This is a genomic window from Streptomyces sp. NPDC058985 (assembly GCF_042740985.1).
In the GTDB taxonomy this organism is placed as follows: domain Bacteria; phylum Actinomycetota; class Actinomycetes; order Streptomycetales; family Streptomycetaceae; genus Streptomyces.
Window position 1 is genome coordinate 1 of the sequence record NZ_JBHYJX010000003.1, and the last position, 112,764, is coordinate 112,764.

The 112,764-nt window shown below is 72.8% G+C and carries 100 protein-coding genes, 3 tRNA genes, 3 pseudogenes and 1 riboswitch (1 of these 107 only partly in view); of the genes and pseudogenes, 48 read left to right on the top strand and 58 right to left on the bottom strand.

What is annotated here, in order from left to right; genetic code table 11:
• From ACFW01_RS03080 to ACFW01_RS03105, 6 genes are all read left to right on the top strand, one after another.
• Nucleotides 1–161, top strand: a 161-nt coding sequence (locus ACFW01_RS03080) for a substrate-binding domain-containing protein (RefSeq protein ID WP_361644561.1), incomplete at its 5' end; no start/stop codon positions are given.
• A 151-nt stretch (nt 162–312) separates the two neighbouring features.
• Nucleotides 313–1,728 (top strand): extracellular solute-binding protein, encoded by a 1,416-nt coding sequence (locus tag ACFW01_RS03085; protein ID WP_384502241.1) that lies wholly within the window; start codon nt 313–315, stop codon nt 1,726–1,728.
• Between the two features lie 67 nt (nt 1,729–1,795).
• Nucleotides 1,796–2,755 (top strand): carbohydrate ABC transporter permease, encoded by a 960-nt coding sequence (locus ACFW01_RS03090; RefSeq protein WP_384502242.1) that lies wholly within the window; start codon nt 1,796–1,798, stop codon nt 2,753–2,755.
• 17 nt (nt 2,756–2,772) lie between these two features.
• Complete coding sequence (locus ACFW01_RS03095; protein ID WP_234960498.1) at nt 2,773–3,648, top strand: carbohydrate ABC transporter permease; 876 nt, start codon at nt 2,773–2,775, stop codon at nt 3,646–3,648.
• Between the two features lie 130 nt (nt 3,649–3,778).
• Nucleotides 3,779–5,383: a glycoside hydrolase family 13 protein gene (locus ACFW01_RS03100; RefSeq protein ID WP_234960496.1), complete on the top strand. Its 1,605-nt coding sequence runs from the start codon at nt 3,779–3,781 to the stop codon at nt 5,381–5,383.
• Nucleotides 5,384–5,498: 115 nt separating this feature from the next.
• On the top strand, nt 5,499–7,280 hold the full coding sequence (locus tag ACFW01_RS03105) for a SpoIIE family protein phosphatase (protein WP_234960495.1): 1,782 nt from the start codon (nt 5,499–5,501) through the stop codon (nt 7,278–7,280).
• Nucleotides 7,281–7,304: 24 nt separating this feature from the next.
• Here the strand turns inward: ACFW01_RS03105 and ACFW01_RS03110 are convergent, their stop codons facing one another.
• On the bottom strand, nt 7,305–9,179 hold the full coding sequence (locus ACFW01_RS03110; protein ID WP_384502340.1) for an ABC transporter ATP-binding protein: 1,875 nt from the start codon (nt 9,177–9,179) through the stop codon (nt 7,305–7,307).
• 213 nt (nt 9,180–9,392) lie between these two features.
• Between ACFW01_RS03110 and ACFW01_RS03115 the strand changes: the two genes are divergently transcribed.
• Entirely contained in the window at nt 9,393–10,292 is a 900-nt protein-coding gene (locus ACFW01_RS03115) for a lysylphosphatidylglycerol synthase domain-containing protein (protein WP_384502341.1), read from the top strand.
• A 28-nt stretch (nt 10,293–10,320) separates the two neighbouring features.
• On the opposite strand, the gene ACFW01_RS03120 is transcribed toward ACFW01_RS03115, so the two are convergent.
• From ACFW01_RS03120 to ACFW01_RS03130, 3 genes are all read right to left on the bottom strand, one after another.
• Nucleotides 10,321–11,544 carry an NAD(P)/FAD-dependent oxidoreductase gene (locus ACFW01_RS03120; protein ID WP_384502243.1) on the bottom strand — a complete coding sequence of 408 codons (1,224 nt, stop codon included), beginning with the start codon at nt 11,542–11,544 and terminating at the stop codon, nt 10,321–10,323.
• Complete coding sequence (locus tag ACFW01_RS03125) at nt 11,541–12,947, bottom strand: FAD-dependent oxidoreductase (RefSeq protein ID WP_384502244.1); 1,407 nt, start codon at nt 12,945–12,947, stop codon at nt 11,541–11,543. The genes ACFW01_RS03120 and ACFW01_RS03125 overlap by 4 nt, the downstream gene beginning before the upstream one ends.
• Nucleotides 12,948–13,079: 132 nt before the next feature.
• Nucleotides 13,080–14,519, bottom strand: coding sequence for an FGGY family carbohydrate kinase (locus tag ACFW01_RS03130; protein ID WP_384502245.1), 1,440 nt, complete (start codon nt 14,517–14,519; stop codon nt 13,080–13,082).
• A 274-nt stretch (nt 14,520–14,793) separates the two neighbouring features.
• Here ACFW01_RS03130 and ACFW01_RS03135 point away from each other — a divergent pair, with 274 nt between their 5' ends.
• The 5 genes from ACFW01_RS03135 to ACFW01_RS03155 all read left to right on the top strand — a co-directional run bounded on the left by ACFW01_RS03135 (nt 14,794) and on the right by ACFW01_RS03155 (nt 21,881).
• Nucleotides 14,794–15,795: a hypothetical protein gene (locus ACFW01_RS03135; RefSeq protein ID WP_384502342.1), complete on the top strand. Its 1,002-nt coding sequence runs from the start codon at nt 14,794–14,796 to the stop codon at nt 15,793–15,795.
• 32 nt (nt 15,796–15,827) lie between these two features.
• Entirely contained in the window at nt 15,828–17,372 is a 1,545-nt protein-coding gene (locus ACFW01_RS03140; protein ID WP_384502246.1) for an amino acid permease, read from the top strand.
• Nucleotides 17,373–17,598: 226 nt separating this feature from the next.
• Complete coding sequence (locus ACFW01_RS03145; protein ID WP_234960487.1) at nt 17,599–18,741, top strand: mechanosensitive ion channel family protein; 1,143 nt, start codon at nt 17,599–17,601, stop codon at nt 18,739–18,741.
• Between the two features lie 37 nt (nt 18,742–18,778).
• Nucleotides 18,779–20,998, top strand: a complete 2,220-nt coding sequence (locus ACFW01_RS03150; RefSeq protein WP_384502247.1) for an NADP-dependent isocitrate dehydrogenase — start codon at nt 18,779–18,781, stop codon at nt 20,996–20,998.
• Between the two features lie 85 nt (nt 20,999–21,083).
• Nucleotides 21,084–21,881, top strand: coding sequence for an N-formylglutamate amidohydrolase (locus tag ACFW01_RS03155; RefSeq protein ID WP_384502248.1), 798 nt, complete (start codon nt 21,084–21,086; stop codon nt 21,879–21,881).
• A gap of 169 nt (nt 21,882–22,050) precedes the next feature.
• On the opposite strand, the gene ACFW01_RS03160 is transcribed toward ACFW01_RS03155, so the two are convergent.
• The 3 genes from ACFW01_RS03160 to ACFW01_RS03170 form a co-directional block, all read right to left on the bottom strand.
• Nucleotides 22,051–22,572: a hypothetical protein gene (locus ACFW01_RS03160; protein ID WP_234960484.1), complete on the bottom strand. Its 522-nt coding sequence runs from the start codon at nt 22,570–22,572 to the stop codon at nt 22,051–22,053.
• Nucleotides 22,569–23,144, bottom strand: a complete 576-nt coding sequence (locus tag ACFW01_RS03165; protein ID WP_122616409.1) for an RNA polymerase sigma factor — start codon at nt 23,142–23,144, stop codon at nt 22,569–22,571. The genes ACFW01_RS03160 and ACFW01_RS03165 overlap by 4 nt, the downstream gene beginning before the upstream one ends.
• A gap of 71 nt (nt 23,145–23,215) precedes the next feature.
• On the bottom strand, nt 23,216–24,649 hold the full coding sequence (locus ACFW01_RS03170; RefSeq protein ID WP_234960482.1) for a S8/S53 family peptidase: 1,434 nt from the start codon (nt 24,647–24,649) through the stop codon (nt 23,216–23,218).
• Nucleotides 24,650–24,810: 161 nt separating this feature from the next.
• Between ACFW01_RS03170 and ACFW01_RS03175 the strand changes: the two genes are divergently transcribed.
• Nucleotides 24,811–27,675 carry a CHAT domain-containing protein gene (locus tag ACFW01_RS03175; protein WP_384502249.1) on the top strand — a complete coding sequence of 955 codons (2,865 nt, stop codon included), beginning with the start codon at nt 24,811–24,813 and terminating at the stop codon, nt 27,673–27,675.
• A 19-nt stretch (nt 27,676–27,694) separates the two neighbouring features.
• Here the strand turns inward: ACFW01_RS03175 and ACFW01_RS03180 are convergent, their stop codons facing one another.
• A complete protein-coding gene (locus tag ACFW01_RS03180; protein WP_234960480.1) occupies nt 27,695–29,509 on the bottom strand; it encodes a helix-turn-helix transcriptional regulator in 1,815 nt (604 codons plus the stop codon).
• 72 nt (nt 29,510–29,581) lie between these two features.
• On the opposite strand from ACFW01_RS03180, the gene ACFW01_RS03185 reads away from it, so the two are divergent.
• Nucleotides 29,582–30,661, top strand: a complete 1,080-nt coding sequence (locus tag ACFW01_RS03185) for a hypothetical protein (protein WP_384502250.1) — start codon at nt 29,582–29,584, stop codon at nt 30,659–30,661.
• A 233-nt stretch (nt 30,662–30,894) separates the two neighbouring features.
• Here ACFW01_RS03185 and ACFW01_RS03190 read toward each other — a convergent pair.
• A tRNA-Pro gene (locus ACFW01_RS03190) sits at nt 30,895–30,968 on the bottom strand.
• A 146-nt stretch (nt 30,969–31,114) separates the two neighbouring features.
• Here ACFW01_RS03190 and ACFW01_RS03195 point away from each other — a divergent pair.
• Nucleotides 31,115–32,074 (top strand): bile acid:sodium symporter family protein, encoded by a 960-nt coding sequence (locus ACFW01_RS03195; RefSeq protein WP_384502251.1) that lies wholly within the window; start codon nt 31,115–31,117, stop codon nt 32,072–32,074.
• Nucleotides 32,075–32,196: 122 nt separating this feature from the next.
• Here the strand turns inward: ACFW01_RS03195 and ACFW01_RS03200 are convergent.
• The 6 genes and pseudogenes from ACFW01_RS03200 to ACFW01_RS03225 form a co-directional block, all read right to left on the bottom strand.
• Nucleotides 32,197–32,583 (bottom strand): annotated as a pseudogene (locus ACFW01_RS03200) (MFS transporter); the annotation flags it as partial.
• Between the two features lie 9 nt (nt 32,584–32,592).
• Nucleotides 32,593–33,543 carry a VOC family protein gene (locus tag ACFW01_RS03205; RefSeq protein WP_384502252.1) on the bottom strand — a complete coding sequence of 317 codons (951 nt, stop codon included), beginning with the start codon at nt 33,541–33,543 and terminating at the stop codon, nt 32,593–32,595.
• A complete protein-coding gene (locus ACFW01_RS03210) occupies nt 33,540–34,637 on the bottom strand; it encodes a 4-oxalomesaconate tautomerase (protein WP_384502253.1) in 1,098 nt (365 codons plus the stop codon). Before ACFW01_RS03210 ends, ACFW01_RS03205 begins: the two co-directional genes overlap by 4 nt.
• A complete protein-coding gene (locus ACFW01_RS03215; RefSeq protein WP_384502254.1) occupies nt 34,634–35,347 on the bottom strand; it encodes a 4-carboxy-4-hydroxy-2-oxoadipate aldolase/oxaloacetate decarboxylase in 714 nt (237 codons plus the stop codon). The genes ACFW01_RS03210 and ACFW01_RS03215 overlap by 4 nt, the downstream gene beginning before the upstream one ends.
• The gene (locus ACFW01_RS03220; RefSeq protein WP_384502255.1) at nt 35,344–36,111 is read right to left on the bottom strand and encodes a PIG-L deacetylase family protein; all 768 of its coding nucleotides are present in this window, start codon (nt 36,109–36,111) and stop codon (nt 35,344–35,346) included. The genes ACFW01_RS03215 and ACFW01_RS03220 overlap by 4 nt, the downstream gene beginning before the upstream one ends.
• A gap of 45 nt (nt 36,112–36,156) precedes the next feature.
• Nucleotides 36,157–36,807: a GntR family transcriptional regulator gene (locus ACFW01_RS03225; protein ID WP_361367809.1), complete on the bottom strand. Its 651-nt coding sequence runs from the start codon at nt 36,805–36,807 to the stop codon at nt 36,157–36,159.
• A 156-nt stretch (nt 36,808–36,963) separates the two neighbouring features.
• Between ACFW01_RS03225 and ACFW01_RS03230 the strand changes: the two genes are divergently transcribed.
• Both ACFW01_RS03230 and ACFW01_RS03235 read left to right on the top strand, forming a co-directional pair.
• Nucleotides 36,964–37,317, top strand: coding sequence for a cupin domain-containing protein (locus ACFW01_RS03230; protein ID WP_161331824.1), 354 nt, complete (start codon nt 36,964–36,966; stop codon nt 37,315–37,317).
• A gap of 107 nt (nt 37,318–37,424) precedes the next feature.
• On the top strand, nt 37,425–38,588 hold the full coding sequence (locus ACFW01_RS03235) for a Gfo/Idh/MocA family protein (RefSeq protein WP_384502256.1): 1,164 nt from the start codon (nt 37,425–37,427) through the stop codon (nt 38,586–38,588).
• Here the strand turns inward: ACFW01_RS03235 and ACFW01_RS03240 are convergent.
• Both ACFW01_RS03240 and ACFW01_RS03245 read right to left on the bottom strand, forming a co-directional pair.
• Entirely contained in the window at nt 38,566–39,210 is a 645-nt protein-coding gene (locus ACFW01_RS03240; protein WP_384502257.1) for a TMEM175 family protein, read from the bottom strand. The genes ACFW01_RS03235 and ACFW01_RS03240 overlap by 23 nt on opposite strands.
• A gap of 63 nt (nt 39,211–39,273) precedes the next feature.
• Nucleotides 39,274–40,308 carry a LacI family DNA-binding transcriptional regulator gene (locus ACFW01_RS03245; RefSeq protein WP_384502258.1) on the bottom strand — a complete coding sequence of 345 codons (1,035 nt, stop codon included), beginning with the start codon at nt 40,306–40,308 and terminating at the stop codon, nt 39,274–39,276.
• 192 nt (nt 40,309–40,500) lie between these two features.
• Between ACFW01_RS03245 and ACFW01_RS03250 the strand changes: the two genes are divergently transcribed.
• Entirely contained in the window at nt 40,501–41,505 is a 1,005-nt protein-coding gene (locus tag ACFW01_RS03250; RefSeq protein WP_384502259.1) for a Gfo/Idh/MocA family oxidoreductase, read from the top strand.
• Nucleotides 41,506–41,582: 77 nt separating this feature from the next.
• On the opposite strand, the gene ACFW01_RS03255 is transcribed toward ACFW01_RS03250, so the two are convergent.
• From ACFW01_RS03255 to ACFW01_RS03275, 5 genes are all read right to left on the bottom strand, one after another.
• Nucleotides 41,583–41,996, bottom strand: a complete 414-nt coding sequence (locus ACFW01_RS03255) for a VOC family protein (RefSeq protein ID WP_384502260.1) — start codon at nt 41,994–41,996, stop codon at nt 41,583–41,585.
• A gap of 113 nt (nt 41,997–42,109) precedes the next feature.
• Nucleotides 42,110–43,012, bottom strand: a complete 903-nt coding sequence (locus ACFW01_RS03260; RefSeq protein WP_384502261.1) for a sugar phosphate isomerase/epimerase family protein — start codon at nt 43,010–43,012, stop codon at nt 42,110–42,112.
• A 1-nt stretch (nt 43,013) separates the two neighbouring features.
• Nucleotides 43,014–43,985, bottom strand: coding sequence for an ATP-binding cassette domain-containing protein (locus ACFW01_RS03265; RefSeq protein ID WP_384502262.1), 972 nt, complete (start codon nt 43,983–43,985; stop codon nt 43,014–43,016).
• Nucleotides 43,986–43,990: 5 nt separating this feature from the next.
• On the bottom strand, nt 43,991–45,067 hold the full coding sequence (locus tag ACFW01_RS03270; RefSeq protein ID WP_384502263.1) for an ABC transporter permease: 1,077 nt from the start codon (nt 45,065–45,067) through the stop codon (nt 43,991–43,993).
• Entirely contained in the window at nt 45,067–46,089 is a 1,023-nt protein-coding gene (locus tag ACFW01_RS03275; RefSeq protein WP_234960449.1) for a sugar ABC transporter substrate-binding protein, read from the bottom strand. Before ACFW01_RS03275 ends, ACFW01_RS03270 begins: the two co-directional genes overlap by 1 nt.
• Nucleotides 46,090–46,323: 234 nt before the next feature.
• Between ACFW01_RS03275 and iolC the strand changes: the two genes are divergently transcribed.
• The 5 genes from iolC to ACFW01_RS03300 are packed head-to-tail and all read left to right on the top strand — an operon-like array spanning nt 46,324 to nt 51,798.
• Complete coding sequence (gene iolC / locus ACFW01_RS03280) at nt 46,324–47,286, top strand: 5-dehydro-2-deoxygluconokinase (RefSeq protein WP_384502264.1); 963 nt, start codon at nt 46,324–46,326, stop codon at nt 47,284–47,286.
• Between the two features lie 13 nt (nt 47,287–47,299).
• Nucleotides 47,300–48,187, top strand: coding sequence for a deoxyribose-phosphate aldolase (locus ACFW01_RS03285; RefSeq protein ID WP_234960445.1), 888 nt, complete (start codon nt 47,300–47,302; stop codon nt 48,185–48,187).
• 25 nt (nt 48,188–48,212) lie between these two features.
• Nucleotides 48,213–49,109: a 5-deoxy-glucuronate isomerase gene (gene iolB, locus ACFW01_RS03290; RefSeq protein WP_384502265.1), complete on the top strand. Its 897-nt coding sequence runs from the start codon at nt 48,213–48,215 to the stop codon at nt 49,107–49,109.
• The gene (gene iolD, locus ACFW01_RS03295; protein WP_384502266.1) at nt 49,106–50,980 is read left to right on the top strand and encodes a 3D-(3,5/4)-trihydroxycyclohexane-1,2-dione acylhydrolase (decyclizing); all 1,875 of its coding nucleotides are present in this window, start codon (nt 49,106–49,108) and stop codon (nt 50,978–50,980) included. Before iolB ends, iolD begins: the two co-directional genes overlap by 4 nt.
• A gap of 32 nt (nt 50,981–51,012) precedes the next feature.
• Nucleotides 51,013–51,798: a GntR family transcriptional regulator gene (locus ACFW01_RS03300; RefSeq protein ID WP_234960439.1), complete on the top strand. Its 786-nt coding sequence runs from the start codon at nt 51,013–51,015 to the stop codon at nt 51,796–51,798.
• Here ACFW01_RS03300 and ACFW01_RS03305 read toward each other — a convergent pair.
• Nucleotides 51,788–53,203, bottom strand: coding sequence for a sensor histidine kinase (locus tag ACFW01_RS03305; protein WP_384502267.1), 1,416 nt, complete (start codon nt 53,201–53,203; stop codon nt 51,788–51,790). The genes ACFW01_RS03300 and ACFW01_RS03305 overlap by 11 nt on opposite strands.
• Nucleotides 53,200–53,886, bottom strand: coding sequence for a response regulator transcription factor (locus tag ACFW01_RS03310; RefSeq protein WP_384502268.1), 687 nt, complete (start codon nt 53,884–53,886; stop codon nt 53,200–53,202). The genes ACFW01_RS03305 and ACFW01_RS03310 overlap by 4 nt, the downstream gene beginning before the upstream one ends.
• A gap of 138 nt (nt 53,887–54,024) precedes the next feature.
• On the opposite strand from ACFW01_RS03310, the gene ACFW01_RS03315 reads away from it, so the two are divergent.
• From ACFW01_RS03315 to ACFW01_RS03365, 11 genes and pseudogenes are all read left to right on the top strand, one after another.
• Nucleotides 54,025–55,155: a glycosyltransferase gene (locus ACFW01_RS03315; RefSeq protein ID WP_384502343.1), complete on the top strand. Its 1,131-nt coding sequence runs from the start codon at nt 54,025–54,027 to the stop codon at nt 55,153–55,155.
• Complete coding sequence (locus tag ACFW01_RS03320; protein ID WP_234960434.1) at nt 55,152–56,150, top strand: GDP-mannose 4,6-dehydratase; 999 nt, start codon at nt 55,152–55,154, stop codon at nt 56,148–56,150. Before ACFW01_RS03315 ends, ACFW01_RS03320 begins: the two co-directional genes overlap by 4 nt.
• Before the next feature lie 373 nt (nt 56,151–56,523).
• Nucleotides 56,524–56,988 carry an HIT domain-containing protein gene (locus ACFW01_RS03325; protein ID WP_234960432.1) on the top strand — a complete coding sequence of 155 codons (465 nt, stop codon included), beginning with the start codon at nt 56,524–56,526 and terminating at the stop codon, nt 56,986–56,988.
• A pseudogene (locus tag ACFW01_RS03330) lies at nt 56,985–57,254 on the top strand (multiprotein-bridging factor 1 family protein); the annotation flags it as partial. The gene ACFW01_RS03325 and the pseudogene ACFW01_RS03330, both read left to right, overlap by 4 nt.
• Nucleotides 57,255–57,344: 90 nt before the next feature.
• A complete protein-coding gene (locus ACFW01_RS03335; RefSeq protein WP_234960430.1) occupies nt 57,345–58,382 on the top strand; it encodes a DNA-binding protein in 1,038 nt (345 codons plus the stop codon).
• A gap of 260 nt (nt 58,383–58,642) precedes the next feature.
• Nucleotides 58,643–59,254: a toll/interleukin-1 receptor domain-containing protein gene (locus ACFW01_RS03340; RefSeq protein WP_234960429.1), complete on the top strand. Its 612-nt coding sequence runs from the start codon at nt 58,643–58,645 to the stop codon at nt 59,252–59,254.
• A gap of 5 nt (nt 59,255–59,259) precedes the next feature.
• Nucleotides 59,260–61,530: a hypothetical protein gene (locus ACFW01_RS03345; RefSeq protein ID WP_234960428.1), complete on the top strand. Its 2,271-nt coding sequence runs from the start codon at nt 59,260–59,262 to the stop codon at nt 61,528–61,530.
• Nucleotides 61,527–62,432, top strand: a complete 906-nt coding sequence (locus ACFW01_RS03350) for a hypothetical protein (RefSeq protein ID WP_234960427.1) — start codon at nt 61,527–61,529, stop codon at nt 62,430–62,432. Before ACFW01_RS03345 ends, ACFW01_RS03350 begins: the two co-directional genes overlap by 4 nt.
• Nucleotides 62,429–63,709: an OmpA family protein gene (locus ACFW01_RS03355; protein WP_234960426.1), complete on the top strand. Its 1,281-nt coding sequence runs from the start codon at nt 62,429–62,431 to the stop codon at nt 63,707–63,709. The genes ACFW01_RS03350 and ACFW01_RS03355 overlap by 4 nt, the downstream gene beginning before the upstream one ends.
• The gene (locus ACFW01_RS03360) at nt 63,706–65,100 is read left to right on the top strand and encodes a hypothetical protein (protein ID WP_234960425.1); all 1,395 of its coding nucleotides are present in this window, start codon (nt 63,706–63,708) and stop codon (nt 65,098–65,100) included. Before ACFW01_RS03355 ends, ACFW01_RS03360 begins: the two co-directional genes overlap by 4 nt.
• Nucleotides 65,097–65,540 carry a hypothetical protein gene (locus ACFW01_RS03365; RefSeq protein ID WP_234960424.1) on the top strand — a complete coding sequence of 148 codons (444 nt, stop codon included), beginning with the start codon at nt 65,097–65,099 and terminating at the stop codon, nt 65,538–65,540. Before ACFW01_RS03360 ends, ACFW01_RS03365 begins: the two co-directional genes overlap by 4 nt.
• Before the next feature lie 606 nt (nt 65,541–66,146).
• Here the strand turns inward: ACFW01_RS03365 and ACFW01_RS03370 are convergent.
• Nucleotides 66,147–66,220: transfer RNA gene (locus ACFW01_RS03370), tRNA-Pro, on the bottom strand.
• A gap of 99 nt (nt 66,221–66,319) precedes the next feature.
• Here ACFW01_RS03370 and ACFW01_RS03375 point away from each other — a divergent pair.
• The 3 genes from ACFW01_RS03375 to ACFW01_RS03385 all read left to right on the top strand — a co-directional run bounded on the left by ACFW01_RS03375 (nt 66,320) and on the right by ACFW01_RS03385 (nt 69,834).
• Complete coding sequence (locus ACFW01_RS03375) at nt 66,320–66,835, top strand: DUF309 domain-containing protein (RefSeq protein ID WP_234960423.1); 516 nt, start codon at nt 66,320–66,322, stop codon at nt 66,833–66,835.
• A 41-nt stretch (nt 66,836–66,876) separates the two neighbouring features.
• Nucleotides 66,877–67,647, top strand: a complete 771-nt coding sequence (cobF, locus tag ACFW01_RS03380; protein ID WP_234960422.1) for a precorrin-6A synthase (deacetylating) — start codon at nt 66,877–66,879, stop codon at nt 67,645–67,647.
• 66 nt (nt 67,648–67,713) lie between these two features.
• Nucleotides 67,714–69,834 carry an MDR family MFS transporter gene (locus tag ACFW01_RS03385; protein WP_384502269.1) on the top strand — a complete coding sequence of 707 codons (2,121 nt, stop codon included), beginning with the start codon at nt 67,714–67,716 and terminating at the stop codon, nt 69,832–69,834.
• On the opposite strand, the gene ACFW01_RS03390 is transcribed toward ACFW01_RS03385, so the two are convergent.
• The 3 genes from ACFW01_RS03390 to ACFW01_RS03400 form a co-directional block, all read right to left on the bottom strand.
• Nucleotides 69,761–70,540, bottom strand: coding sequence for a sulfite exporter TauE/SafE family protein (locus ACFW01_RS03390; protein WP_384502270.1), 780 nt, complete (start codon nt 70,538–70,540; stop codon nt 69,761–69,763). The two genes, ACFW01_RS03385 and ACFW01_RS03390, sit on opposite strands and share 74 nt — an antisense overlap.
• Before the next feature lie 63 nt (nt 70,541–70,603).
• Complete coding sequence (locus ACFW01_RS03395; protein ID WP_384502271.1) at nt 70,604–72,142, bottom strand: long-chain fatty acid--CoA ligase; 1,539 nt, start codon at nt 72,140–72,142, stop codon at nt 70,604–70,606.
• A gap of 55 nt (nt 72,143–72,197) precedes the next feature.
• Nucleotides 72,198–73,385, bottom strand: a complete 1,188-nt coding sequence (locus ACFW01_RS03400) for a thiolase family protein (RefSeq protein ID WP_384502272.1) — start codon at nt 73,383–73,385, stop codon at nt 72,198–72,200.
• A gap of 158 nt (nt 73,386–73,543) precedes the next feature.
• Here ACFW01_RS03400 and ACFW01_RS03405 point away from each other — a divergent pair, with 158 nt between their 5' ends.
• The 7 genes from ACFW01_RS03405 (at nt 73,544) to ACFW01_RS03435 (ending at nt 79,683) form a co-directional block, all read left to right on the top strand.
• Nucleotides 73,544–74,353 carry an alpha/beta hydrolase gene (locus ACFW01_RS03405; protein ID WP_384502344.1) on the top strand — a complete coding sequence of 270 codons (810 nt, stop codon included), beginning with the start codon at nt 73,544–73,546 and terminating at the stop codon, nt 74,351–74,353.
• A gap of 76 nt (nt 74,354–74,429) precedes the next feature.
• Nucleotides 74,430–74,762 (top strand): DUF3140 domain-containing protein, encoded by a 333-nt coding sequence (locus tag ACFW01_RS03410; protein ID WP_384502273.1) that lies wholly within the window; start codon nt 74,430–74,432, stop codon nt 74,760–74,762.
• Between the two features lie 2 nt (nt 74,763–74,764).
• Entirely contained in the window at nt 74,765–75,415 is a 651-nt protein-coding gene (locus tag ACFW01_RS03415) for an endonuclease (protein ID WP_384502274.1), read from the top strand.
• Between the two features lie 112 nt (nt 75,416–75,527).
• Entirely contained in the window at nt 75,528–76,370 is an 843-nt protein-coding gene (locus ACFW01_RS03420) for a hypothetical protein (RefSeq protein WP_384502275.1), read from the top strand.
• Nucleotides 76,371–76,527: 157 nt separating this feature from the next.
• A complete protein-coding gene (locus ACFW01_RS03425) occupies nt 76,528–77,928 on the top strand; it encodes a glutamine synthetase (protein ID WP_384502276.1) in 1,401 nt (466 codons plus the stop codon).
• 1 nt (nt 77,929) lies between these two features.
• Nucleotides 77,930–79,075 (top strand): amidohydrolase family protein, encoded by a 1,146-nt coding sequence (locus ACFW01_RS03430; protein ID WP_234960409.1) that lies wholly within the window; start codon nt 77,930–77,932, stop codon nt 79,073–79,075.
• A gap of 80 nt (nt 79,076–79,155) precedes the next feature.
• Complete coding sequence (locus ACFW01_RS03435) at nt 79,156–79,683, top strand: NUDIX hydrolase family protein (RefSeq protein WP_181849552.1); 528 nt, start codon at nt 79,156–79,158, stop codon at nt 79,681–79,683.
• Nucleotides 79,684–79,770: 87 nt separating this feature from the next.
• On the opposite strand, the gene ACFW01_RS03440 is transcribed toward ACFW01_RS03435, so the two are convergent.
• The 13 genes from ACFW01_RS03440 to ACFW01_RS03500 form a co-directional block, all read right to left on the bottom strand.
• A tRNA-Pro gene (locus tag ACFW01_RS03440) sits at nt 79,771–79,844 on the bottom strand.
• A gap of 102 nt (nt 79,845–79,946) precedes the next feature.
• Complete coding sequence (locus ACFW01_RS03445; protein ID WP_234960407.1) at nt 79,947–81,263, bottom strand: MFS transporter; 1,317 nt, start codon at nt 81,261–81,263, stop codon at nt 79,947–79,949.
• Between the two features lie 118 nt (nt 81,264–81,381).
• Nucleotides 81,382–81,741, bottom strand: a complete 360-nt coding sequence (locus tag ACFW01_RS03450; protein ID WP_234960405.1) for an MmcQ/YjbR family DNA-binding protein — start codon at nt 81,739–81,741, stop codon at nt 81,382–81,384.
• 30 nt (nt 81,742–81,771) lie between these two features.
• Nucleotides 81,772–82,305 (bottom strand): GNAT family N-acetyltransferase, encoded by a 534-nt coding sequence (locus tag ACFW01_RS03455; RefSeq protein ID WP_234960403.1) that lies wholly within the window; start codon nt 82,303–82,305, stop codon nt 81,772–81,774.
• A complete protein-coding gene (locus ACFW01_RS03460; RefSeq protein WP_234960401.1) occupies nt 82,302–82,892 on the bottom strand; it encodes an XRE family transcriptional regulator in 591 nt (196 codons plus the stop codon). The genes ACFW01_RS03455 and ACFW01_RS03460 overlap by 4 nt, the downstream gene beginning before the upstream one ends.
• A 46-nt stretch (nt 82,893–82,938) precedes the next feature.
• A complete protein-coding gene (locus ACFW01_RS03465; RefSeq protein ID WP_234960399.1) occupies nt 82,939–83,841 on the bottom strand; it encodes a LysR family transcriptional regulator in 903 nt (300 codons plus the stop codon).
• A gap of 29 nt (nt 83,842–83,870) precedes the next feature.
• On the bottom strand, nt 83,871–85,064 hold the full coding sequence (locus ACFW01_RS03470) for a glycine C-acetyltransferase (RefSeq protein WP_234960397.1): 1,194 nt from the start codon (nt 85,062–85,064) through the stop codon (nt 83,871–83,873).
• Nucleotides 85,065–85,100: 36 nt separating this feature from the next.
• The gene (gene tdh, locus ACFW01_RS03475; RefSeq protein ID WP_161332604.1) at nt 85,101–86,129 is read right to left on the bottom strand and encodes an L-threonine 3-dehydrogenase; all 1,029 of its coding nucleotides are present in this window, start codon (nt 86,127–86,129) and stop codon (nt 85,101–85,103) included.
• A gap of 177 nt (nt 86,130–86,306) precedes the next feature.
• The gene (locus ACFW01_RS03480; protein WP_234960395.1) at nt 86,307–86,882 is read right to left on the bottom strand and encodes a GAF domain-containing protein; all 576 of its coding nucleotides are present in this window, start codon (nt 86,880–86,882) and stop codon (nt 86,307–86,309) included.
• A complete protein-coding gene (locus ACFW01_RS03485) occupies nt 86,879–87,508 on the bottom strand; it encodes an ATP/GTP-binding protein (protein WP_161332606.1) in 630 nt (209 codons plus the stop codon). Before ACFW01_RS03485 ends, ACFW01_RS03480 begins: the two co-directional genes overlap by 4 nt.
• Entirely contained in the window at nt 87,486–87,860 is a 375-nt protein-coding gene (locus ACFW01_RS03490) for a DUF742 domain-containing protein (protein WP_161332607.1), read from the bottom strand. The genes ACFW01_RS03485 and ACFW01_RS03490 overlap by 23 nt, the downstream gene beginning before the upstream one ends.
• 2 nt (nt 87,861–87,862) lie before the next feature.
• Nucleotides 87,863–88,297, bottom strand: a complete 435-nt coding sequence (locus tag ACFW01_RS03495; RefSeq protein ID WP_122616453.1) for a roadblock/LC7 domain-containing protein — start codon at nt 88,295–88,297, stop codon at nt 87,863–87,865.
• Nucleotides 88,298–88,338: 41 nt separating this feature from the next.
• A complete protein-coding gene (locus ACFW01_RS03500; RefSeq protein ID WP_384502277.1) occupies nt 88,339–90,282 on the bottom strand; it encodes a sensor histidine kinase in 1,944 nt (647 codons plus the stop codon).
• 487 nt (nt 90,283–90,769) lie between these two features.
• Here ACFW01_RS03500 and ctaD point away from each other — a divergent pair, with 487 nt between their 5' ends.
• Both ctaD and ACFW01_RS03510 read left to right on the top strand, forming a co-directional pair.
• Entirely contained in the window at nt 90,770–92,506 is a 1,737-nt protein-coding gene (ctaD, locus tag ACFW01_RS03505; protein ID WP_384502278.1) for a cytochrome c oxidase subunit I, read from the top strand.
• Nucleotides 92,503–92,868, top strand: a complete 366-nt coding sequence (locus tag ACFW01_RS03510; RefSeq protein WP_234960390.1) for a hypothetical protein — start codon at nt 92,503–92,505, stop codon at nt 92,866–92,868. The genes ctaD and ACFW01_RS03510 overlap by 4 nt, the downstream gene beginning before the upstream one ends.
• 222 nt (nt 92,869–93,090) lie before the next feature.
• On the opposite strand, the gene ACFW01_RS03515 is transcribed toward ACFW01_RS03510, so the two are convergent.
• A complete protein-coding gene (locus ACFW01_RS03515; protein WP_234960388.1) occupies nt 93,091–94,284 on the bottom strand; it encodes an MBL fold metallo-hydrolase in 1,194 nt (397 codons plus the stop codon).
• A gap of 89 nt (nt 94,285–94,373) precedes the next feature.
• On the opposite strand from ACFW01_RS03515, the gene ACFW01_RS03520 reads away from it, so the two are divergent.
• Nucleotides 94,374–94,994, top strand: a complete 621-nt coding sequence (locus ACFW01_RS03520) for a TetR/AcrR family transcriptional regulator (RefSeq protein WP_234960386.1) — start codon at nt 94,374–94,376, stop codon at nt 94,992–94,994.
• Nucleotides 94,995–95,050: 56 nt separating this feature from the next.
• On the opposite strand, the gene ACFW01_RS03525 is transcribed toward ACFW01_RS03520, so the two are convergent.
• Nucleotides 95,051–95,836: an SGNH/GDSL hydrolase family protein gene (locus ACFW01_RS03525; protein ID WP_234960558.1), complete on the bottom strand. Its 786-nt coding sequence runs from the start codon at nt 95,834–95,836 to the stop codon at nt 95,051–95,053.
• A 205-nt stretch (nt 95,837–96,041) separates the two neighbouring features.
• Nucleotides 96,042–96,962, bottom strand: coding sequence for a peptidoglycan DD-metalloendopeptidase family protein (locus tag ACFW01_RS03530; protein WP_384502279.1), 921 nt, complete (start codon nt 96,960–96,962; stop codon nt 96,042–96,044).
• A 4-nt stretch (nt 96,963–96,966) separates the two neighbouring features.
• Nucleotides 96,967–97,124: riboswitch (cyclic di-AMP (ydaO/yuaA leader) on the bottom strand.
• 426 nt (nt 97,125–97,550) lie between these two features.
• Here ACFW01_RS03530 and ACFW01_RS03535 point away from each other — a divergent pair.
• Nucleotides 97,551–98,348 carry a tyrosine-protein phosphatase gene (locus tag ACFW01_RS03535; protein WP_384502280.1) on the top strand — a complete coding sequence of 266 codons (798 nt, stop codon included), beginning with the start codon at nt 97,551–97,553 and terminating at the stop codon, nt 98,346–98,348.
• A 28-nt stretch (nt 98,349–98,376) separates the two neighbouring features.
• Here ACFW01_RS03535 and ACFW01_RS03540 read toward each other — a convergent pair whose 3' ends face one another.
• The 14 genes and pseudogenes from ACFW01_RS03540 to ACFW01_RS03605 all read right to left on the bottom strand — a co-directional run.
• On the bottom strand, nt 98,377–98,490 hold the full coding sequence (locus ACFW01_RS03540) for a DUF6126 family protein (RefSeq protein WP_185832649.1): 114 nt from the start codon (nt 98,488–98,490) through the stop codon (nt 98,377–98,379).
• 5 nt (nt 98,491–98,495) lie between these two features.
• Nucleotides 98,496–99,119, bottom strand: coding sequence for an XRE family transcriptional regulator (locus ACFW01_RS03545; protein WP_234960380.1), 624 nt, complete (start codon nt 99,117–99,119; stop codon nt 98,496–98,498).
• Nucleotides 99,120–99,182: 63 nt separating this feature from the next.
• A complete protein-coding gene (locus ACFW01_RS03550; protein WP_384502281.1) occupies nt 99,183–100,568 on the bottom strand; it encodes an aspartate aminotransferase family protein in 1,386 nt (461 codons plus the stop codon).
• A pseudogene (gene dxs, locus ACFW01_RS03555) lies at nt 100,569–102,495 on the bottom strand (1-deoxy-D-xylulose-5-phosphate synthase). It lies immediately after the preceding gene.
• A 27-nt stretch (nt 102,496–102,522) separates the two neighbouring features.
• Complete coding sequence (gene ispG, locus ACFW01_RS03560; protein WP_384502282.1) at nt 102,523–103,677, bottom strand: flavodoxin-dependent (E)-4-hydroxy-3-methylbut-2-enyl-diphosphate synthase; 1,155 nt, start codon at nt 103,675–103,677, stop codon at nt 102,523–102,525.
• A gap of 4 nt (nt 103,678–103,681) precedes the next feature.
• The gene (gene hpnH, locus ACFW01_RS03565; protein ID WP_073728153.1) at nt 103,682–104,704 is read right to left on the bottom strand and encodes an adenosyl-hopene transferase HpnH; all 1,023 of its coding nucleotides are present in this window, start codon (nt 104,702–104,704) and stop codon (nt 103,682–103,684) included.
• 6 nt (nt 104,705–104,710) lie between these two features.
• On the bottom strand, nt 104,711–105,355 hold the full coding sequence (locus ACFW01_RS03570; RefSeq protein ID WP_234956964.1) for a 1-hydroxy-2-methyl-2-butenyl 4-diphosphate reductase: 645 nt from the start codon (nt 105,353–105,355) through the stop codon (nt 104,711–104,713).
• On the bottom strand, nt 105,355–107,409 hold the full coding sequence (shc, locus tag ACFW01_RS03575) for a squalene--hopene cyclase (RefSeq protein ID WP_384502283.1): 2,055 nt from the start codon (nt 107,407–107,409) through the stop codon (nt 105,355–105,357). The genes ACFW01_RS03570 and shc overlap by 1 nt, the downstream gene beginning before the upstream one ends.
• A gap of 116 nt (nt 107,410–107,525) precedes the next feature.
• Nucleotides 107,526–108,662 carry a polyprenyl synthetase family protein gene (locus ACFW01_RS03580; RefSeq protein ID WP_384502284.1) on the bottom strand — a complete coding sequence of 379 codons (1,137 nt, stop codon included), beginning with the start codon at nt 108,660–108,662 and terminating at the stop codon, nt 107,526–107,528.
• Nucleotides 108,659–110,095: a hydroxysqualene dehydroxylase HpnE gene (gene hpnE, locus ACFW01_RS03585; RefSeq protein WP_384502285.1), complete on the bottom strand. Its 1,437-nt coding sequence runs from the start codon at nt 110,093–110,095 to the stop codon at nt 108,659–108,661. The genes ACFW01_RS03580 and hpnE overlap by 4 nt, the downstream gene beginning before the upstream one ends.
• Nucleotides 110,092–110,250 carry a DUF6380 family protein gene (locus tag ACFW01_RS03590; RefSeq protein ID WP_234956961.1) on the bottom strand — a complete coding sequence of 53 codons (159 nt, stop codon included), beginning with the start codon at nt 110,248–110,250 and terminating at the stop codon, nt 110,092–110,094. Before ACFW01_RS03590 ends, hpnE begins: the two co-directional genes overlap by 4 nt.
• Nucleotides 110,250–111,200 carry a presqualene diphosphate synthase HpnD gene (hpnD, locus tag ACFW01_RS03595; RefSeq protein ID WP_384502286.1) on the bottom strand — a complete coding sequence of 317 codons (951 nt, stop codon included), beginning with the start codon at nt 111,198–111,200 and terminating at the stop codon, nt 110,250–110,252. Before hpnD ends, ACFW01_RS03590 begins: the two co-directional genes overlap by 1 nt.
• Nucleotides 111,197–112,111: a squalene synthase HpnC gene (gene hpnC, locus ACFW01_RS03600; protein ID WP_384502287.1), complete on the bottom strand. Its 915-nt coding sequence runs from the start codon at nt 112,109–112,111 to the stop codon at nt 111,197–111,199. The genes hpnD and hpnC overlap by 4 nt, the downstream gene beginning before the upstream one ends.
• Before the next feature lie 292 nt (nt 112,112–112,403).
• A protein-coding gene (locus ACFW01_RS03605; protein ID WP_185832114.1) for an ABC transporter ATP-binding protein crosses the window boundary here: on the bottom strand, nt 112,404–112,764 show its final stretch. 428 nt of this gene lie beyond the right edge of the window; the window shows 361 of its 789 coding nt (coding positions 429–789); its start codon lies off the right edge, out of view; the stop codon is at nt 112,404–112,406.

Below are 112,764 nucleotides of genomic sequence, written 5' to 3' on the forward strand. Positions count from 1 at the left end.
CACCCCTCACCACCGTCCGCCAACCCATCGAAGCCATGGGACGCGCCGCCGTCGACCTCCTCTGCGCCCAGATCCAAGGCACCGAAGTCCCGCACAGGGAGCTGCTGTTCGAACCGGAACTCGTGGTTCGGGGCTCCACCGCGCAGGTGGGGGCCCGGTAGCGGATCCTCAAGTTCTTCGGTCGACTGTCAAGCAATTACGAAATCAGCGCGAGATATTGCGTTCACTTGTTCGCGGTGGTTGAGTGAGCGGCGCCCCACAACGCATCGGCGGTGGGGCGCCTTCCACGTTCATGCCCGAAGGGGACCACCCATGAGAAGTGCTCGGTTCCGCCGTACTCGCCGTGCCGGCGCCATCACGCTCGTCTCCGCTCTCACCCTGACCGCTCTGGCCGCCTGCGGCACGAGCAGCAGTGACGACGGCGGCGGTTCCGAAAGCGGCAGCGGGTCCTCCGACCCGGCTGCTCCGCTGGACCCGAAGACCAAGGTCACGATCACCATCGACTGCATGCCGCCGACGGCGAAGGCGGCCGAGCTGAAGGAGTGGAAGGAGGACGTCAAGGAGTTCAACAAGACCTACCCCAACGTCACCATCGAGGGCCGCTCCACCCCCGGCCAGTGCCTGGAGCCGCCGCGCTTCACCGCGATGCTCAAGGCCAAGTCGCAGCCCGACGTCTTCTACACCTACTTCACCGACCTGCCGCAGGTGCTGGACAACGACGGCGCCGAGGACATCACGGCGTACGTCAACGACAAGACCGTCCCCGCCCTCAAGGACATCGACCCGAACGTCCTGGGCTCGCTCAAGCACGAGAACAAGCTCTACGGCCTGCCCACCAGCAACTACACGATGGGCCTGCTGATCAACCGCAAGCTCTTCGAGCAGGCCGGGCTCGACCCGGACAACCCGCCGCGCACCTGGGACGAGGTCCGCACCGCCGCCAAGAAGATCGCCGGTCTGGGCGACGGCATCGCCGGCTTCGGCGAGTACAGCGCGGGCAACACCGGTGGCTGGCACTTCACCGCCCAGATGTACAGCCGTGGCGCCCAGGTCGTCGACGAGAGCGGCAAGAAGGCGGCGTTCAACAACGAGACGGGCAAGCAGGTCGCCGAGAACCTCCACGCCATGCGGTGGGAGGACGAGAGCATGGGCAAGACCCAGCTGCTCAAGTGGGGCGACCTCCAGAAGCAGATCGCCACCGACAAGCTCGGCATGTTCCTCGCCGCGCCGGACGACATCACCTACATGGTCCAGCAACTCGGCGCGGACTACGAGAACTTCGGTATGGGCCCGATCCCGGGCGAGAAGAACACCCTGGCCGGCGGCAACAGCTACATGATCAAGAAGGGGATCTCCGCCGACAAGGTCAAGGCGGCCGTCGCCTGGCTGAACTTCGAGAACCTGACCGTTGGCAAGGGGCAGTTCGACTGGGCCCGCAAGAAGGCCGACAAGCTCCCGGTCGGCCTCCCGCAGCCCAACTTCTGGCTGAACGAGTCGAAGAAGAAGGACGACGCGGCCCGCATCGAGCACGCCACGATGCCGGTCGAGAACTTCAAGGCGTTCATGGACAACCCGGTGCCGGGCATGGCCGAGCCGCCGAAGGCGCAGGAGGTCTACAAGGTCCTGGACAACGTGATGTCCGGCATCCTCACCAACAAGGACGCCGACATCGACAAGCTGCTCTCCAGCGCGGAGAAGCAGGTCGACCAGGTTCTGGCCACGCAGTGACCGGCTCCCTCGGGGGGCGGGCCGCACCGCCCCCCGGGGCCCATGAGATCAGTCCCAAGGAGCGACGATGTCGGCCCCCAGCCTGACCCCGAGCAAGGCGGCGAGAGCCCGCCACGCCCAGCCGCCGGTGGACGGCCCGCCCCCGAGCGGCGGGTCCTTCGGCAGGAGCCTTAAGCGCAACCTCACCGCGCACGGCTTCCTGATCGGAGCGGTCCTCTGCTTCGCGTTCTTCTCCTGGTACCCGATGGTCCGGGAGTTCCTCCTCGCCTTCCAGAAGACGGACCAGGGCGAGGTCTCCTGGGTCGGCCTGGACAACCTGCGAACGGTCTTCAACGACCCGGCCTTCTGGCAGGCGTGGCGCAACACGCTGCTGTTCACCGTGCTGGCCCTGGTCCTCGGCTTCGCGGTGCCGTTCGTCGTCGCGCTCGTCATCAACGAACTCAGGCACGGCAAGGGGTACCTGCGGCTGCTGGTCTACCTGCCGGTGATGCTCCCGCCGGTCGCCGCGGTCCTGCTCTTCAAGTACCTGTACGACCCCGGTTACGGACTGCTCAACGAACTGCTCGGCTCCGTGGGGCTGCCCGAGCAGCAGTGGCTCCAGGACCCCGACCTCTCGATGCTGTCCGTGGTCATCGCGTCGACGTGGATGAACATGGGCGGCGCGGCGCTCATCTACCTCGCCGCGCTCCAGGGCATCCCGGGGGAGCTGTACGAGGCGGCGGAGCTGGACGGGGCCGGACTGCTGCGCAAGGTCTGGCACGTGACGATCCCGCAGACGCGGCTCATCCTCTCGCTGATGCTGCTGATGCAGATCATCGCGACCATGCAGGTCTTCGTGGAGCCCTTCCTGCTCACCGGCGGGGCCGGGCCCGAGGGCTCGACCACCACCGTCGTCTACCTCATCTACCAGTACGCCTTCAACTTCAACAACTACGGCGCCGCGGCGGCCCTCGGCCTGCTGCTCCTCGTACTGCTGGCCGGTTTCTCGGCGGCGTACGTGAAGCTCAACCGCGCCGAGGACGAGTAGGCCGGGGGAATCCACCGATGTCCACACGCACGCTCATCTCGCCGGCCCAGCTCGCCCGGCCCCGCGGCAAGGTCCTCTACTGGGTGTCGTTCGGCGGTGTGATCACGCTGTTCACCGTGGTCTTCCTGGGCCCCATGTACTGGATGGTCTCCAGCGGGTTCAAGGACACCCAGGAGGTCGTCCGGACCCCGCCGACGCTGGTCCCCGAGTCCTTCGAACCGGACAACTACACGCAGGCCTGGAACGTCATGGACCTGGCCGGCCTGCTGGGGAACACCCTGTACTACGCGTTCGGCGCGCTCGCCTTCCAGCTGGTGCTCGACGTGGCGGCGGCCTACTCGCTGTCCAAGCTCCGGCCGGTCTTCGGCAAGGCCATCCTCGGCATGATGCTGGCGACGCTGATGATCCCGGCGACCGTCCTGGTCGTGCCGCAGTACCTGACGGTGCTCGACGTGCCAGTCTTCGAGCGCAACCTGCTGAACACACCGTGGGCGATCTGGCTGCCCTCGGTGACCAACGCCTTCAACATCTTCCTGCTGAAGCGGTTCTTCGACTCGATCCCCAGGGAGCTGCTCGACGCCGCCTCGATGGACGGCGCCTCCCCGATGCGCACCCTGCGGTCGATCGTCCTGCCGATCTCGCGGCCGATCCTCGGCGTGGTGTCCATCTTCGCGATCGTGGGCGTCTGGAAGGACTTCCTCTGGCCCATGCTGACCCTGCCCGACCCGGCCAGGCAGACCTTGAACGTGGGGATCTACTCGCTGTCCAACGGTGTGCCCGTCAACGTGCTGATCGCCGCGCTGACCATGGCCTCGCTGCCCACGCTCATCATCTTCCTGATCTTCCAGCGCAACATCATGAGCGGACTCACCGCCGGAGGGCTCAAGGGCTGAGGCACCGCGCCCCGCCCTCCTCCTCTTCCGCCCGCCGGCTCGTCCCGTCAACCTTCGCCGCCGGCCCGTCCGACGCCCCGCACTGTCCGGGCCGGCGGCGAAGATCCACCCTGCCCGAAAGGACCGTCACGTGGCAGCCCCCACCTCGCACCGCACCGCAGACTGGTGGCGCGACGCCGTCATCTACCAGGTGTACCCCCGCAGTTTCGCCGACGGCGACGGCGACGGCACCGGTGACCTCGCGGGCGTCCGGGCGCGACTGCCCTACCTCGCCGAACTCGGGGTCGACGCCGTCTGGTTCACGCCCTGGTACGTCTCCCCGCTCGTCGACGGCGGCTACGACGTCGCCGACTACCGCACCATCGACCCGGCCTTCGGCACCCTCGGCGAGGCCGAGAAACTCATCGCCGAGGCACGGGAGATGGGCATCCGCACCATCGTCGACATCGTCCCCAACCACGTCTCCGACCAGCACGCCTGGTTCCGGGCGGCGCTGGCCGCCGGTCCGGGCAGCGCGGAGCGGGAGCGGTTCCACTTCCGGCCGGGCCGGGGCGAGAACGGTGAACTGCCGCCCAACGACTGGCCCTCCCAGTTCTCCGGCCGCACCTGGACCCGGGTGCCGGACGGCGAGTGGTACCTGCACCTGTTCACGCCGGAGCAGCCCGACCTCAACTGGGCCCATCCGGAGGTACGCCGGGAGCACGAGGAGATCCTGCGGTTCTGGTTCGAGCGCGGGGTGGCGGGTGTCCGCATCGACTCCGCCGCGCTGCTGGCCAAGGACCCCGCGCTGGCGGACTTCGTGGAGGGCGTCGACCCGCACCCGTACATCGACCAGGACGAGCTGCACGACATCTACCGCTCCTGGCGGACCGTCGCCGACGCGTACGGGGGCGTCTTCGTGGGCGAGGTGTGGCTGCCCGACGCCGAGCGCTTCGCGCGCTATCTGCGGCCCGACGAACTGCACACGGCCTTCAACTTCAACTTCCTGTCCTGCCCCTGGGACGCGGGGCGGCTGCGGCGCACCATCGACGACACGCTGGCCGAGCACGCTCCGGTCGGCGCCCCCGCCACCTGGGTGCTGTGCAATCACGACGTGACCCGGACGGTGACCCGGTACGGCCGCGAGGACACCGGTTTCGACTTCGCGAAGAAGGCGTTCGGGACGCCGACCGACCCGGCCCTCGGCACCCGGCGCGCCCGCGCGGCCGCCCTGCTCACGCTGGCCCTGCCGGGCTCCGTCTACGTGTACCAGGGGGAGGAACTGGGCCTGCCCGAGGCCGACGTCCCGCGCGGGAGCATCCAGGACCCGATGCACTTCCGCTCCGGGGGCACCGATCCGGGCCGGGACGGCTGCCGGGTGCCGCTGCCCTGGGCGGCCGACGCCCCGTACTGCGGTTTCGGCTCCGAGACCGAGCCCTGGCTGCCGCAGCCGGAGGGCTGGGCGCGGTACGCGGCGGACCGGCAGGCCGCCGATCCGGGGTCGATGCTGTCGCTCTACCGCGAGGCGCTGCGGCTGCGGCGCTCCACCGAGGGCTTCGGTGACGGTCCGCTGGACTGGCTGCCCGCCCCCGACGGGGTCCTCGCGTTCCGTCGCCCCGGCGGTCTGGTGTGCGTGGTCAATCTGTCGGCCGCGCCGGTCGAGCTGCCCGCGCACCGCTCCCTGCTGCTCGCCAGCCGGCCGCTGGCCGAGGACGGCCGGCTGCCCGCCGACACGGCGGTGTGGCTGCGCGGCTGAGCCGCCCCGGTCCGGTTCCCCGGTCGGCGCTCCCCCGCCGATCGGGACCTCGCCGTCGCCCCTCGCCCCGCGGCGAGGCAGAATCGGGGCAGGAGGCCGTGGGAGGAGGCGAGGCGTGCGGGAGCGACCGTGGCTGAGCGGGGTGCGCCGCCCCCCGAACCCCCTCGTGAGCGGGCACCGGGCGGCGCGGGGGGCGCTGCGGTCGATGACGGAGGCGCTGGGCGCGCGACGCCGGCTGGCCTGGCTGAACGCGGCGGACCTGAGCATCGGCACCACGCTCGACGTACGGCGGACGGCGGAGGAGCTGGCCGGCTTCACCGTGCCGGAGCTGGCCGACGGCGCCGCGGTGGACCTGCTGGACTCGGTACTGCGGTTCCAGGAGGGCGACCGGGTCTCCGGAGGGGACGCGCCGCGGCTCAGGGCCATGGCGGTGTCGGAGGTCGAGGGACTGGACCTCGCGCCCGATCCCGTGGGCGAGCTGTCGGTGCACACCGCCGACCGGCTGGGGCAGCGGTGCCTCACCACCCGCCGGCCGGTGCTGGTGACCCGCATGACACGGGCGGACTTCGCCGTGATCGCGCCCTCGCGCGAGTCGTCGGACATCATGCGCCGGGCGGGCGTCCACTCCTACCTGGCGGTGCCGCTGATCGCCCGCGGGGTGCTGCTGGGGCTCGCAGACTTCGTACGGGCCGGCCACCGGGCGCCGTTCAGCCGGACCGACGTGGCCCTGGCCATGGAGCTGGCGTCCAAGGCCGCCGTGTACATCGACAACGCCCGGCTCTACGGGCGCGAGCGCGAGCACGTGGTGACGCTGCAGCGGGCCCTGCTCCCCCGGTCGAGCCCGAGCACTCCCGGGCTCGACGTGACCTCGTGCTACGACCCGGCGACGGACCCGGCCGCGGTGGGCGGCGACTGGTTCGACGTGGTCGCGCTGCCCAGCGGACGTACCGCCCTGATGGTGGGCGATGTGATGGGACGTGGTCTGGCCGCCGCCGCGACCATGGGGCGGCTGCGCACGGTGGCCCGGACCCTGATGGCGCTGGACATAGCGCCCGAGCGGCTGCTGGCCCGCCTCGACCTGGCCGCCCGCGACCTGGAGGAGGACCAGGTCGCCACCTGTCTGTGCGCGGTGTACGACCCGTACGGCGGTACGTTCCGCGTCTCCAGCGCCGGTCACCCGCCGCCGCTGCTGACCGGGCCCGACGGTGTCTCCGCGTTCCTGGAGGTGCCCGCGGGGGCACCGCTGGGGGCGGGGGTGATCCCGTACGACGTGGTCGAGCGGCGGGTGCCCGAGCGGAGTCGGCTGACGCTGTTCACGGACGGGCTGGTCCGCTCGCGGACGGCCGATCTGGGCACGCAGTTGGAGCGGCTGCGCCTGGCGGTCGGCGAGGGCCTGCCCGCCGACGGCACCGAATGCCGGGCGGTCGCCGAGCGGATCGGCGGTGACCGGTCGGACGACGCGATCGTCCTGGCGGCCCTCGCCCTTCCGCTCGGTCCGGAGTGCGACGTGTACGTGCGCCCGCTGCCGCCGGACGGCAAGGCCGCCGGCCAGGCCCGTGCGGCGGTGCGCGAGCAGTTGGAGCGGTGGGGTCTGGAGGATCTGGTCGACACGACGGAGCTGGTGGTCAGCGAGTTGGTCGGCAACGCCCTGCGGTACGGGAACGCCCCGGGTGAGCTGCGGCTGCTGCGGCACGAGCGGCTGTCGGTGGAGGTCTCCGACTCCGGCCCCGACCTGCCGCAGATCCAGCACGCGGACGTGAGCGACGAGAGCGGGCGGGGTCTGCAGCTGATCAACATGCTGTGCCGGCGCTGGGGTTCGTGCCGCACCCCCGACGGCAAGGTGGTCTGGGCCGAGCAGGACCTGCCGGTGCGGGCCGGGGTGTCCGGCCCGCGGTAGGGCCTGCCGGACAGGCCCTGGCGGCTACGCGGCCTTGTCCATCGTCCGGCGGGCGAACTGGGTGCAGTGCAGCTGGGCGTAGCGGCCCTGGGCGGCCAGGAGTTCGTCGTGGGTGCCGCTCTCCACGATGCGGCCGGCCTCGACGACCAGGATCCGGTCGGCCGCGCGGACGGTGGACAGCCGGTGCGCGATCACCAGGGCGGTCCTGTCCGCCAGGGCTTCGGTGAGGGCCTCCTGGACGGCCGCCTCGGAGGTGTTGTCGAGGTGGGCGGTGGCCTCGTCGAGGATGACGACGCGCTGGCGGGCGAGGAGCAGCCGGGCGATGGTCATGCGCTGGCGTTCGCCGCCGGAGAGCCGGTAGCCGCGCTCGCCGACCACGGTGTCGAGGCCGTCGGGCAGGGAGCGGACGAGGTCGGTCAGGCGGGCGCGGCGCAGCGCGTCCCACAGTTCGGTGTCGCTCGCCCCGGGGCGGGCCAGCAGGAGGTTGGCGCGGACCGTGTCGTGGAAGAGGTGGCCGTCCTGGGTGACCATGCCGACGGTGTCGCGCAGCGACCGGGCGCTCACGTCGCGGACGTCGACGCCGCCGACGCGCACGGTGCCGCTGTCGGTGTCGTACAGGCGCGGCAGCAGTGCGGCGATGGTGGACTTGCCGGCGCCGGAGGAGCCGACGAGGGCGATGGTCTGTCCGGGTTCGGCGCGGAAGGAGAGGCCGTGCAGGACCTCTTCGCCGCCGCGGGTGTCCAGGGAGGCGACCTCTTCCAGGGAGGCGAGGGAGACTTTGTCGGCGGCCGGGTAGCCGAAGCGGACGTCGTCGAACTCGACGGCGACCGGGCCGTCGGGGACCGGGCGGGCGTCGGTCTTCTCGTCGATGAGCGGGGTCAGGTCCAGCACCTCGAAGACCCGCTCGAAGCTGACGAGGGCGCTCATGACCTCCACGCGGGCCCCGGCGAGCGCGGTGAGCGGCGCGTAAAGACGGGTGAGCAGCAGGGCCAGGGCGACGACGGCGCCGGGGTCCAGGCTGCCGCGCAGGGCGAGGAAGCCACCGAGGCCGTAGACGAGGGCGAGGGCCAGGGCGGAGACGAGGGTGAGCGCGGTGATGAAGGCCGCCTGGGCGGTGGCGGTGCGCACGCCGATGTCGGCGACGCGGCGGGCCCGGTCGGCGAATTCGGCGGACTCGTCCTCGGGGCGGCCGAAGAGTTTGATCAGGGTGGCGCCGGGTGCCGAGAACCGCTCGGTCATCCGGGTGCCCATCGCGGCGTTGAGGGCGGCTGCCTCGCGCTGCATGCGGGCCATGCGGCGGCCCATCCGCCGGGCGGGGAGCACGAACACCGGGAGCAGCGCGAGGGCGAGCAGGGTGATCTGCCAGGACAGGGTGAGCATCACGGCGAGGGTGAGCACGAGGGTGACGAGGTTGCTGACGACGCCGGACAGCGTGTTGCTGAAGGCGCGCTGGGCGCCGATGACGTCGTTGTTGAGCCGGGAGACCAGCGCGCCCGTACGAGTACGTGTGAAGAACGCGACCGGCATGCGCTGCACATGATCGAACACGGCCGTGCGCAGATCGAGGATGAGCCCCTCCCCCAGCGTCGCCGAGATCCTGCGGGAGAGGATGCCGAGCACCGCCTCGGCGACCGCGATGAGGGCGATGAGCAGGGCGAGGCGGACGACCCTGCCCTCGTCGCCGCCCGACACGATCGCGTTCACGACGCGTCCGGCCAGGACGGGGGTGGCGACGGCGAGGAGTGCGGTCACCACCCCGAGGAGCACGAACCGGACGATGCGGGTGCGGTGCGGGCGGGCGAAGGCGCCGATGCGGCGCAGCGTGGCGCGGGCGAGGGGACGGCTCTCCTGCTCGGCGTTCATGACGCTCTGCAGTTGGGTCCAGGCTGTGGTCTCCATGCTCATGCGAAGGACGGTAGAACCTCAAGCGACCTTGAGGTCAAGGCGGTGCCGCCCGCGGTCCGTAAGCCGTCGTCCGCGCGTCGGTCATCCGTAGTTGGCGCGGCTGGGGGAATGTCTTGTGGTGTGACGACAGCGGTACGACTTCCACGCCTCCCCCGTCTCCCCGAGAAGCCGCTCCTGCGCCGGGTGCCGGTCCGCCGGATCCTGTGCGTGCTTCCGTTGCTGCTGGTCACCGTGGTCGCGGTGCGGCACCGGTCGGTGCTCGCCGAGGGCTTCGGTCATCTCGCCACGGCCCGCTGGCCGTGGCTGCTGGCGGCGGCCGGTGCGACCTGTCTGACCTGGGTGGCCGCCGCCTGCACCCGGCAGGGCGCGGTGGTGGAACGGCTGCCCCGACGCCGGTTGCTGGCCGCGCAGTTCGCGGCGGGCGCGGCCAACCACCTGCTGCCGACAGGCCTGGGCGCGAGCGCGGTCAACCTGCGGTTCATGGCGGTGTGCGGGCTGCCGCTGGCGCGGTCCTCGGCGGCTCTCGCCCTGTATCTGCTGGCGGAGAGCGTGGGCCGGCTCGTCCTGCTGGGCGTGCTGTTCCTCCTGTTCCCCGGCGCGCTGCGGCTCGGCACGCTGCTGCCCGAGGGGGCGGTGGGGCCGCTGCTGGCGGTCGCGGGTGCGGTGCCGGTGGTGGCGGCGGGGGTGCTCGTGCTGGTGCCGCGGCTGCGCGGGGCGGTGGTCTCGTTCCTGCGGACGGCGCTCGGTGAGGCCCGCTCGGTGCACTGTCTCCCGGCGCGGGCGGTGGCGCTGTGGGGCGGCGCGCTCGCGTTCCCCGCGCTGCAGGCGTCCGCGCTGGTCCTGGTGGGCCTGTCGCTGGGGCTGCCGGTGCCGGTCGGGCACATGGCGTTGGCGTATCTGGCGGCGACCGTCGCGGTGGCGCTGGTGCCGACGCCGGGCGGTATCGGCTCGGTCGAGGCCGCGCTGGTCGTGGCGCTGGTGGCGGCGGGCGGTCCGGCGGCGGTGGCCACGGCGGTGGTGCTGGCGTTCCGGCTCCTGACGGTCTGGCTGCCGCTGCTGCCGGGGGCGTTGACGCTGGCCGCGCTGGTGCGGATGCGGGTGATCTGAGGGCTGCCGGACCGCCCCGGGCGGCCGGTCAGGCGACGGTGACGCGTACCGGTCCGCCGCCGGGGTCGACGCGGTGCGTCCAGCGGGCCGTCAGGGTCAGCGGGCGGTGCGGGACGGCGGTGGTGAGCGGGAGGCGGGCGCGGTGCAGCGGGCGGCCGTCCTGGGTGACGTACAGGACGGGGCGGGTCAGGGGGATCGCGGTGCGCAGGAGGTAGGGGAGGCGGTCGGCGGGGGTGACGCGGTTCGGGGTGACGCGGAGCAGGGGTGGTCCGGCGAGGAGGGGGACGGCGGCGGGCCGGTCGTCCGGCGCGGGTGTGCCGAGCCGGTGGTGTACGGCGGTCGCGGCGTGGGCGCCTTCTCGGGCCGCGGTGGCGGCGCTCTCGACGGCGTGCAGCACGCTGCCGGCGGCGAAGACACCGGGGCGGGTGGTCCGCAGGGCGCCGTCCACGGCGGGGCCGCCGGTGCCGGGGTCGAGGGTGAGCGCGCCGCGCCGGGCGAGTTCGTGCTCGGGGACGAAGTCGCCGGTGAACACGACGGTGTCGCAGCGGAGGGTGACCGTGCGGCCGTCGCGGTGGCGGACCCGCACGCCCGACAGGCGTCCGTGGCCGAGGAGTTCGGTGACCGTGGTGCCGGTGAGGACCGGAGTGCGGTGCCGCAGCCGGGTGTTCAGGGTCGTCGCGGGGCGGGCGGGGGCCCGGGGCAGCTCCGTGAGCAGTGCCACCACCTCGGCTCCGGCGGCGCGTACGGTGCCGGCAGCGGCGTGCGAGACGGCTTCCGCGCCGACGATCACCGCGCGGTCGCCGATGTGCTGCCCGTAGTGGTGCACGGCCCGCTGGAGTTCGCCGGTGGTGTACACGCCGGCGGGGCGGGTGCCGGGGACGAGGCGGGCGGCGCGCGGGCGTTCGCGGGCGCCGGTGGCGAGGAGCACGGCCCGGGCGGCGATGGTCTCTGCGCCCCCTGGTCCGACGGTGGCGAGGGTGCGGGGGCCCGCCCAGTCGAGGGCGGTGACGCCGGTCCGTACGTCCGCGCCCGCGCGGACCGCCGCGTCGGCGAGCAGCCGGGCGTGGGCGGGGCCGGTCCGCGTGTGCGGCCAGGTGCCGAAGCCGCGGTGCGCGCAGTGGGCCGGCGCTCCCCCGGGCCACCGTTCGCGCTCCAGGACCTCGACGCGCGCGCCGGTCGTCGCGAGCCGGGCCGCGGCCAAGAGTCCGGCGGGGCCCGCCCCCACCACCAGGACGTCGACCTCACGCGTCATCGCCGTACCTCCTCGAACAGTTCCCGGACCGCGGCCCCGCAGTAGAAGCCCTGGCAGCGGCCCGCCCGGGCGCGGGTGCGGCGGCGCAGTCCGTCGAGGCCGCGGGGCGGGATCGTACTGGCGAGCGCGTCGCGGATCTCGCCCCGGGAGACGCGCTCGCAGTGGCAGACGAGGACGCCGTACTCCGGGTCGGCGGCGACCAGGTCGGGCCGCTGGTGGGGGCGCGGGCGGGTCTCGCCGAGGGAGGGCATGCGGACCGGCGCCGGGGGGCGTCGCGGACCGAGGTCGAGTCCGGTTTCGACGAGGAGGCCGGTGACGTGCTCGGCGACGGCCAGGGAGGCGGTGAGGCCGGTGGAGCGGATGCCGCCGACGGTGACGCAGCCCTGGGCGGGGTGGGCGGTGATCCGGTAGTCGTCGTGCTCGGTCGCGGCGCGCAGGCCGGCGTAGACGGCGGTGACCTCCTCGTCCAGCAGCGCGGGGAGGATGCGGCGGCCCTGCTCGCGCAGTCGGCGCAGGCCCTCGGCGGTGGACTCGGTGGCGCCCTTGTCGTCGAGGTCCTCGGCGGTGGGCCCGAGCAGGACGTTGCCGTGCACGGTGGGGGCGACCAGGACGCCCTTGCCGAGCGCGGTGGGGACGGGCAGGAGGATGTGCCGGACGAGTGTGCGGGCGAACGTGTCGTGGACGATGAGCTGGCCCCGGCGCGGGGTGACGGTGAAGTCGTCGTGGCCGAGTTGCCGGTCGAGGGTGTCGGCGTGCAGTCCGGCGGCGTTGACGAGGCGGCGGGCGCGCACGGTGCCGCGCGGGGTGGTCAGGTGGTGGACGCCGTCGTGGTGTCCGGCGTGTGCGACGGGCGCCTCGAGGTGCAGGTGGACGCCGGCCCGGACCGACTGGGTGGCGTAGGCCAGGGTGGTCGTCCACGGGCAGATGACGCTCTCGCCGGGCACGTGCAGGGCGCCGAGCGCGCCGGGTCCGAGGTGGGGTTCGCGGGCGTAGAGGTCGGCGGGGCCGAGGACGCGGGTGTCGTGGTACTCGTTGCGCTCGGCCTTCTCGGCGAGGCGGGGCAGGGCGGCGAGCTGTTCCTCGTCCCAGGCGACGAGCAGCGCGCCCACGGGCTCGACGGGGATGCCGGACTCGGCGGCGTAAGCGGCGAGTTCACGGGAACCGGTGCGTACGAGCCGGGCCTCCAGGGAGCCGGGCACGGCGTCGAAGCCGGTGTGCAGGATGGCGGTGTTGGCCTTGGAGGTGCCCTGTCCGACGTCGTCGCGCGCCTCGACGAGCGCGACACGCAGCTCCGGATGGTGCGCGAGCCGACGCGCGATCGCGCACCCGACCACTCCGGCACCGACGATCACCACGTCGTACGGGTCCTCGGGCAGCGCGCCGGAGACGGTGACGGTCGTCATGCGGAACTCCGTCCGGTACGGGCGCCCGTCACGCGGAGTTCCCGGCGAACGTCAGGCCGACCGCGGTGACGCGGACGAGTCCGCAGGAGCTTCCCCGGCGCACCCCGCCCCCGGCACCCACCCCGATGCCCCTCATGCCGGCCCCCCGGCCAGCAGCACGTCGACCGCCCTGCGGAAACGCGCGCGGCGGGAGGCGGCCTCGTCGGCGGTGACGCGGGGCTCGTAGACGGTGGTCGGGCCGGTGGCGGGCAGTGCGGAGGCGAGCGTCAGGGCCGGGTCCGCGCCGAGGCGGGCCAGCGCTCCCACGCCGAGCGCGGTGGCGTCCGGCAGGGCGGACACCTCCACGGGCAGTTGCAGCAGGTCGGCCTGGGTCTGCATGAGGAGCGCCGAGCGGGTGAGTCCGCCGTCGACGCGCAGCACCTTCAGGGGGGTGCCGAGGTCGCCGGCGGCCGCGTCGGCCAGTTCGGCGACCTGCGCGGCGATGCCCTCGCACAGGGCGCGCACCAGGTGGCCGGGGGCGGTGTCCAGGCCGAGACCGGTGAGCGAGCCGCGCAGGTCGCCGCGCCACCAGGGGGCGGCGAGGCCGGCCAGCGCGGGGACGAAGGTGACGCCACCGCTGTCCGGCACGGTGGCGCCGACGGGGTCGAGGTCGGCGGCGCCGGTGATGACGCCGAGGCCGGTGAGCCAGCGCACGGCGGAGGCGGCCGTGTACACCTGTCCGTCCAGGCAGTACTCGGTGCGACCGCCCAGCCGCCAGGCGACGCAGCCGGCCAGGCCCGAGGCGCCCCGTCGGGGTGTGTCGCCGGTGTGGGCGAGGAGGAACGCGCCGGTGCCGTAGGTGCACTTGGCGGTTCCGGGCTCGGTGACGCGCTGGGCGAGCAGGGCCGCCTGCTGGTCGACGGCGAGTCCGGTGAGCGGGAGTTCGGGTCCGAAGGCGCTGGTCGTGCCGACCGGGGCGGCGTTGTCGACGACGTCCGGAAGCGGCTCGTCGGACAGGCCGTACAGCTCCAGGGCGCGGGGCGACCAGTCGGCGCGGTCGAGGTCGAGGAGCTGGGTGCGGGAGGCGGTCGCGGCGTCGGTGACGTGGGCGCCGGTGAGCCGGTGGATCAGCCAGCTGTCGGACGTGGAGATCCGGCCGTCCCGGGTGAGGTGGCGTCGGATCCAGGCCATTTTCGGCGCGGCGAAGTACGGGTCGAGCGGCAGGCCGGTCAGGCGGCGCAACTCGTCGGCCCGGGGTGAGAGTTCGGTGCAGATCGGTGCGGCCCTGCGGTCCTGCCAGACCAGGGCGCGGGTGAGCGGGCGGCCGGTGTCCGAGTCCCAGGCGAGTACGGTCTCGCCCTGGTTGGCCAGGCCCAGCGCGGTGACGGGCCGTCCCGCCTCGGCGAGGGCCTGATGGCCGGCGTCGACCACCGAGCCGTACAGCTCCTCCGGGTCCACCTCGACCAGGCCGCCCGGCAGGTGGCGGGGGCGGACCTCGGCGAAGCCGGTGCCGACGACGCCGCGTTCGGGGCAGATCACCAGAGCCTTGGTGCCGGACGTCCCCTGGTCGACGGCGAGCACCGCACCGGTCATCGCGTCCCTTCCCGCCTCCCCCGCCGACGGCCTCGGCGATCACTGCGGGCCAGCCTGCCGCCGGGCGCGGACCCGCGTCAAGAGTGACTGGTGAGGCGTCAATTCGCCCTGCTGAAAGTCGATTTGCACGGCTGTGCCGAAACCGATCAGAGGCGGAACCTCCGCCTCTATAGTGTCCGCCGACCGCACGACCGCTTCACCGCCGCCCAGGGGAGGGCTGTTTGTCACGCCACGCTGCCGTCCCGCCCGTACCGCTCCCGGCAGCGGGCGCATGATGGCCAGGGACGGGGCGCAGCCCGCCTACGACCCCGCGGGCCACGACACCGGGCTGCGCTCCGCCCTCCAGGAGCTGCGGGCCGGACGCTGGATGTCGATGCGCGCCCTGCTCGACGAGACCACGTCCTGGTCGCGGTGGACGCAGCGCACCCAGGTGCTGGCCGCGTCCGCCGCCGGTACCGACGTCGTGCGGGCCTGGCTCACCGAGGAGCCGCACAGTGTGCCGGCCGCGGTGATGCACGCCCGGGTCGTCGTGGAGCGCGCGCTGCGGGCGCACCGCGAGGACCACCCGCGCACGCGGGAACTGTGGCTCCAGGCCTGGCACGCCTGCGACGCGGCGACCCGTGCGGCGCCGTACGACCCGGTGCCGTGGGTGTGCCTGCTGGCGCTGGCCCGGCTGGACGAGGAGCAGCGCTGGGACGAGCACCGGATGGCACCGCCGGAGCCCATGCTGCCGGCGGGGCCGTGGGGGCTGCTCGCGCAGGCCGGCAAGCGGGACCCGTACAACCGCGAGGCGCACCACCGCATGCTCCAGTTCCTGTACCCGCGGGGCGGCTCCGAACGGCTCGCGCAGGCGGCGGGGTTCGCGCAGTGGGCGGCGGGGTCGGCGCCGCCCGGCTCCGCGCTGCACGTGCTGCCGCTGTACGTGCGGGTGGAGCGCTACCGGCGTTCGGCCGCGCGGGAGGCCGCCCTCGACCTGCACTGGGTCGCGGAGGACGCCACCCGGGAGGCGCGGCAGGCGTACCACTCCTGGTTCGCCCTCACCCCCCACGAGGAGCGGTCCCAGCTGGACATGAACCACCTGGCGCACGCCCTGTGGGGCGCCCTGCGGTTCTCGGAGGCGGACCGGGTGTTCGAGGCGCTCGGCCCCTACTGGACGCCGCAGCCCTGGGCCTGCCGGGCACCGGGGACGGGCTCCTCCCGGCGGGCGGTGGAGGTCTTCCTCCAGGCCCGGGCGCGCAGCCGCTCGGCCGCCCACGGCGGTGGCCGCCCATCCTGACCCCCCACACCCTTCCGTTCCGGAGGTTTCGTATGTCCCGCCCTTCCGAACCGTCCGTCCCGGGGCCGCGCGCCGCGTCCGGCGCCGCGACCGACGAGGAGCAGCGCCTGCGCGAACTCGGCTACCGGCCCGTGCTGGCCCGCCGCATGGGCGGCTTCGGCAACTTCGCGATCAGCTTCTCGGTGATCTCGATCCTGTCCGGCTGCATGACCCTGTACGGCTTCGGCATGGGCACCGGCGGCCCCGCCGTGATGCTGTGGGGCTGGGCGGGCGTCGGCCTGTTCGTGCTCTGCGTCGGGATGGCTCTGGCCGAGGTCACCAGCGCGTATCCGACGTCCGGCGCGCTGTACTACATGGCCGACCGGCTCGGCGGGCGCCGCTGGGGCTGGTACACGGGCTGGCTGAACCTGCTGGGGCTGCTCGGCGCGATCGCCGGTATCGACTACGGGGCGGCCCTGTTCACGGGTGCGTTCCTCAACCTCCAGTGGGGCTTCGAGCCGACGCCGGAGAAGACGATGCTGATCTTCGTCGTGATCCTGATGCTGCACGCCACCCTCAACCTCTTCGGCGTGCGGCTGGTCAGTGTCCTCAACTCGGTCAGCGTGTGGTGGCACCTGGCCGGTGTGGCGCTCATCGTCGGCGCGCTGGTGATCGTCCCCGACCACCACCAGTCGCCGTCCTTCGTCTTCACCGAGTTCGTCAACGACACCGGCTGGGAGAACCCGCTGTACGTGGCGGCGATCGGGCTGCTGCTGGCGCAGTACACGTTCTCCGGCTACGACGCCTCGGCCCATCTGTCCGAGGAGACGTCGAACGCCTCGGTGTCGGCGGCGCGCGGCATCGTGCGGGCCATCTGGGTGTCGTGGCTGGCGGGCTTCGTGCTGCTGGCCGGACTGACGTTCGCGATCCAGGACTACGCGGCCACGCGGAACACGGCGACCGGGGTGCCGCCCGCGCAGATCCTCCTGGACGCCCTGGGCACGGACGGCGCGAGCGTGCTGCTGCTCGTGGTGATCGTGGCGCAGCTGTTCTGCGGCAACGCCGAGGTGGCCGCCGCCAGCCGCATGGTGTTCGCGTTCAGCCGGGACGGCGCCCTGCCCGGCTCGGCCCTGTGGCGCAAGGTCTCCGCGCGCACCCAGACGCCGGTGGCCGCGGTGTGGCTGTCGGTGGTGGTGGCCGGTCTGCTGGCCGTGCCGTCCCTGTACTCGGCGACGGCGTACGGCGCGGTGACCGCGATCAACGTCATCGGCATCACTCCGGCGTACGCCATCCCGGTGCTGCTGCGGCTGCGGGCGGGCGACCGGTTCACGCCGGGGCCGTGGAACCTGGGCCGGTGGAGCAGGCCGGTGGGCTGGGTCGCGGTGGTGTGGGTGGCGTTCGTCACCGTGCTGTTCTGCCTCCCCCAGTCGTCGCCGGTGACGGTCGACACGATGAACTACGCGGCCGTCGCCCTGGTCGTCGTACTGGTTTTGGCCACGGTGTGGTGGTTCGTCGCCCGTCGGTCGTACGGCACTCCGACGACCGCGGCGTACGGCGACGACCGTGACCAGGCGGAACTCGCCGAGGGGATCGTCTGAAACGTCTCTCCGCTCCCCTGGGCGCGGTACGGAACACCGCCCGGGATACGGCAGGATGAGCCCCCGATGCCGGTCGAACTGCCTTGCGACCGGCGCGGGCGCACATCCCGGAACATCCCGGAATCCAGTAGCCATCGAGTGATCGAGCAGGTGACGACGTGACGCGAACTCACATCCGGCCGTCGGCGGGGAACTTCGCCGCGGCCGAGCCCCGTGGAGGTGGCCGGTGACCGGTGACCTGACCATGGACCACCTGGTGCCCGCGGGCATCGCGCTGGGGTCGGGCCTGCTGGGGGCGTTCCTGCTGCGGATGCTGCTGCGCTGGCTGGCCGGCCACGCGGGGCGCACCCGCTGGGGCGGCGACGACGTCATCGTGGCCGCGCTGCGCACGATGGCGCCGTGGGCGGCGGTCTCCGCCGGTGCGGCCGGCGCGGCGGCGGCGCTTCCGCTGACGAAGACAGTGCAGCACAATGTCAACCAGGTGCTGACGGTCCTGCTGATCTTCGTGGCGACGGTGACGGCGGCGCGGCTGGTCGCCGGTCTGGTGCGGTCGGTGACGACGTCCCGTTCCGGGGTGGCCGGGTCGGCCACGATCTTCGTCAACATCACCCGGATCCTGGTGCTGGCCATCGGCTTCCTGGTGATGCTGCAGACGCTGGGCATCTCCATCGCGCCGCTGCTCACCGCGCTGGGCGTGGGTGGTCTGGCGGTCGCGCTGGCCCTCCAGGACACGCTGGCCAACCTCTTCGCGGGTATTCACATCCTGGCCTCGAAGACCGTGCAGCCGGGTGACTACATCCAGCTCAGCAGCGGCGAGGAGGGGTACGTCGAGGACATCAACTGGCGCCAGACCACGGTCCGCGACCTGTCCAACAACCTGGTCGTGATCCCGAACGGGCAGCTCGCGCAGTCCAACATGACCAACTTCATGCGTCCCGAGCAGCGGCTGACCATCCTGGTCCAGGTCGGTGTCTCCTACGACAGTGACCTGGAACACGTGGAGCGGGTGACGATCGAGGTGGTCGCCGAGGTGATGGCGGAGATCACCGGCGCGGTGCCCGAACACGAGCCCGCGGTGCGTTTCCACACCTTCGGCGACTCGCGCATCGGCATGACGGTCATCCTCGGTGTCGGCGAGTTCAGCGACCAGTACCGGATCAAGCACGAGTTCATCAAGCGCCTGCACCGGCGCTACCGGACGGAGGGCATCCGCATCCCGTCGCCCGCCCGGACGGTCGCGCTCCAGCAGGGGGCCGTGGTGTTCCCGCAGCAGCGGACGAGAGAGCCCGACGACGCCCCGCACGCCGGATTCGTCCGGAATCTCCCGTCGAACCCCAGTCGAGTCGACGCCGAGCACGAGATATCTTGATGTCGAGCAATGTTGCAGACGTGGAGCGGAGCACCCGGTGACTGACTCGACCATCATCTACACACACACTGACGAGGCCCCGGCCCTGGCGACGTATTCGTTCCTGCCGGTGATCCGGGCGTACGCCTCGCAGGCGGGTGTCGCCGTCGAGACCCGCGACATCTCGCTGGCCGGCCGCATCATCGCCGTCTTCCCGGAGTACCTGGCCGAGGACCAGCGCATCCCGGACGCCCTCGCGGAACTCGGTGAGCTGGCCAAGACGCCCGCCGCCAACATCGTCAAGCTGCCGAACATCTCGGCGTCCATCCCGCAGCTCAAGGCCGCGATCGCCGAGCTCCAGGGCCAGGGCTACGCGCTGCCGGCCTACCCGGACGACCCGAAGACCGACGAGGAGCGCGACATCCGCGCCCGCTACGACAAGGTCAAGGGCTCCGCGGTCAACCCGGTCCTGCGCGAGGGCAACTCCGACCGCCGCGCCCCGGCCTCGGTGAAGAACTACGCCAAGACCCACCCGCACCGCATGGGCGCCTGGACCGGCGACTCCAAGACCAATGTCGCGACCATGGGCGAGAACGACTTCCGCTCCACCGAGAAGTCCGTGGTGATCGCCGAGGACGGCGCGCTGCGGATCGAGCTGGTCGGCGACGACGGCACCACCACGGTGCTGCGCGAGTCGGTACCCGTGAAGAAGGACGAGGTCGTCGACGCCTCCGTGCTGCGCGTCGCCGCGCTGCGCGAGTTCCTGACCGCGCAGGTCGCCCGCGCCAAGGCCGAGGGCATCCTGTACTCGGTGCACCTGAAGGCCACGATGATGAAGGTCTCCGACCCGATCATCTTCGGCCACGTGGTCCGCGCCTTCTTCCCGAAGACCTTCGCGAAGTACGCCGACAAGCTCGCCGCGGCCGGCCTCACCCCGAACGACGGCCTGGGCGGCATCTACAAGGGCCTGGAGTCCCTGCCCGAGGGCGCCGAGATCAAGGCCTCCTTCGACGCCGAGCTGGCCGAGGGCCCGGAGCTGGCCATGGTCGACTCCGACAAGGGCATCACCAACCTGCACGTGCCCTCGGACGTCATCATCGACGCGTCCATGCCGGCCATGATCCGCACCTCGGGCCACATGTGGGGCGCGGACGGCCAGGAGCACGACGCCCTCGCCGTCATCCCGGACTCCTCCTACGCCGGCGTGTACCAGGCGGTCATCGACGACTGCCGCGCCAACGGCGCCTACGACCCCTCCACCATGGGCTCGGTCCCGAACGTCGGCCTCATGGCGCAGAAGGCCGAGGAGTACGGCAGCCACGACAAGACCTTCGAGATCCCCACCACGGGCACGGTCCGCCTGGTCGGCGCCGACGGCAACGCCGTGCTGGAGCAGACGGTCTCCGCCGGTGACATCTTCCGCGCCTGCCAGACCAAGGACGCCCCGATCCGCGACTGGGTGAAGCTGGCCGTCACCCGCGCCCGTGCCACCGGCGACCCGGCCGTCTTCTGGCTGGACGAGGGCCGCGCCCACGACGCCAACCTGATCGCCAAGGTGAAGCAGTACCTGCCGGAGCACGACACCGAGGGCCTGGACATCAGGATCCTCTCCCCGGTCGAGGCGACCAAGCTGTCGGTGGAGCGCATCCGCCGCGGCGAGAACACCATCTCGGTCACCGGCAACGTGCTGCGCGACTACCTGACCGACCTCTTCCCGATCCTGGAGCTGGGCACCAGCGCCAAGATGCTGTCGGTCGTCCCGCTGATGGCGGGCGGCGGCCTCTTCGAGACCGGTGCCGGCGGCTCGGCCCCGAAGCACGTGCAGCAGCTGGTCAAGGAGGACTACCTGCGCTGGGACTCCCTCGGCGAGTTCTTCGCCCTGGTGCCGTCCCTGGAGCAGTACGCCGAGACGACCGGCAACACCAAGGCCCGGGTCCTCGCCGACGCCCTCGACCGCGCCACGGCGACGTTCCTCAACGAGGACAAGTCCCCGACCCGTCGCGTCGGCGGCATCGACAACCGCGGCAGCCACTTCTTCCTGTCCCTGTACTGGGCGCAGGAGCTGGCCAAGCAGACCGACGACGCGGACCTGGCCAAGGCCTTCGCCCCGCTCGCCGAGACGCTCACCGCCGCCGAGCAGAAGATCGTCGACGAGCTGAACGCCGTCCAGGGCAAGCCCGCCGAGATCGGCGGCTACTACCAGCCCGACCCGGCCAAGGCCGCCACGGTCATGCGCCCGTCGGCCACCTGGAACGAGGCGCTGGCGTCCCTCGCCTGATCCTCATCCGTCCCCCGGCACCCCGTCTCCGTACCCGCGGAGGCGGGGTGTCCGTCTGTGCCGTCCGAGCCCCCGGAGCCGCCCCGTGACCGACGCCCCGCCCGCCTTCGAGCTGCTGCCCGGCGCTCCCGGGTCCCCCGTGATCCTCCACGTGCCGCATTCCTCCCGTGAGATCCCCGCCGACGTCCGCACCGGCATCGTGCTCACGGACGCCGCGCTGGAGCGGGAGCTGGACCACATGACCGACGCACACACCGCCGAGATCGCCGAGCGGGCCGCCGAGCTGGCCGCCCTCACGCCCTGGCGGTTCGTGAACCGGACGTCGCGGCTGGTCGTCGACCCGGAGCGGTTCCCGGACGAACGGGAGGAGATGGCCGCCGTCGGCATGGGCGCCGTGTACACGCGGACCTCGCACCGCGAGGTGCTGCGCGCCGCCGGCACCGACCCCGGGCCGCTGGTCGAACGCTACTTCCGGCCGTACGCGCGGGCGATGACCGAGGCGGTCGCCGACCGGCTGGCGGCGACCGGGCGGGCCGTGGTCGTCGACGTGCACTCCTACCCCACCGAGCCGCTCCCCTACGAGCTGCACGGCGCGGGCCCGCGCCCGGCGGTCTGCCTCGGCACCGACTCCTTCCACACCCCGCCCGGGCTGCTCGCGGCGGCCCGGGCGGCGTTCGAGCCGTGCGGGGAGACGGGCCTGGACAGCCCCTTCGGGGGGACGTACGTGCCGCTGGACTTCTACGGGCGGCGGCACGAGGTCCGCGCGCTGATGGTGGAGATCCGCCGGGACACCTACATGACCGAGCCCGGCGGCCCGGCCGGGCCCGGTTTGTCCCGCCTCGCGGAGTCCCTGACGGCGCTGGTCGACGCCGTGTCCGCCTGACCGCCGGCGCCCCCGGCCGGTGCACGCCCACGCGAGGGCCTTCCGGGCGCGCGGCGAGGGTGGGGGCGTCCACCTTCGCCGACCGGCCCGAGCACACGGACCCGGCTGCGGCGCGCGGTCGCTGGGGCGTCCACGGCCGCGCGCGGGCACCCGTCCGACCGCCGCCGGGTCAGGCGCGCAGCCACTCCGTCACGACCACCTCGCCGCCGGTCCGCAGCCGCAGCGCGAACGGGCCCGCGGGCGGGGCGTCGCCGGTGAACCGGCCCATGTCGTCGGCGGTCAGCCGGGCGTGCGCCCGCGGACCGCTCAGCACCTCGATCCCGGCCGGGCCCGGCGGCAGCACCTGGCCGATCAGGCCGTCCGCGGTGACCTCCACGTCGACGGTCACGCCGTCGCTGCGGAAGGTCAGCATCCGCGGCGGGTCCGTCTCCCCCCGGACCGGGATGGCGTCGACCAGCGAGTCGAAGGTCAGCTCGGCGACGCGGGCGTCGAGGTCGTGCAGCGCGAAGGCGTCGACGGCGACCTGACGCAGGCCGGCCGGAACCGGGTCCAGGATCGCGGCCGCCTGCCGCAGCTCCTCCTCCAGCAGGCCGTCGTCCGGGTCGTCGTCCACGAACGCCTCCCCGAGAAGTCCGTCGCGGGGCTCGTCGAAGTCGTCGAGCCCGTCGAAGTCGTCGTGCCGGTCGCTCATGCCGTCCCCCGTGTCTCCAGCCGGGCCCGCAGCCGGCGCAGACAGCGCTGCCGCATGGGTCCGATGCTGCCCACCGCGATCCCCAGCGCGGCGGACACCTCCTGATAGCTGGGCGGCGGCGAGGCGATCAGCACCCGCAGCAACTGGCGGCACCGCTCGCCCAGTTCCTCGAACTCCTGCCACAGCCGGCGCACCCGCTCGGTCTGCGCGGCGGCCTCCTCGGAGTCGAGCACCGACTCCTCCGGCGTACGGTCCTCGCTCGGCCGGTCGAGCAGCTGCGGGTCGTCCGTCGGCGTCCACCGCTTCGAGGCCCGCAGCAGCTTCAGGCACTCGTGGCGCGCCGTGCTCGCCAGCCAGGAGCCGGTCTTCTCCGGTTCGCGGATCCGCCCCAGGTGCTGGGCGAACCGGAACCAGGCGGTCTGGTACACCTCGTGCGCGTCGGCGTCGGACAGCCCGTGCGCCCGCACGACGGACCACACCAGCGGGCCGAGCCCGTCCACCAGTGACTTCCAGGCCGCCGCGTCCCCGTCGGCGGCCGACTGGACGAGCGCCCCGACATGTGCACGGTCCACGGTCCCACCCCTCGTGTACGACACGTCATCGTACGCCGTGGAGCGAGTACTTCCGGCCGCCGTCAGGACGCTCACGACCCGCCGGCCGACGGGTCGACGGTGACCGGGTGCCAGGTGGGCGGCAGCAGCGCGGGGACGTGCGCGCCCCGCACCTCCGCGTACTCGGTGTTGGCCGCGAGGAGCTGCGTGCGGGCCGCGCGCGGGTCGCTCTCCTTGTGGGCCGTCATGTGGGCGGCGACGAGACCCGCGACCACGGGGGTGGCGAACGAGGTGCCGCTCCACTGCGCGTGCCCCTCGAACATCACCTGGTCCGGCTTGGCGGGCGCCTCACCCGGTTCGCTCAGCACCCCGTTGTGCCGGGGGTACTGGCAGGTGCAGGGGTAGGCGAACCCGAACCGGCAGGCGTCGTAGGTGGAGTGCTGGTAGACGTACGGCACGGGGGTCCCGAAGCCGGTCAGCGCGCTGGTGAGGCGCTCGCCCGGGGCGTAGACCTTGACCCAGCCGCCGTGGTTGGAGAAGCAGGCGCCGAACTCGCCGTCGGAGCGCAGCGCGCCGACCGACAGCACCGAGTTCTCCCAGCCGGGCAGGTCGGCGTAGGCGGCGGGCCAGAACGGCGTGGCGCTGGCGTTGTTGCCGGCGGCGGCGACGAGCAGGGTGCGCTGGTCGCGCAGTTCCTCCATGAAGGCGTGCACCCCGAGCAGCCCGTCCACGCGGCCGTTGGATGTGCCCGCGGAGAGGCTGAGGACCTCGGGCCAGCCGCCGCGGTCGACGGCCTCGAAGAGCTTCTCGCCCAGCTCGGACTCCAGGATGGCCCCGGCGTCGTTGAGCGTGCCCAGGACGGTCACGTCGGTGTTGGGGGCGACGGCGGCGACGAGCCCGGCGATGAAGGTGCCGTGGCCGACGTACTGCAGCAGGACGCCGTCGTCGTCGCACTCCTTGAGCTGGGCGTCACCGTCGGTGTGGGCCAGCAGCGGGTAGGAGCGGTAGTCGTTCATGAGGCCGGTGTCGATGACGAGGACGCCCACGGCGGTCTCCTCGTCGTACGGCGTACCGGCGGCGGCCGGGTTCGGCGGCTCGCTGACCGGGACCGGCACGGGTTCGTCGCCGGGGCAGGCGTTGACGGCGATGGAGACGACGTGGTTGCGGCTGATCAGCCGGCGGCCCGCGCGGCCCTCCACGGTCCGCAGGGAGCGCAGGGCGTGGGCGACGGTGGAGTCGGTGCCGCGGTCGCCCTCGTCTGCCTCGCCCACCCGGATGCGGGTGATGCCGGTGCGGTTGGTCTCGGGGCCGGTGCGGCGCACGGAGTCCGAGGTGAGTCCGGACATCGCGGTGAAGTGGTCGCGCACGGTGTCCTCGACGATGCGGGCCTCTTCGCCGTCGCGGGCGAGGACGACGCCCTTCTCGTAGAAGAACTCGGCGGAGTCGTCCGGGCCCATCGCCAGCGGAATGTCCGGCATGGAGCGCTGGATCTGGTCGAACTGCTCGTGGAATCGCTGTGGTGCCATGGCATGTCCTCCACGTCGGCGGCGGTGACGGCGGTCGGGGCCGCGTCCGGCTGCGGTCTGGCTGCGGTCGGGGCCGCGCTCGTCAATCAGAGTCCCGGGGCAGCCGATTGATACAGACTCGAACCTGTGGGGTGTGGTTCCGGAGCACTACCATCCGTGGGGTGACGGCGGGAAACGACTCGGTTCTCCAACTGCTGCCCATGGTGTTCGCCGCCCCCAACGAAGCGCTGGCGCGGGCGGAGGAACTGCTCGCGGCCGATCCGTCGCCGCTGCACGCCTCGGTCGCCCACCAGGTGATCGGCATCTGGCAGCGGGACTTCGGCGACACCCGGCGGGCCCTGGCCCAGCTGCGGCGCTCCCGGGATCTGGCCGCCCGCGCGGACTCGCCCGAGCGGGAGGCGGACGTACTGGCCACGCTCGGGGTCGCGTTGGTGCATTCCGGGCGCACGCGGGAGGGGCTGGCCGCGTTCGAGCGGGGCGTGGCGCGTGGGACCGGGCACACCAGGGCGCGGGTGCTGTACCGGCGGGCGTACGTCTGGTGGGTGCTCGGGCGGCACGGCGAGGCGCTGGAGGACGTGCGGCGGGCGATCCCGGTGCTGCGGCAGGCGGACGACGTGATCTGGACGGCGCGGGCGCTGACGCTGCGGGCGACCGTGCACCTGGCGCTGGGCTCGGTGGAGCGCGCGGACGCGGACTTCACGGCGGCGGAACGGCTGTGGGACACCACCGGCCAGGAGCACGACAAGGCGGACGCGGTGGAGAGCCGGGGCCTGGCGGCGTTCCGGTCCGGTGACGTGCCGGCGGCGCTGCGGCTGCTCGACGAGGCGGAGGAGCGGTACGCGAAGCTGGGCACGCCGACGTTCATGCTCACCATCCGGCGGTGCGAGGTGCTGATGGCGGCGGGGCTGGCCACGGAGGCGCTGGCCGAGGCGGACGCGGCGACGGCCGCGCTGGACGGGATCGGCGGGCAGTCCACCCGCAGGGCCGAGTTGCTGCTGGTCGCCGCGCGGGCGGCCCGGCTGGCGGGCGAGCCGCGGACCTCGCTGGCGCGCGCGGCTCTGGCGGTGCGGCTGTTCGCCGGACAGCGGCGCACCTGGTACGAGACGCACGCCCGGCTGGTGCTGCTGGAGGCGCGGGTCGCCACGGGGCGGGCGTCGGGGCGGCTGGTCGCGGACGCGGCGGCGGTGGCCGAACGGCTGGCCGCCTTCGGGGCGCCGGCCGCGCCGGAGGCGTCGCTGCTCGCGGGCCGGATCGCGCTCGGTCTCGGCTGGACGGCGGACGCGGAACGGCATCTGGCGGTCGCCGCGCGCAGCCGGCACGGCGGGCCGCCGCTGGCGCGGATGACCGGCTGGGCGGCGCAGGCGCTGCGGGCCCGGGCGGCGGGGTCGGCGCGCGGGGTGCTGGAGGCGTGCCGGCGGGGCCTGGACGTGCTCGACGACCACCGGATGACGCTGGGCGCCTCGGAGCTGCGGGCCCGGGCCACGGCGCAGGGGGCCGAACTGGCGGCGCTCGCGCAGCAGGCCAGCCTGGTGTCGGGCGGGCCGCGGCGGCTGCTGGTGTGGAGCGAGCGCTGGCGGGCGACCGTGCTGACGGCGCCGCCGACCCGGCCGCCGGCCGATCCCGCGCTGCTGAGCGGCATGACGGCGTTCCGGGAGATCGCCGCCCGCGCGGAGGAGGCCCGCACGGACGGCGGCCGGCCCGTCCCCGCCCTGGAGCGCGAACAGCGGCGTCTGGAGCGGGAGATCCGCTCCCGCACCCTGCACATGCGGGGCGGGGCGCCCGGCGACGGAGACCGGTTCGACGTCGGGCGGCTGCTGCGGCGGCTGGGGGACGGCGTACGGCTGGTGGAACTGGCCGTGCTCGACGGGCGCGTGCACGTGCTGCTGTGCGGACGGGGGCGGGTGCGGCGGTTCGAGGCCGGGCTGCTGGCGGAGGCGGAACGGGAGGCGGAGCACGTGCAGGCCGGGCTGCGGCGGCTGGCCCACCCGGGGGCGGAGGCGCGGCTGCCCCTGGTGGAGGCGGCCGGCGCGCGCCTGCAGCAGCTGCTGCTCGGCCCCGCCGCGGCCCACCTCGGCTCCGGTCCGGTGGTGGTGGTCCCGCCCGGCCGCCTGCACCGGGTGCCGTGGGCCCTGCTGCCCGCGCTGCGCGAGCGGGTGCTCAGCGTGTCGCCGTCGGCGAGCAGCTGGCTCCGCGCGAGCGACACGGCCCCACCGCCCGGCGGCCGCCAGGTCCTGGTCCGCGGCCCGGGACTGGCGAGCGGCGGCGCCGAGGTGACGGAGCTGGCGGAGCGGTACGGGGCGGCGGGGAGGCACACGTCGGGCTTGGCGGCACCGGACGCCACGACTCCGGGCGCGCCCGGCACCGGCGTGTACAGGGGGCCGGTGGGTCGGACGGACGAGCCGCCCGACGGCGCGGAGGCGACGCCGGACCGCATGGACGGGACGCCCGGCCACGCGGTCGGGACCCCCGACCGGACGGACCGGGCGCACGGCCCGGCCCACGCGTACGGCGTGCCGGGCGGCGGGGCCGGGGCCCCCGACCGTCCCGTGCCGCGGCCCACCGTGCTGGAGGGCGACGCGGCGCGGGTGCCGCGCGTGTTGCGGGAGTTGGACGGGGCCGCGTTGGCGCACATCGCCGCGCACGGCACCTTCCGTGCGGACAGCCCGCTGTTCTCGTCGCTGCGCATGGCGGACGGGCCGCTCATCGTGCACGACCTGGAGCGCCTCGACCGCAGCCCGTACCGGATCATCCTCTCCTGCTGCGACACCGCGCGGTTCGCGTCGGTCGGCGCGGACGAGCTGCTCGGGCTGGTCACCGCGCTGCTGCCGCTGGGTACGGCAGGCGTGGTGGCGTGCAGCGCGCCCGTCAACGACGCCGCGGTGGTGCCGCTGATGCTCACCCTGCACAAGGGCCTGGACGCCGGTCTGTCGCTGGCGGAGGCGCTGCGCGACGCGCGAGCCGCGCTGCCAAGCGACGCGGTGCACCAGGCGACCGGCTGGGCCTTCTCGGCGTTCGGGGCGGCCTGAGACCCGGCCGCCGACCGCCTCAGGCGGGCTGGGACTCGGGCAGGTCCATCAGCCAGGGCAGGGCGCCGCGGTCACCGGCGCCGAGGCGAGTGTAGGCGCCGTAGAGGTGGTTGCCGACGGTGCGGACGGACAGGGTGAGCCGCTCCGCGATCTGCCGGTTGCTCAGACCCGCGGCGGCCAGGGTGACGATCTGCCGCTGACGGGCGGTGAGTTCGCCGAGCACCAGTCCGGACAGGGCCGGGGTGCGGGCGCCCTGACAGCGCCTGGCGAGGGCGACGGCGCGGGTGCGGGCGGTGCGGGCTGCGCGCGCGTCGCGGTGGGCGGGCACCGCCTGGGCGTGCGCCTCGGCCGCGAACAGCAGGAAGCCGCGCCGCTCCAGCTCCTCGGCCACCCGGTCGAGCGCGGGTCCGTCCTCGCGGGCGAGGGCGTCGGCGTGCTCGGCGAAGACGCCGGTCAGCCGCCCGGCGGCCCGGTCGGGGGCGCCGAGCCGTACGGCGTCGTACGGGTCACCGGAACCGGCCGCCCGGACGGCCTCGTCGAGGTCGCCGCGCGCGGCGGCGGCCCAGGCGGTCGTACCGTGGCTCTCCGCCGGTGTCTCACCCGACTGGGCGGTGGCCAGGGCGAGTTCATTGAGGCAGGAGGAGTCGTCGAGGCTCGTCCGCAGTCCCTCCCGGGCCCACGCGGCGGCCTCGCTCAGCCGCCCGCGCAACCGGGCGAACCGGGCGCGCAGCGCCGCGTACCCGGCGGGCAGCGGCTCTCCCTCGGCCGCCAGCCACTCCCCCACCGGCGTCTCCAGCTCCCGTACGTCGGCCTGTTCGATGCGCAGCGCGAGGGCGGCCCGCTCCGCCTCCAGGGCGGGTCCGCGCTGGTCGGGGGTGCGGGCCAGGCGCCGGGCGCGCAGCCGGCCCGCGGCGGCGCGCAGGACCGGGCCGTGCAGGGGGTGGGCGAGCCGCGCGGCGCCCCGGTCGTCGACCGTGACCAGGCCGTCGGCCTCCAGGCGCTCCAGGATCGGTACGTCGAGGGCGTCCGGGTCCAGGGGCAGGGGCTCGGCGAAGGCCAGGCGTTCGAGGGTCTCGCGCTCCTCGGCGCGCTCGCGGCTGAGGAGGTGCGCGATGCGTTCCCGCACCCCCACGGTGATCGGTACGGGCCCCCGCCAGGCCCGCTGGTCCGTACCGGGCACCGGCACGAGCAGGCCGTGCTCGCGCACGGCGGTCAGCAGGTCGCGGAGCAGCCGCAGGTCTCCCCGGCACAGGCGGTGCAGCCGGTCGGCGGTGAGGGGTTCCAGACCGGTGCCCGCTTCCGCCGTGAGCAGTTCGGCGGTCTCCTCGCGGGGCAGCGGCTCCAGGACGAGGCGCGGCAGCAGTTCGCCCGACCACAGCCGGGACACCGCGCCCGGTACGGCGGCACCCTCGGTGGCGACCACCAGGAGGCGGGTGCGGCCGTGCACGGCGAGCTGGTGCACCAGGGCGGCGGAGGCGCTGTCGAGCAGGTGCGCGTCGTCGACCAGCAGCAGCCGTACGCCGGACAGCAGGTGTACCGCGCGGTGCAGCGTAACGCCTTCGGGCAGCAGGTGGGCGAAGGCGGCGAAGGGGATGTCCCGGGCCTCGGGCGTGCCGGCGGCGCGGGCGCAGTCCAGGCCGCGCAGGGCCTCGGTCACGAGCCTGGTCTTGCCGAAGCCCGCCGGGCCCGTCACCACGAGGCCGCCGCGTCCGGCGGCCACGGACCGGCGCACCAGTTCCAGTTCGTCCGTCCGCCCGGTGAACGGCCAGTGCTTCCGAAGCGTCTTCGCGTCCCGCAGAGAAGTCGTCACGACAACATGAGCCGGCTTGCTCATCCCTGATACAGGGTGACTTGAGTACCCCCCGACTCAGGCGCCGGATCCGGGCCGGACGGCAGTCTGGGGGCCATGACCGCACGCTACTGCTCGCTCGCGCAGCAGCCGCTCCCCGCGTTCGCGCCGGGGCTGGCCGCCGAGCGTGTCGCCGCGCTCGTCGGCGGGCAGCGGATGTGGGTCGACGGAACCGTTCTGCACTACTGCTTCCTGGGCGGCGACACCGACGACTCGGTGGTCCCGATGCGGGGGTCCGGCCGGCCGCGGCGGGAATCGTGGGTGGGGACCGAGGAGCAGCGGGACGTGGTGCGCGACTGCTTCCGGGAGTGGCGGGACCTCGGCATCGGGGTCGGTCTCACCGAGGTGCGGGACCGCTCGGAGGCGGAGCTGCGCATCGGCTTCCAGCCCGGTGACGGATCCTGGTCGGCGATCGGCAAGGACGCGCTCCGGGTCGGTCTGAACGACCGCACGATGAACTTCGGCTGGGACCTGACCGCGCCGGGTGAGCGTGCGACGGCCCTGCACCAGATCGGGCACGCGCTCGGCATGCTGCACGAGCACCAGAGCCCGTTCGCGGGCATCCTCTGGGACGACGAGGCGGTCTACGCCGAGCTGGCGGGCCCGCCCAACCACTGGAGCCGGGAGCGGACCTTCCACAACATCCTGCGCAAGCTCGACGGCGACGAGGCCAACGGACCGGTATGGGACCCGCAGTCGATCATGGAGTACCCCTTCCCGTCGGGTCTGATACTGGAGCCCGAGCACTACCGCTCCGGCCTCCAGCCGCCCGGCACCCTGTCCGCCGCCGACAAGGAGTTCGCCCTGCGCTGGTACCCGCCCACCGCCCGGCCGGGTCCGCTGGTGCCGTTCCGTTCGGTACCGCTCGGCCTCGGGCCCGGCGAGCAGGCCGACTTCCGTCTGGACCCGCCGGAGACCCGCGAGTACACCGTCGGCACCTTCGGGGACAGCGACGCCGTCGTCGTGGTCTTCGAGGAGCGGGACGGCGTGCCCCGCTTCCTCGCGGGACAGGACGACGGCGGCACCTCCCGCAACGCCACCCTCAGGGCCCGTTTCGTCAAGGGCCGCCGCTATGTCGTCCGGGTGCGCCTGTACTCCTCGTGGGGTGCGGGCGAGACCGCGGTCATGTGCTGGTGACCGCGGGACTCAGGGACACCCGGGCGCCGCGGCCACGGTCCGGCACCGGGGGCCGGCCGCCGTACGCCACCTTCGGGGGAGGGTGACGTACGGCGGCACACGCCGTGTCCGCCGCTGGGGGGCGGCGGGCACGGCGGCTTACGCGGAGCGGGGCCGGCGTGGCCGGCGTACGGGGGCGCCCGTCAAGAAAAGGGCCCCCGCGAGCTGTCGCCCGCGAGGACCCTTCACCACCGTCGGGACGACAGGATTTGAACCTGCGACCCCTTGACCCCCAGTCAAGTGCGCTACCAAGCTGCGCCACGTCCCGGTGGGCGATCCACGGAATTCCGTGATCGCGCTGGTCAACCCTACCTCATCCAGGGAACGGGGCCCGCCGGTTCGCGCCGGCCGTCCCGATGATCACATCGCGAGACGGCTTTGCGTCATGCGGCCGGCCAGGCGTTACCTCGCACGGTGCGAACCGAACGACCCGAACAAGCCAGTACCGACCTCACCGCCGACCGCTCCGCGCGGCGGGCCGTGACCGTCTTCCCGATCCTCGTCCTCGTGGCCGGCGCGCTCGGCTTGCTGTTCCCCGGAAGCTTCACCGGGTGGAGCGAGGCCGTGCCGTACCTGCTGGGCGTCGTGATGTTCTGCATGGGCATCACCATGACCCCGGAGGACTTCCGCGGGGTCGCCAGGCGTCCCTGGGCGGTGGCCCTGGGGCTGGTCGCGCACTACGTCATCATGCCCGGCCTCGGCTGGGCCGTGGCCCACCTGCTCGACCTCCCCCCGCAGCTCGCGGCCGGCGTGATCCTGGTCGGCTGTGCGCCCAGCGGCACGGCCTCCAACGTGGTGACGTACCTCGCTCGCGGTGACGTCGCCCTCTCCGTCTCCGTCGCCACCGTCTCCACGCTGGTCGCGCCGCTGGTCACCCCGCCGCTGACGCTGCTGCTGGCCGGCGAGTACCTCCCGGTGGACGCCGGGTCCATGGTGACCGACATCCTCAAGACGGTCCTGCTGCCGGTCCTCGCGGGCGTCGTCGTACGGCTGCTCGCGGGGCGGTACGTGCAGCGGGCGCTGCCGGCGCTGCCCTGGCTGTCGGCGCTGACCATCGCCGTGATCGTCGCGGTGGTCGTGGCGGGCAGCGCGGACGCCATCAAGTCGGCCGCCGGGCTGGTGTTCGTCGCGGTGGTCCTGCACAACGGCCTCGGCCTGGCCCTCGGTTACGGGGCGGGCCGCCTCGGCCGGCTCGGTGAGCCCGGCAGCCGGGCGATGGCCTTCGAGGTGGGCATGCAGAACTCCGGCCTCGCGGCATCCCTGGCCACCGCCCACTTCAGCCCCCTGGCGGCCCTCCCCGCCGCGGTCTTCTCCGTCTGGCACAACATCTCCGGCGCGCTGACAGCCGCATGGCTGTCACGCCGGGGGCGATAGGACGACGGCGGTCGGCCGGGTCGGCCGTACGACGGGTCTCGCCGCGGATTCCGGACCCGGGCACGCACCGGGGCGGCCTCCGCCCGTGGGACCCGCCGCCCCGGTCGTACTACGCCCCCTGGGCTCCCCCGCAGGTACGGCGCGGGCCCACCGCCCATGCTGATCGCGGTCGGCAGCAGGCCGCCGAGGCCGACGCCGGCCAGGGTCCGGCCGAGGCCGAAGACGGTGACGCCGTCCGCGACCGCGCAGAGCCCGGAGGCCAGCGAGAACAGGGCGACGCAGGAGACCATCAGCTTCTTGCGGCCGATCCGGTCGGCCACCGTGCCCGCGGTGAGCGCGCCGACCAGCATGCCGAAGGTGGCGTAGCTGCCGAGGTCGCCGGCCTGCCCCGAGGTGATGCCGAGCGCCTTCTCCTCGAGCATGTGGGGCGGCACCGAGCCGTAGATGAACATGTCCAGGCCGTCGAAGAGCACGGCGAGCCAGCAGAGGCCGACGACCAGCAGGGCCAACGCCCCCTGTCAGCCGACTGTCGGTGTGCCGTGGGTGTGGAAGGACTCGATGGTCCGCAGGCCCCACGCCTGTCCCTTGGCGCGCTCGGCCTCGGTCCAGGTGACGAGCGGCCAGTCGGGCGCCAGCACCAGCCGGGTGAGCGGGTTGCACAGCTCGATGCGGTTGCCGCCGGGCTCGTAGACGTACAGGAAGAACGTCTGCTGGATGGCGTGCTTGTGCGGTCCGGTCTCGATGAACACACCGGTGTCGACGGCGAGGTCGGCGGCGCGCAGGATGTCCTCGCGGGTGTCGGCCGCGAAGGCGATGTGGTGCAGGCGCCCGGAGGAGCCGGTCCAGTCCTCGGTGTAGACGACGTCGTACGACTTGTCGGTGAAGGTCAGCCAGCGGGCGGCGATCCGCCCGGAGTCGAGGCGGATCTGCTCGGTGGGCCGGGCGCCGAGGAGCTGTTCCTGGAACTCGGCGTTGGCGAGGACGTCGGCGGCGAGGAAGTTGACGTGGTCGAGCCGCCGTACGCCCACGCCCCGGTTGGGTTTGGCCTGCGCCTGGTTCTTCAGCGCCGGCCGCAGTCCCTCCGGCGCCCGGTAGTGCTCGCTCTCCCAGTACAGGGCGTGTTCGTGGCCGTCGGGGTCGGTGGTGACGTAGAGCGGGCCGAGGCCCGGTTCGTCCTCCACCCACTTCCCCGGGCGCCCCGCGGCCTCCAGGGCCGCCACCCGGCGCCGCAGCGCCTCCTCGCCCGAGGCGCGCAGGGCGAGGCGGCCGAGGCCGGCCCGCTCGCGCGCGGTGAGCACCAGGCTGTGGTGTTCGTAGTCGTCGAACGTGCGCAGGTAGACGGTGTCGCCGTCCTGGCCGTTGACGGTGAGGCCGAGGTAGTCCGTGAAGAAGGCGACGCTGGCGTCCAGGTCGGGGGTGAAGAGCTGGGCGTGGCCGACATGGGCGATGTCACGAAGCGGCGGAGTCACGGTGCCCTCCAGGGCGTTGTGCGGGGACCGCCCGCCGCGGCGGACCGGGGGAAGACGGTGCCGTCGAAGATCTTGCGCGCGGTGCGTACGACGGCGGTACGCCGGACCACGGGGCCGGCCGGGTCGACCTGGACGTCGACCTCCAGGAAGCCGGTGGGGTGTTCCACGCGCACGCGGTCGCCGGAGTCGGGGAGTCGCGCGATCCCCTCCGCCACCCCGCCGGGCAGCCGCAGGCCCGCGGCCACGCTCGCCGCGCCCAGGACACCGATGGAGGTGTGGCAGCGCACGGGGATGAAGGTGCGGGTGGCGACCGCGCCGCCGTCCCGCGGCGGGGCCAGCAGGGTGAGCTTGGGCACGGTGGTGCCCTCGACGTCGCCGAGGCCCATCAGGCGCCCGGCGGCCGACCGTATCTCGCGCAGGCGGCCGGCGAGCACCGCGTCCTCCTCCAGTGCCGCGGGTGTCTCGTGGCCGCCGGCCCCGAGCGCGGCTGCCGGGATCAGCACGACCGGCATGCCGTTGTCGACGCAGGTCACCTCGGTGCCGGCGACGGTGTCGCGGACGTTGCCCGTGGGCAGCAGCGGGCCGGCGCCCTGCGGGAACTCGATGACGATGGCGGCGGCGGTCCCGGGCACCCCGGAGATCGCGGCGGTGCCGGTGGGGTCGACCCGCCCGCCCGGGGTCGGGAAGGTGGCGACGGCGAGTTCACCCGTGTTGAGCATCCGGATGCGTACGGAGGTCTCGGTGTCCCCGGCCGGAACGAGGCCGCGCTCCACGGCGAACGGGCCCACTCCGGCGAGGAGGTTGCCGCAGTTCTGCCGGTCGGTGACCTCGGGAGCGTCCACCGCGACCTGGAGGAACAGGTAGTCGACGTCGGCGTCCGGGTCCGCCGAGCCGGAGACCACGGCGACCTTGCTGGTCAGCGGGTGGGCGCCGCCGAGCCCGTCGATCTGGCGCGGGTCGGGGCTGCCCATGACGCGCAGCAGCAGGGCGTCGCGGGCGGCGGGTTCCGCGGGCAGGTCGCCGGCGAGGAAGTAGGCGCCCTTGGAGGTGCCGCCGCGCATCAGTGTGCAGCGCACCCCCTCGGGGACGCTCATGACGGCTCCCCGGGGGCGGACGTGTACTCCTCGTACGACTGGTAGGTCACGCCGAGTTGCGCGAGCTTCTCCCGCAACCCGTAGCGGTCCAGGCCCAGTTGGCCGTCGAGGAAGGCGGCGCGGGCACCGGCCTCCTTCGCCTCGCGGGCCTCGGACGCCTCGGCGGTCCGCCGGGCCCGTTCGCGGGGGACGACCACCACGCCGTCGTCGTCGGCCACGATCACGTCGCCGGGGCGGATCACCTGGCCGTCGACGGCGACCGGGACGTTGACGGAGCCTCCGGTGGCCTTGACCGTGCCCTGGGCGCTGACCACGCGGGACCAGGCGGCGAAGCCCATCTCCCGCAGCTCCTGGGTGTCGCGGATCCCGGCGTTGATCACCAGGCCGCGTACGCCGCGCCGTTGGAGGGCGGTGGCGAACAGCTCGCCGAACATGCCGTCGGTGGACGGGGAGGTGGTGGTGACGACCAGGACGTCGCCCTCGCCGCACTGCTCGACGGCGGCGTGGATCATCAGGTTGTCGCCGGGCCAGCCGAGGACGGTGACGGCGGTGCCGGCGATCCGTACGCCCTGCTGGACCGGGCGCAGTCCGGGCCCGAGCAGTCCGGTGCGGCCCATCGCCTCGCCGACCGTGGCGACGCCGTACCCGGCGAGCGCCTCGACGTCGGCGGCGTCGGCCTTCGGGGGGTTGGTGACGACGACGCCGTTCATGCCAGCTCCTTCGCGATCTGCGGGTAGGGGCGCATGTACGCCTCGGCCATGGTCGTGTGGGCGAGTCCCAGGTTGGGGCCCGCGTTGCGCTTGAGCTGGACACCGCGGCGGACGGCGAGGTCGGTGTAGTAGTCCCACAGGTGCCGCTGGGCGGCGAGGCACTCCATGGCCTGGCGCTTGGTCTCCCACACCTCGGTGATGTCGAGCAGCACCTCGGGCCGGAAGCCGCTCATCTCGGGCTGGTGGGGCTCGAAGTAGAAGACGGGCGGGGCGCCGATGATCTCGCCCTCGGCCGGGTAGCCGATGGCCTGGGCGAGGACGCGGGCCTGGAGGGCGAGGCGGTTGGCGGCCGGGTGGTCGCCGTTGTAGGGGTCCTCGACGGGGTGGGTGAGCACGACGTCGGGCTGGGTGGCGCGGTAGACCTCGACGAGGCGGTCGGTCAGTTCGGGGGTGGCGGTCAGCGGATAGTCGCCGGCGTCGAAGAAGCGGACCTCGGCGCCGAGGGCGGCGGCGGCCCGCTCGGCCTCGTCCCGGCGGAGTGCCTTGATCTCCGCCAGCGTCCTCCCCTCCCGCCAGGCCTTGGCGGACTCGCCGCGCTCGCCGAAGGTCAGGCAGGCGATGGTGACCTTCTCGCCGCGTGCGGCGGCCAGGGCGAGGGCGCCGCCCGCCCGCCACACGAAGTCACCGGCGTGCGCGGTGACGACCAGGGTCGAACGGGCGAGGGTCGAACGGGGGACGGCGGCGGGCGCGTTGCCGTGGGTCATGCTCGGGTCTCCTTGCTGGACAGAGGCGCCCGCCTCGTGTGTGCGTCAGTCGCGCAGCGCCTCGATCACACTGGTGAGGTGGGCCCGGACGGCCGCCTCGGCGGCCTGGGGGTCCCTGGCCTCGATCGCCTCGATCATGGCCAGGTGCTCGTTCAGGGATTGCTGTGGACGCCCGGGGCGCAGTGCCAGCTGGAAGCGGTGGCGCACCAGTTGGGCGTTGAGCCGTTCCAGCAGTTCCACGGCCGTGTGCTGGCCGGAGAACTCCCGGATCCTGGCGTGGAGTTCGTGGTTGAGGTCCGAGTAGGTCAGCGGTTCGCCCGCGGCCACGGCCTTGCGCATCGCCGAACCCAGCTCCTTCAGCTGGGCGAGTTGCCCGTCGTCGACGGCCGCGGCGGCCTTGGCCGCGCAGAGCCCTTCGAGGACCAGGCGGCATTCGGTGATGGCGACCGCCTCCTCCACGGTCACCACCCGTACGCGTGAACCGCGGTTGCGGATGCGCTCGACGAGCCCCTGGGCCTCCAGGTCGATCAGCGCGGCCCGGATACTGGCCCGGGTCACGCCGAACTGCTCGGCGAGTTCGTTCTCCACCAGCCGCTGCGCGGGTGCCATGTCGCCGCGCAGGATCGCCTGCCGCAGCTGGCCGAGCGCAAGCTGTTTGGCCTGCTCCCCGGTGCCCGGACGGGCTTGGTTCGGCATGGTCGCCCTCCCTGAGTGAGTGCCTGTCGAACGTAAATCTAGCCAGACAAGATTGTCAACGATTTTGTTGGCGTTTACGGAGTGTCGTAGCACCCGGCCGGTTTCCGCACACCCTGTCTCCCCCGCGCCGCCGTGCGCCCCGGCTAGCGTCGCGGCATGACCCACAGCTTCGTCGTCCATGTGCCCGACGCGGAACTCGAACCCGAGCCGCTCTCCCCCGACCAGATCGTCTCCGGCGCCCCGGAGGTGACGGGCAAGGTGGTCTGGGAGTCGGCGGACGGCAGGCAGGTGCGGGGCATCTGGCAGATCACGCCGGGCGTGGTCACCGACACCGAGGCGGACGAGCTGTTCGTCGTGCTCAGCGGCTCGGCCACCATCGAGGTCGCGGGCGGCCCGACGCTGCGGGTCGGGCCCGGGGACCTGGCCGTGCTGCGCGAGGGCGACCGTACGACGTGGACGGTGCACGAGACGCTGCGCAAGGCGTACGCGATCAACCTCGGCGGCTCGTGAGGTCCAGCCGTTGCCCGGAGCTTTGTCCTGTCAAAAGGTTGACATGATGCCGACGCCCGCCCAGGGTGGCCTGGACAGATCACGGACAGGTCCGAAGAGGGGCTCTCATGGTCGACGCACTCGGGGTCGCCGTCGTCGGTTTCGGCTGGATGGGCCGGGTGCACACCCAGGCGTACGCCCGGGTCCGGCACCACTACCCACGGCTCGCCCTGCGGCCGGAGCTGGTGACGGTCGCGGAGGAGGTGCCGGGGCGGGCCGAGGAGGCCGCCGAGCAGTTCGGGTTCGCCTCGACGACCCGTGACTGGCGGGAGGTGGCCGCCGACCCGCGCGTGGGCGCGGTCAGCATCACCGCGCCGAACTTCCTGCACCGCGAGATCGCCGTGGCGATGGCGGAGGCCGGCAAGCACATCTGGATCGAGAAGCCGGTCGGCCTGACCACCGGCGACGCCCGCGCGGTCGCGGACGCGGTCGCCGCGGCGGGTGTCCAGGGCGCGGTCGGCTTCAACTACCGCAACGCGCCCGCCGTGGAGGCAGCCCGCGACCTGATCGCCACCGGCGGGATCGGCACCGTCACGCACGTCCGCATCCGCCTCTTCAGCGACTACGCCGCCCATCCCGAGTCCGCGCTCACCTGGCGCTACGAGCGTGCGCGCGGCGGCAGCGGGGTGCTCGGCGACCTGGCCTCGCACGGCGCCGACCTGGCCCGTTTCCTGCTCGGCGACATCGCGTCCCTGACCGCCGACACGGCGATCTTCCTGCCCGAGCGGGCCCGGCCCACCGCCGCGACGGCGGGTCACTCACGGGCCGCGGGCGGCGAGCTGGGGCCGGTCGAGAACGAGGACTACGTCAACTGCCTGCTGCGCTTCGCGTCCGGCGCCCGCGGTGTCCTGGAGGCCTGCCGGGTCTCGGTCGGGGAGCAGAACAACTACGGCTTCGAGGTGCACGGCACCACGGGCGCGGTGTTCTGGGACTTCCGCCGCATGAACGAGCTGGGCGTCAGCCGGGGCACGGGGTACCAGGACCAGCCGGTCTCCACGGTGTACGTCGGCCCCGGGCACGGCGAGTTCGCCGCCTTCCAGCCGGGTGCCGCGAACGCCATGGGCTACGACGACCTCAAGGTGGTGGAGGCGTACCGCTTCCTGCGCTCGGTCGCGGAGGGCGTGCCGCACGGCGCGGGCCTGCCGGACGCCGTGCACAGCGCCGCCGTACTGGAGGCGATGGCGCGGTCGGCGCTGAGCGGCGGCTGGGTCACCCCCGAGGTTCCCGCCTGACCGCGGGCGGGCGACGCGCCCGCACCGCCCACCTGCCGATCACGACCTTCACCGGGGGCAGGACGAGCCAGCCCCACATGGCCGCGGGGCCGATCGCGAGGGCGAGCGGGACGCTGAGCGCGAACACCACGACCGACGCGGCGAGATCCAGGCCGTAGATCAGGAAGCCCTCCTCGGGGACGGTGTCGCCGCGCAGCCAGGGCCGGGCGGCCAGCAGCGCGACCAGAGCGAGGTGCGAGGCGCCCAAGGCGGCCACCGCCGCCGCGTAGACGGCGACGGAGGCCGGCTCGTCGCCGTACTCGGAGATGAGCGTGGTGGGGAAGGGCACGAGGGCGGCGACGCCGAGGCCGAGCAGCGACAGGGTGATCACCTGGCCGTCGACCCGCTCGACGAAGCGGAAGATGCGGCGGTGGTCGCGCCAGAAGACACCGAGCACGACGACGCTCAGCGCGTACGCCCCCAGGTTGGGCACCAAGTCCCGCAGTTCGTCGCGGTACGCCGCCGGGTCGAGGCCGCGGGGCATGGAGAAGTCGAGGACGAGCAGGGTGATGGCGATCGCGAAGACGCCGTCGGCCAGCGCCACCACCCGCTCGGGACCGCCGGCCGGAGTCGATTTCCACATGCCCCCGACGGTAGGAGCGGCACCACGCGGGGCGGCGTCACACGCCCGGGACGCCACGCGACGTCACACGGCCGCGGCGCCGGGCGGCATGTTGTAGGGGGTGACCACCTGGATCGCGGAGGGCAGGGACGGGCCCGCGGGCGGCAGTGCGCCGTGGGCCCGCATCACCGTGCGGCAGGCCTCCCGCAGGTCCTGCCGCAGGTCGTGGTGGAGTACGGCGGACAGGCGGTGCTCGCGCAGCAGGCGGGTGTTGTCCTGGTCGAGGTCGTGGGCGACGAACACCGCGCAGGTGCGGCCCAGGTCGGCGAAGGCCCGCAGCGTGGCGATGTTGCCGCCGCCGATCGAGTAGACCGCGCGGATCTCCGGATCGCGTTCCAGCGCGGCCCGGACCAGGTCGTACTGGGTGGCGTCCAGTCCCTGGCCCCCGGCGATCTCCACGAGGGCGCGCTCCGGGTGCCGGGCGCGCATGACGGCGCGGAAGCCCATCTCGCGCTCCTCCTCGTTGCGGAAGAAGCCGCTGCTGAGGCTGGTGAGGACGTTGCCGGGACGGTCGCCGAGCCACTGGCCCGTCAGATGGGCGGCGGTCGCGCCCGCCGCCCGGTTGTCGATGCCCACGTAGCCGAGCCGGGCGGCGGCGGGCAGGTCCGTCACCAGGGTCACGACGGGCACGCCCGCCGCGGTCAGGCGGCCCACCGCGGCGGCGACCTCGGGGACGTCCGGTGCCTTGAGGATCACTCCCTGCGAGCCGCGCCGGGCGATCCGGTCCAGGGTCGCGGTCAGCCCGCCGGCCGGGCCGGTCTCACGGAAGTGGAAGCGCGAGCGCACGACGGCGGGGTGCAGGGAGGGCAGTTCGGCCTCCAGCGCGGCGCGCACGGCGGTCGAGAAGCGCTCCGGGGACTGCATCACTATGTCGATCATGAAGGTGCGGCCGACCAGCCGGACCTGGGTGCGCTGCCGGTCCAGGTCGGCGATGGCCCGGCGCACCTCGTCCGCAGTGGACTCACGCACCCCGCCTCGGCCGTTGAGCACCCGGTCGACCGTGGCCTCGCTCAGCCCCGCCTGACGTGCGATCTCCCTGATCGGGAAGGGATGGCCCATGCCCGGCTCCTCCGTGACCCGCTCAGTCCCGCGCGGGCGCCTTGAGGGGTTTTTGATGGCTCGCTGCTGGTTGTTCGCGCTGTTTGTCAGGACAAGAATGACAGCACCGTGCCGCCCCTGTCAGCGAAAGGACGGCGTCGTCCGCGGTGGCAACCGGCCACGGCAACCACGCACAAGGAGCAGCGAAAGAACATGCGTATCGGAATCCTCGGCCTCGGCCGCATCGGTGCCTTCCACGCCGAGACCCTCTCCGGACTCGACGCCGTCGACTCGCTGGTCGTCGCCGACCCGTTCGCGGACGCCGCGCGGGCCGCCGCCGACCGGTTCGGCGCCGAGGTCGCCCCCTCGCCCCAGGCGCTGCTGGCCGCCGGCGTGGACGGTGTGGTGGTCGCCGCGGCGACCGACGCCCACCCCGAGCTGATCGTGGCCGCCGTCGAGGCCGGCGTACCGGTCTTCTGCGAGAAGCCCGTCGCCCGGACCATGGCGGAGGGCGTCGACGTGCTCAAGGCGGTCGCGGGCCGCGACGTGCCGGTGCAGATCGGCTTCAACCGGCGCTTCGACGCCGGGTTCACCGCCGCACGGGAGGCGGTGCTGGGGGGCGAGCTGGGCAGGCTGCACACGGTGCGGTCGACCACGCTGGACCCGGCGCCGCCGCCCGCCGCGTACGTCGCCGCCTCCGGTGGCATCTTCCGGGACTGCTCGGTGCACGACTTCGACATCATCCGCTGGGTGACCGGCCGCGAGGTGACCGAGGTGTACGCGGTCGGCGGCAACCGGGGTGCCGAGTACATCAGGGAGGCGGGTGACGCCGACACCACCGGCGCGCTCCTCACCCTGGACGACGGCACGATCGCCGTGGTCTCCAACAGCCGTCACAACGCGCGTGGTCACGACGTCCGCATGGAGCTCCACGGCTTCGCCGACTCCATCGCCGTCGGTCTGGAGGACAGGCTGCCGCTGCGCTCGGTCGAGCCCGGCGTGACCTTCCCGGCGGGCACGCCGCACGACTTCTTCATGGACCGGTTCACCGCCGCCTACCGCGCCGAACTCGGCGCGTTCACCGAGGTCGTCGCGGGCGGGCGGCCCTCGCCCTGCACGATCGAGGACGCGCTGGAGGCGGGCTGGATCGCCGAGGCGTGCACCCTGTCGCTGCACGAGCACCGCCCGGTGACGATCGCGGAGGTGCGGCGGGGCTGACCCCGGACGGGCCCGGTGGGACGACGAGACGACGGGACGACGGGACGACGGGGCGAGGGATCGACGAGCCGGCGGGGTCAGCCCGCCGGCTCGCTGATGTTCACCATCCAGGGGATGCCGAACCGGTCGGTGCACATGCCGAAGACGTCGCCCCACATCTGCTTCTCCAGCGGCACGGCGACGGACCCGCCGGCGGACAGCTTCTCCCAGTAGCCGCGCAGCTCGGCCGCGTCGTCGCCGCTGAGGCTCACCGAGAAGTTGGTCCCCGGCGTGTGGTCCATCCCGGGTGGGGTGTCGGCACCCATCAGGGTGAAGCCGCTCGGGGTCTCCAGCATGGCGTGCATGATCTTGTCGGTGTAGGCGGGGTCGGGCATGCCGGCCGAGCCGAAGGTGTTCAGCGCCAGGGTGCCGCCGAACACCTGCTCGTAGAACTCCATGGCCTGCCGGGCGTCGCCGTCGAAGCTGAGGTAGGGGTTGAGTCGCGAGGTCATGACGCCTCCGGGGTCGGGACGAAAGTGCCGGTGCTGCGCACGCTAGCGCGCACCACCGGCAACGGCCCGCCGGGCGGCGCACCGGCGGGACCCGCCCGCCGGCGCGGCCGGCCTCAGGCGCCGCAGGAGCGCAGGAACTTCCGGGTGCGCACGGCGATGGGCAGCGGCTTGTCGGGCTCGCAGGGGTACATGTCCTGCTCGACGATGGCGAACAGGTCCACGTCCAGTTTCTGGGCGGCGGTGAGCACCGGGCCCAGCTCCGGCACACCGGCCGGCGGTTCGCACATCACGCCGCGCTGTACGGCCGGCCCGAAGGGCACGCCGCCCGCCCGCACCTCGGCGAGGATCTCCGGATCGACCTGCTTGAGGTGCAGGTAGCCGATGCGTTCGCCGTAGGTCTCGATCAGCTTGACGCTGTCGCCGCCGCAGTAGGCGTAGTGGCCGGTGTCCAGGCAGAGGTTGACCAGGCCGGAGTCGGTGGCGTCGAGGAAGCGCTCGACGTGCTCCTCGGTGTCGATGTGGGTGTCGGCGTGCGGGTGGACGACGATGTCCAGGCCGTAGGTGTCGCGCACCTCGCGGGCGAGGCGTTCCATGCCCTGGGTCAGGTGGGTCCACTGCTCGCCGGTCAGCTCCGGCGGCTCCACGATCTCGGCGGTCTTGTCGTCGCGCCAGAAGGACGGGATGACGACCAGGTGCTCGGCGTCCATGGCCCGCGTCAGGGCGGCGACGCGGCCGACCTGTTCCCAGGTGGCGTCCCACTCGGAGGGGCCGCGGTGCAGCCCGCAGAAGATGGTGCCCGCGGAGACCTTGAGCCCGCGCCGGCTCACCTCGTCGGTGAGCCGGGCCGGGTCGGTGGGGAGGTAGCCGTAGGGGCCCAGCTCGATCCAGTCGTACCCGGCCTGAGTGACCTCGTCCAGGAAGCGTTCCCAGGGCACCTGCTGGGGGTCGTCGGGGAACCAGACGCCCCAGGAGTCGGGTGCCGAGCCGACGCGGATGCGGTCCAGGGCAGCGGGCATGTCAGGTCTTCCCTTCGACGGTGTGCGGTGCGTCGGTGACGGGCGGCGTGTCCCCCACCACCGTGTCCTGCGGCTGCTTCTCCTCCTTCGGTTCCCCCTCCTCCGGCTCCGCGTCCGGCAGCGCCTCCACGTCCACCCCGCCGACCTGGGCCAGCTCGTGCTTGAGGGCGGCCAGTTCGGCGCCGCCCGCCATGTGGTTGGTGAGCTGTTCGAGGGTGGTGCCCGCGCGGTCGGCGCTGAGTTCGAGGGTGCCCAGGCGCAGCACGCTGAAGTGGTCGCCGACCATGTAGGCGTGGTGGGGATTGTGGGTGATGAAGATGACGCCGAGGCCGCGGTCGCGGGCGGCGGCGATGTACTTGAGGACCACGCCGGACTGCTTGACGCCGAGGGCGGCGGTGGGCTCGTCGAGGATGAGGACGCGGGCGCCGAAGTAGACGGCGCGGGCGATGGCGACGCTCTGGCGCTGGCCGCCGGAGAGGGTGCCGATGGGCTGTTCCAGGTCGTCCAGGACGATGCCCATGTTGCGCAGTTCCTCGTCGGCGGTCCGCTTCATGCGGGCGATGTCGAGGCGGCGCACGGGCCAGGGGCCCCTGGTCATCTCGGAGCCGAGGAAGAAGTTCCGCCACACCGGCATCAGCGGGACGGTGGCGAGGTCCTGGTAGACGGTGGCGATGCCGCGCGCGAGGGCGTCGCGCGGGGTCGTGAAGCGCACCGGCTCGCCGTCGACGAGAAACTCGCCCTCGGTGTGCTGGTGCAGCCCGGAGATGATCTTGATGAGGGTGGACTTGCCCGCGCCGTTGTCGCCGAGCACGCAGGTCACCCGGCCGGGGTGGACGGCGAGGTCGACGCCGTGCAGGGCGCGGATGTTCCCGTACGCCTTGCCCGTGCCGCGCAGTTCGACGATCGGGCCGTCCCGCCCGGGTGCGGGGTCCGTGCGGACGGCACCGTGGGTGCCGGGGGTCTTGGTGGTCATTTCCGTCACCTCCGGGTCGCCGCGCGGCGGACGTACAGGTTGATCAGGACGGCGCCGAGCAGCATCACGCCGAGGAAGGCCTTGAACCAGTCGGGGTTCCAGCCGGCGAAGACGATGCCCTGGTTCACCATGCCGAACATGAAGGCGCCGAAGACCGGGCCGATGGCGGAACCGTAGCCGCCGGTGAGCAGACAGCCGCCGATCACGGCCGCGGCGATGTAGATCAGCTCCTGGCCGACGCCCTCGCCGGACTGCACGGTGTTGAAGGAGAACAGCTGGTGCATGCCGACGAACCAGGCGCCGAAGCCGACCAGCATGAACAGCGTGATCTTGGTGAAGGTGACGGGCACGCCGACCGCGCGGGCGGAGTCCTGGCTGCCGCCGACCGCGAAGATCCAGTTGCCGTACTTGGTGCGGAGCAGCACCCAGGTGGCCAGGGCGGCGAAGGCCAGCCAGTAGACGACGGTGATCTTCACCTCGACGCCGCCGATGTCGAAGGACGAGGCGAAGACGGCCTTGGCCTGGTCGAAGCCGTCCATGTCGCTGATGTCGTCGGTGGCAACGTTGCCGGTGACGAGTTTGGTGACGGCGAGGTTGACGCCCTGGAGGATGAGGAAGGTGGCCAGCGTCACGAGGAAGCTCGGCAGGCCGGTCTTCATCAGCACCCAGCCGTTGAACGCGCCGACGGCCAGGGAGAAGACGAGGGCCACGATCACGCCCGTCCACACGTTCACGGTCAGCTGGTAGCTGAGCATGCCCGCGGTGAGCGAGGAGGCGACCACGGCGACACCGGCCGACAGGTCGAACTCGCCGCCGATCATCAGCAGGGCCACCGGCAGCGCCATGAGGCCGATGGTGGACGACTGGTAGAGGACCGTCGCCATGGAGCCGCCGTCGCGGATCGAGGGGGCGGCGATCAGGAAGAAGACGAACACGGCCAGGGCGCCGAGGAAGACCCCGACCTCGGGCCGGGCGAGCACCCGCAACGCCATCGAGCGCTCGCGGGTGCGCCCGTCGGCCTCCTTGGGGCCGGGGGCCGGCGGTGGGGCCACCGCCGGCTCAGCCTGTTGGGCCATGCTCATCACCGGGTGCCCTTCGAGGCGAACTCGGCGACGGCCTTCACGTTGGACTCGTCGACGAAGGCCGGGCCGGTCAGCACCGGCTGCTCACCGCCGCCGCTGTAGTTGCCGTTGTTCTTGTAGAGCCACAGTCCGTCGACGGCCAGATAGCCCTGGAGGTAGGGCTGCTGGTCGACGGCGAACTCGATGTCGCCCTTCTCGATGGCGCCGGTCAGCTCCTTGTTGAGGTCGAAGGTGGCGACCTTGGCCTCGCTGCCGGACTCGTCCACGGCCTGCACGGCCGTCATGGCGAAGGGGGCGCCGAGCGTGACGAGGTGGTCGATGTCGCCGTCCTGCTTGAGCTTGGCGGTGACGGTCGACTTCACCGAGGGCATGTCGGTGCCGTTGACGTAGAGGTTCTCGATCGACCCCTCGAAGGTCTTCTTCACGCCCTCGCAGCGCTGGGTCAGGCCGACGTTGCCCTGCTCGTGGATCACACAGACGGCGTTCTTCGCGCCGTCCTCGTTGAGCCGCTTGCCGAGCGCCTCACCGGCCACGCTCTCGTCCTGGCCGAAGAACTCCATCAGGCCGAGCTTCTTCCAGTCCGCGAGACCGGAGTTGAGCCCGACGACGGGTATGCCGGCCTTCTCCGCCTTGCCGAGGACGCTCTTCAGGGCGTCCGGCTTGGCGAGGGTGACGGCGATGCCGTCGACCTTCTGGTCGATCGCGTTCTGCACCAGGTTGGCCTGGTTGCCCGCGTTCGGGTCGGCGGAGTACACGAGCTTGACGTTGTCCTTGGCGGCCGCGGCCTCGGCGCCCTTGCGGACGATGTCCCAGAAGGTGTCGCCGGGCGCCTGATGGGTCACCAGGGCGACGGTCATGCGGGGGGTGTTCGCCTTGCCCGCGGAGGCGCCCGAGTCCCCCTCCTCGTCGGCCTCCTTCCCGCCCGAGCCGCTGGAGCAGCCGGCGAGGGTCAGGGCCGCGGCGGCGGCGAGGGCCACGGCAGGAGCGAATCTGCGGGAGCGGGCGTGCGAAGAGCGGTCCATCTTTCCTGCACCTCACTGTGCGACTGTGCGACGGGAAGCCGTGTGCCGGACCGGAGAAGAACGGCTGTGGCGCTGGGACCGGATACAAGTCCTTGGGGCGCCCGCTGTCAATACTTTGTCAAGACATCATTTCACTCACAGGTCCGAATGTAAGTACAAACTATTGACAGCGTCGTCCAGGAGTCATACACCTGGGAGGCGGCAGGCCCCCGCCCAGCCCGAGGAGCGTCGCACATGGCCGAGTCAGTCCCGCGTTTCGATCTGATCACGATGGGCCGCATCGGGGTCGATCTCTATCCCTTGCAGACGGGCGTACCCCTGGCTGAGGTTGAGACGTTCGGCAAGTTTCTCGGCGGCTCGGCCTCGAACGTGGCGGTCGCCGCCGCCCGCCTCGGCCGCGCCACGGCCGTCATCACCCGGACCGGGGACGACCCGTTCGGCGGCTATCTGCACCGCGCGCTCCAGGAGTTCGGCGTCGACGACCGCTGGGTGACCCCGGTGGCCGCCTGCCCGACGCCGGTGACGTTCTGCGAGATCTTCCCGCCGGACGACTTCCCCCTGTACTTCTACCGCCGCCCCAAGGCCCCCGACCTGGAGATCCACCCGGAGGAGCTGGACCTGGACGCCATCCGCGCCGCCCGCATCTTCTGGATCACCGGGACGGGGCTGAGCGAGGAGCCGAGCCGCGCGGCGACCCTGGCCGCGCTCGCCCACCGTGCCAAGTCGGGCACCACCGTCTTCGACCTCGACTGGCGGCCGATGTTCTGGGCCGACCCCGACCAGGCCCGCCCGTACTACGCCGAGGCGCTGCGGCACGCGACCGTCGCGGTCGGCAACCTGGACGAGTGCGAGATCGCCACCGGCGTCCGCGAACCGCGGGCCTGCGCCGAGGCGCTGCTGGCCGCCGGTGTGGAGCTGGCCGTCGTCAAGCAGGGGCCGAAGGGCGTCCTGGCCGTGCACCGCGACGGCCGCAGCGCCGAGGTGGAGCCGGTGCCGGTCGAGGTGGTCAACGGCCTCGGCGCGGGCGACGCGTTCGGCGGCGCCCTCTGCCACGGTCTCCTCTCCGGCTGGGAGCTGGAGCGGATCATGCGGTACGCCAACGCGGCCGGCGCCCTCGTCGCCTCCCGACTCGCCTGCTCCTCCGCGATGCCCACCGGGGCCGAGGTCGACGACCTCCTCGCGCGAGCCACTCCCTGAACGGAGCAACCCCTTGTCCCTCAGCATCCCCGACCTCACCGCGGTCAGAGCCCGGCGTCCGGAGGCGGTCGCCGAGGCCGCGGCGCGCCGGACCCGCCGGCCGCTGATCGGCGACTCCGGCCGGCTGATGATCGTGGCGGCCGACCATCCGGCCCGCGGCTCGCTCGGCGTCGGCGACCGCCGGCTCGCCATGGCCAACCGGGCCGACCTGCTGGAGCGCCTGTGCACCGCGCTGTCCCGGCCGGGCGTCGACGGCGTGCTCGCCACCGCCGACGTGCTGGACGACCTGCTGCTGCTCGGGGTGCTGGAGAACAAGGTCGTCATGGGGTCGATGAACCGCGGGGGCCTCGCGGGCGCCGCCTTCGAGATGGACGACCGCTTCACCGGTCACCGCGCCGAGGACCTCGCCCGGCTGCGCTTCGACGCGGGGAAGCTGCTGCTGCGCGTCGACTACGACGACCCGGGCTCGCTGGCCACGATGGAGGCCGCCGCCCGCGCCGTGGACGCCATGGCGGAGCGCGGACTGCCGCTGTTCGTGGAGCCGTTCATCTCCCGGCGGGTCGACGGCCGGGTGCGCAACGACCTGTCCGCCGAGGCCGTCACCCGCTCCGTCGCCATCGCCTCCGGCCTCGGCGGCACGTCGGCCTACACGTGGCTGAAACTGCCCGTCACCGACGACCCGGAGGACATGGGCGAGGTCCTGGAGACCTCCACGCTGCCCGCCGTACTGCTCGGCGGCGACATAGGCGGCTCGCCCGCCGACCAGACGGCGGCCTACGAGCGCTGGCGCAAGGCGCTCAGGCTGCCCACCGTGCAGGGCATGGTCGTCGGCCGCTCGCTGCTCTACCCGGCCGAGGGCAGCGTCGAACAGGCGGTGGACACGGCCGTCGGACTGCTGTGACCGAGGAGAGGCCAAGGAGTAGGCGATGACGTATCACCTTCCAGCGGGCAAGGCGGCGGCGGACGGCCCGTACGCCGTGGACGTGACGCCCGAGAGCGCCGGCTGGGGCTACGCCGGCCTGCGGGTCCTGAACCTGCCGCCCGGCGGCAGCCACACCTTCGACAGCGGCGAGAGCGAGTGGATCGTCCTGCCGCTGAGCGGCGGCTGCACCGTCGCCACCGCCGACGACTTCGGCCAGGACACCTTCGAACTCACCGGCCGTTCGAGCGTGTTCAGCGGCGTCAGCGACTTCGCGTACGTGCCGCGCGACGCGCGTACGACCGTGACCTCGGCAGGCGGCGGCCGCTTCGCCCTCACCGGTGCCCGCTGCACCCGCCGCCTGCCCGCCCGGTACGGCCCGGCGTCCTCGGTGCCGGTGGAGCTGCGCGGCACCGGGAACTGCTCGCGGCAGGTCAACAACTTCGGTGCGGCGGGGGTCTTCGAGTGCGACAAGCTGATCGCGGTCGAGGTGCTCACCCCGGGCGGCAACTGGTCGTCCTTCCCGCCGCACAAGCACGACGAGCACCGGCCCGGCGAGGAGTCGGTGCTGGAGGAGATCTACTACTTCGAGTTCGGAGATCACGACGGCGCCCCCGGCCTCGGCTACCAGCGGGTCTCCCCGTCGGGGCAGGGCCGGGGCACGGACGTGCTGGCCGAGGTGCGCGACGGCGACGTGGTCCTCATCCCCGACGGCTGGCACGGACCGTCGATGGCCGTCCCGGGCCACCACATGTACTACCTGAACGTCATGGCGGGCCCGGAGGCCGAACGCGCCTGGCTGATCTGCGACCACCCCGAGCACGCCTGGATCCGCGACACCTGGCCGGACCAGGCCGTCGACCCCCGACTCCCCCTGTACACCGCACCGGAGAGGTCCGCATGAGCGCCACCGGCACCCGCCGACTGACCACTGCCCAGGCCCTGGTGCGCTTCCTGGCCGCGCAGTACACCGAACGCGACGGCGTACGCCACCGCCTGATCGCCGGTACCTGGGGCATCTTCGGCCACGGCAACGTGGCCGGCGTCGGCCAGGCCCTCGTCGAGTACGGCGACGTGATGCCGTTCCACCAGGGGCGCAACGAACAGGCCATGGTGCACGCCGCCGTCGGGTACGCCCGGCAGCTCAACCGCCTCTCCGCACAGGCGGTGACGACGTCCATCGGCCCCGGCGCCACCAACCTGGTCACCGGCGCGGCCCTGGCGACGGTCAACCGCCTGCCGGTCCTGCTCCTGCCCGGCGACTACTTCGCCTCGCACGCCGCGGGCCCGCTGCTCCAGCAGCTGGAGCACCCGGTCGAGGCCGACGTGTCGGTCAACGACGCCCTGCGCCCCGTCTCCCGCTACTTCGACCGGATCGCCCGCCCCGAGGCGCTGCTCGCCTCCGCGCTCCGGGCGATGCGCGTGCTCGCCGACCCGGCCGAGACCGGCGCGGTCACCCTCGCGCTGCCGCAGGACGTGCAGGCGGAGGCGTTCGACTGGCCGGAGGAGTTCTTCGCCGACCGCGTCTGGCGGGTGCGGCGGCCGGCACCCGACCCCGAGGAGCTGACCGAGGCGGTCCAGGTGCTCCGCGCCGCCCGGCGCCCGCTGATCGTCGCGGGCGGCGGCGTCCACCACAGCGAGGCCGAGGCGGCGCTGAAGGCGCTGACCGACGCCACCGGTATCCCGGTCGCCTCCACCCAGGCCGGCAAGGGCGCCCTGCGCCACGACCACCCGGCCGACCTCGGCGGCATCGGCCACACCGGCACCGCCGTCGCCGACGACCTGGCCCGCACCGCCGACCTGGTGATCGGCGTCGGCACCCGCTACTCGGACTTCACCACGGCCTCCGGCACCCTCTTCCAGGACCCGGACGTCCGCTTCCTGAACCTCAACATCACCGCCTTCGACGCCCACAAGCTCGCCGCCCGCACCCTGGTCTGCGACGCGCGGGCCGGGCTCACGGCGCTGACCGAGGCGCTCTCCGGCCACCGGGTGCCGTCGTCGTACGAGGACGAGTACCGGGCCGGCCGGACCCGCTGGGAGGAGAAGGTGCGGGCCGCCCTCCGGGCCGACGACGACAGCGCCGTGCCGACCCAGACGCAGGTGCTGGGCGCGCTGGACGCGGTGGTCGGCGACGAGGACGTGGTGATCAACGCGGCCGGTTCGCTCCCCGGCGACCTGCACAAGCTGTGGCGGTCCCGCTCGCCGCGCCAGTACCACCTGGAGTACGGCTACTCCTGCATGGGCTACGAGATCCCGGCCGCGCTCGGCGTCCAGCAGGCCGCGCCCGGCACGGCGGTGTGGGCCCTGGTGGGCGACGGCACGTACCTGATGAACCCGACCGAGATCGTCACCGCCGTGCAGGAGAACCTGCCGGTCAAGCTGGTCCTGGTGCAGAACCACGGCTACGCCTCGATCGGCGGCCTGTCCGAGTCGGTGGGCGCCGAGCGGTTCGGCACCGACTACCGCCACCGCGCCGCCGACGGCACCTTCACCGGCGCCCCGCTCCCCGTCGACCTCGCGGCCAACGCGGCCAGCCTCGGCATGGACGTGCTGCGCGCCAAGACCGTGCGGGAGCTGCGCGAGGCGCTGTCGACGGCCCGCGCGGCGACCCGCCCGACCTGCGTCCACGTCGAGACCGCCGCGGCCCGCGACGCCCTCCCGGCCGAGGCCTGGTGGGACGTGCCGGTGGCCGAGGTGTCGGCCCGCGAGCCCGTCACCGACGCCCGCGCGCGGTACGAGCACGCGGTCGCCGACCGCCGCCACCACCTCTGACCCCCCGTCATCCACGCAACGGAGGTACGTCCATGGCGAAGACCGGCGACCGCGCACCTGCCGTGACCGCCCCCGCGCTGAGCACCCTGGACTTCGCCCTCGACCGGAGCAGCCCCGTGCCGCTCTACTACCAGCTGGCCCAGCAGCTGGAGGGGGCGATAGAGCACGGCGTCCTCGCGCCGGGGAACCTGCTGGGCAACGAGGTCGACCTCTCGGTCCGGCTGGGCCTGTCCCGGCCGACGGTCCGGCAGGCCATCCAGTCCCTGGTGGACAAGGGCCTGCTGGTCCGGCGGCGCGGCGTCGGCACCCAGGTGGTGCACAGCCAGGTCAAGCGCCCGCTGGAACTGAGCAGCCTGTACGACGACCTGGAGGCGGCTGGGCAGGGGCCCGGCACCCTGGTGGTGCGCAACGAGGGCGTCCCGGCCCCCGCCGAAGCGGCGGCGGCGCTCGGCGTCGCGGAGGGCGACGAGGTCACCGTCCTGGAGCGGCTGCGCCTCACCCACGGCCGGCCGGTGGCGCTGCTGTGCAACTACCTTCCGGCGGGACTGCTGGAACTCGACGACACCCGGCTGGAGTCGACCGGCCTGTACCGGCTGATGCGCGCGTCCGGGATCACCCTGCACAGCGCACGCCAGACCGTCGGCGCCCGCATCGCCACCCGCGAGGAGGCCGAGCGCCTCGAAGAACGGGAGGGCGCCGCACTGCTGACCATGCGGCGCACCGCGTACGACGACACCGGGCGCCCGGTCGAGTACGGGACGCACGTCTACCGCGCGTCCCGGTACGCCTTCGACTTCCAGCTGCTGGTCAGGAACTGACGCCCGGATCCGGCCGGTTCGGCCGGCCTGGGAAGGTGAGCCGGAACAACGCCCCCGCGCCGGGCGCGCGCTCGGCGGTGAGTTCGGCGCCGTGGGTGCGGGCGATCTGGCGGGCCATGGCCAGTCCGAGGCCCGAACCGGGCAGCGCGCGGGCGGAGGGTGCCCGGTAGAAGCGGTCGAAGATGTGCGGCAGATCGTGGTCGGCGATGCCGGGGCCGTGATCGCGCACGGTCAGCTCCCGTTCGGTCAGGACGACCTCGACCGTGCCGCCGGGCGGGCTGAACTTGGCCGCGTTGTCCAGCAGGTTGCCGAGCAGCCGGGCCAGCCGGGCCGGGATGCCGGGGCGCGGCAGGCCGGCCGCGCGGTCGGTGACGTCCAGGGTGAAGGTGATGCCGGGCCAGCGTTCGCGGGCGCGGGTCAGGGCGTGCCGGGTGAGCGCGGCGAGGTCGATCTGTTCGAGGAGCGGCTGCGGTTCCTCGTCCCGGGCCAGCTCGATGAGGTCGTTCACCAGGGTGGTGACGTCCTCCAGCTGCCGGACCAGGGCGCCGGCCGCCCGCTCGCGCCGGCCGGCGGGCAGGCGGTCGGCGCGAGTGAGGAGTTCGGCGTTGGTGCGCAGCGCGGTCAGCGGGGTGCGCAGCTCGTGCGAGGCGTCGGCGATCAGCCGCCGCTGCGCCGTCACCGACCGCTCCAGCTCGTCGAGCATCGTGTTGAAGGTCGTCGCGAGCCGGGTGATCTCGTCGTCCCGGTGCCGGCCGGACCCCGGACCGGCGGGCAGGTCGATGCGGTGGCGCGGGTCGCGGGTGGCGGCGACCCGCTCCGCCGTGGCCGTGAGCCGGGTGACGGGGGCGAGGCCGGTCCGGGAGACGGCGTAGCCGAGCAGTCCGGCGACGACCACGCCCGCCGCGCCGATGCCGCTCAGCAGCCACGCGGTCTGGTGCACGCCGCGCTCGGCCACGTCGGAACGGAGCGCGACCTGGACGGCGGTGCCGTCGCCGAACGTGGTGGTCAGCATGCGCGCGGGATGCCCGTCGGCGGTGATGTTCCGGTAGTAGGGCGTACGGCGGCCGGCCGCCACCTGGCGGACGGCAGGGGACACCGGCAGGACGTACGGCTCGGCCGGGTCGTCGGCCGGATCGGGTGGCACCGTCTGGGCGCAGGCGGGGGCGCCCAGGAAGCGGCACTCGCCGCGGTGCACGGCCGGGCCGTCCTCCCGGCTCTGCTGGGCGACGAGGGTGGCCGACTGGGCGAGGTTCTGGTCGACCTGCTGGTAGAGCTTGTAGCGCAGGACGAAGAACGCGGCCGTGCACACGCCGACGGTGACGAGGACGACGGCCGCCGAGGCCGCCAGCGCCAGCCGGGACCGCAGCCGGCGCGGGCGCGGCAGGAGACGCCACGGGCGGTTCACGCCGTGCCCAGGCGGTAGCCGACACCGTGCACGGTGTGCACGAGACGCGGCTCGCCCTCCGCCTCCAGCTTGCGGCGCAGGTAACCGACGTAGACGGCGAGCGAGTTGGAGCCGGGGCCGAAGTCGTGTCCCCAGACCCTTTCGAAGAGGGTCTCCCGGGTGAGGACCTGTCCGGGGTGGAGCAGCAGCTGCTCCAGGAGCGCGCACTCGGTCCGGCTGAACTCGATGGTCCGCTCGCCGCGCCGTCCGGTCCGGGTGTCCGGGTCCACCACCAGGTCGGCGTACGACAGCAGGTCGCCCGGCTCCTGGGCGCCGGTGTCCGCCCGGCGCAGCAGGGCCCGCACCCGGGCGGTCAGCTCGTCCAGCGCGAACGGCTTGACCAGGTAGTCGTCGGCGCCGGCGTCCAGCCCGTCGACGCGTTCGCTCACCGAGTCGAGCGCGGTCAGCACCAGCACCGGGGTCCGGTCGCCGATACCGCGCAGGCGGCGGCAGAACGCCAGGCCGTCCAGTACCGGCATCATCACGTCGACGACCACGGCGTCCGGCTGCCAGGCGGCGACCTCGGAGAGGGCCGCGAGGCCGTCGGCGGCGCCCCGCACGGCGTAGCCCTCGACGGTGAGGCCGTCCTCGACGGCGGCCCGCACCTCGGGCTCGTCGTCGACCACCAGAATTCTTCTCAGCACGCGCCCAGCCTGCCAAAGGAGTGTCTTAAAACCTTCTTAGGCCGGCTTGTGACCGTGGCGGCCATGTTCGGATCCTCCTCCGGCCCGGCCCACGTGCCGCCCGCCGGACCTCACAGTCCCCCGCCCCGGCTGTCCGTGGTGATCGGCGCGGGCGGTACCGGTGGGCACATCTACCCCGGTCTCGCCCTCGCCGACGCGCTGCGCCGCGCCGTACCGGCCGCGGAGATCTCCTTCGTCGGCACCACCCGGGGCCTGGAGACCCGGCTCATCCCGCAGGCCGGGTACCGGCTGCACACCGTCGACATGATCCCCTTCGACCCGAGCCTCGGCGCCCGGCGCTACCTGCTGCCCTCGGCGCTGGTACGGTCCGCCGGGCAGTGCCGGACGGTGCTGCGCGAGCAGCGGGCCCAGGTGGCGGTCGGCATGGGCGGCTATCCGAGCGCCCCGGTGATCCTCGGGGCCCGCTGGTCGGGCCTGCCGAGCCTGATCCACGAGTCCAACGCCGTACCGGGCCGCGCCAACCGTTTCGCCGCCCGCCTCACCCCGCACGTCACGGTCGCCTTCGACCGCTCGCGCTCGGGCCTGGCCGGCGGCGAGAACGCCCGCGTCGTCGGCATGCCCATCGCGGCGGCCCTCGCCGGGCTGGACCGCGACGCCCGGCGCCCCGAGGCACGGCGGGCGCTGGGCGTGCCGGACGGGGCGCGGCTCGTCGTCTTCAACGGCGGCAGCCTGGGCGCCGCGCGGCTCACCGAGGCCGCGACGGAGCTGGCCCGGCGCTGGCGTCGGCGCACCGACGTCCATCTGCTGGTCAAGACCGGGCCGGACGCCCTGGAGGAGGCCCGGTTCCGGCTCGCGGGCAGCCAGGCGGCCCGCGTGGTGCCCTACCTGGACCACATGGACCAGGTGTACGCCGCCGCCGACCTGGTGGTCTGCCGGGCCGGTTCGGCGACGGTCGCCGAACTCGCCAGCACCGGCGTGCCCGCGGTGCTCGTGCCCTACCCGCACGCGCCCGGCGACCACCAGACGCACAACGCGCGGGTGCTGACCGACGCCGGGGCGGGCCTGCTGCTCTCCGACGCCGAGACCTCGGCGGCGCGGCTGGCCGAACTGATCGAGCCGCTGCTGGCCGATCCCGCCCGGCTCGCGGCGATGGAGTCGGCCGCCGACCCCGGCCCGCACGCGTACGCCGCCGATCTGCTCGCCGCCGAGGTACTGCGCCTCGCCGGCCACCCCCTGCCGGCCTTCGACCCCTTGGAGCGCACCCCATGAACCACACCCCCGACTGGACCGGCCGCGAGGTCCTGGTCACCGGAGCCGAGGGTTTCATCGGCTCGGCCCTGGTCGATCTGCTCGTCGCCCGGGGCGCCCGGGTCCGGGCGTTCACCCACTACAAGCCGTACGCCGAGAAGGGCCACCTCGCCCACCTCCTCGGCCACCCGCTGGTCACGACGGTCACCGGCGACATCCGCGACGCCGGGCGTGTGACGGACGCCGTCGACGGCTGCGACACCGTCTTCCACCTCGCCGCGCTGATCGGCATCCCGTACAGCTACGACTCGCCCGGCGCCTACGTCCAGACGAACGTCGTCGGCACCGAGAACATCGCCGAGGCCTGCCGGCGCCACCAGGTGCGCCGCCTGGTGCACACCTCCACCAGCGAGGTGTACGGCACCGCCCGCACGGCGCCGATCAGCGAGAGCCACCCGCTGCAGCCGCAGTCGCCGTACTCCGCGTCCAAGATCGGCGCCGACATGATGGCGCTCTCCCACTGGCACGCCTTCGAACTGCCGGTCACCGTCGTGCGCCCCTTCAACACCTACGGCCCCCGGCAGTCGGCGCGCGCGGTCATCCCGGCGATCCTCGCCCAACTGCACTCCGGCGCCCGCACGATCAGGCTCGGCTCGCTCACGCCCACCCGGGACTTCACCTACGTCACCGACACGGCGCGGGGCTTCGTGGCGATGGCCGACTGCGCCCGGGCCCTCGGGCAGGTGGTCAACCTCGGCTCGGGCCGGGAGATATCCATCGGCGACCTGGCGCAGGCCCTCACCGTCGCCGCGGGCAGCGACGCGGAGATCGTCGTGGACCCCGCCCGGCTGCGCCCGAGCGGCAGCGAGGTCCAGCGCCTCCTGTCCGACAACTCCCGCGCCCGCCGCTGGGCGGGCTGGGAGCCGCAGGTCGGCCTGGCGGACGGGCTGCGCCGGACGTCGGCGTGGGTGAAGGAGCACCTGGACCTGTTCGCGGCGGAGCGCTACCAGGTCTGACCCGGCGGTCCCTTGACCTCCAGGAGGGAGGGCCGTAGGAGCTACCTACACATATCAGGCATAACCAGAGTGCAGGGCACGCCTCCCCACGCGTGCCATTCAGGGGCACGAGCACCGTGTGGTCCCCAGTACGACCACGACTGCGGCGCGGCAGGCCAGGCCCGCGCCGCACTCCGGCCGCTTCGAGCGTAGCCTCCGAAGCGGGCGCGACGGGAGAATGGGCGGGGGCGGCGTCTCGCGCGTTCGGCCGCCCATCCGTTCCTGGCGGACGAGTTGCCCGCACGCTCAGCAGCGGTCCCACCCTCTCGATCATCCTGGGAGCGGCCTCCTGCCCGAGCAGGAGGCGCATCCGACTCGAAAGGCAGAACAGTCCATGCACCATCCGACCAGCGCCGGCCCGAACAACCTGCCGGCGCCGGGGCCCGGCGACTGCCCGTTCTGCGCGATCATGGCAGGACGTGCGTCGGCCACGATCGTGCGGAGATGGCCGGACGCCCTGGCGATCGTGCCGCTGTCCGCGGTGACCGCCGGGCACATGCTGGTGATCCCGAAGGAGCATGTCGCCGATGTGGGTGTCGACCCGGCAGTGTCAGCGGCCACCATGCGCCGCGCTGCGGAACTGGCAGGCGACATGGGAGCGTGCAACATCATCACCTCGCGAGGCGGACTCGCGACCCAGACGGTCTTCCACCTCCACCTCCACGTCCTCCCCCGCCGTAGCCGGGACGGCCTCAAACTGCCCTGGGCGGCTGATAGGAGGACAGGGAACTGTGCCGCGCCAGAGAACGCTGAGTCACGCGTGCTGGCCGAGGGTAATGGTGTTTCAAATTATCGATGACGGATAAGAAACCGTCAGCACGGGAAGTACCGGCCGGTGGGGGCGGATTTCGAGATTCCGTGCCGGCAGGGGGACAGTCCGTGGGGCGGGTATTTCCATTCGGATCCGAGTTGCGTCGGCGTCGCGTCGAGGCCGGGCTTTCGCTCGCCGACCTGGCGCAGGACATCAGGTACTCGAAGAGTCATCTGAGCAAGGTCGAGAGAGGACACAAGAACCCCAGTTCTGATTTCGCACGAGCGTGCGACAGGGCTTTACGGGCCGACGGTGAACTCGCCGCTCTGGCACCGGAAGAGGACCATCAGGAGATACCCGTTTCCCTCACGCCGACGGAATGGTCCATGCCGTGGACCTTGCAAATGTCGGCCGACGAAGGAAACCACTTCGTGGCCTACGACGAGGGCACGCAGGGAGCACCCCTGGTCACGCCGACGGTCATGTCCTGGCAGCCGGCCTCCCTCCGGGCCTCCGGCGGCGAGGCGAGCAGCGCCTTGGCCCCCTTCGCCTCGCTGTTCGCCGAATGTCGCGGCCTCGGACAGACATTCGGTCCCGGCGCCGTCATCCAGATCCTCATCACCTCGATGAACGCGCTGCGAGGACTCGCCGGATCGGCGGCCGGCGAAGCTGACCGGAAAGCGGTCCTTCGTCTGGCCGCACGGTACGCCGAGTACACCGGCTGGATGTCCCAGGAGGCCGGGGACGACCGGGCCTCGCTGTGGTGGACCGACCGTGCCGTCGGCCTGGCAACGGCGGGAGGGGACACGGAGTTCGCCGCCTACACGTTCGTGCGGCGGGCGGACATCGCGCTCTACCGGATGGACGGCCGGTCCACCGTGGAGTACGCGAGGACCGCGGAGGAACGGTCGAGGACCACACGGATCCGAGGACTCGCCGCCCAGCGCAGGGCACAGGGGCACGCCCTTCTGGGGCAGGACGCCGAGTGCTTCCGTTCGCTGGACCGCGCGGCCGACCTGATGGCGCGCGCCGCCCAGGAGGAACACGAGGCCGGAGCGGCCGCCGGGGACGAGCCCGTGATCGGCAGCATGCACCTGGCCGGGCTCGCCGACTTCGTCGCCGGCTGGTGCCTCCACGACCTGGGCCACACCGACGAGGCCGTCGGCCGGCTCTCCGGTGGACTCGACACGATCCCGGTGCGGGCGCGCAGCGCCAGGGCTCGCTACGCGGCCCGGCTGGCGCTGGCCCTGGCCGAGGCGGGCGACCTGAGGTCCGCCTGCGCCATCGTCGAGGCGGTGACATCGTCAGCGCCCGTGTTCGACTCGGCCACCATCCGGGTCGACCTGCAAAGGCTGGCGCGCAGGCTGAACCGGTGGCCGCGCGACCCCGACGCCACACTCGCCGCCACTCGCATCGCCGAGGTCCTGCACACCAGGCTGTGAGCCGGGTCCGCGCAGCCCCGCGCGAACTGTGCCGGGGCGGCGCGGTGGTGCCCGCGAGCGATCACGCGGGGAAACCCTCCACCGCCTGCCGCCATGTATTTCCCTGTGTCCTGTGGGGTGTTCCGTTTCCCCCTCGGATTGGGTCAGGGAAACGGATTGAACAGATCATGGCCGACTGGAAATCTCGCCAGGGGGAGCCTCTACGGCTCCCCAGTGGAGCGGTTTCCGCCGGCTCACGCCTTCGACTCCGAGGAACGAGGATGACGGGAATCTTCATCAATTACCGAACGGGGGACGGGGAACGCGCCCCGGAGCTCATCGACCGGGAGCTCGTTTCGATCTTCGGAAAGAAGCGGGTATTCCGGGACCGACGTTCGATCAGGGAGGGGACGGAGTTCCCGGAGAAGCTCCGCCGGGAACTGAACAGTTGCACGGTGCTCCTCGCGGTGATCGGCCGACGCTGGCTGGACATCCGTGACGCGGCGACAGATACGCGCCGGATCGACATGCCGAACGACTACGTCCACGACGAGATCAGGACCGCGCTCGCCCTCAAGAAGATCGTGATCCCGGTCCTGCTGGACGCCTCGCTCCCCGCCGCCGAGGACCTGCCGCCGGACATCGCGGGGCTGGCGATCCAGCAGGTCGCACACCTGCGGGAGGGTTACTCCCACCACGACCTCGGCCTCCTCACCAAGAGGCTCCGTCAGCACGTGCCCGCGAAGACCCGGAAGCGGGGGGCCAAGAAGGACCGCCGCTCCGGCGACGTCATGGACCTGAGCAACGCCAAATTCAAACGCAGCGCGGTCGGCAACTACTCGGTGTACTCCGAGGGTGCTGAACTGCGCCGGCGCGGCCGGAAGGACAGGTGATCCGGATGGACGAGCCGGAGCACGAGGTTGATTCCCCCGAGCCCTACGAGGGCGCGGCGACGATCACCGCGCCAGAGCCCCTCGGACAGGCAGCAGGGGAGGAGCCCCTCCCGCACCCCGACGGTGTCCGGTTCCCCGGTCGGGCGGAGCGGGACGCGACGGCCGACGACACACCGGCGCCCAGCCCTGCCGGCCGTATCGAGCCGGACTCGTTCGAGGAGGAAACCGGCGCCCGCGAGCGGGGACTGCTGAAGAAGGCCAAGCGTTCCGCCGTCTCCCTGGGCAGCGGGCCCGCCATCTATCTCGAGAACATCGTCGCAGACGACACGAGCCCCGCGAAGGCCGACCTCCAGGTCTCCGACTTCTCCATCGACTACCTCACCAGGAGGTACGTGCCGGTTCCCGGACACGCCGACATGGAGAAGGGCCTGCGCGAACACGGAGTGATCGCACTCTACGGAGAGGAGGGTTCCGGCCGGCGCTCCACCGCGATCGCCCTACTAGGACAGGTCACCTCGGCCGTCGGCACCCTCCACTGCGAGGACGCCGACGTGACGCAGGCACTGTGCGCCCAGGGCTACGAAGTGCTGGGCCGCGACCACGGCTACCTGGTGGAGGCGGGTGACCCGCCGGTCACCCCGCAGGCCCTGGACCGTCTGGCCCGACTGGTCCTCGAGGCCCGAGCACGGCTGGTCGTGGTCGGGCCCCCGTCCGCCTTCCCCAGCCTCAGCTCCGACATCCCCGTCATCGAGCATCACGCACCCGACGCCGTCGAGGTGCTGAAAGAGCACCTCGAGGCTCGCCTCGCCCACCGCGCTCCCCGCGTCGGGGAGAGCAGCGCCGAGTTCGTGGCCGCGGTCGAGAACAAGAGCAGGTTGAAGGAGAGCCTCGCACTCGCGCGCTCCATGGCCGACGTCGTCCAGCTCGCTCACACCCTGGCGGACGCCTTCCACGCCTTCCACGCGGAGCACCGCGACACGGCCGGCACCTTCGACGCCGACAAGGCCCTCGACGACGCCGTCGCCGCGTGGCGGGACAGGCTGCCACGGCTCGCCAAGGAGATGCTCGGACTGGACGCCCGTCAGGGAAGGGAGATCAGGCCCGGCACCTACGAGCGCGCCATCCGGATCGCCTACGCGCTCTTCAACGAGCACCCGCTGCCCGATGTCGACGAAGCGGGCGACCGTCTCAGCCGCGTTATGCGGCCCTACTTCGACACCGCGGACGAGAGCCCGGTGCGGCATGCGCCCCACATGGACGCGCTCGTGCCGCCACAGATGCGTGCGCCCGCCGCCACGGGCCCCGAACGGGCAAAACTCGTGGACGACGAACTGCTGCGCGTCATGCTGGAGACCACCTGGAGCGCCTACAGCGGCTTCCGCCGACCGTTCCTGGGATGGCTCAACGACCTGACCGGCAGGCGCGGTCCCGGACACGAACGCACCAGAGTCCGCGTCGCCCAGATCGCCGGTCTCCTCATGCGGCGCGACTTCGACTTTGTCTACCGGGAGTGCGTCGGCCCGTGGGCCAGGTCCGAGGCCGGTGGGAAACGGCTCTGCGCCGCGCTCGCGGCGGAGATGGCCGCCGCCGAGGACGGTCCCACCCGCCGAGTCGCCGCCCGCGTCCAGCAGTGGGCCCATAGTCCGAGCCGGGAACTCCAGGACACCGCGGCCCGCGCCTACGGCACCTCCATCGGCCTGCGCGACCTCCCCGCCACGCTGTCGGAGCTGACCACGCTCGGCAAGCGGCCGGAACTCGCCACCGCCGCCTCCATAGCCCACTCCACAGCCTGGCTGTTCCTCGAGGGCCGTGTCGACGACGTCATGCTCACGCTCAAGGCATGGACGCACTCGCAGGACGAGTACCTCTCACGCCACGCGGTACGCACCATGCTCGCCCTCGGCCGCTGCACCGTAAGCGGAGGACGGCCCGCCCTGGCCGAACTCGCCCTCATCAACCGCGAGCACGCCGACCTGCTCACCACTCTGTGCCACCGGGCGCTGCTCACCAGGGGGACCTCCACCCGCACCTGGAACCTCCTGCAGCGCTGGCTGAGGGACTCGGACGGTGACGGAAACGACCATCTGGCGCCCTTCTACCAGTCGTTCGCCGCAAGGGTCTTCACCGGCCCGCTCGAGGAGCGGGCCAGGTTCCACGTCACCCACGTATGGCGGTCGAGACACCCCGACTCCACAGCGCTGCGCCGACTTGAGGAGTCGCTCCGGCAGCGCACCGCCGACACTTCCGACAACGCCGAAAGGACCGACCGATCATGAACGAAGGCAACGGAGGGCACTTCTCCCGCTGGCGCCGCTGGTGGCGCCGGCGCGCGGCCGCCGGCCAGCCCCTCTTCTCCCCCACGTCGGCTCCGGGCCACGACGAGGACCTCTACCCTTCGGCCCTGGCCACGCCGATGCGCGCCGAGGTGGAGGTCGACCTGGGCGAGCCCGAGAACCATGTCCTGCGCCTCACCGCGCGCGACGGAGTGTTCGAGTTCGAAATCCTCCCGAGCGTCCGGCTGACCAGCCACGACATGTCGGAGGAGAGCCTGAACCGCCGTCGGCGCGATCTCTCGGACGCCGTGCTGAGGGAGATCCTGAGGCGGGCGTGGCCCATTGCACGGTCCTGCGACCCGGACGCTCCGGCCGAGGCGGAAACCCTGATCAACGCGGAGATAGCCGACGGTTGGTGCTACGAGAGGCCGGAAGGCGTCGTCAAGTGCCGACCGACCGTCCGGGTCCGCGTCGACCCCGTCCTGCGCGACCGGATCCGTCCCATCCGCCTGGAGGAACAGGTGATGCGGGAGGAACACCGCCTGGGAATTCTCAAGGCCTCCCACGCCCAGGCATTGACCGAGACGTGGCTCGAGGTCCTCCGCCGACTCGAGGGCTCCGACGAACTCACCCGGGAGCAGCGTCAGTTCCTGGTGCCCTTTGTGGCCTCTCTCTCCGACAAGGAGTTCGCCGCGGCGGCCAAGGAGCTCAGGACCGCCCGCCGTCAGGGGGCCAAGAACCTCGCCGACGTGTTGCAGCAGGCGGCCAGGAACCACGAGCAGATCGGCCTCTTCGAATTCGCCAAGGCCTACGACAAGGCCTTGAACAGTTTCTCCCAGCAGATGGGCCTCGGTCCCGCCACGTTCATCCCCGCTCCGGCGGACCACGCGGAGGGCACCGCATGAACACCAGGTCCGCGGCCGAGTACCACGCGAAGGCCGCACGGGTCCTCGCCGTGCTGCCCGTTCTACTCGCCGGGCTGCTCACGGGATGCGCCGACCAGAACCCGGATCCGTGGGCCAAGTGCGACTGGATGAGCAAGCTTCCGGACGACCCGGACTTCGACGCGGGCGCCGCGCGGACAGGTCACACCGCGATCGTCGTGGACGTCACTTCCTCCGTGCGCGGCTCGAAGGCGGGATCCGGCGGAGTCGACCACAGTGGGCCCGCCGCCCAGTACGTGGAGAAGTGGCTTTCCGGAACCGGGACGATGTCCGTCGCGGCGTTCGGCGGCACTGACGACATCCGGTGGGTGGCTGAGAACTGGGCCACCGGCCCCAGTGAGAAGGACAACGAGGAGAACCGCAGACGGCGCGCGGGGATGGTGTCCGAGTGCGTGGCACATCAGCTGGCGGAAGCACAGGCCGCGGCCCCGCGGTCCGGTGGCACAGACGTCCTGGACGCTGTCCGGGAAGCGGCCGTCACCCTGGCGGAGCACAGGGGCCCCCGCAGACTCGTCGTGCTCACCGACGGACTGGCCACCACCGGCTGCGCCGACCTGAGACGCTCCGCCTTCGAGGACCTGGAGATCGACGCGATAGCGCAGCGCTGCCGGGACGACCAAGAACTCACCTCCGGCACCCTCGCCCTCGTCGACACCGTGTTCGTGGACCTCGGAAGGACCGCCCGCGACCAGCCGCAGGCCGCCGCCGCCCAGACGGACTGGCTCGGCAAGCTGTGGAATCGGCTCTGCCAAGCGGCCCACCCGAAACCAGCACGTCCCGAGGACTGCGTGGTGACCGCACTCCCCGCAGCCGAACCCCTCGGCGGAAAATCTGTCACCCGCCCCGACGACCCGGTGCCGGCCTTCCCGGGGCGGACGTACACGCGCGCCGGCGCCAACGCCTTCTTCTCGCCGGAATCGTCCGTTCTCTTGGACGACGCCCTGCGGGAGATCACGGAGATCGCGGTCGAGCTCCGGAACCTCGACGGAGCCCGGGTGCGGGTCTTCGGCTACGTCGATCCCCGGGGCGGCTCGGCCAACAACCACTCCCTTTCCCAGGCGCGAGCCGACGCGGTCAAGAGCAAGCTCGCGGAACTCGGCGTCCAGAACGTGACGGCCACCGGGAAGGGCGTCGCCGACGGGTGCCCGAAAGCCGAGACCCAGCTCAGCACCGAGCAGAAACTGCGGTGCGACCGCCGGGTCGACATTCTGGTCGACCAGGTGGGGAGGGGCCGATGAGCACCGCGAACGGTACGAAAGGCAGTGCGCAGGGTCGGCTGCTGCCTGCAGCGGTGCGCTGCCCGGGCGGGGAGCACCCCGGCGACGGCATCGGCAACGCACCACCGCCCAATCGCTTGGTCAACCGCACCGACAGCCGCGAGCGCGCCGTACTCATGCGGGCCTTCACCAACAGCAGCACCGACCTCACCGCCGAACAGGCCCGCCTCGGCGCCGCCTGCACGGCGGTAGTGCGCTCCGCGCTGCGGGTGGAACGGGGCATCGGCGCCCTCGAGCGCTTCCGCCGCATCGAAGCCGGTCGACGCGCCCCACGCACGGCAGCCCCGGCAAGGCCCCCGGAACACGGTGAACAGGCGACCGCGATACCCCGAGCCAGGCGTGCCGCGCTCATGTGGCGGCTGCTGCTCTGGCCAGTGACCATCGCCAGCGCCGTCTTCGACTCGGCTTTCATCGCCTCGATCGTCCAACAGCTCCTGAACGTACGGTCGGATTCCGTGCACTACTGGTTGGCATATCTGCCCGGGATCGGCATCGCCGTGTGCCTGCTGGCGGCCGGCTCCTTTCTCGCCGAACAACTGCAGGACTTGCAGGAAGCACGAGAGGCCACCGGCGCTCCGAGGAGGCCGCCCCACTCCGTCCGGAAGTGGCTCTGGCAACTGAAGTCTTCGCTGTTGTTCGTCGCCGCTGTCCTGTCGCTCACCGTCATGTGCGGTGTCGTTCGGGTCTCCATGGCCGTGGAGGAGTCCGGGGAGCCGGTGCTGGAGCGGTACCAGTGGGTCATGATCGCTCTTCTGCTGTTCCTCGCGGTCTCCTCGGTGACCGCCAAGGTCCTCTCCCACAACCCGGCGCCCGCCGAGACCGCCACGGACGGCGCGTCGGCGAAGGACCTGAAGAAGCGCTGCCGGACGGCCGACAACCTGGCCGCCAAAGCCCGAAAGGCAATGGCCCGGCACGTGACCGCCTGGTTCGCGCTCAAGGCCGCGGTGGATGGGGCCGAGCAACGTGCGCGCAAACGCGTCGAGGACGCCTCGGCCGGCCTCGTCGAGGAGCGCGCCCGCACCGGAACGGCCGGCTCCTTCGAGTTCCCGCTGGAGTCGCCGGCGTGGCCGGTGGAACAGCAACCGACGATCGCCTGCGCTGCAGCGGCCGTCACCCCCCTGCGACGGACCGGAGAACCACAGATCAGGATCGACCTGCTCGACGAGGCCGGGAAGATCCTGAAGGACCACCGCCACGACCACCTGTCGCGCCGTCTGCACGAGGTCCTGGCAGACCTCGATCGGTTGTGGGGCCCCGACGAAAGCCCGCCGGCATCGCAGGACCCGCTAGCGGACGCCGCCGTCGACGCGCGGGGGAGCGAGAACCGGCAGCCGAAGGAGCGCACCGAATGAGCACCTCCCCATACGTCCCGGACGAGGCCCGGATCAAACATCTCGAACTCCTCCAGGCGACCGTCAACCGGCTCGGCACCAACTCCTTCCTCATCAAGGGCTGGGCGATGACCGTCAGCGGCGGTCTGACAGCAGCGGCCATGGGTGGCGCGGGCTGGCCCGTGGCACTGATCGCGCTCATGATGACCGCCGGGTTCTGGCGCCTCGACTGCTACTACCTGGAGAAGGAGCGGCTGTTCCGTTCCCTCTACGAACGTTCGTCGATCACCGCGGCCGACCAGATCCCCCTCTTCACCATGGACGTGGAACGCTACGCCCGGCCGGAGCCCTGGCGCCTGGTGGCTCTGTCGCGCACGATGTCGCTGTTCTACGGCACGTTCGCGGTGGTGGGCATCGCCGTGACCGTACTGCTCATGACCCATGCCTCGCCCGCGTTCTGACAGGCCGTGCGGACACGCGGCCGGGACGGCTCTCGGCGGTCGAGATCTTCGCGGCTTCCGTGACGCCACGTGGAACCACTCGTAACCGCCGGGAGAGACCCGCGGGCTCCCTCGTCCCGGGAAACACAGGGCCGGTGTCGCTGTCGACGCACCAGTGGTCGGCCCGTTCACCGGCGGGTGGCTCATCGACGTCCCCGGACGACGGTGGACCTTCCTCGGACGCAAGTTGTCCGCCGGCTCCCCTCCCGACGCCCGCCTGTTCACCGGCTCGCGTGGCAGAGGCATCTCCACCACCGTCCTGTGCGACGCGACGCACTGGGACGGCGTCGTCACAAAACTCGGCTACGGGCATCAGGATCGCCGACCACGGATCACTGACCACCGCCCAGCGCAATCCGCAGCCCGGACGTACAGGAGATCACGGCCGTGGGGGCCGCGCCGTCCGCACACCTGAGCGTGCTCCGCGCACCAGGCTCGCTGCCGAACCCATTCATCGTGGCCCGCCGGCCTCGGTCCAGAGAACCGGTCCCCGACTGGTCCTCGAGAATGGTCAAGGGCCGGTTTCGGATCTCTCCAAAACCGGCCCTGATCTGCGACTTTCTCAAGTCGGGACGACAGGATTTGAACCTGCGACCCCTTGACCCCCAGTCAAGTGCGCTACCAAGCTGCGCCACGTCCCGGTGCCCTCACGCGCGGTGCGACCGCGCGATCACGCGACAGCACCTTACCGCACCCACCGGGCCACGCCTAAGCGGGACCGGCGGGGGACAATCGGCCGTATGGACAGCACAGCATCGGACCGCCCGGCCGGCGCCCGCGACCGGGACGAGGAGGGGCGGGCGCGCAATGCCCGGCCGCGCGACGGGCTGGGGCGCCCGCTGCCGTACGGCGCGGACGGCGTCGCCCGTCAGCCGGAGGGCGTCGTACGGGCGCCGGACGCGACGGTCGCCGAGGCGCAGCGGCTGCTGGACGAGGGGAAGCCGTTCCACGCGCACGAGGTCTTCGAGGACGCCTGGAAGTCGGGCCCCGAGGAGGAGCGGCAGCTGTGGCGCGGGTTGGCCCAGCTGGCGGTGGGGCTCACGCACGCGGCCCGCGGCAACGGCACCGGCGGGGCAAGGCTGCTGCGGCGCGGGGCGGGCGCCGTGACGGAGTGGGCGGCGTCGGACGCCGGACGGGAACGGCCGTACGGGGTGGATCTCGGCGCGGTCGCCGGGTGGGCCGGGGGGCTGGCGCGGGACGTGGAGGACGGTGCGTCCGTGGACGCGGGGGCGCGGGCGCCGCGGCTGCGGGGCTGACCCGCGGGCGGCGGGCCGGCGGCGTACGGCAGACTCGTGGGGTGCGGAAGATTCATGTGATCGGTATCGGTGCGGGCGACCCCGACCAGCTGACCCTGCAGGCGGTCAGGGCGCTGCGGAGCACGGACGTGTTCTTCGTCCTGGGCAAGGGCGAGGTGAAGGACGACCTGGTGCGGCTGCGCCGGGACATGCTGGAGACGCACGTACCGGAGGGGACGTACCGGGTCGTCGAGGCCCGTGACCCGGAGCGGGACCGGAGCGCGGAGGGCGCGGCGTACTCCCCCGCCGTCGAGGACTGGCGCCTGGCCCGCGCCGGCATCTACGAACGGCTGATCGCCGAGGAGCTGGGCGAGGACGAGAGCGGCGCGTTCCTGGTGTGGGGCGATCCGTCGCTGTACGACAGCACGCTGGGCATCCTGGAGGAGGTCCTGGGGCGCGGCACGGTGGCGTTCGAGTACGACGTGGTGCCCGGCATCAGCAGCGTCTCGTCGCTGGCCGCCCGGCACCGGACGGGGCTGAACCGGGTGGCGCGGCCGGTGCAGATCACCACCGGGCGGCGGCTCGCGGAGGGCTTCCCCGAGGGCGTCGACGACGTCGTGGTGATGCTGGACGCCCACCAGACCTTCCGGCGGTACGCGGACCAGGACCTCGACATCTACTGGGGCGCCTACCTGGGCACCCCGGACGAGATCCTCGACTCGGGTCCGATCGCCGAGGCCGGCCCGCGCATCGAGCGGCTGCGCGCCGAGGCGCGGGAGCGCAAGGGCTGGATCATGGACACGTACCTGCTGCGGCGGCGCCCCAGAGCCTAGGCTCCGGCGTACCCGGGCGGACCGTCCCCGCATGCGTGGCCGCTGCACGGGTGTGATCGTGACCCCGTGACAGTCGCCGAGGAAGCGCCACGGACCGCCGCCGCCCAGCCGCCCGTGCTGGACCGGCGGCGTCGCAACGTCGTCTTCGTCACGATCATGCTCGGGCTGCTGCTGGCGGCCCTGGACCAGACGATCGTCGGCACCGCGCTGCCGACGATCGTGTCGGACCTGGGCGGCGCCTCGCACATGTCGTGGGTGGTGACGTCGTACCTGCTCGCGGAGACCGTGGCGACGGTGCTGGTCGGCAAGTTCGGCGACCTGTTCGGCCGCAAGGTGGTCTTCCAGGTCTCGGCGGTCGTCTTCATCACCGGGTCGTTCCTGTGCGGACTGGCGACCAGCATGCCGCTGCTGATCACCTGGCGGGCGATGCAGGGCATCGGCGCGGGCGGCCTGATGGTGACGGCGATGGCGCTGATCGCGGACGTCATCCCGCTGCGGGAGCGGGGCAAGTACCAGGGCGCCATCGGCGCGGTGTTCGGGGTCTCGACGGTCATCGGACCACTGCTGGGCGGGCTGTTCACCGACCACCTCTCGTGGCGCTGGGCGTTCTACGTCAACGTGCCCATCGCGATCGCCGTCGTGATCGCCGCGGCCCGCACCATCCCGGTGGTGAAGTCGGCCGTCCGGCCCGTCATCGACTACCTGGGCATCGCGCTGGTCGCGGTGGGCGCGAGCGCGCTGATCCTGGCCACCAGCTGGGGCGGCAACGAGTACGCGTGGGGCTCGGGCGTGATCCTGGGCCTGTTCGCGGGCGGGCTGGTCGCCCTCGCGCTGTTCTGCCTGGTGGAGCTGCGGGCGGCCGAACCGATGCTGCCGATGCGGCTGTTCGCCAACCCGGTGTTCACGGTCTGCTCGGTGCTGAGCTTCATCGTCGGCTTCGCGATGCTCGGCGCGCTGACATACCTGCCGACCTATCTCCAGTACGTCGACGGTGACTCGGCCACCGTCTCCGGGGTCCGCACGCTGCCGATGGTGGCGGGGCTGCTGATCGCCTCGGTCTTCAGCGGCAGCGTCGTCAGCCGGACGGGACGGTACCGGCTGTTCCCGATCGCGGGCACGCTGGTGATGGGCGTCGGCCTGTACCTGATGTCGCTGATGGACCCGTCGACCGGTGCCGTCCTGGAGTCGCTGTACATGTTCGTGCTGGGCACGGGCATCGGCCTGTCCATGCAGGTGCTGATCATCGCCGTGCAGAACACCGTCGACTACGCCGACCTCGGCACCGCGACCTCCGGCGTCACCTTCTTCCGCACGCTGGGCAGCTCCTTCGGTACGGCCGTGTTCGGCACCATCTACGTCAACGCCCTCGGCCCCAACCTGCGCGACGGCGTCGCCGAGGCCGCCCGCACCGGCGCCGCCGACCCGTCCGCGATCGGCCGGGCGGCGACCAGTCCGGAGGGCGTGCACGGACTGCCGTCGCAGGCCTCGGAACCGATCGTCGGGGCGTACGCGGACACCCTCCAGACGGTGTTCCTGTGGACGGTGCCGGTCGCGGCGGTCGGCTTTCTCGTGGCCCTGTTCCTCAAGCAGGTCCGGCTGCGCGACAGCGCCCGCGCGGGCTCGACGGACATGGGCGAGGGCTTCGCGTCCCCGCACGGCGCCGACAGCAGGCGCACCCTGGAGGCCAGCGTCGGGAGGATCCTCGGCGGTACGGAGCTGGACACCGCGCGCCGGATCATCGCGGACAGCGACACCCGGCTCGACGTCGCGGGCGCGTGGGCCGTGATGCAGGTCGAGCTGTTCACCCGCCTGGTCGGGCACGCCAGCCTCGGCCTGATCGCCGCGCGCCGCCGGCTGCCGCCCGAGGTGCTGCTGCCGGTCTTCGAGCGGATGGTCGAGGAGGGCTTCCTGACCCGGCACGGCTCCCTGCTCTCCCACACCGAGGCGGGCGCGCGCGAGGCCCTGGTCATCGGGCGGGCGTGGGCCACCTGGCTGGAGGGCCGGGTGGAGCAGGACATCGGCCGGCCCACCGGCACCGAGCTGCGCGCCGCCGTCGACGCCATCGCCAAGCGCCTGCTGGTCGAGGACCTGAGCAGCGGCCTGCCGCGGCGCCTCACGCCAGCAGGAGCTGCAGACCGCCCACGATCGTCGCCGCGATCACCAGACGCTCGAACAGGCGCTGGTTGATCCGGGACACCGCCCACTTGCCGAGGAACGCGCCGGGCACCACGAAGACGACCAGCGTGGCGTCGAGGAGCAGTGAGCGGCCGTCGATCAGGCCGAGGCCGGCGCTGAAGGGCACCTTGGAGACGTTGACGATCAGGAAGAAGAACGCCGACGTGCCCAGGAAGCCGAGCTTGCGGAAGCCGGCGGAGAGCAGGTACATCGACATCACCGGGCCGCCCGCGTTGGCGACCATCGTGGTGAAGCCGCCGAGGACGCCGTACGAACGGGCCTTGACCCGGCCGGCCCGCGAGGCCGTGCCGTCGCCCTCGGACGGGTCGGACGCGTCGGCCTGTCTCCGGCGCCACACCGTCACCCCGGCCATGAGCAGCAGGATCACGCCGATCGAGGTCCGGACGACCGCGTCGTCCGCCCAGACCAGGAACAGGGTGCCCACGGCTACGCCGACCCCCACGGCGGGGAACAGCCGCCACAGTGTGGGCCAGTGCGCGTGCCGCCGGTAGGTGAGGACGGCGAGGACGTCCCCGGCGATCAGGACGGGCAGCAGGATGCCGGTGGAGGCGCGGGCGGGCAGGACCGCGGCGAAGATCGCCAGACTGACCGTGTTGGCCCCGCTCACGGCGGTCTTGGAGAAGCCGACGAGCAGGGCCGCGAAGGCGAGGGCGGCGAACTCCCAGCCGGTGAGGTGCCAGAGCGTCATGGTGTCCATTGCGGCCACTGATGCTATGCGCACCCAACCGGTCCGCGTAAGCAGCGTCTCGCCAGTCGGTCCTTAGCGGGTCGGCGGTCCCTGGTGCTGGGCGTGGTCGGCGTACCGGGCCCGCAGTTCCCGCTTCAGCACCTTCATGCTCGGCCCGAGCGGCAGGGCGTCCGCGAACTCCACGCGGCGCGGGTACTTGTACCGGCCGAGGTGCCCCTTGGACCACTCGGTGATCCCGGCCGCGTCCGGCGTCGCGCCCGGCTCGGGGACGACGACGGCGCACACCTCCTCGCCGTGGAGTTCGTCCGGGAGGCCGATGACGGCGACCTGCGCGACGCCGGGGTGGCGCGTCAGCACCTCCTCGACCTCCCGCGGGTAGACGTTGTAGCCGCCCCGGATGATGACGTCCTTCTTGCGGTCGACGATGCGGAGGAAGCCCTCGTCGTCCTTGGTGCCGAGGTCCCCCGTGCGGAACCAGCCGTCGACCAGCGCCTCGGCAGTGGCCTCCGGGCGGCCGAGGTAGCCGGAGAAGACGTTGTGGCCGCGTACGACGACCTCGCCCAGCTCACCGGTCGGCAGCAGGACGACGCGGCCCTCGACGTCCGCGTCCGCGATCTCCACGTCCACGCCCCACAGCGGGTGGCCGATGGTGCCGGGCCTGGTCCCGAACACGGGCTGGTTCACGGCCGCCGCGGGCGAGGTCTCCGACAGCCCGTACCCCTCGTGGACGCGCGCGCCGAACGCCTCCTCGAACCGCTCCAGCACCGCCACCGGCAGCGAGGCTCCGCCGGAGACGCACACCCGCAGATCCGGCAGGGAGTCGGCGTCGCCCGCCGCGGCGGCGAGGGCGACGAACATGGTCGGCACCCCGTGGAAGGTGTTGACCTTCTCCTCGACCATCAGCTCGATCGCGCGCGCCGCGTCGAAGCGGGGCAGCAGGACGAGGGTGGCCCCCGCCCGCCAGGTCGAGTTGAGGGAGACGGTCTGACCGAAGGCGTGGAACAGCGGCAGCGCGCCGAGCGCGATGTCGTCGGGCCGGATGTCGTTGGCGTCGAAGGCGTTGACGGTCGCGTTCATCACCAGGTTGAAGTGGCTGAGCACCGCGCCCTTGGGGACACCGGTGGTGCCGCTGGTGTAGAAGACCACGGCCGGGTCGTCGGCGTCGCGGGTGACGTACGTGGGCAGCGGCTCGGCGTCGGCGGCGAGCTTGCCGAGCTCGTCGCCGAGGGTGATCACCCGTACGCCCGTCTCCCGCGCGGCGGCCGTGCCCGTCTCGGCCTGGGCGGGGTGGCACAGCAGCAGCGTGGCGCCGCTGTCGCGCAGCACGTGCTCGACCTCGGCGGCCGACAGCAGGAGGTGCACGGGCACGACGACGCCACCGGCGGCGGCGATCGCGTAGTACGCCTGCGGGAAGTCGGCGGTGTTCGGCGCCATCAGCGCGACCCGGTCCCCCGGCCGGACGCCGAGGCCGGTCAGCGCGCCGGCCTGCGCCCGCGCCCGCCGCCACACCTCGGCGAAGGAGAGCCGCAGGTCGCCCTCGACCAGCGCCTCCTTGTCGGGACGGCGCCGGGCGTTCTCGGCGAGGATGGCGGCGACGGAGAGGGTTGCCATGGGGTGTTGCTCCGTTTCTGCTGCGGCTCTGCGGAGAGATGCGACGTGCGTCCGGTCAGTGCCGTTCGACGAGCACCGCGCTGCCCTGCCCCACGCCGACGCACATGGTGGCCAGCCCGCGGGCCGCTCCCGTGCGGCGCATGCGGTGGAGCAGGGTGGTGAGGATGCGGGCGCCGGAGCAGCCGAGCGGGTGGCCCAGCGCGATGGCGCCGCCGGTGGGGTTGACCAGGCCGGGGTCGATCCCGAGCTGGTCGACGCAGGCGAGGGCCTGGGCGGCGAACGCCTCGTTGAACTCGGCCTCGGCCAGGTCGCCGGCGCTCCAGCCGGCCCGGGCGAGGACCTTGCGGGTGGCGGGGACCGGGCCGATGCCCATGACGTCCGGGTGGACGCCGGCCGAGCCGCCCGCGACGTAGCGGCCCAGCGACTCCAGACCCAGGTCGTTCAGGGCCTCCTCGCTGACCAGGAGGAGTCCGGCGGCGCCGTCGTTCATCGGGGAGGCGTTGCCCGCGGTGACCGTGCCGCCGGGGCGGAAGACGGGCTTGAGGCGGCCCAGCTTCTCCAGCGAGGTGTCCTCGCGGACGCATTCGTCGGCGTCGACGACCACGCCGTCGGGGCGCTCGACCGGGAGGATCTCGTCATCGAAGTACCCGTTCTTGCGGGCCTCGGCGGCGAGGTGGTGGCTGCGCAGGGCGAACTCGTCCTGGCGCTCGCGCGGGATGCCGTACCGCCCGGCGACCTCCTCGGCGGTCTCGCCCATCGCCAGCAGTCCGTGCAGGTCCTTCATCGCCGGGTTGACCAGGCGCCAGCCGAGCCGGGTGTCGACGGTCTCGATGCGGTGCGGCAGCGCCTCGTCGGGGCGGGGCAGCACGAAGGGGGCGCGGCTCATCGACTCGGAGCCGCCCGCGAGCACGACGTCCGCCTCGCCCGCGGCGACGGTGCGGGCGGCGGTGGTGACGGCCTCCAGGCCGGAGGCGCACAGCCGGTTGACGGTGGCGCCGGGGACGGACTCGGGCAGGCCCGCGAGGAGGGCGGCCATCCGGGCGACGTTGCGGTTGTCCTCGCCGGCCTGGTTGGCGGCGCCCCAGTACACGTCGTCGACGCGGGCGGGGTCGAGCGCGGGCACGTCGGCGACCAGGCCCCGGATCACTGCGGCGGCGAGGTCGTCGGGACGCACGGAGGACAGGGCACCGCGCAGCTTGCCGATCGGGGTGCGGCGGGCGGCCGCGAAGTGGACGGGACGCACGAGGGACTCCTGACCGTCGTCGCCCGGTCGCCGGACGGCACGCCGCCGGACGAGGGGCACACGACATTAATTAGCACTGCTAGTTTTGGACTATAGACCGCCGGACCGCTCCCTGGGAAGATCCTCCGGTGACCTTCACCGACGGAGCCGGAGGAGCCATGGCCGAGGCCCGCGCACACGACCTGACCGGAACACGGGGACGGATCACCGCCCGCGAGTGGCCCGCCGACCGGCCCAGGTACGTGGCGCTGCTGGTGCACGGCTACGGCGAGCACGTCGGGCGCTACGAGGAGGTGGCCGGTGTCCTGGCCGGACACGGCGCGGCGGTCTGGGGTCTCGACCACACCGGACACGGCCGGTCCGACGGCGAGCGGGTGCTGGTCGAGGACTTCGAGGACGTGGTCACCGACGTGCACTCGGTGGCCGCACGGGCCCGCGCCGCCCACCCGGACCTCCCGTTCGTCGTGATCGGCCACTCCATGGGCGGCCTGATCGCCTCCCGCTACGCGCAGCGCCACCCCGGCGGGCTGAGCGCGCTGGTGCTGTCCGGGCCGGTCATCGGCGACTGGGAGCTGCCGCGCCGGCTGCTCGCCCTGCCGGAGATCCCCGACATCCCGATCAGCCCGGCCTCGCTCTCCCGGGATCCGGCCGTCGGCGCGGCGTACGCGGCGGACCCGCTGGTCTGGCACGGCCCGATGAAGCGGCCGACCCTGGAGGCCTTCGTGCGGACCCTGGGGAAGGTGGCCGAGGCCGGAGATGTCGGCCCGCTGCCCCTGCTGTGGGTGCACGGGGACGACGACCGCCTGGTGCCGCTGCCGGGCAGCCGCCCGGGCGTCGAGGCGCTGAGCGGCGGCGACCTGACCGAGCGGATCTATCCGGGCGCCCGGCACGAGCTGTTCAACGAGACCAACCGCACCGAGGTCTTCGCCGACGTCACCCGCTTCCTGGACGGCGTGCTCGCCCGCTGACCGGGGCGCGTTTGCCCCTCCGCCCCTCGGGCACCCGCGCCTACGCACATACGCACGACGATCTGAGGGGCACCTCATGACCGACGCCCTCGAACTCGACGCGCTGTGGGAGGACTTCCACCGTGTCGTCAACATGACCTCCGCGGAACTCGCGGACTGGCTCCGGGTACGCGACTCCGGTGAGCTGACCGAGCCGCTGCCGGACGACGCGGGGCCGCCGCTCGGCCGGCACGTCCTGTCGATCCTCCAGAAGCGGCGCACCGACCTCACCGAGGAGAACCTGGGCGCGATGCGCGAGGTCGTGGACACCGTGACGGCGCAGGCCGACCTGGAGAACGAGCCCAGGTCCGACGACGCCGCGCTCCGGCACCGCCTGATGACGGTCGGGCACGACCCGCTGAAGCCCTAGCCGTGAGCCCCGGACAACGGGAGGTCGTGCGCGCGCTCGTCGAGGCGCACGGGCAGACGTACGCCGAGGAGGCGGGCATCCGGCTCAAGGACACCCCGCAGCCGCTGTACCGGCTGCTGGTCCTCTCCCATCTGCTGAGCGCCCGCATCCGCGGCTCGATCGCGGTGGCCACCGCGCGCGCCCTGTACGACGCGGGGCTGCGGAACCCGCGGCGCATGGCCGACGCCGACTGGCAGGAGCGGGTGGACGCCCTCGGCCGGGGCGGCTACCGGCGCTACGACGAGCGCACCGCCACCCAGCTCGGCGAGGCCGCCGCACTGCTGACCGAGCGGTGGGGCGGCGACCTGCGCCGCCTCCGCGAGGAGGCGGTCGGCGACCTCGCCGAAGTACGGCGGCTGCTCCGGGAGTTTCCCGGAGTGGGTCCGACCGGCGCGGACATCTTCCTGCGCGAGGCCCAGCTCGTCTGGCCGGAGGCGGGCCCCACCCTGGACCGAAAGGCCCTCCAGGGCGCGGAACGCCTCGGCCTGCCGTCCGACCCGGACCGGCTCCTCGGCCTCGCCGGGACGACGGAACCGGCCGTCCTCGCGGCCGCGCTGGTGCGCGCGGCGGTGGACAAGGACGTCGCCGAGGACACCCTGGAACGCGCGGGCTGAGCCCGGCCGCCCGGCCCCGGGTCAGGTCACCCGGACAGCCCCGTGCGCTGGTGGGCCCGCGGCCGCGGTGATGCGCTGAGGACACCGTTCCCGTCCCAGGAGGCATCCCGCGATGAGCCGTCGACCGTCCCGCCCCGCCCGCCTCGTGGCCGCCGCCCTGACGGCGGGCGCGCTGCTGACCGCCGCGGCCTGCTCGGACGACGCCGGCGGGTCGGACACCGCCGCGGAACGGGCGCGGTCGGCCTCCCCCGCCGCCGAGCGGGCCCCCGCGGCACAGCCCACCGGGTCCCCCAAGACCGCCCCCACCCTCACCGAGTCCGGCGCGAAGGCCGCGCTGCTCACGGAGGGCGACCTGGAGGGCGACTGGAACCAGGTCCAGGACGCCGACAAGTGGCGCGACCAGATGCTCGTCGGCGAGGTCGACGTGTCCGACTTCCTCACCGCCAGGACGGACGCCTCGGACTGCCAGGAACTCCTCGACGGGCTCTACGGCGAGAACCTGCTGGGCGAGCCGTCGGGGCCGTCGGCGGTCACCGGCTTCGAGCAGGGCGACTCCCGCCTCCTGGACCAGGTGGCCGGCTACGACCGCGGCGGACTGGACGAGCGCCTGGAGTGGATGGACTCCCTGCCCCAGAAGTGCGACCAGTTCACCGCGACCGACTCCGGGGGCGAGAAGCGCACGGTCCAGGTGACCGAGGCGTCGGTCCCGGAGGTGGGCGACGCCCGTGAGGGCCTGCGGGTGACCGTGCAGGGGTCCACCGGCGGCAACCCGGCCACGCTCAGCCTGGACGTGGCCGTCGTACGCGTCGGCACCTCCGCCCTGACCGTGACCGGCGGCGGCCTCGACGGCGACCAGGCCGACGCCGTCGAGCAGGGGGTGCGGCAGGGCACCGAGCGCCTGAAGACCGTCCTGGACGGCGGCACGCCCTCCCCGCAGCCCACCCCCATGACCTGACCCCGGCTCCCGCACCCGCTCCGCGCCCCCGCCCCGCGTACGCCGACACGGCGCGGGGCGGCGCCGTGTGCACGGATCCGGCGAAACCCGGACAGCGTGATCACCGGACGGCACAATGGTCGGCGGTGGACGGCGCACGCGCGAAGGAGCCCGAGACGTGAGCGAGAGCGACCCCGTACCCGGCGGGCGCCCGGGCGAGACCGAGCGGGCCACCGCGCTGAGTGGTGAGCTGTCCGGCCAGGGAGTGCACGGTGTCGTGCTGGCGTACGTCGACACGGCGGGGATCGCCCGGGTGAAGACCGTGCCCACCGCGCGGCTCGCCTCGGCCGCCGCGTGGGGCGTGGGCATGTCCCCGGTGTTCGACACCTTCCTGGCGGACGACTCGATCGTCGCCACGGACGTCCTCGGCTCCCCCGACGGCGACCTGCGCCTCCACCCCGACCTGGACCGGCTGACCGTGCTGGCGGCGCAGCCCGGCTGGGCGTGGGCGCCGGTCGACCGGATCACGCAGGAGGGCGGGCCGCACCCGGCGTGCGCGCGCACCGTCCTGCGCCGCACCGTCGGGCACGCCGCCGAGCGGTACGGCCTCCGGTTCAAGGCGGCGATCGAGATCGAGTGGTCGGTGGGCCGGGGAGACGCGGACGACGGCGCCTTCGTCCCGGCCGTGTCGGGGCCGGCGTACGGCGCCGCCCGCCAGATCGGGCTCAGCGACTGCGCGGCCGACCTGCTGGCGGCGCTCGCGGCCCAGGGCGTGGACGTGGAGCAGCTGCACCCCGAGTACGCGGCGGGGCAGTTCGAGGTCTCGGTGGGCGCTCTCGACCCGGTGGCGGCGGCCGACCGCAGCGTGCTGGTGCGGCAGACGATCCGGGCCGTGGCCCAGCGGCACGGGCTGCGGGTCTCCTTCGCCCCGGCGGTCCTCGGGCGGGGCGTCGGCAACGGCGGGCACCTCCACCTCTCCGCCTGGCGGGACGGGTCCAACCTGCACGCCGGCGGCACCGGCCGGTACGGCATGACCGCGGAGGCCGAGTCCTTCGTCGCCGGGGTGCTGGGCCACCTGCCGGCGCTCCTCGCGATGACCGCGCCGAGCCCGGCCAGCCATCTGCGGCTCCGCCCCTCGCAGTGGGCGGGCGTCTTCACCTCCTGGGGCCGGGAGACCCGGGAGGCGGCCCTGCGGATCGTCACCGGGAGCGCCGGGGAGCAGGGCCGGGCGGCGAACCTGGAGGTGAAGCCGGTCGACCTGGCCGCCAACCCGTATCTCGCGCTCGCCTCGGTGATCGCCGCCGGACTGGACGGACTGGCGTCGTCCGCGCCGCTGCCCGAGGAGATCACCGGCGACCCCGCCCGGCTGGACCCCGCCGACGCGGTGGCCCGGGGGGTGCGCCGGCTGCCGGTCTCCCTCGCCGAGTCGGTGGCGGCGTTCCGCGCGGACGACGTGCTGCGGACCGCGCTGGGGCCGGTCCTGGCCGACGCGGTGACCGCCGTACGGCAGGGGGAGATCGACGCGGTTGCCGGGCTCGACGACGACCGGGTGGCGGCGGCCTACCGCTGGAAGTACTGACATGGCCGGCGGCCCCGTCCACGAGAGCCTCGCCGCGCTGGAGCTGGTGGACCACCACTGCCACGGCGCCGTCACCGGCGACCTGGACCGCGAGGGCTTCGAGTCCCTCCTCACCGAGGGCGAACGATGGCCCGGCGTGTCCCCCTTCGACAGCCCCGTCGGCATCGCCGTGCGCCGTCACTGCGCTCCCCTGCTGGACCTGGAGCGCCACGCGCCCCCGGACGTCTACCTGGCCCGGCGGTCCGAACTGGGCGCGGCAGAGGTGAACCGGCGGTTCCTGCGGGCCGCGGGTACGGGCGTGTTCTGCGTGGACACGGGCTACGCCCCGGACCGGGTGACCGGGCCGGCCGAGCTGGCGCGCGCCGCGGACGCCACGGCGTACGAAGTGGTGCGGCTCGAGCAGGTCGCGGAGGCGGTGGCGGCGGGCGGTGTCGAGCCGGACGCGTACGCGGAGGCGTTCCGCTCGGCCGCGTGGGAGGCGGTACGACGGCCGGGCGTGGTGGCCGTCAAGTCGGTGGCGGCCTACCGGACGGGCTTCGGCCTGGACCCGGCCCGTCCCTCACCCGAGGAGGTCACGGGGGCGGCGCGGCGGTGGCTCGCGCGCGGCGGCCGGCTCGACGACCCGGTGCTCGTCCGTCACCTGCTGTGGACCGCGGTGGACCTCGGCCGGCCCCTCCAGCTGCACACCGGCTTCGGCGACGCCGACATCCGCATGCACCGCGTGGACCCGACCCTGCTGACCGACTGGCTGCACCTGACCGCCGGCACCATCCCCGTCCTGCTGCTGCACTGCTGGCCCTACCAGCGCCAGGCGGCGTACCTCTCGGCGGTCTTCGAGCGCGTGTACCTGGACGTCGGCCTCACCCTGCACCACGTCGGCCCCGCGCGGGCCCGCGCGATCCTGGCGGAGGCGACGGAGATCACCCCGTTCCGGAAGCTGCTGTACAGCTCCGACGCCTATGGTGTGGCCGAGTTCCATCACCTCGGGGCGGTCGCGTTCCGGCGGGGGCTGGCGGGGCTGCTCCAGGAGCGGCTGGACGCCGACGAACTGGCTCTTCCGGACGCGCTGCGCCTCGCGCGCTGGGCGGGCCGGGACAACGCCCGCCGGGTCTACCGGCTGCCCGGGGGCCCGATGGACGACGGCTGAGCGGCGTGGGACCGGTCACAGTCCCGGAGCGCCGCCCGGGAAGCAGGAACGGCTGAAAGTATGATCAAGCGATGTCTGACATGACCGAAACCACGCCGGGCTGGCTGACGACCGACGAGCTGGAGATGGCACGTGCCCGCATGCCGATCCTGTACGTCGAGGCGGTGCCCGTCCGCGTCGACGACAGCGGCGAAGTCACCAGCGTCGGCCTGCTCCTGCGCATCGGCCCGGACGGGACGGTCAGCCGGACGCTGGTCTCCGGCCGGGTGCTCCACCACGAGCGGGTCCGGGACGCCCTCCTGCGCCACCTGGAGAAGGACCTGGGCCCGGTGGCGCTGCCCCGGGTGCCGTCCTCGCTCCAGCCGTTCACGGTGGCCGAGTACTTCCCGACGCACGGGGTGACGCCGTACCACGACCCCCGGCAGCACGCGGTCTCCCTGGCCTACGTGGTGCCGGTCACCGGTGACTGCCGGCCCCGGCAGGACGCGCTGGACCTGGTCTGGTTCGACCCGCGCGAAGCCCTGTCGGAGGCGGTGCGCGGCGAGATGCCGGGCGGGCACGGGGTGCTGCTGAAGCAGGCGCTGGCGCATGTGGGCTGCGTGGACTGAGGCGCGGGTGGCGGCGCGCGGCCGCCACCTCGCCCGCACGCGAAGAGGGCCTTCGCGGACTGCTGTCCGCGAAGGCCCTTCGCCGTGTCGGGACGACAGGATTTGAACCTGCGACCCCTTGACCCCCAGTCAAGTGCGCTACCAAGCTGCGCCACGTCCCGTTGCCCGTCTGACCTGGGGTTTCCCCCGGCCGAACGCGCAGGAAAACCATACCGCACTCGGGCCCGTGGTCGCGCATCGCTTTTCCGGGGCGGGCACCGCGGTCAGCACTTCTCGGCCCGGGACGGCTGGGCCTTCCGCGCCGCCCGTCCCGAGCCGGCCGCGGCCGCGTCGACCCGGACCAGGCCGCGCACCGCCGGTATCAACAGCAGGGCCGCGCAGACGGCGAAGCTGGTCGCGCCGGAGACGAGCAGCACGTGGTCGGCGCCCAGGGCCGATGCGGCGGGCCCGGCGAGGGCCTGGCCGACGGGCATCATCGCCAGCGAGCCCGCGACGTCGTAGGCGTGGATGCGGTTGAGCACGTCGGGCGGCACCTGGGTCTGCACGCTGGTCGCCCACATCACGCCCCAGAAGGACATCCCGGCCCCGGCGACGGCGGCGCCCGCGGCCATCGCGGGGACGTCGAGCCCGGCGCCGACGCTCGCCGGGAAGGCGGCGAAGCCGACGAGGGCGATCGCCCCGGCGCGGAGCATGCGGCGGGGCCGCAGCCGCAGCGCGACGAGGCCGCCGACGACGGTGCCGGCGCCGAGGGCGGAGTTGACCAGGCCGTAGGCGCGTGCGCCGTGCTCCTGGACCACCTCGGTGGCCACGAGGGGGACCGTCGGGCCCCAGACGGCGATCATGTAGACGCACCAGACGGCGATGACGCCCCACAGCCACCTGCGGGAGCGGAACTCGTGCCAGCCCTCGACGAGGTCGGCGCGGAAGGCCTTCGTCCGCGGGCCGGTCGCGGTCCGGCCGCCCGGCGCGAGCGGGGGGAGCCGGAGGAGCAGCAGGCACCCGGCGCTGACCGCGTACGTGGTGGCGTGGGCGGCGAAGACCCCGCCGGGTGAGGCGAAGCCGACCAGGAGGCCGGCCACGGCGGGACCGGCGAGCTGGGCGGCGGACTCGGCGACGCGTATCGCGCCGTTCGCGCCCTGGATGTCGGCGGCCAGGCGGGGCACGGTGCTGGCGACGCCGGGCTGGAAGACGGCGCTCGCGACACCGTTGACGAACCCGATGGCGCAGATCTGCCAGAGCACGACGTGTCCGGAGAAGAAGAGGACGGCGGCCAGCGCCTGGGTGCCGAGCCGCACCAGGTCCGCGCCGATCATCAGCCTGCGCGTGCTGAAGCGGTCCGCGAGGACTCCGCCGAAGACGACCAGTCCGGCGAAGGCGGCGGCGGTCGAGGCCATGGCGAGGCCGACCGCGCCCGCCCCGTACCCGTGCTGCAGCAGACCGGCGGCGAGCGCGACGGGCAGCATGGTGTCGCCCAGCCTGGCGACGGCCCGCGCGGCGAAGAACAGCGCGAAGTCCCGCGACCAGACGGCTCGCGCCGCCGTCGCCCCCTCGTGCGTGGACTGCGAGGCCGTCCCGGCCATCCCGCGCTCCCCTCCCCGGCCGCGCCGTACGTCCGACAGCCGGAGCCCCCTCCGGCCCCGGCTGCCACGCGTGTCCCCGGATCATGCCACGGGCCACCGACAGCGCCCGAGGGATTTTCTAGCTCCCGGCCGGCAGCCCCAGTCGTGGATGGGCCTCCAGGAGGCGGGTCGGGGCCGCCTGGCGCCAGGAGTCGGCGAGGATGTCGCGGAGTTCGTCCTCGCCCTCCAGGGCCGCGAGCCGGGCCCGGACCCAGGCGAACTGCGCCTCGTGAGCGGCGATCCAGAACTTCCCGGGCTCGGCCAGCACCAGTTCGTCGCGCTCCTCCTTGGGGCAGCGCACCGCGATGGAGGTCTCGTCCTCGGGCAGCGTGGCGAACATCTTCCCCGCGACCCGAAACGTGGGCATGCTCCAGGCGATCTTCTCCGTGGTGTCCGGCAGGGACAGGGCGACACGGCGTACGTCTTCTGCGTCCGGCATGCCAGGCACGCTATCGGCCGCCACTGACAATCACCCGGCGGCGAAGGGGCCGCCGATCTGCTTGTAGTAGATGGTCGTCGGCCGCAGCTCGCCGCCCGGGTCCGCCGCGTAGCCGGGGATGGTGCCGGTCCGGGTCCACCCGGCGGAGCGGTAGAGGTGTTCGGCGGGGCTGCCGGTCTCGGTGTCCAGGTGGAGCAGGGTGAGGCCGGCCGCGGCGGCCGACTCCTCGGCGGCCGCCAGCAGCCTCCGTCCCACGCCCCGGCCGCGGACCGACCGGGCGACCATGAACTTGACCAGCTCGGCGCGGTGGCGGCTGTTGGGCTTGTCGGGCAGGGCGAGGCTCACGGTCCCGCACACCCGCTCCCCCTCGTGCGCCACCCAGACGGCCAGCTCCCCGGCGGCCACCGCGCGGACCCGGGCCCGCCACCACGCGAGCGCCGGGCCGCGTTCCAGCGGCGCGAGGAAGCCGACCGACGCGCCGCCGTCCACGACGTCGGTCAGCAGGTCCGCCAACTCCTCCAGCAGCGCGGTCAGCCGGCGCTCGTCGACACGACTGACGATCACGGCAGCACCACCGCCAGCACGTAGCGCGTCTCCTCCGGGCCCGCGCAGCGGAACCTGGTCGGCCCCCACACCCGCATCCGCAGGCAGTCCCCGGTGCCGAGGTGGTGCGCGACGTCCTGGGCGGTCACCTCCAGCGCGCCGCCCAGCACCCAGACGTGCTGTTCCAGGCCGGGGACGGGCGGCCGGTCGTAGGCGATGTCGGCGCCGGGGGCGAGCCGTCCCTCGACCAGTTCGCCGCGCAGTGCGGCGTGCGGCGGGGAGACCGAGCGGCGCACGAAGCCGGCGGTCCTGTCCTCCCACCGGGGCTGCTCAGCCGCCCGTACCAGCAGCGCCGGCTCCCCCTCGACCTCGCCGAGCAGCCGCGACATGGTCCGGCCGTAGACCGCGCACAGGCGGTTCAGCTGGGCGGCGGTGGGGCTGGTCTCGGCGCGCTCGGCCCGCGACAGCGTGGACCGGCTCACTCCGCTGCGCTCCGCCAGCTCCCCCAGCGACCAGCCGTGCTCGGCCCGCAGTTCGGCGAGCCGGGCGGCGAGCCGGGCGTCCACGGGGTCGGGAGCCCCGTCGTCACCTCTGTCGTCGTCTCTCATATCAGGGACGCTATCCCGGATATGAGACAGGCACGTTACGGAAGCCTCACGCCCGGGCCACCTCGTCGAGCGCGTCAAGCACCGGCCGGATCAGCGGGTGCTCCTCGGCCCCCCGGCGTACGGCCGCGAAGACCCGGCGGGTGGGCGCGACCCCGTCGACCGGGCGGACGACCACGCCGGTGAGGTCGGTGCCGTGCAGCGCCGAGCGCGGGACCAGCGCGACACCCGCGTCGGCCGCGGCGAGCGAGACCACCGCGCGGAAGTCGTCCGAGGAGTGCTCCATGCGGGGCTGGAAGCCGGCGCTCTCGCAGGCCAGCACGACGACGTCGTGGCACGGGTTGCCCGGGTAGGGGCCGATCCAGGGGTCCTTGGCCAGCTCCGCGAGCGGGACCTCGTCGGCACCGGCGAGGCGGTGGGCCACCGGGACGACGGCGTCGAAGGGCTCGGCGTACAGCGGGACGTGGGTCAGCCGCGGGTCGTCGGCGGGCGGTGCCCCGCGGTACTCGACGGCGACGGCCACGTCGACCTGCCGGTCCAGGACCATCGGCAGGCTGGCGTCGCCCTCGGCGTCCTGGACGCGGATGCGGATGCCGGGCGCGGTCTCGGCGAGGCGGGCCAGCGCGGGCGCGACCACCAGGGCGATGCCGGTCGCGAAGGAGGCGACGGTGACGGTGCCGGCGGCGCCCGAACCGTAGGCGGCGAGTTCGGCCTCGGCCCGCTCCAGCTGGGCGAGGACGGCGTTGGTGTGGCTCAGCAAGATCTCGCCCGCCGGGGTCAGCCGTACGCCCTTGGCGCCGCGCTCGACCAGGCGGTGGCCGGTCTCCTGCTCCAGGGCGGCCAGCTGCTGGGAGACCGCGGAAGGGGTGAGGTACAGCGCGGCGGCAGCCGCCGTCACGGTGCGGTGGTCCGCCACCGCTCGGAGGATGTGCAGCCGCCGCGCTTCGATCACGGGATCGATTCTCTCAGGTCACCGGCGTTTCACGCGGCGAGCTGCTCCCGGGCCGCGACGAAGGCGTCCACCGCGCGGTTCACGTCGGCCGTGGAGTGCGCGGCGGAGAGCTGGACGCGGATGCGGGCTTGTCCCTGCGGCACGACCGGGTACGAGAAGCCGATCACGTAGACGCCGCGCTCAAGGAGCAGCTCGGCCATGCGGCCGGCCTCGGAGGCGTCGCCGATCATCACCGGGGCGATGGCGTGGTCGCCGGGGAGGATGTCGAAGCCCTCCTCGGTCATCCGGCTCCGGAAGAGGGCGGTGTTCTCGGCGAGCCGGACGCGCAGGTCGTCGGCCGACTCCAGCAGGTCGAGGACCTTCAGGGAGGCGGCGGCGATGACCGGGGCCAGGGTGTTGGAGAAGAGGTAGGGGCGGGACCGCTGGCGCAGCAGGGCGACGATCTCGGCGCGGGCGGCGACGTAGCCGCCGGAGGCGCCGCCGAGGGCCTTGCCGAGGGTGCCGGTGATGATGTCGACGCGGTCCATGACGCCGTGCAGCTCGGGGGTGCCGCGGCCGCCGGGGCCGACGAAGCCCACGGCGTGCGAGTCGTCGACCATGACCATGGCGTCGTAGCGGTCGGCGAGGTCGCAGATCTCGTCGAGGGGGGCGACGTAGCCGTCCATCGAGAAGACGCCGTCGGTGACGATCAGCTTGCGCCGGGCGTCGCCGGCCGCCTTGAGCTGCGCCTCCAGGTCGGCCATGTCGCGGTTGGCGTAGCGCAGGCGCTTCGCCTTGCTGAGGCGGATGCCGTCGATGATCGAGGCGTGGTTGAGGGCGTCGGAGATCACCGCGTCCTCGGGGCCGAGCAGGGTCTCGAAGACGCCGCCGTTGGCGTCGAAGCAGGAGGAGTAGAGGATCGTGTCCTCCTGGCCGAGGAACGCGGAGAGTCGGCCCTCCAGTTCCTTGTGCACCTCCTGGGTGCCGCAGATGAAGCGGACGGAGGCCATGCCGTAGCCCCAGCGGTCCAGCGCCTCGTGGGCGGCGGCGACGACCTCGGGGTGGTCGGCGAGGCCGAGGTAGTTGTTGGCGCAGAAGTTGAGGACCTCGCCGGGGCGGCCGCCCGCGGTGACGTTCACCGTCGCCGACTGGGGGGTGCCGATCACGCGCTCGGGCTTGTGCAGTCCGGCGGCGCGGATCTCGTCGAGGGTGGTGCGCAGGTCGTCGCGCACGGAGTCGAACATCTCAGAAGCTCCTAGGATCCTGGGAAAGCAGGTGACTTACGCGGTCCAGTCGAGGATGACCTTGCCGCCCCGGCCGCTCGCGGCGTCGGCGAACGCGGCCTCGAAGTCGCGGTGGGAGTAGCGGCCGGTGATCACGGGGGCGAGGTCGAGGCCGCCTTCGAGCAGCACCGACATGGCGTACCAGGTCTCGAACATCTCGCGGCCGTAGATGCCCTTGACGGTGATCATCGAGGTGACGATCCGCGCCCAGTCGACGGGGAACTCCTCGGCGGGCAGGCCGAGCATGGCGATCCGGCCGCCGTGCGTCATGTTGGCGATCATGTCGCGCATGGCCTCGGGGCGGCCGGACATCTCCAGGCCGATGTCGAAGCCCTCGCGCAGGCCGAGTTCGCGCTGCCCGTCGGCGATGGTGGCCTGTGAGACGTCCAGGGCGAGACTCACCCCGACCTTGAGCGCCAGGTCCAGGCGTTCCTTGCTGACGTCGGTGATCACGACGTTGCGTGCCCCGGCGTGCCGGGCGACGGCGGCGGCCATCAGGCCGATCGGTCCGGCGCCGGTGATCAGTACGTCCTCGCCGACCAGCGGGAAGGACAGAGCGGTGTGCACGGCGTTGCCGAACGGGTCGAAGATCGCGGCGACGTCGAGGTCGACGGGGACGCGGTGCACCCAGACGTTGCCGGCGGGCAGGGCGACGTACTCGGCGAACGCCCCGTCGCGGCCGACGCCGAGCCCGACGGTGGCGCGGCACAGGTGGCGCCGGCCGGCCAGGCAGTTGCGGCACTTGCCGCACACCAGGTGGCCCTCGCCGCTGACCCGGTCGCCGGCCTTGATCTCGGTGACGTCCCGGCCGGTCTCGACGACCTCGCCGACGAACTCGTGCCCGACGACGAGCGGGGTGCGGATGGCCTGCTGCGCCCAGCCGTCCCAGGCCCGGATGTGCAGGTCGGTGCCGCAGATGCCGGTGCGCAGCACCTTGATGAGGACGTCACCGGGTCCCACGACGGGCTCGGGCACGTCCGCGAGCCACAGACCGGGCTCCGCCTTCTCCTTGACCAGCGCCTTCAACGCTACGGCTCCTGACGGGTGAGACCCCGGGACCGCGCACGCCGAAGCGGCCCGCGTCCGGGGAGGGGAGGGGGATCGCACTGCAATCTGCCGTACGACACCACCCCGGGTCCATCGAGCCTTTCTTAAGCCCGGCCGCAGCTTTCCTTCACGCCGTCCGCCCGCCGTCCCGCGTTCTCACAGCGGGAGCCCGTCCTCGGCGCTGCGCTCGATGCGGCGGACGAGGTCGGCCGCCGTCGACTTGATCGTCGCCAGGCCCGCCGTGCCCCAGGTCCGGGGCCGTACGTCGGCGGCGGAGACCGTGCCCAGGACGGTGCCCGTGCTGTCGATGAGCGGGGCACCGAGGTAGGAGCGGATGCCGAACTCGTCGACGACCGGGTTGCCGGCGAAGCGCGGGTAGTCGCGTACGTCCTCCAGGACGAGGGCCTTGCCCCGGACCACCACGTGCGGGCAGAAGCCGTGGTCGCGGGGCTGGACGCGGCCGAACTCCGGGCTGGTCCCGTCCCCCCGGGTCACCGGAGGGATGTCGGGGACCCGCAGGCCCGCGAAGAACTGCCCGCCCTCGACCAGGAAGTTGACCATCCCGTACGGGGCCTCGGCGAGGCCGGCGAGGTGCGCGGCGAAGGTGTCGAGCGCGGGGTCGGGGCGTTCCACCAGACCGAGCAGGCGCAGCCGTCGTACCCGGGCGGGGGCCTCCCGGTCCTCGGGGGTGAGCAGCAGGCGTCCGGCCGGGCGCGGCGGGTCGTAGGTCATGGGCGGGCTCCGGCGCCGTACCCCGTGGTGGGGGCCGGCGTGTGGGCGATGAGATGGCGTACGAGGGTGAGCAGGGTCTGCACACCGGAGCTGGAGATCCGGGCGTCGCAGCGGACGATGGGGATCTCGGGGTGCAGGTCCATGGCGGCGCGCACCTCCTCGGGGTCGTAGCGGTGGGAGCCGTCGAACTCGTTGATCGCGACGACGAAGCCGAGGCCGCGTTCCTCGAAGAAGTCGACGGCGGCGAAGGACTCCTCCAGCCGGCGGGTGTCGGCGATGATCACGGCCCCGAGCGCGCCCTCGCACAGCTCGTCCCACATGAACCAGAAGCGTTCCTGGCCGGGTGTGCCGAACAGGTACAGGACGTGCGCGGGGTCGAGGGTGATGCGGCCGAAGTCCATGGCCACGGTCGTTTCGAGTTTGTTCTCGATTCCGTCGAGGTTGTCGGTCGCGGCGCTGACCGTGGTGAGCAGTTCCTCCGTGCTCAGCGGCGCGATCTCGCTGACTGCGCCGACGAAGGTCGTCTTGCCGACTCCGAATCCGCCCGCCACGAGGATCTTCAGGGCGGTGGGGAACGGGTCGGCGCCTTCGCCGTGGACGTGGTCAGAGCTGTCGTCGTAGTCCATCGAGCACTGCCTCCAGAAGGGCCCGGTCCGTGGGGTTGTGGTGGAACGCGGCGGGGGGTTTGGTGGTCAGCGCGCCGCAGTCGACGAGGTCCGAGAGCAGCACCTTGGTGACCGCCACCGGCAGCCGCAGGTGCGCGGCGAGTTCGGCGACGGGGAGCGGCGCCCGGCACAGGTCGAGTACCTGCGTGTGCTCGGGTCCGAGGTAGCCGAGGGGGGTCGTCCCCGTGGCCATCACCTGGGACATCAGGTCGAGCGCGACGGTGGGCCGGGTACGGCCGTTGCTGACGGTGAAGGGGCGCACCAGCCGTCCGGCGGCGTCGTCGAGCCAGGGCCCGTCGCCGGCCGCGGCCACCCTCAAGGCCTCATCGCCGGTGGTTCGACGGCGTGCTGCCGGGGCGCGGTGGCCAGGTAGGGGCGGACGCTCTTGACCAGCATGGCCATCTCGTAGCCGAGCACGGCGGCGTCGGCCTCCCGGCCGGCCAGGACGGCGAGGCAGGTGCCGGATCCGGCGGTGGTGACGAAGAGCAGCGTCGAGTCGAGTTCGACGACGACCTGCCGCACGTCCCCGCCGTCGCCGAAGCGGACACCGGCGCTGCGGCCGAGGGAGTACAGGCCGGAGGCCAGGGCCGCCATGTGGTCGGCGCTGTCGGCGTCGAGACCGTGGACGGACTTCACCAGGCCGTCGCAGGACAGGAGCACCGCGCTGCTCGTGTGCGGGACGCGCTGCACGAGGCCGCTCATCAGCCAGTCGAGGTCGGACACTTGGCCGGTCGGCGCATCGCTCGCCATGGTGGATCGACTCCTTGGGGTACGAAGATCTGTGGGGGCGTTCATCCGGACTGCTCCCGGGGGGTCGGCTCCAGGTGCGGTGCGGCCTGGTGGGGTGGCGCGGTGGGGGCGGGCGCGGTGGGGGCGGGCGCCGTGGGGACGGGCGCCGTGGGGACGGAGTCCGTGCGGACCGGCTCCAGGGAGGCCGGCTCCCGGTGCTGCTGCGCCTCGGCGAGGCCCATGCCCCGCTGGAAGGCCGCCATCAGGCCGGGGTCGTGACCGGTGTACCGCTCGGGTTCCTGGCGCGGTGCCGGGCCGCCGCGCAGTTGGGGTGCGAGGTGCTCCTGGGCGCGGCGGCGGGGCAGCTGGGGTTTGCCCATGGTGCCGCGCACCGCGCTGTGGCGCGGGACGGGCGGGGTGGCCGCGTGTTCGGCGATGACACCGCGCTCGTCGGGGCGTACGCCGGGGACGGCGGCGGCCGGGGTGGGCCGGTTCTGCCGCGTACCGCGCACGGGCAGCGGCAGGGGTTCACCTTCGGCGGCGGTGCGGCCCCGGGTGGGGCGGGGCACCGCGGGCGCGGTCGTGGAGGGTGCGACGGCGGCCTGCGCGGCGGTCGTCGGCGCCGCAGCGGGGGTGGCGGGGGCCGCAGCGGGGGTGGCGGGGGGCGCAGCGGGGGTGGCGGGGGGCGCCGGAACCGTCGGTGCCGTGGGCGGTGGCTGGTGCCGGGGCGGCGGCAGGGGGACCGGTCCGGCGGCGGCCGCCTCCGCTGGCCGGGCCGTGCCGCCGGGGGGCCGGCCGGGTTCCGTGCCCAGCAGAGCCTGCGGGACGACCAGTACGGCCTGGACACCGCCGTAGATGTTGGTCTGCAGCCGGACGGTGATGCCGTGCCGCTTGGCGAGCTGGGAGACGACGAACAGGCCGATGCGGCCGTCCGCCAGCAGGTGGGCGACGTTGACCTGGTCGGGGTCGGCGAGCAGGGCGTTCATCCGGGCCTGCTCGGCGGTGGGCATCCCGAGTCCGCGGTCCTCGACCTCGACGGCGAGGCCGGAGGTGACGAGGCTGGCCCGCATCAGCACCTGGGTCTGCGGGGCGGAGAACAGGGTGGCGTTCTCGACGAGTTCGGCCAGCAGGTGGATGACGTCGGCGACGGCGTGGCCGCGCAGGGTGCCGTCGATCGGCGGCACCAGGCGGACCCGGGAGTACTGCTCGACCTCGGCGATGGCCGAGCGGAGCACCTCGGTCATGTCCACCGGGTTGCTCCACTGCCGGCGGGAGACGGCGCCGCCGAGCACGGCGAGGTTCTCCGCGTGGCGGCGGATGCGGGTGGCGAGGTGGTCGACGTGGAAGAGGCCCTTGAGGAGGTCGGGGTCCTCGATCTCGTTCTCCAGCTCGTCCAGGATGGAGATCTCGCGGTGCACCAGCGACTGGAGGCGCCGGGCGAGGTTGACGAAGACCTCCAGCTTCTGTTCGCTGCCCGCCTGGCTGGAGAGCTGGGCGGCCCGGACGACGGCGCTGACGGCGCCGTCGTGGGCGCGGGAGAGGTCGGCGGCGAGCAGTTCGAAGTCGTCGGCGTCGGCGGGCGGCCCGCCGCGTGGTTTGCGCCGGGGCGGCGGCTCGCCGCGGCGCAGCGCCTCGACCACGGCACGCAGGTCGCCCTCCTGGCGTGCGGTGCCGCGGCGCAGCGCGCCGACGCGTTCGTGCACGGAGCGGGCGGCGCGGTCGGCTGCGACGGCGGCGATGGCGACGGCCGCGGCGGTCACCGAGACGGCGCCGGCGACGACGGCCCACAGAACGGGGCCGGGGCGGATGCCGGTGGAGCGGACGGTGAACAGGACGACCGCACAGCCGCTGAGGGCCACCGCGACCGGCGGCAGCACGGCGAGACGCAGGAGTTGGGGCCGTATGTGGGTCTCGGGCAGCGCGGGGGCGGTGCGGGTGGCCGGCCGGCCGTGCCGCCCGCCCTCGCGGCGGTCTGCTCGCGCGGCCGGGGCGCGGAGGTGAGACATCGGGGTCCTCGTACTGGTCCGTCGGTCTGGGTGCTCGCGCGTGGTGACGGAAGTGCCACGCGGGCAGGCGACGGCACGCGGGCACGCGTCGTCGCTGCGTCGACCGACCGGACCGGGGGACCCGGCCCTACGTCGCCCGACGGACACTGACAGTAGTCGCCTGGCCCTCATGTGCGGTGGGCAGTTGCCAAAGTCCCCCGGGTAACGTCCTGCTCTGGTATGAGCCCTCGTACGACAGGCCGATAAGCCGGTGAAGCAGCCGCTCCGGAAGGGTCGAAGACCGGTCGGACTCGATCAGAATCGGTCACTGTCGGTAGTCGAACCTCAGGGCGGCGTCCAGGCGGCGGTGGCGGATGGATCGCGCCGTCCGGGCGCAGTTGAACCCACTTGATCGGCGTGTCGCTCGCCTTCTCCGTCACGCCGCCTCACGTACGGCAGGATGACAGCCACCCATAGGTAACTTTGAGTATTGAGAGATGCGCACACCGTGACAGTCCTCGAACCGCAAGGTTCCGCAGCTGCAGAGTCTCATTACGAAGATGAACTCCCGCTCCGGCGCAAGACCCCCGGCAAGGTCGTGGTCAGCTGGCTGACGACCACGGATCACAAGACGATCGGCACGCTGTACCTGACGACCGCGTTCGTCTTCTTCCTCGTGGGCGGGGTGATGGCGCTGGTCATGCGCGCCGAGCTGGCCCGGCCGGGAATCCAGATCGTGTCGAACGAGCAGTACAACCAGGCGTTCACGATGCACGGCACGATCATGCTGCTGATGTTCGCGACGCCGCTGTTCGCCGGTTTCACGAACTGGATCATGCCGCTGCAGATCGGCGCGCCGGACGTCGCCTTCCCCCGGCTGAACATGCTCGCCTACTGGCTGTACCTGTTCGGCTCGACCATCGCGGTGGGCGGGTTCCTGACCCCGCAGGGCGCGGCCGACTTCGGCTGGTTCGCCTACAGCCCTCTGTCGGACGCCATTCACTCCCCTGGTCTCGGCGGCGACCTGTGGGTCATGGGTCTGGCCTTCTCCGGCTTCGGCACCATCCTCGGTGCGGTCAACTTCGTCACCACGATCATCTGCATGCGCGCGCCCAGCATGACGATGTTCCGGATGCCGATCTTCACGTGGACCGTGCTGCTGACCGCGGTGCTGGTCCTGCTGGCCTTCCCCGTCCTCGCCGGAGCCCTCCTCGCGCTGATGGCGGACCGCAAGTTCGGTGCGCACATCTTCGACTCGGCCAACGGCGGGGCGCTGCTGTGGCAGCACCTGTTCTGGTTCTTCGGCCATCCCGAGGTGTACATCATCGCGCTGCCGTTCTTCGGCATCGTCAGCGAGGTCATCCCGGTCTTCTCCCGCAAGCCGATCTTCGGTTACACGGGTCTGATCGCGGCGACCATCGCGATCGCGGGCCTGTCGGTGACGGTGTGGGCGCACCACATGTACGTCACAGGGGGCGTGCTGTTGCCGTTCTTCTCCTTCATGACCTTCCTGATCGCGGTCCCGACCGGTGTGAAGTTCTTCAACTGGATCGGCACCATGTGGAAGGGCTCGCTGTCCTTCGAGACACCGATGCTGTGGTGCACGGGGTTCCTCGTCACGTTCCTCTTCGGTGGTCTGACCGGCATCGTCCTGGCCTCGCCGCCGCTGGACTTCCACGTCTCGGACTCGTACTTCGTGGTGGCGCACTTCCACTACGTGGTGTTCGGCACGGTGGTGTTCGCGATGTTCGCGGGCTTCCACTTCTGGTGGCCGAAGTTCACCGGCAAGATGCTGGACGAGCGCCTGGGCAAGATCACGTTCTGGACGCTCTTCGTCGGCTTCCACGGCACGTTCCTGGTCCAGCACTGGCTGGGCGCCGAGGGCATGCCGCGCCGCTACGCGGACTACCTGGCGGCCGACGGGTTCACCGCCCTGAACACGATCTCGACGATCAGTTCCTTCCTGCTCGGTGCCTCGATGCTGCCGTTCTTCTACAACGTCTGGAAGACCGCCAAGTACGGCAAGCCGGTCGGCGTCGACGATCCCTGGGGCTACGGCCGTTCACTGGAGTGGGCGACCTCCTGCCCGCCGCCGCGGCACAACTTCCTCACCCTCCCCCGCGTGCGCACCGAGTCGCCCGCCTTCGACCTGCACCATCCCGACGTCAGCCAGCTGGACCAGTGGGAGAACGTCGCCCGCTACGGCGGGGAGACGGCGGCGGAGCGCGGAAGCGGCCGGCCGTGACACCACGACAGCACCGCCGGCCCTCGCCGGAGGCCCAGGGCGCCGTGCTGGCCAACGAAGCAGAGGGGTACCTGCTCGCGCAGACCGAGCTGGATCGGGCGCGCGGTGAGGCGGCGCTCCTCTGCTCGCGTCTGCCCTGGCTGACCACCGGACAGGCCGAGGACCTGACCCTCCACTATGTGCGGCAGCGCGTGGGCCTCACCAGGCAAGCACTCCAGGTCACAGCCGACCGGGCCCAGCGTCTGCGGGGCGAGTACGAGACCCGCTACCGGCACCTGCGCCGCACCCTCCTCAGACAGCACGCCGCCTGCGCCTGTCTGCTGATCGCCTGCTGCTCACTGACCTGTCTGCTGAAGCGCTGACACGGCGACCGGAGCACCCGCCCCGCCGCCGCGGTTCGAGGACCGTGCCCGGCACGAGCGCCACGCGCGCACGCCCGGCCCTGCCGCCGTACGGCGGGCAACCGCGCTCGCGCGCCGGGTACGGCGGGCCAATGGCCACCGCGCCGCTCACCGTGATCAGCGTCTTACCAGTCGACGCAGCGAGGCGGGCCGGCGGAGCGTACCCCCAGCTCCTCCTCTACATCACCGCTCCGCCGCGAGGTCGAGATCACCCCTGCCCGTCCCGGCCGCATCCTGGGTGCCGCCCGGACGCCGCCACGGGCTCGCGATCGGCTCCGACACCGCCCGCCACCACGCCTCCACCGGCACCTGCCCCGCCGGCTCGAACGGCTCACCCGGCCGCGGGAACGCCACCGCCTGCCCGGCCTCCTCCGCCGCGTCCTTCGTCCACTCCCCCGGCTCCGCCCACGCATGCGGCGCGAGATTGAAGGACCCCCAGTGGATCGGCAGCAGCACCCCGGCCGGAGCGCCTCCCTGGAGGTCCAGATGGGCCCGCAACCCCTCTGCGGGCGTCATGTGGATGTCCGGCCAGAAGTGGGAGTACGCGCCCAGCTGGATCATCGTGGCGTCGAAGGGGCCGTGCGCCGCGCCGATGTCCCGGAAGCCGTCGAAGTAACCCGTGTCTCCGCTGTGGTAGACGCGGTGCTCCTCCCCGGCGACGACCCACGACGCCCAGAGGGTGTGCTGGGTGTTGCGCAGTCCCCGCCCGCAGAAGTGGCGGGCCGGCGTCGCGGTCAGGGTGAGGCCGGCGACGCGCGTCGACTCGTGCCAGTCCAGCTCGCGGAGCCGGTCGGCGGGCACGCCCCAGTGTTCGAGGTGGGCGCCGACCCCGAGCGGCACGGCGAACAGGGTGTCCGTGCCGGCCAGCGCCTTGATCGTGGGCATGTCCAGGTGGTCGTAGTGGTCGTGGGAGATCACGACGACGTCGACCGGACCGAGGGCGGCCAGGGGAACCGGGACGGGGTGCAGCCGCTTGGGCCCGGCGAAGGGGAACGGGGAGCAGCGCTCGCCCCACACGGGGTCGAAGAGCACCCGCCGCCCGTCGATCTCGGCGAGCACGCTGGAGTGCCCCATCCAGGTCAGCCGGAGTCCGGTGGCCGGCGGCCGGGCGAGGTCGGCGAGGGTCGTGGCGTGCACCGGGATCGGGCCCGACGGGGCGCGGCGGAGCCGGGACTCCCGGTCGAAGTAGATCTTGGCGAACTCACGGGCCGATCCGGAGGGCCGGGTCCGGGCGGTGCCGCCCGGGTTCTGGAAGACGCCGTCACGGAAGTGCGGCGATCTGCGGATGCGCGCCATGCGCTCACCGGTCGGGTCCGCGCCGAAGGCCGCGGGCCGGGGCGTACGGAGCCCGGAACTCGGGGAACGGTATCCGGCCACGGTAACCTCCAGGTGGATTGGGTCAGGCTCTCATTATGGTCGTCTCGTGTGACACCGACTGATCGTGTCCGGAGCTTGGGGGACGGGGCGTGGTGCGAGTCCGGTTGAGTGTGGCCGAGCGGCGCGAGGAGCTGCTGCGCGCGGCCGTCGAGCAGATATCGGCGCGAGGTGTCGCGGCGCTGCGGATCGCCGACGTGGCGTCCGCGCTCGGGGTGAGCAACGCGTTGGTGCTCTACCACTTCTCCACGAAGGAGAAGCTGGTCGCCGCCGCCTTCGCCCGGGCCGCCGAGGACGATCTGGCTCATCTGCGCGGACTGCTCGGCCGCCGTACGTCGGCGGTGCGCCGTCTGCGGGCCGCCGTGCGGTGGTACGCCCCGACGGGGCAGGCCAAGGGCTGGCGGCTGTGGATCGAGGGCTGGGCGGCGGCGCTGCGCGAGCCCGTGCTGCGGGACGTCACGCGCGACCTGGACCGCCGGTGGAAGGCCGCGATCGCCGAGGTCATCGCCGAGGGGGTGGCCGCCGGGGAGTTCCCCTGCCCGGACCCCGAGGGCGCGGCCCTGCGGCTGACCGCGCTCCTCGACGGGCTCGCCGTGCAACTGACGTCGTACGGGGGCACGGTGTCGCGGGCCCGGGCGCGGGAGTGGACGGACGAGGCACTCGCCCGGGAACTGGGCCTGCCGCGGGAGGCGTTGGGCCACCCCCGCCGCTGACCCGCCGTACCCCGTCCGCAGCCGGCCTCCGCAGCCGGCCCGCCCGCACGACGCCGTCACGCCACCGAGGCGATCCGCGTCTTGATGTCGTGCGGCGACAGCGCCCCCTTGGCGGTCACGTGGTCGCCCGAGGACTGGCCGCGCAGCCGGCGCCCGATCCACGGCACCAGGTACTCGCGGGCCCAGTGCACGTCGTCCCGGCGTACGTCCAGCGCGGCGCGGTAGGGCAGCGGCGGCCAGGGCTGGTCCGGGTCGGCCGGCACGGGCAGGCCGAGCGCCTGTCCGGCGCGCAGCGCCACCCGTGTGTGGCCCTCCGGCGACAGGTGCAGGCGGTCGGCGTCCCACGCCCTGCGGTCCTGGACGCTGCGGAGCGACCAGAGGTCGAGCACCGGGCAGCCGTACCGGTCGGCGATGGCGCGGACGTGTCCGTTGTACGTGGCGATCTTGCCGCGCAGATGCCTGAGCACGGGCACGCCGCGGGTGTCGAACCCGGTCGTCACGAGGACGGTGCCGGCCGCTTCGGCCAGCGCGGCCACCGCCCGCTCGAACCGCTCGGCCACCTCGTCGGGGTCGGTGCCGGGCCGGAGGATGTCGTTGCCGCCGGCCGCGAACGAGACGAGGTCCGGCGCGAGTTCGGCGACTCGGGGGACCTGTTCGGCCGCGATCTGGTCGAGCAGCCTGCCGCGCACGGCGAGGTTCGCGTAGGTGAAGTCGCCCTCGGGGCGCCGGTCCGCGAGCAGTACGGCGAATCGGTCGGCCCAGCCGACGAACGCCCCGTCGGGGCCGCGGTCGCCGACGCCCTCGGTGAAGCTGTCCCCCAGCGCCACGTACGACCCGATCACTGCTCTGCTGTCATTCTTCGAATCGTCTGCCACATCGGGCCATGATTCACCTTGGAATGTGACCTACGCGACCGTAGGCAGGGGTTGACGGTCGGTGAGAAAGGCCACGCCTAAAGGCTTGGTCAATTGCGGAATACACCGAAGGCCGGACCCGGGGATCGGGGTCCGGCCTTCGGTGGTGTGGGGGCTGCGCCCTGGCCGTGCGTCAGAGAGAGACGCCGTGCGAGCGCAGGAACGCGACCGGGTCGATGTCCGACCCGTAGTCCGGCGTGGTGCGGATCTCGAAGTGCAGGTGCGGACCGGTCACGTTGCCGGTGGCACCCGAGAGGCCGACCTGCTGGCCCGCCGTCACCGACTGGCCGGCGGAGACGGAGAGGGAGGAGAGGTGGGCGTACTGGGCGTAGTGGCCGTCGGCGAGCTGGATGACGACCTGGTTGCCGTACGCACCGCCGGGGCCGGCGGAGACGACGGTGCCCGCGCCGACGGCCTTGAGCGGGGTGCCGGTCGGGACGACGAAGTCGGTGCCGGTGTGGTAGCCGCTGGACCACATGCTGCCGGACTGGTGGTACGGGGTACCGACGGTGCCGCCCGCGACGGGGGAGGTGTAGCCGCTGCTGGTGCCGGCGTCCGAGGTGGAGGCCTTCTCGGCGTCCGTGGACTTCTCGGCCGGCTTGGCGGCGGGCTTCTCCGCCTCGGCCGGCTTCTCGGCGGCGGGCTTCTCGGCGGCCGGCTTCTCCGACTGGGCGGTCTTGGCGCCGACCGAGAGCTTCAGGCCGGGGTGGATCAGCGACGGGTCCGAACCGACGGCCTGGCGGTTGTCCTCGTAGAGCTTCTTCCAGCCGCCGTCGACGTTCTGCTCGTCGGCGATCCGGGAGAGGTAGTCGCCGCTCTTGACGGTGTAGGTCCGCGCGTCCGAGTTCTTCTCGGCGCCACTCGCGGCGGCCTTCTTCGCCGTCGCCGCAATGGACTGGACGGACTGCTCGGAAACGGAGTGCGCGGGAGCGGCGTTGGCGCCGGCGGCCCCGATCAGCGGGAGGGCGAGCGCGGCGCCACCGGTTCCGGCGACGGCGATGGTGCGGGTCAGGCGCATGGCCCTGGTACGGCGGTGCTTACCCTTCGCGGGCATGGCGAATTCCTCTCCGGCGCCTGCGAGGTGAGCTGTCGGGTTCGGGCTGGAGATGCCCGGCCGCGCCGAAACGCGGCTTCACCCCAAGCCGTTCCGGGAACCGGAACAGGCATTCGTACCTGTGGGTCCCCCGCTCCTGCCGGGTACGGGTGGTGGATGAGAGTGGGCTCCGGTCGGCGGCAGGATTAGGCGTCCGTCCGGATCGGTGGTGAACGTAAGGGACCAAGACGCACCCGGACAAGCGAAGGGTTCCACCAGAAGGTGTTCCGATTGATCCTTTACGGGAATTTCCGGTCACACTCCGTCGATTCGGGGAATGGCTTTTCGTGTGAACATCCTTGAAAACCGGCTTGATTACGTGGACATGACGGACGACGCACGGTTACGGATATGACGCTGCTCACGCGCCACTTCTCCACCCTTTCGCAATTCAACGCCAGTTGGGATTAAGGCATCAATTCGGACAGAAGGTGCGAGGTCGCCCTTAATCCCCTGTGGACAACTCATGGGCGCAGCCAGGGGATGCCGTATCGTCGAGGCGAGCCCGCCGCCGAGCAGCGTCGGCGGGGCGGAGTGGGAGGAGTCCCCGTGACGCAGCAGGTCCCGTCGACCGAACCCGAGCTGACCGGTGTGCGCAATTTCCGGGACGTCGGCGGACTGCCGGCCGCGGACGGGCGACGGGTGCGGCATGGCGTGCTGTTCCGCAGCGGCCACCTGGCGCACGCCACCGGGGAGGACGCCGCCTTCCTGGCCACCCTCGGCCTGCACACCATCTTCGACTTCCGCAACGCGGCCGACCAGAAGCTGGAAGGCCCCGACGTCGAGCTGCCGGGCGTGCGCAATGTGAACCTGCCGCTGAGCGACCCGGCCGACGGCGCCGAGTTCTGGAAGATGGTCCGCGACGGCGACCTCGACCAGCTGCACGCGATCCTGGCCGACGGCAAGGGCGCCCGACGGATGATCGCGTCCTACCGCACGATCATCACGGAGCGCACGGAGGAGCACTCCCGGGTGCTGCACGCGCTGGCCGAGGACAGCGTCCCCGCCCTGATGCACTGCGCGGCCGGCAAGGACCGCGCGGGCCTGTCGATCGCGGTCACGCTGCTCGCGCTCGGTGTCGAGCGCGATGCCGTCCTCGACGACTACCTCAAGTCGAACGCCACGCACCGCCGCTACAAGGTGCGCCGCGGCGGCTCCGCCGCCTCGGCCTACTCCCCCGAGGTCATGGAGCTGCTGAGTCCCTTGTTCGACGCGCGCGCCGAGTACCTGGCGGCGGCCTTCGACACCGTCGAGGAGACCTGGGGCGGCGTCGACGCCTACCTGGAGCAGGGCCTGCACCTCACCCCGGCGGCCCGGGAGCGGCTGCGCGAGCGGATGCTGGACTGATCCGGCGCGGCAGCGGTCCGCCCGGCCGCTAGCGGCCGGCGCCCACCTCGAAGAGCAGGTAGAGGAAGCCGCCGAAGACGTGTCCCAGGGCGATGTAGATGAGCAGCCGCACCCACAGGGCGCGCGGGAACTTCTCCTCCATGGATCTCACGGCATCTCCCCGGGGGGCGTCGGGCCGAGGCACAGCGCGGCCGTCGGGCTCTGCAGCAGGGTGTGGACGAAGAGCAGCTCGACCCCTTCGGGATCCTGTGCCGCGATCCGGTGCGGGGTCAGCGAGTCGAAGTGGGCGCCGTCCCCCACACCGAGCCGGTGCTCGGTGTCCCCGAGGCGCAGCCGCAGACGGCCCCTGAGCACGTGCAGCCACTCCTCGCCGGGGTGCACCCGCACGATGTCGCCCTGCGAGCCGTACGGCACCTGGACGCGCAGGGCCTGCATGCCCCGGCCCGGCGCCCCCGCCCGCCGGTACGTCCAGCCGCCCGCGACGGTCGCCTCCATGTCGGCGGCGCGCACCACGGCGTCGCGGTCGGCGGCCGTCTCCCCGAGCAGCTCGGCGACGGTCGTACCGTAGACGCGGGCGAGGGCGAGCAGCATCGGCAGCGAGGGCTGGCGCTGCCCGGTCTCCAGGCGGGACAGGTGGGCGGGCGACAGCCCGGCCGCGCGGGCCGCCGCCTCCAGGGTCAGGGCGGCCCGCCGCCGCAGCTCACGCAGCTGGGGCGCGACGGCGGCGACCGCGCCGTCGGCCGGGCCGGTCTCGGAGGAGCTCGTGCTCATGAGCCCATTCAGCCCGAGACCTGCCCCTGAGGCAAGTTTTTTGCCTACGAGGCAAAGGCCTCCTCAGCGGTGCGCCACTGCCTGCTTGACCAGGGTCTTGCCGAAGTCCCACATCAGGCCGCCCCCGTTGTGCGCGTCGTCCATCACCTCGGTGAAGGCGTCGACGAACCGGTCCGCGTCCGCGGTGTCGATGATCAGGGGCGGGATCAGTTTGATCACCTCCAGGTGGTCGCCGGAGACCTGGGTGAGGATCCGGTGCCGCTGCAGCAGCGGCACCACCACCATCTGGGCGAACAGGCCCTTCCGGGCGGCCTGCAGCATGGTCCAGCGGCTGCGCAGCTTCAGGGACCGCGGCCGGCCGAACTCGATGCCGATCATCAGCCCGCGGCCCCGGACGTCGGCGAGCAGCTCGTAGCGGTCCACCAGCGCCGTCAGCCGGGACTTCAGCCGCTCCCCGACCGCGGCGGCGTTCGCCACGATCTCCTCGTTCTCCATCACCGAGAGCACGGCGAGTCCGGCCGCCATGGCCTGCGCGTTGGACCCGAAGCTCGCCGAGTGGACCTGCACGCGGTCCATCGAGGAGTACACCTTCTGGAAGATCCAGTCCTTGCCCAGCGTGGCGCCCACCGGCACGTAGCCGCCGGACAACGCCTTGGCCACGCAGACCAGGTCGGGCTCGACGCCGTCCTCGTGCTGGAAGGCGTAGAACTTCCCGGTCCTGCCCAGGCCGGTCTGCACCTCGTCGGCGATCAGCAGTGCCTTGTGCCGGTGCAGCAGGTCCTGCGCGGCCCGCAGGTAGCCGGGCGGTGCCTCGTGCACGCCCTTGCCCTGGATCGGCTCCACGATGAGCGCGGCCACGTCTCCCTGCCGCAGCTCGTGCGCCAGGGAGTCCAGGTCGCCGAGCGGGACCGCGGTGTCGGGCAGCAGCGGCGCGAAGCCCTTGCGGAAGCCGTCCTCGCCGTTGACGGAGAGCGAGCCGGTGGTCAGTCCGTGGAAGGCGTGGGTGCAGTACAGGATCCTCGGCCTGCCGGTCGCGTACCGGGCGAACTTCAGCGCGGTCTCCACCGCCTCGGTTCCGCTGTTGCCGAAGAAGACCCGGTCCAGGTGCGGGCTGTAGGAGAGCAGCCGCTCGGCCAGGAGCCCGGGCAGCGGCGGACAGTCGAAGCGGGTCAGGTCGGCGAGCGAGGCGTCCAGGACGTCGTGCAGCGCCTTGCGGACGACCGGGTGGTGGCGGCCCAGGCCCATCACCGCGAACCCGGCGAGCATGTCCAGGTAGTCGTTGCCTTCGGCGTCCCAGAAGTGCGCGCCCTCGGCCCGCTCGTAGACCTTGTCGAAGCCGATGGTGTGCAGCATGCGCGGCAGCTGGTGGTTGAGGTGCCTGGCGTGCAATTCGTACCGCTCGGCCCCGCGCTCGGCCAAGAGCGCGGCGAGGTCGAACTCCTTGGTCATTCAGTTCTCTCCTTGCGCAGGCATGACGTTCCGTCCGTCCCCGGGGGTGTCCACCGCTCGCCGCCCGACGGCCAGGCTCGCGCCGATCCGGCCGGCGATGTCGACCGGGGTGAGGCCGATGTCCGCGAGCACCTCGGCGCGCTTGGCGTGGGCGAGGAACTGGTCGGGGATGCCGAAGCGGCGCACGGGCACGTCGGTGTCGGCGTCGCCGAGTGCCAGTGCCACCGCCGAACCGACCCCGGCCGCCCTGCTGTTGTCCTCGACGACGGCGACCAGGCGGTGCCGTGCGGCCAGCGGGGCCAGCTCCGGGTCGACGGGTTTGACCCAGCGCGGGTCGACGACGGTGCAGCCGATGCCGCGCGCTTCGAGCAGTTCCGCGGCCCCGAGGCAGACGGGTGATCACGCCGACGGCCACCAGCAGCACCTCGGGCCGGTCGGCGGCATGCAGGACGTCCATGCCGCCGACCCGGCCCACGGCGGGTACGTCCGGGCCGACGGACTCCTTCGGAAAGCGCACCAGGGTCGGCGCGTCGTCGACGGCGACCGCCTCGCGTAGCTGGGCACGCAACTGGCCGGCGTCGCGCGGGGCGGCGATGCGCAGCCCGGGGACGACCTGGAGGACGGACATGTCCCACATGCCGTTGTGCGAGGGCCCGTCGGTGCCGGTGACGCCGGCCCGGTCCAGGACGAAGGTGACCCCGCAGCGGTGCAGCGCGACGTCCATCAGCAGTTGGTCGAAGGCGCGGTTGAGGAAGGTGGCGTAGACGGCGACGACGGGGTGGAGTCCGCCCGTGGCGAGGCCGGCTGCGGACACGGCGGCGTGCTGTTCGGCGATGCCGACGTCCCAGACCCGGTCGGGGAACCGTTCGGCGAAGGGTGCCAGGCCGACCGGGTGCAGCATGGCCGCGGTGATCGCCACGACGTCGTCGCGCTCCGCTCCGATCCGCAGCATCTCCTCGCCGAACACGGAGGTCCAGGACGGCCCGCCCGCGGGGCCGAGCGGTGCGCAGGTGAGCGGGTCCATCGCGCCGACGGTGTGGAAGTGGTCCTCTTCGTCGCGCAGGGCGGGTTCGTAGCCCCGGCCCTTCTCCGTGAGGCAGTGCACCAGCACCGGTCCGTGGAAGCGTTTCGCGCGCCGCAGCGCCGACTCGACGGCCCCGAGGTCGTGTCCGTCGATCGGGCCGAGGTACTTCAGCCCCAGATCCTCGAAGAGTCCCTGCGGGGCGAAGGCGTCCTTGAAGCCTTTCTTGGCGCCGTGCAGGGCCTCGTAGACGGTGTGGCCGACCACGGGGGTGCGGTGGAGCACGTCCTTGCCCCAGGCCAGCATCCGCTCGTAGCCGTCGGTGGTGCGCAGCGTCGCGAGGTGGTTGGCGAGGCCGCCGATGGTCGGGGCGTACGAGCGTTCGTTGTCGTTGACCACGACGATGAGCGGCCGGTCCCGGGCGGCCGCGATGTTGTTCAGGGCCTCCCAGGCCATGCCGCCGGTGAGCGCGCCGTCGCCGATGACGGCGACGACGTGGCCGCGCTCTCCGCGCACGTCGCGGGCCTTGGCGAGGCCGTCGGCCCAGCCGAGCACGGTGGATGCGTGGCTGTTCTCGATGACGTCGTGCTCGGACTCCTCGCGGGACGGGTAGCCGGACAGGCCGCCCTTGCCACGCAGTTTCGAGAAGTCCTGACGCCCGGTCAGGAGTTTGTGTACGTAGCTCTGGTGGCCGGTGTCCCACAGGATGCGGTCGGCCGGCGACTCGAAGACCCGGTGCAGGGCGACGGTGAGTTCCACCACGCCCAGGTTGGGTCCGAGGTGACCGCCGGTGCGGGCGACCGCGTGCACCAGGAAGTCACGTATCTCGTCGGACAGTTCACCGAGTTCCGCCTCGGACAGCGTCTTCAGATCGCGTGGTCCCCGGATGTTCTCCAGAATCGTCACGCTCGGGCCCCCTTCGGTCCGTGCTGTTCAGCTCACGGTGACGGCCGGCTCCCCCGACGCGCCGTCCTTCTCCATCTGCTCGGCGATCTTCATGGCCTCCTCGATGAGGGTCTCCACGATCTTCGACTCGGGGACGGTCTTGACGACCTCGCCCTTGACGAAGATCTGGCCCTTGCCGTTGCCGGAGGCGACGCCGAGGTCGGCCTCGCGGGCCTCGCCGGGGCCGTTGACGACGCAGCCCATGACAGCGACGCGGAGGGGGACCTCCATGCCGTCAAGACCGGCGGTGACCTCTTCGGCCAGCTTGTACACGTCGACCTGGGCGCGGCCGCAGGACGGGCAGGAGACGATCTCCAGTCGGCGTTCCCGCAGCCCCAGCGACTGGAGGATCTGGATGCCGACCTTGATCTCCTCGACCGGCGGGGCGGAGAGGGAGACGCGGATGGTGTCGCCGATGCCCTGCGAGAGCAGCGCGCCGAAGGCGACCGCCGACTTGATGGTGCCCTGGAAGGCGGGGCCGGCCTCGGTCACGCCGAGGTGGAGCGGGTAGTCGCACTGGGCGGCGAGCTGCCGGTAGGCCTCGACCATCACGACCGGGTCGTTGTGCTTCACCGAGATCTTGATGTCCCGGAAGTCGTGCTCCTCGAAGAGCGACGCCTCCCACAGCGCGGACTCGGCGAGCGCCTCGGGGGTCGCCTTGCCGTACTTCTGGAGCAGACGGCGGTCCAGGGAGCCCGCGTTCACGCCAATGCGGATCGGGGTGCCGTGATCGCGAGCAGCCTTGGCGATCTCGCGCACCTTGTCGTCGAACTGCTTGATGTTGCCCGGGTTGACGCGGACCGCCGCGCAGCCCGCCTCGATCGCGGCGAACACGTACTTGGGCTGGAAGTGGATGTCGGCGATCACCGGGATCTGCGACTTCCGCGCGATCACCGCGAGCGCGTCCGCGTCGTCCTGGGTCGGACAGGCCACCCGCACGATCTGGCAGCCGGACGCGGTCAGCTCGGCGATCTGCTGGAGCGTCGCGCCGATGTCCGACGTACGGGTCGTGGTCATGGACTGCACCGACACGGGGGCGCCGCCCCCGACGGCCACCGGCCCGACCTGGATCCGCCGCGACGCGCGCCGCTCGGCGATCGGCCGGACCGGTACCCCGGGGACCCCGAGGGAGACGGCGGTCACGACGTCACTCCCGGTTCGAGGAGACGGTCTCGCGCATGGCGCGCAGGGACTCCTTGAGGGACCCCATGGTGGCCAGGACGGCGGTCGGCTCGTAGCCGCAGTGCGCCATGCAGTTGGCGCAGCGCGGGTCCTTGCCGCGGCCGTACTTGTCCCAGTCGGTCTCCTCGATCAGCTCCCGGTACGTGGGCACGTATCCGTCGCTCATCAGGTAGCAGGGGCGCTGCCAGCCGAAGAGGGAGTAGTTCGGGATCGCCCAGGCGGTGCAGGGGAAGTCGACCTTGCCCTCCAGGAAGTCGAGGAACAGCGGCGAGTGATTGAGCCGCCAACGGGCCCGGTTGCCGCCCGAGAAGGCCTTCTTGAACAGCTCGCGGGTCTGCTCCACGCCCAGGAAGTGCTCCTGGTCGGGCGCCTTCTCGTAGGCGTAGGCGGGCGAGATCATCATCTCGTCGACCTTGAGGTCGTCGTTGAGGAAGTTGAGCACCTCGACGATGGTCTGCGGGGTGTCGGTGTTGAAGAAGGTCGAGTTGGTGGTGACCCGGAAGCCGCGCCGCTTGGCCTCCTTGATGGCCTCCACGGCCTCGTCGAACACGCCTTCCTTCGCCACGGACTCGTCGTGCCGCTCGCGCAGGCCGTCGATGTGGACCGCGAAGGCGAAGTAGGGAGAGGGCTTGAACTTGTCCATCTTCTTGCGCATGAGCAGCGCGTTGGTGCAGAGGAAGACGTACTTCCGCTTGGCCACCAACTGCCGCACGATCTCGTCGATCTGCGGGTGCATCAGGGGTTCGCCGCCGGCGATGGAGACCATCGGCGCTCCGGATTCGAGCACCGCCCCGACGGCCTGTGCGACCGGCATGCGCTGCTTGAGCACCCCGGCCGGGTGCTGGATCTTCCCGCACCCCTCGCACTTCAGGTTGCAGGCGAAGAGCGGCTCCAGTTCCACGATGAGCGGGAACTTGTCCCGTCGGCGGATCTTCTGTTCGGCCAGGTATGTAGCGACCTTGACGGACTGGCGCAGCGGCATGGCCATCTGGGCTCACCTCCGGGGGAGCAGCAAAGAACGGTGCCATTCGAAAAATGCGGGAAGAACGGATCGAAGAACGCGGAAAGCTGATATTCCTCCGCGCAGGGTGCCGATCCGGACGAGTTCGTGTTCCGGAGCGTCCACGACCACACGAACGGCCGCAACGGGGCGCTCGCCCGCCCGTACGGCGCTCAGGAGCGTGGCCGCGGACTCCATGTCGACGGCGATGGCGCCGGTCGCGAGCAGGTCGGCGCGTTCGGGGCCGCGAACGACGTGGTCCGAGCCGGTCAGCGGCCCGGTGTGGACGGTGCGCCCCGGCACGGCTCGCGCGAGTTCCTTGACGAGGCGGTCGGTGCCGACGCAGGCGACGGTGGAGCGCGGGTCCCGGGTCTCCTCGGCGACGACCAGGTCGCCGGGGTGCATGCCGGGGGCGAGTCCCGCGCAGAAGCCCGTGGCGAGCACGGCGGCGGAGCCGAGCGCCGGGCCGGCCAGGACCCGGGCGACCGAACGCTCGGCGGCCCGGGGGCCCATGCCGGTACGCAGGACGGTGACCGGCCCGCCCGCGCCACCGCGGTCGCCGGTGCGCAGGGCGAGGTGCTCGATGCCGAGCGCGCAGGCGATCAGCAGCGGGGAGGACGGGCCGGGCCGCGGGTTCATCAGCCGCCCTTCACCTCGGCCGCGGACGTCGTGTCCGCGGACCGCTCGGCCGCGGGGGCCGGGCGTGGCTTCTCGGCGAAGGGCTCCCCGTGGACGTACCGGCCGAGCGCGGTGAGGGGGAAGACCTGGCGGTAGAGGTGGTAGTTGATGGAGAAGTCCCAGGGGAAGCCGGTGCCGGTGAAGTACGGCTCGTCCCAGGAGCCGTCCTCGCGCTGGGTGGCGGCGAGCCAGGCGACGCCGCGTTCCACCGCGCCGGACTCCCGCTCCCCCGCCGCGAGCAGGGCCATCAGTGCCCACGCCGTCTGCGAGGCGGTCGAGGCGCCCCGGCCGCTCCACTCCTTGACGTACCGGTAGGAGCGCAGGTCCTCGCCCCAGCCGCCGTCGTCGTTCTGGACGGACTCCAGCCAGGTCACCGCGCGGCGGATCGCCGGGTGCGAGGCGGGGATCCCGGCGGCGGTGAGGGCGGGGACGACGGAGCCGGTGCCGTAGACGTAGTTGACGCCCCAGCGGCCGAACCACGAGCCGTCCTGCTCCTGTTCGGCGAGCAGCCACTGGATGCCGCGCCGGGTGCGCGGGTCGTGGGCGAGCCCCTCGACGGCGAGGCTCTCGACGACGTGCGCGGTGACGTCCGCCGAGGGCGGGTCGATGACCTCGCCGAAGTCGCAGAACGGCAGCCGGTTGGGGAAGGGGCTGGTGTTGTCGACGTCGAACGCGCCCCAGGCGCCGTTCCTCGACTGCATGCCGAGGTTCCAGCGCACCCCGCGGCCGATGGCCTTCTCCACCCGTTCCGGGTCGTGGTGGCTGACGCGGCGCAGCGCGAGGACCACCTCGGCGGTGTCGTCGATGTCGGGGTAGTTGTCGTTGTGGAACTCGAAGGCCCAGCCGCCGGGCGGAAGGCCGGGCCGCTTCACCGACCAGTCACCGGGGCGGACGATCTGCTCGCCGAGCATCCAGTCGGCGGCCTTCACCAGCTGCGGGTGGTCGGCGGGCACGCCCGCGTCGGCGAGCGCGATGGTGGCCAGGCAGGTGTCCCACACCGGGGACTGGCAGGCCTCGATCATCCGGGCGCCGTCCTCGCGCCACACGGCGAAACGGTCCAGCGACTCCAGGCCGGCGCGCATCACGGGGTGTTCGAGGTCGTAGCCGAGCAGGTACAGCGCGATGACCGAGTACACGGCCGGCGGCTGGATGCCGCCCCAGCAGCCGTCGTTCTCCTGGCGCTCGATGATCCAGCGGGCGGCGGTGTTCATGGCGGCCCGGCGCAGCCGGCGCGGGGCGACCTTGCGGTAGGCGTGCAGCGCCTTGTCGATGCGCTGGAAGGCGCCGTCCCAGCTCGCCGCCGGGGCCAGGGGCCGCGGGGGGTTGGGCAGGGCGGGGTCGGTGTGCAGTTCGTCCAGCGGGAAGGGGGCGGGACGTACCGGCCGCTTCGCCGAGACGATCGTGAGCGGCACGATGGTCTGCCGGGCCCAGCAGCCGAAGTCGTAGATGTTGAGCGGTACCCAGGTGGGGAAGTAGATGAGTTCCGGCGGGAGCTCCGGCAGGTCGTCCCACTTCCACCAGCCGAACAGGGCGAGCCAGATCCGGGTGAAGACGCGGGAGGCCGCGATGCCGCCGCGGCCGCGGACCCACTCCGACGCCTTCGCCATGTGCGGCGCGTCGGGGGCGTCGCCGGCCAGGCGGAGGGCGACGTAGGCCTCGATGGTGGCGGACAGGTCGCCGGGGCCGCCGTAGAAGGTGGCCCAGGCGCCGTCCTCGCGCTGCTCGCCGCGGACGAACAGGGCGGCGGCGCGGGTGGTCTCCTCGTCCTGGATGCCGAGAAACTGACGCAGCAGCAGGTCCTCGGCGTCCATCGTGACGTTGGTTTCGAGGTCGCCCTTCCACCAGCCCTGGGCGTCCTGCCGGGAGAGCAGGAAGTCCGTGGCGCGCCGGACGGCTCGGGCGGCGGCTTCTGGTACCCCGGCCGCCGCGGCGGGGACGGTGATGTCGGTTTCGCTGGCCGAGGGCGCGAGGGGCTTCAGGGCCGCCCCGGTGCTTCCGTCGGTCGTCGCTGTCATGGCTTCCCCTTCGTGCAGTGTGCATACGGTGCTCTGCTTGGGTCCGCCGTCGGCCGGTGCCTGTCCGTCGAGGACACCGGCCGGCGACTACGCGAGGGCTATTCGACCGATAGTGATCATCTCTTTCGTACGACGACGAAGTCGGCGAGCGCCGCGAACCTGTCCCGCACCCGCTCGGGCATGTCGACGGCGTCGAGGGCTTCGATGGCGATGGTGTGCTGGCGGCGCGCCTCGTCGGCGGTCCACTCGCGCCCGCCCGCCTCCTCGATGAGGGCGGCGCGGGCCGCGAACTCCTCCTCGGAGAAGTTCGCGAAGTCACTGGCCTTGGCGTCGGCCGCGAGGATCTCGCCGAGCCGTTCGGAGGCCGGGCCGCCCGCGGCGAGGGCGGCGACGACCGGGAGGGACTTCTTGCGCTGGCGCAGGTCGCTCCAGGTCTGCTTGCCGGTCGCCTCCGGATCGCCCCAGATGCCGAGCAGGTCGTCGACGGCCTGGAAGGCGAGGCCCAGGTGGTAGCCGTACTTCTCCAGGGTGTCGGCGGTGCGCTCGTCGGCGCCGCCGAGCACCGCGCCGATGGAGCTGGCGGAGGCGAGCAGGGCGCCGGTCTTGTTGCCCTCCATCTCCAGGCACTCCTCGACGCTGACGCGGTCGCGGTGCTCGTAGGAGATGTCCTGGGCCTGGCCGTCGATCAGGGCGCGGGTGGCGCTGGTGAGGCGGCGGGTGGCACGGCCGGCCTCGACGGTGCCCAGTTCGAGCAGCACCTCGTTGGCGAGGGCGAAGAGGGCGTCGCCGACCAGGATGGCCTGGGCGGGGCCGTGCACCTTCCAGACGGTGTCGCGGTGGCGGCGCTGCTCGTCGCCGTCCATCAGGTCGTCGTGCAGCAGGGAGAAGTTGTGCACCAGCTCCACGGCCACCGCGCCGGGCACGCCGACCTCGGGCGCGGCGCCGGTGACCTCGGCGGAGAGCACGGCGAGCGCGGGGCGGACGGCCTTGCCGCCGTCGCCGTCCGCGGGGTTGCCCTCGGCGTCGATCCAGCCGAAGTGGTAGGCGGCGACGGTGTCCATGGGAGGCGCGAGGCGGTCGACGGCCGCCCGCAGGACCGGCGTGGCCAGGGTCCGGCCGCGCTCCAGCAGCGCGGTCACGTCCACCGTGGTCCTCGGAGCGGCCTTCGGGCCGGGGGGCGCGGTGGGCACAGTCTTTCCTCCAGTTGCGGTACCGGGAGTGCGGGAGTCGGCCCCGCGCGGGTCGGCTCTCATGCCGCCTCCTCGAAGAAATCGGGAAGGAGTCCGCGGGACCGGCCCAGGGCGCCGAGAGCGGCGCCCGCCGCTCCGACACCGCTGCGAACCGCACTCTCCATGGTCGCGGGCCACCCGGTGGCGGTCCACGTTCCGGCCAGGTAGAGGCCGGGTGCCTTGGTGCGGGCGCCGGGCCGGAGGCGGCCGACGCCGGGCGCCGGGGCGAACGTCGCGGTGCGCTCCCTGGTCACGAAGAAGTCCTTCACCCCGGCACCGCGGCTGCGCGGCAGCAGCCGCTCCAGTTCGGGCAGGTACCGCTCGCGCAACGCGGCCACGGGCTCGTCGATCTCGTCCTGCGCGGTCGACTGCGACAGCGCCAGGTACTGACCCTCCTTCAGCCCGGAGGCCTCGGTACGGTCGAACACCCACTGCACCGGGGTGCCGAGCGCCGTGAGGAACGGCGTGGCGAGCACCTTGCGGTCGTAGATCACGTGGATGTTGAGGATCGGCGCGGTGCCGATCTCCAGCAGGTTCTCCGGGGCGTCGAGGGCGCCGTCCGGCAGCAGGTCGTGCGCCTCGCGCTGGGGTACGGCGAGGACGACCGCGTCGGCGTCGAGCGTCTCGTCGGGTACCTGGACGCTCCAGCCGCCGTTCTCCTTCGCCCGGAGGGAGGTGACGCGGGTACGGACCTCGGTGCGCACGCCCGCGGCGTCGAGCGCCCTGCGGGCCAGCCGGTCGTGCAGTTCCCCCAGCGGGACGCGGGCCCAGCCGATGTCGGCCGCGCCGGGGTCGGACAGCAGACCGGTCTTGAACACCATCGCGGCGAGCCCCAGTGAGGCGTCGCCCGCGACCGCGTTGAGGGTGGCGACCCCGACCAGGTCCCACAGGGCCTCGACGGCCCGCGGCGACTGACCGTGCGCGGCCAGCCAGCTGCCGAAGTCCTGGGTGTCCAGGGCCGGGTCGGCGAGGTCGAGCCCCTTGAGCGCGAGCGCGGCCCGTCCGACCGAGGCGCGCTCGGCGAGCGAGAGATGGGGGTACGTCGCGAGGCTGCGCCCCAGGTGCAGGGGGACGGGCAGCGCGTCGCGGCGCAGTCGGCCGAGCCGGCGTCCCTCCGGCCTCGCCACGTCGAGGACGGGCACGTCGAGGCGGTCCTGCACGGGAGCGAGCGCGGTGCCGCCGATGCGGTCGAGGAACCAGCGGTAGGCGGTGCAGCAGCGCAGGTAGACGTGCTGGCCGTTGTCGACGGTGAGGTCGCCGCGCCGGAAGGAGAAGGCGAGCCCGCCCAGGCGGGGCCGCCCTTCGAGCAGGGTGACGCGCACGCCTGCGTCGGCGAGCGCGAGCGCGGAGGTCACTCCTGCGAGGCCGCCGCCGACCACCACGGCGTGCGCGCCGGGTCGGAGGGCGGTGACGTCCGCGACCTGCCCCCCGTCACGCGTGCCGTTGGCGTGCGTCATGGTGCGCCCTTCCCTGTCCGGTCGCCGTGGTGTTTGAACGGCGTACGGCCGACCGTCTCAGTCAGGGACGCCGACCGCCACCGGAGGGTTGCCCACCGGTGCACGGCGGTGGTCCGGTCCGGGGCCGGCGTGCCGCGTGTGCCGGGTGTGTCCATCAGGCGCGCCTCCTGACGGTCCGGCGGGTGACGTGCCGGGTGTCGAGGCCGGACAGGCCGCGCACGGCGACGTACGCCTTCTCGCGGCCGGGAAGCGAGACGCGGCCGCGCAGCACGGCCTCCGGGTCGCGCTCGATGCGGTCGAGGAGCCGGCGGTAGATGCCGGCCATGGCGGCCACGCAGGCCCCGCTGCGCCGGTCGAGCATGGGGAGCAGCCGGTAGCCCTCGGCGAACAGGGCGCGGGCCCGGCGCACCTCGAAGTGCACGAGGCCCGTGAAGTCGGAGCCGGCGGGGGGCGTCGGCCCGTTGAAACCGGCCGAGCAGCCGAACTTGGCGAGGTCGTCGGCGGGCAGGTAGGTGCGTCCGCCCTCGGCGTCCTCGCGGACGTCCCGCAGGATGTTGGTGAGCTGGAGTGCGAGGCCGAGCGTGTCGGCGTACTCGGGCGCGCGGTCGGCTCCGTGCGCCCCCGGTTCGGTGCCGAACACGCCCAGGGAGAGGCGTCCGATGGCGCCCGCGACACAGCGGCAGTAGGTCCGCAGGTCGTCCCAGGTCTCGTAGGTCTCGCCGCGTACGTCCATCTGGACGCCGTCGATCAGTTCGTCGAGGCCGCCGAGCGGGATCGGGAAGGCCCGCGCCGCGTGGGCGAGGGCGACGGCGACCGGGTCGGTGTCGTCCTCGTCGACGGCGCCGTCGTGGATCCGGGCGAGCACCGACCGGGTCTCGTCCAGCCGGGCGACCTTGACGTCGTCCGGCAGCGCCCCGTCGCCGATGTCGTCGACGCGGCGCGAGAACGCGTACAGCGCCGACATGGCCCGTCGCTTCGGCGTGGGCAGCAGCCGGATGCCGTAGGCGAAGTTGCGTGCCTGCCGGCCGGTGACGGCCTCGCAGTAGCTGTAGGCGGCGAGCACCGGCGCCGGCATGTTCGGTGACGGGTCCACGGTCCCGATCACCCCTCTCCTCGCAGGGCCAGGCCCGTCTCGCGCAGCAACCGGAGCTTGCCGGGCTTGGGCGGGCCGGGAAGTACGTCGTGATCCGCGTCGGCGATCGCCCGCAGGGCGGCCCTTCCCCCCGCCACGAACCCCGCGAGCAGCAGACGCAGCCGGCCGTGGACGCTGCCGACCAGGGGGGCGCCCTCGTCCAGCAGGTCGTGGGCGCGTCGGGCCTCGTACGCGAGCAGGGCGCGCACCGACGCGTTGGCGGTGGGCGCGGCGAGGTCCGTCTCCCGGACGTGGAAGCGCTTCATGTCCTCGGCGGGCAGGTAGATCCGGTCCTCGGCGAGGTCCTCGGCGACGTCCTGGAGGTGCTCGACGATCTGCAGGGCGGTGCAGACGGCGTCGGAGCGGCAGATCCGCTCGGGCGTGGCGGTGCCGGTGACGGCGAGGACGAGGTGGCCGACCGGGTTGGCGGACAGCTCGCAGTAGGCGAGGAGGTCGTCGTAGGTCTCGTACCGCCGGACGAGCTGGTCCTGACGGTTGGCGGCGATCAGGCCGAGGAAGGGCGCGGGGGTCAGCGAGCGGCGGCGGACGGTGGGCCGCAGGCGGCGCAGCAGCGGGTGGCGGGGGGTGCCGTCGAAGACCCGGTGCAGGTCCTCCTCGAAGGCGTCCAGCATCAGCACCCGGTCGTCGGCGCGGTCGTCGGGGACGCCGAGGAGACGGGCGTCGGCGCCGCCCGGCGCGAGGTCGCCGTCGCCGATGTCGTCGACGAGGCGGGCGAAGCCGTACACGGCCATGAGGTCGGCGCGCCAGTCGCGCGGCAGGAAGAAGGGGGCGACGGGGAAGTTCTCGTCGGCGGCCTTGGCCAGGGTGCCGCGCTCCGCGTCGACGGCGCACGCTTCGGGGAGCCGGGGAGTTTCCGTAGCCATTGCCGTCACATCTCCCGTTCTACACTGCCGACCCAATACACACTATTTCGGACACGCCGCCCGGCCGCCCGCGGGCAGGCCCGGTGGAGGGTGTCGGGCATTATCGCCCCATGTGCCGCGATTCAGGACCGGTCCAGCTTACGTTGTACAACTCACGGACTTCCCGCGGGGTGCTCGGCGCATCACAACAACACACCGATTCACTTCAAGATTCCTGAGAACAGCAGGAGTTGACGGTTGTTTTGCATACGCGGGGCCCCGCCGGAAGACGGCGGGGCCCCGGCGTGCCGGCCTACTTGCCCGTGAACTTCTCGTACTCCTTGAGCACCTCGTCCGTCGGGCCGTCCATGCGCAGTTCGCCGCGCTCCAGCCACAGGACGCGGTTGCAGGTGTCGCGGATGGACTTGTTGTTGTGGCTGACCAGGAAGACGGTGCCCGCCTCCTTCTTCAGCTCCCGGATACGCTCCTCGGAGCGGGTCTGGAACTTGCGGTCGCCGGTGGCCAGCGCCTCGTCGATCATCAGGACGTCGTGGTCCTTGGCGGCGGCGATGGAGAAGCGCAGCCGGGCGGACATGCCGGACGAGTAGGTGCGCATCGGCAGGGTGATGAAATCGCCCTTCTCGTTGATCCCGGAGAAGTCGACGATGTCCTGG

What these genes read in the sequence shown, in the direction of transcription:
- ACFW01_RS03085 (WP_384502241.1), top strand. Translation starts at nt 313, where the DNA reads ATGAGAAGTGCTCGGTTCCGCCGTACTCGCCGTGCCGGCGCCATCACG.
- ACFW01_RS03090 (WP_384502242.1), top strand. Translation starts at nt 1,796, where the DNA reads ATGTCGGCCCCCAGCCTGACCCCGAGCAAGGCGGCGAGAGCCCGCCAC.
- ACFW01_RS03095 (WP_234960498.1), top strand. Translation starts at nt 2,773, where the DNA reads ATGTCCACACGCACGCTCATCTCGCCGGCCCAGCTCGCCCGGCCCCGC.
- ACFW01_RS03110 (WP_384502340.1), bottom strand. Translation starts at nt 9,179, where the DNA reads ATGGAGACCACAGCCTGGACCCAACTGCAGAGCGTCATGAACGCCGAG.
- ACFW01_RS03120 (WP_384502243.1), bottom strand. Translation starts at nt 11,544, where the DNA reads ATGACGCGTGAGGTCGACGTCCTGGTGGTGGGGGCGGGCCCCGCCGGA.
- ACFW01_RS03125 (WP_384502244.1), bottom strand. Translation starts at nt 12,947, where the DNA reads ATGACGACCGTCACCGTCTCCGGCGCGCTGCCCGAGGACCCGTACGAC.
- ACFW01_RS03130 (WP_384502245.1), bottom strand. Translation starts at nt 14,519, where the DNA reads ATGACCGGTGCGGTGCTCGCCGTCGACCAGGGGACGTCCGGCACCAAG.
- ACFW01_RS03135 (WP_384502342.1), top strand. Translation starts at nt 14,794, where the DNA reads ATGGCCAGGGACGGGGCGCAGCCCGCCTACGACCCCGCGGGCCACGAC.
- ACFW01_RS03140 (WP_384502246.1), top strand. Translation starts at nt 15,828, where the DNA reads ATGTCCCGCCCTTCCGAACCGTCCGTCCCGGGGCCGCGCGCCGCGTCC.
- ACFW01_RS03160 (WP_234960484.1), bottom strand. Translation starts at nt 22,572, where the DNA reads ATGAGCGACCGGCACGACGACTTCGACGGGCTCGACGACTTCGACGAG.
- ACFW01_RS03170 (WP_234960482.1), bottom strand. Translation starts at nt 24,649, where the DNA reads ATGGCACCACAGCGATTCCACGAGCAGTTCGACCAGATCCAGCGCTCC.
- ACFW01_RS03180 (WP_234960480.1), bottom strand. Translation starts at nt 29,509, where the DNA reads ATGAGCAAGCCGGCTCATGTTGTCGTGACGACTTCTCTGCGGGACGCG.
- ACFW01_RS03185 (WP_384502250.1), top strand. Translation starts at nt 29,582, where the DNA reads ATGACCGCACGCTACTGCTCGCTCGCGCAGCAGCCGCTCCCCGCGTTC.
- ACFW01_RS03210 (WP_384502253.1), bottom strand. Translation starts at nt 34,637, where the DNA reads ATGAGCGTCCCCGAGGGGGTGCGCTGCACACTGATGCGCGGCGGCACC.
- ACFW01_RS03215 (WP_384502254.1), bottom strand. Translation starts at nt 35,347, where the DNA reads ATGAACGGCGTCGTCGTCACCAACCCCCCGAAGGCCGACGCCGCCGAC.
- ACFW01_RS03220 (WP_384502255.1), bottom strand. Translation starts at nt 36,111, where the DNA reads ATGACCCACGGCAACGCGCCCGCCGCCGTCCCCCGTTCGACCCTCGCC.
- ACFW01_RS03225 (WP_361367809.1), bottom strand. Translation starts at nt 36,807, where the DNA reads ATGCCGAACCAAGCCCGTCCGGGCACCGGGGAGCAGGCCAAACAGCTT.
- ACFW01_RS03230 (WP_161331824.1), top strand. Translation starts at nt 36,964, where the DNA reads ATGACCCACAGCTTCGTCGTCCATGTGCCCGACGCGGAACTCGAACCC.
- ACFW01_RS03235 (WP_384502256.1), top strand. Translation starts at nt 37,425, where the DNA reads ATGGTCGACGCACTCGGGGTCGCCGTCGTCGGTTTCGGCTGGATGGGC.
- ACFW01_RS03240 (WP_384502257.1), bottom strand. Translation starts at nt 39,210, where the DNA reads ATGTGGAAATCGACTCCGGCCGGCGGTCCCGAGCGGGTGGTGGCGCTG.
- ACFW01_RS03245 (WP_384502258.1), bottom strand. Translation starts at nt 40,308, where the DNA reads ATGGGCCATCCCTTCCCGATCAGGGAGATCGCACGTCAGGCGGGGCTG.
- ACFW01_RS03250 (WP_384502259.1), top strand. Translation starts at nt 40,501, where the DNA reads ATGCGTATCGGAATCCTCGGCCTCGGCCGCATCGGTGCCTTCCACGCC.
- ACFW01_RS03255 (WP_384502260.1), bottom strand. Translation starts at nt 41,996, where the DNA reads ATGACCTCGCGACTCAACCCCTACCTCAGCTTCGACGGCGACGCCCGG.
- ACFW01_RS03260 (WP_384502261.1), bottom strand. Translation starts at nt 43,012, where the DNA reads ATGCCCGCTGCCCTGGACCGCATCCGCGTCGGCTCGGCACCCGACTCC.
- ACFW01_RS03265 (WP_384502262.1), bottom strand. Translation starts at nt 43,985, where the DNA reads ATGACCACCAAGACCCCCGGCACCCACGGTGCCGTCCGCACGGACCCC.
- ACFW01_RS03270 (WP_384502263.1), bottom strand. Translation starts at nt 45,067, where the DNA reads ATGAGCATGGCCCAACAGGCTGAGCCGGCGGTGGCCCCACCGCCGGCC.
- ACFW01_RS03275 (WP_234960449.1), bottom strand. Translation starts at nt 46,089, where the DNA reads ATGGACCGCTCTTCGCACGCCCGCTCCCGCAGATTCGCTCCTGCCGTG.
- iolC (WP_384502264.1), top strand. Translation starts at nt 46,324, where the DNA reads ATGGCCGAGTCAGTCCCGCGTTTCGATCTGATCACGATGGGCCGCATC.
- iolB (WP_384502265.1), top strand. Translation starts at nt 48,213, where the DNA reads ATGACGTATCACCTTCCAGCGGGCAAGGCGGCGGCGGACGGCCCGTAC.
- iolD (WP_384502266.1), top strand. Translation starts at nt 49,106, where the DNA reads ATGAGCGCCACCGGCACCCGCCGACTGACCACTGCCCAGGCCCTGGTG.
- ACFW01_RS03300 (WP_234960439.1), top strand. Translation starts at nt 51,013, where the DNA reads ATGGCGAAGACCGGCGACCGCGCACCTGCCGTGACCGCCCCCGCGCTG.
- ACFW01_RS03320 (WP_234960434.1), top strand. Translation starts at nt 55,152, where the DNA reads ATGAACCACACCCCCGACTGGACCGGCCGCGAGGTCCTGGTCACCGGA.
- ACFW01_RS03325 (WP_234960432.1), top strand. Translation starts at nt 56,524, where the DNA reads ATGCACCATCCGACCAGCGCCGGCCCGAACAACCTGCCGGCGCCGGGG.
- ACFW01_RS03335 (WP_234960430.1), top strand. Translation starts at nt 57,345, where the DNA reads ATGTCGGCCGACGAAGGAAACCACTTCGTGGCCTACGACGAGGGCACG.
- ACFW01_RS03340 (WP_234960429.1), top strand. Translation starts at nt 58,643, where the DNA reads ATGACGGGAATCTTCATCAATTACCGAACGGGGGACGGGGAACGCGCC.
- ACFW01_RS03345 (WP_234960428.1), top strand. Translation starts at nt 59,260, where the DNA reads ATGGACGAGCCGGAGCACGAGGTTGATTCCCCCGAGCCCTACGAGGGC.
- ACFW01_RS03350 (WP_234960427.1), top strand. Translation starts at nt 61,527, where the DNA reads ATGAACGAAGGCAACGGAGGGCACTTCTCCCGCTGGCGCCGCTGGTGG.
- ACFW01_RS03355 (WP_234960426.1), top strand. Translation starts at nt 62,429, where the DNA reads ATGAACACCAGGTCCGCGGCCGAGTACCACGCGAAGGCCGCACGGGTC.
- ACFW01_RS03360 (WP_234960425.1), top strand. Translation starts at nt 63,706, where the DNA reads ATGAGCACCGCGAACGGTACGAAAGGCAGTGCGCAGGGTCGGCTGCTG.
- ACFW01_RS03365 (WP_234960424.1), top strand. Translation starts at nt 65,097, where the DNA reads ATGAGCACCTCCCCATACGTCCCGGACGAGGCCCGGATCAAACATCTC.
- ACFW01_RS03375 (WP_234960423.1), top strand. Translation starts at nt 66,320, where the DNA reads ATGGACAGCACAGCATCGGACCGCCCGGCCGGCGCCCGCGACCGGGAC.
- ACFW01_RS03390 (WP_384502270.1), bottom strand. Translation starts at nt 70,540, where the DNA reads ATGGACACCATGACGCTCTGGCACCTCACCGGCTGGGAGTTCGCCGCC.
- ACFW01_RS03395 (WP_384502271.1), bottom strand. Translation starts at nt 72,142, where the DNA reads ATGGCAACCCTCTCCGTCGCCGCCATCCTCGCCGAGAACGCCCGGCGC.
- ACFW01_RS03405 (WP_384502344.1), top strand. Translation starts at nt 73,544, where the DNA reads ATGGCCGAGGCCCGCGCACACGACCTGACCGGAACACGGGGACGGATC.
- ACFW01_RS03410 (WP_384502273.1), top strand. Translation starts at nt 74,430, where the DNA reads ATGACCGACGCCCTCGAACTCGACGCGCTGTGGGAGGACTTCCACCGT.
- ACFW01_RS03420 (WP_384502275.1), top strand. Translation starts at nt 75,528, where the DNA reads ATGAGCCGTCGACCGTCCCGCCCCGCCCGCCTCGTGGCCGCCGCCCTG.
- ACFW01_RS03430 (WP_234960409.1), top strand. Translation starts at nt 77,930, where the DNA reads ATGGCCGGCGGCCCCGTCCACGAGAGCCTCGCCGCGCTGGAGCTGGTG.
- ACFW01_RS03435 (WP_181849552.1), top strand. Translation starts at nt 79,156, where the DNA reads ATGACCGAAACCACGCCGGGCTGGCTGACGACCGACGAGCTGGAGATG.
- ACFW01_RS03445 (WP_234960407.1), bottom strand. Translation starts at nt 81,263, where the DNA reads ATGGCCGGGACGGCCTCGCAGTCCACGCACGAGGGGGCGACGGCGGCG.
- ACFW01_RS03450 (WP_234960405.1), bottom strand. Translation starts at nt 81,741, where the DNA reads ATGCCGGACGCAGAAGACGTACGCCGTGTCGCCCTGTCCCTGCCGGAC.
- ACFW01_RS03460 (WP_234960401.1), bottom strand. Translation starts at nt 82,892, where the DNA reads ATGAGAGACGACGACAGAGGTGACGACGGGGCTCCCGACCCCGTGGAC.
- ACFW01_RS03470 (WP_234960397.1), bottom strand. Translation starts at nt 85,064, where the DNA reads ATGTTCGACTCCGTGCGCGACGACCTGCGCACCACCCTCGACGAGATC.
- ACFW01_RS03480 (WP_234960395.1), bottom strand. Translation starts at nt 86,882, where the DNA reads ATGACCTACGACCCGCCGCGCCCGGCCGGACGCCTGCTGCTCACCCCC.
- ACFW01_RS03485 (WP_161332606.1), bottom strand. Translation starts at nt 87,508, where the DNA reads ATGGACTACGACGACAGCTCTGACCACGTCCACGGCGAAGGCGCCGAC.
- ACFW01_RS03495 (WP_122616453.1), bottom strand. Translation starts at nt 88,297, where the DNA reads ATGGCGAGCGATGCGCCGACCGGCCAAGTGTCCGACCTCGACTGGCTG.
- ACFW01_RS03500 (WP_384502277.1), bottom strand. Translation starts at nt 90,282, where the DNA reads ATGTCTCACCTCCGCGCCCCGGCCGCGCGAGCAGACCGCCGCGAGGGC.
- ACFW01_RS03530 (WP_384502279.1), bottom strand. Translation starts at nt 96,962, where the DNA reads ATGCCCGCGAAGGGTAAGCACCGCCGTACCAGGGCCATGCGCCTGACC.
- ACFW01_RS03540 (WP_185832649.1), bottom strand. Translation starts at nt 98,490, where the DNA reads ATGGAGGAGAAGTTCCCGCGCGCCCTGTGGGTGCGGCTGCTCATCTAC.
- ACFW01_RS03545 (WP_234960380.1), bottom strand. Translation starts at nt 99,119, where the DNA reads ATGAGCACGAGCTCCTCCGAGACCGGCCCGGCCGACGGCGCGGTCGCC.
- ACFW01_RS03550 (WP_384502281.1), bottom strand. Translation starts at nt 100,568, where the DNA reads ATGACCAAGGAGTTCGACCTCGCCGCGCTCTTGGCCGAGCGCGGGGCC.
- hpnH (WP_073728153.1), bottom strand. Translation starts at nt 104,704, where the DNA reads ATGGCCATGCCGCTGCGCCAGTCCGTCAAGGTCGCTACATACCTGGCC.
- ACFW01_RS03570 (WP_234956964.1), bottom strand. Translation starts at nt 105,355, where the DNA reads ATGAACCCGCGGCCCGGCCCGTCCTCCCCGCTGCTGATCGCCTGCGCG.
- shc (WP_384502283.1), bottom strand. Translation starts at nt 107,409, where the DNA reads ATGACAGCGACGACCGACGGAAGCACCGGGGCGGCCCTGAAGCCCCTC.
- ACFW01_RS03580 (WP_384502284.1), bottom strand. Translation starts at nt 108,662, where the DNA reads ATGAGAGCCGACCCGCGCGGGGCCGACTCCCGCACTCCCGGTACCGCA.
- hpnE (WP_384502285.1), bottom strand. Translation starts at nt 110,095, where the DNA reads ATGACGCACGCCAACGGCACGCGTGACGGGGGGCAGGTCGCGGACGTC.
- ACFW01_RS03590 (WP_234956961.1), bottom strand. Translation starts at nt 110,250, where the DNA reads ATGGACACACCCGGCACACGCGGCACGCCGGCCCCGGACCGGACCACC.
- hpnC (WP_384502287.1), bottom strand. Translation starts at nt 112,111, where the DNA reads ATGGCTACGGAAACTCCCCGGCTCCCCGAAGCGTGCGCCGTCGACGCG.